This is a genomic window from Shewanella marisflavi, from assembly GCF_002215585.1.
Classification (GTDB): Bacteria; Pseudomonadota; Gammaproteobacteria; order Enterobacterales; family Shewanellaceae; genus Shewanella; species Shewanella marisflavi.
Window position 1 is genome coordinate 3,630,303 of record NZ_CP022272.1, and the last position, 115,343, is coordinate 3,745,645.

The window sequence follows — 115,343 nt, forward strand, 5'->3', positions numbered from 1 at the left end:
CGATAACTTAGATGAAAAGTATCGCCAGCAAAAAGATGAACTCATCATGACAAAGATGGTGGCCCATCAAGGCGAACGTCTCTGGCAACAAGCGGTCAGAGATGTGCAATCTGGCGGTCAGGATGACAGGCCCCTTTATTGGAGCCGACTGGCGATGAAGAAGACCCTTAAAAAGTCAAAGCCCGCCTATAATATGGCCGACTGGCAACGCAGCATATTGCTCAAGGCCGTTGAAAAGTCCTCTCGAGGTTTTAGCGACATTCATTTCGATGACGACAGCCAGATCCGCATTCTGCTGACCGGCTTCGATCCCTTCTTCCTCGATCGCAACATAGATCAGAGCAACCCCTCGGGATTAACGGCTCTGGCATTAGACGGCTACAAATTCACTGTCGATGGCAGAAAAGCTCAAATTGAAACCGTGATGATCCCGGTTCGCTTCGCCGACTTCGACCAAGGGATCATCGAATCCCTGCTGACTCCGGTTTATCGAGAAAAGAGCGTCAACGCCATCTTCACCGTCAGTATGGGACGAGACGACTTCGATCTGGAACGTTTCCCAGGCCGTAACCGCAGCGCCGCAGCGCCCGATAACCTCAATGTGCTCACTGGTGCCTCAGCCCAGTCGCCAAAGGCACCTATGTTTGATGGTAAGCCCCTCTATGGTCCTGAATTCGTTGAATTCTCGCTGCCGGTTGATGCAATGCAGTCGGTCAAGGGCAGATGGAAGATCAATGACAACCACACAGTCACCACCCTATCACGGGGTGAGTTTGACGCCAGCTCACTGGCCGAGTTGCAAAATGCCACCTCGGTCAATGGTTCGGGCGGTGGCTACCTCTCGAATGAGATCTCCTATCGCGCCGTACTGCTCGGCCAACGTTTTAACAGCCCTATTAAGGTCGGTCATATTCACACCCCAAAGGTGAAAGCCTATGAGGCAGATACTGAGATGGCGATAGTGGAACAGGTCAAGGAGATGGTCAAAGCCGCTGCGACGCGGCTATAATGGCAAGCCTTAAAGACGCCCGCTAACCCGGCGGGCGCCAATAACCTTGACCCGAGTATGTTTCGACCACTTCAATCCCTGTTTGCCCAACCCCGCCATAAAAAGACTGTCTCCCAAGATGCGCTGAATAGCGATCAACAGGCGATAGTTGAGACGGTAGAAGATTGTTACCTGCAGGCTGAAACACAACTTGGCCGCAGCTTTCCCCGCCCAGAGATCAACTTTAAACTCAGAGGCAAGAGCGCCGGCACTGCCCATCTGCAGATCAACAAACTCAGGTTTAACCCTGTCTTACTCGCGGAAAACCCTCAGGTCTTTATCCAACAGGTCGTGCCCCATGAGATCTGCCACCTGCTCGCCTATCAGCTCTATGGTCGGGTAAAGCCTCACGGCAAGGAGTGGCAGGCATTGATGGTCAAACTTTATGGCCTTTCCCCCAGTACCACCCACAGCTTGAATACCGACTCGGTCGCGGGTAAAACCTACAATTACCGTTGCCAGTGCGGCGTAGTGCCACTTTCCATTCGGCGACACAATAAGGTACAGCGCCAGCAGACCCAATATCGCTGTCGCCGCTGTCACGAAACGCTCAGCCGAGTGCAGGGCGAGTCATAATGAATCCAGCTTAACTTGCCTGATCTGAGTCGATTCCCGTAGAATCGGCATCGATATCGGTGCAGGCACCGAATAGCATCGTCGCCACCAAGCCAGCCAACCATAGAGCCAGGCAGAGATAGGCGGCGAACGTTTATGCTTTATTTAGGGAATTAATGTGCTTACTACCTCTTTTGGTGTGAGGCCGCTTCTGCGTGGCGTTTTAGCGCTGCTGGCGCTCGGCCTTTCTACAGGCGCCCTCGCCTCTCACCCCAGTAGCTTTAACCAGGCCAAACAGGTCGCCCGCAACATCTACAGCCAAGAGCTACCAGCCAAGAGCTTCTATTGCGGCTGTGATATACAAATATCTGGTAAGCTTTGGCAACCCAATTTTCAGGGCTGCGGCTATCAGGTACGTAAACAGGAGAAGCGCGCCAGTCGTATCGAATGGGAACATATCGTCCCGGCTTGGGAGTTTGGTCATCAGCGCCAATGCTGGCAACAAGGTGGCCGTAAAAACTGCGGCAGGACAGATAAACAGTTTAAAAAGATGGAGAGCGACCTGCATAACCTGGTGCCCGCCATCGGCGAAGTCAACGGCGATCGCAGCAACTACCGCTTCAGTCAATGGAATGCTAAGCCGCAGCAATATGGTCAATGCGCCATGGTGGTAGATTTCAAAGGCAGAAAGGTGGAGCCCCCCAGCCATACCCGTGGGCAGATAGCACGCACCTATCTCTATATGCAGCAGGCCTATGACCTTAAGATCGCCAAAAGTCAGTTAAAACTATTTCAGGCATGGGATAAAAGCTATCCAGTTGATACTATTGAATGCCGAAGAGACCAGGCCATCGCGGCCAAGCAGGGTAATCACAACCCCTTTGTCCAGGCCCAGTGCCAAAAACTGACAGATACCCAAAGTATCGCGGAGTAGAGCATGAGAATTCCAAGGATCTATCAGCCAGGTGACTATGATTGCCAGCAACCCCTGATGCTGGACGATGAAGCTGCCGGCCACGTCGGCCGTGTGCTGCGCATGGGCGAAGGCGAGCAGCTCGAACTCTTTAATGGCGACGGCCACAACTATTTGACCGAGATCGTCGCTGCCAGCAAGAAAAACGTCGAAGTGCGGGTCCTCTCAAAGGCGATTAACGACAATGAGTCTCCCCTAAACTTGCATCTGGGTCAGGTGATCTCTCGCGGCGATCGCATGGACTTTACTCTGCAGAAATCGGTAGAACTGGGGGTCAATACCATTACCCCGCTGTTCTCTGAGCGCTGCGGCGTGAAGCTAACCGGCGAGCGACTGGAAAAGAAGATCCAGCAGTGGCAGAAGATAGTGATCAGTGCCTGCGAACAATCGGGACGTAGCACAGTGCCTCAGGTCAGGCCCGCCATGCATTTGGCCGATTGGTGTGCAGAGCCGACCCAGGCGCTAAAGCTGAATCTGCATCCCAGAGCGGCCCATGGCATCCAGGGCTTGTCGATGGAAACAGACAGGGTACGCCTGTTGATCGGCCCAGAAGGCGGCTTGTCGCCACAGGAGATCGCGATGACAGAAAACTTTGCCTTTACCGATGTCTTGCTTGGACCGCGTGTACTGCGCACCGAGACTGCGGCCTTAACGGCGATAAGCGCACTACAACTGAAATTTGGCGATCTGGGCTAAAGGCCCGGCTCCCTTCGTATTAACCATAAGGAAAGATGAGATGATTAAGCTTGGCATAGTGATGGATCCCATCAGCGACATCAACATCAAGAAAGACTCCAGCTTCGCCATGCTGATGGCGGCGCAGTCGCGGGGCTACGAACTTTACTATATGGAGATGCAAGATCTGGCCATGGTAAACGGTGTGGCCATGGGCAATATGCGTCGACTCAGCGTGCAACAAGATCCCCAAAGCTGGTATCAACTCGAAGAGGCCGTGGATACACCACTGGCCGAACTTGATGTGATCTTGATGCGTAAAGACCCGCCATTCGATACCGAATTCGTTTACGCCACCTATATGCTGGAACGTGCCGAAGAGCAAGGCACGCTGATCGTCAACAAGCCCCAAAGCCTGCGTGACGCCAACGAAAAGCTGTTTACCGCCTGGTTCAGTGAATTTACCCCTGACACTCTGGTGACCCGCGATGCCCAGCGCATTCGCGCTTTCTATCAAGAAAAAGGCGACATCATCTTAAAACCCTTAGATGGCATGGGCGGCAGCTCTATCTTTAGAGTCAAGCCGCAAGATCCTAACCTTGGGGTGATCATCGAAACTCTCACCAATCATGGCCAGCAATATGCTATGGCCCAAGCCTTTATTCCCGACATCACTGCCGGCGACAAGCGTATTCTGGTGGTCGATGGCGTACCTGTGCCATACAGCCTGGCGCGCATCCCACAAAAAGGGGAAACACGGGGCAACCTGGCCGCCGGCGGTCGTGGTGTGGCTCAGCCATTGTCTGACAGTGACTGGGCCATTGCCAACGCTATAGGCCCAGAGCTGAAAAAGCGCGGACTGATCTTCGTCGGCCTTGATGTGATAGGCGACAAGCTCACAGAGATCAACGTGACCAGCCCGACCTGTATCAAAGAGATCGAGGCCGCCTTCGATGTGGATATCACCGGCATGTTGATGGATGCCATCGAAGCGCGTGTCGCCCGTTAAACTGGAGACCAAATGAAGTTAACCCGTTTACTCAGCCTAGTTTCACTATCGGCCGCGCTGCTTTCCGGCAGTCTCTGGGCCGATAGCCTGCTGGGCCCGCAGGAGGCGCCGAGCCGTCCCAAGAATATCGTGATCATGGTTGGTGACGGTATGGGGCCCGCCTACGTCAGCGCCTATCGTTACTATCAAGATAATCCCAATACTCAGGAGATAGAGCAGACGGTATTTGACCGTTTGCTGGTTGGCAACGCCAGCACCTATCCGGCACCAGTCAGCGGCTATGTCACCGATTCGGCGGCCGCCGCCACGGCGCTAGCAACCGGGGTAAAGACCTACAATGGCGCCGTCTCGGTCGATACCGACAAACGTCCTATAACAACCCTAATGGAACTGGCGAAAAAACGTGGCATGAGTACAGGGGTTGCCGTGACCAGCCAGATCAACCACGCGACCCCAGCCGCCTTTTTAAGCCATAACGAGAGCCGCCGTAATTACGAGGCTCTGGCAGAAAGCTATCTAAACACTGATGCCGATGTCATGCTCGGCGGCGGTCAGCGCTATTTCTCCGACAAGCTGATCAAGCAGTTCGAGGCCAAGGGTTATCAGGTGCTTAAAGATGCCGCACTGCTAGATGGCGTGACCCAACCTAAGGTGATGGGGCTATTTGCCGATGTACAACTTCCTTGGGCCATAGATGAGCCTGAAGCCAGACGGTTGAGCACCATGACAGCCAAGGCGCTCGAACTTCTCTCGCAAAATGAGCAAGGCTTCGTGTTACTGGTCGAAGGCAGCCTGATCGATTGGGCGGGTCACAACAACGATATCGCCACCGCCATGGCTGAGATGCATGAATTTGCCAGCGCCATCGAGGTGGTCGAGCAATATGTGCGTCAGCATCAGGACACCTTATTGGTGGTCACCGCCGACCACAACACGGGAGGCTTATCTATTGGCACCCAGGGCGAGTATCGCTGGGACAGCCAGGTACTGCGTGATATCGGCGCCAGCCCTTCACGCATCGCCGCGAAAGCACTGGCCCAAGACGAGTGGCATACAGGCCTGAGTGAGTTGCTTGGCTTTACGCCAAGCGCTGAGGAGTTCAACACCTTAGATAGTGCCAGAATGCAGGGTGAAAAAGTATTGACCTCGCAGCTCAAGAAGCTTATCGACCAGCGCTCAAACACAGGCTGGACCACGGGCGGTCATACAGGCGTAGATGTTCAGGTCTTTGCCACAGGGCCTGCCTCACCGCTCTTTGCCGGTCATCAGGACAATACAGATATCGCCAATAAACTTATTAGCCTATTGCCTAAGATGCCCAAGCCTAAAGCAGAGGTAAAATTGCCTGCAAAACCTGCCTCAGAAGTAACGCCTACAGAGGAAACGCCTCCTCAAAATGAGGAAAATGGTGAGCTACAGCAAGCCAAAGACCTACTGAGCGAAGGCGCCGAAAGTCAATCTGCCGCACCTGTCACCCAGGTCGATAATCAAGCCTAGATGACAGATTCAGCTCCCCTGCCTGACCAGCTTAGGCTGGGGAGTTTGATTCACTGGCCACATGCGGGTGTGCTCAATTTCGCTAAGCACCTTGAAAACAGAAGTCACATCCATGGGGCGTGAGAAGTAGTAGCCCTGACCTAACTCACATTGCTGGCAACTCAAATACTGCGCCTGCGGCTGAGTTTCAATGCCTTCGGCAACCACCTGTCGGCCGAGATTGTGTGCCAATTCGATAACCGTGGTGATGATATGAGCATCAGCCTCATCGTCGAGCACATTAGCAGTAAAGCTGCGATCGATTTTCAATAGATCGAACGGCAGCTGCTTAAGGTAGCTCAGTGACGAGTAGCCGGTACCAAAATCGTCGATGGCAATCTTAACCCCCAGCGACTGAAGCGACTCCATGGCTGCCATCGCACTTTCCACCTGCTCTATCACGCTCTCCTCTGTCACCTCAAACACCAGTGACTGCGCCGAGATATCATGCGCATCCACCTCTTGGCGCACCACGTTGAGCAGATCGGGGGCGAGAAAGTGTTTCGCCGACAGGTTAACGGCAATATAGAGTTCAGACCAACCGGCTGACTTAAACTGAGCGATCAACTCCGCTGCCTTGCGGATCACATAATTATCCACATGAATAATCGCTTCACTATGTTCGATGTCGGGAATAAAGTCCCCCGGCATGATGAGCCCCCGCTCAGGATGGAACCAGCGGATCAGCGCCTCGAACCCTTTCAGCTTCGCCTCACGAAGTTCGACGATAGGCTGAAGGAAAAGCACCAGTTGCTCCTCATTAATGGCCGCTTCTATGCTTTGCTCTATCATTAATCGGTTGTTCGCCTGATTCAGCATCTCCTCGCTGAACACCCGATAATTGCTGCGTCCGGCACTTTTGGCCTGATACATTGCCAGATCCGCATGTTGTATTAGCTCTTCGGCTCGCATATGCGGCGAAGTGCAATAGGCCAGGCCAATACTGGTGGTCACAATGAGCTTATGACTCCCTAGCACCACAGGATGTTGCAGGGCAGAAAAGATCCTATGGATCACATTGCTGACCTCCTGATCATCCCGTACCATCCTGAGCAAGATCAGAAACTCATCGCCTCCCTGACGAAACACGGTATCCATCTCTCTTACGCTATTGATTAACCTGGCGGCGACTATCTTGAGCAATTCATCCCCCTGGATATGGCCCAGGGTGTCATTGATCCGCTTAAATTCATCCAGATCCAGAAACATCAGCACAACGCAGTCGTCCTCGTTGGCGATACAGGCGATAGCCGTCTGTAGCTCATGGTTCAACATCGACTTATTGGGCAAGCCGGTCAGGGTATCGAGCATTGCCAGACGCTCTAACTCATGGGTATATTCATCCACCTCGCTTTCAAGCCCCTGCATATTGTCGGCCAGGTGGCGAGTGGCCTGGTGAATAAGATCCACCTCATCGGGAAACAGAGAAGGCTTTCTCGGCAGACTGGCACGTACGCGGGCAAAGTCATGATCCGCCAGTAGGGGCAACAGGCTGGCATGATGGGCTAAGCTAAGTACCGGTTTCCAGGCGACCAGCATCACCAGCCCAGCCGCCAAGATGAGGCCCACCAGCAAGGTCCCCACTAAACCCAACTGGAAACTAGAGAGCATGAGTTGCCACTGATCCAAATTCATCAACACCACTATCGTCGGCGCGTTAGCCACCTGATCCAGTGGAAAAGACCACACAGCCCAGCGACTGCCTTGATAGTCGTAGATCTCATCGCCCAGGGAGATCTGCTGCCAGGAATAATTATCGGCCATATGACTTAGCAAGCTGAAACTGCTAGGGCGATTACTGATGCTATAGAGATGACGCCCCCACAAGGGCCCGGGCTCGGCTTCGGGTTTCTGTGTACCCAACACTGCTAGCTCAATAGATCTGTCAGTACGAAAATGGCTGATAACTTCGGTCAGGGCGGACTCAAAGAAAAACAGATGCGGCTTGGAATTAACCAGTGTGGGGACCAACACCTGGATCGCACACTCCTCAATACAGACCACTCTTGAAGAGAGTTCATAAGAGATGTCGCTGTTTAGCAGCCAGTTGAGATCATCCTCCGAGTTGGGCTCGCCTGCATGAGCTAGCCGATCACCATCCAGGCTATAGAGCCCAAACCTTTTCAAGTCCCAGTAGAGCTGTACATCTGGCCAGTTTTCACTCAGCAGCAATTGATAACCTTCGGCACCGTCTTCCCCTTTCGCGTTGGCGACAAAGCCTAGCTGCATCGCCGCCTGCAGCGAATGCTCTACCGCAGTGCTTAAGGAATAAGAGAGGCTTTGGGCCAGCTTATCGCGCTGAGCTTCGAGCAATACTTTCTCCTGATTAAGTAGCTGTCGATAAGCCAGGGTACTGATGGCCGCACCGACAACTGTGAGGATCAAAACGACAGCTATCATCAGCTTCCATTTGATACTCACGAAACGATTTGGGTGGTTCACTATCATGGTGTCACCACTGGAACTTATAGGAGAGTTCAATGGCAAACAGTGACCAATCCTTATCTTGCGTCTCAGGATTAGGTCGCAAAATAGGGGTCACCCAACCACCGCCACGCACCCAGTGATATTCGGCCTCCAGCATCCAGTCTTTTGCAGGTAACCAGCGCGCTCCTAATGTCCAGTCATTGGCATAGCCAAAATGAGCCGGTAAGCCCCCTGCGGGCAGATCTTTGCCATCAGGGTCATCCTCATCCCTCACTTGACGATCGTAACGGAGAAAGAGTTCCACATCGCCCGGCAGATAGCCGCGTACATCCAGATAATACCCATAACCTCTGACCTCATAGGTACCTGCTCCAGGCCGAACAAAGACCCCGTCAATGTCGCGATCAAAATGCAGGTATTCCGCTGTAAACTCAAGAAAGTCAACTCGATACTGGGCCGAAACAATCAAGTGTTTAGAGCGCAAGCTACCATCGCTAAAGGGACCTTCCTGGTAAGCATCAAAGGCACTCTTAGCATCAAAATAGGTTAGCCCTAGACGCAAACTGTCATCCTGATACTCTATGTCCGACCCCCAGTAGCCATCGGCATCGAAGTCCCCATAAGTCTCTGAGCCCAGAACATTACGATTCAAATCATCCGAGGTCTGAGCATCCCCTAAGGTCAAGTGCCATTCAATCGAACCATCGAACACAGGGTGACGGCCAAACAGCTCACCACCGGTGATATGCAGCAATGAATCGCGAAAAAAATCACTATAGACAGATTGGGGCAACAAGATGCCTGGCCGTGTAAAGGAAACATCTCGGGTGCTGGTATAGAAGCCGGCCTCACTCTTAAACAGCCCCCCCCTAGCTCCGAGGTAGCCTTGTTTCAACGTAAATTTATACTCGGCAAACAGATAATCAGCAGCAAGGCCCGATTCATCTAAAGTCCCCCAATGACGATAACGCGCCGCACCAGCCAAACGAAAGTGCTCATCCGGATTCCAGGAGAGGTGCAGCGCCGCCTCAGTCACATCAAAGGTATCGCCGGACTCACCAACAATAAATTCGCTCCCGTCGGCGCTAATATAGCCCTGACCAATGAAACCATTTAACTGCCACTGATCGGCAAACGCCGGCCCCATGAAAAGTGCCAGCAGGCATAGGCTACTAATGCTCGGCTTCATCTTGTCCTCCTTGACTCTGCTCACTCACCTCAATCGCTTGACTCTCGTCGTTCCCCGATACATAGCCTATAGCACCAGGCGTTTTGGCGATCCGTGCACGCATCTCTGCCTCAGAGGCTAAGGTGGTTGGTCGCTCACCGATCCCGGAAAATACCAGCCGATCCCAACGATGACGCAGCACATAGGGCATCAACTCAAGCTGCTGATAACAAAACTCTTTATGTATAGGGGAATCGCTGGGTAAGACAAAGACCTTAATCTTCTGTCCATCGGGCCAGTACAGCTTCTGCATGGCAAAGATCAACTTGAGCTCTTTAGGGGTGAGATCTGTGGCATCAACGGAGTCGTTAACAATCACCTGAGCCGCGAAAAGGTTGGCGCAACATAAGCTCAATAAGCACATCCATGTCGACACTCGTCGCATTTCCGCTCCTCTAATCCCCATTCACCTTGTTGATGCGGCAAATCTCACATAACAAAGGATATTTATTGTCTAATGAAATATAGCTTAGGCAAGATTTAGCCAACTGGCATAATAAATGTTACTGATAATCTAGGGGCTTAGGCTATAATTGCCGCAAATTCTCTATTATCTTGTGGTTTTCGTGCTCTCTAATCCGTCTCAAGTTGTCCTTAGAAACATTGAACTATTTGAATCAAAAAACGTTTTACTCATTAATCATGAGTGCGATCTATTGGCAACGGCATTGCTGGAGACGGCCGATAAAGTCACTACATTAGCCCTAGATTTTAACCACTATCAGCAGGTCAAAGGCCATGAAAATGCCCGATTATCCTGTCACTTCGGCCACCAGCTGCCAAAAGAGCAAGTTTTCGATGCGGTAGTGCTGTTTTACCCCAAGTCGAAAAGCCTGGCGCCTTATCTGCTTAACTTGGCGGCGAACCATCTTCAGCCAGGCGGTGACCTGATCATTGTGGGCGAAAAGAAGGGTGGTATACGCTCTATCACCAAACAACTGCCTGACTATTTCGAGCCGGGCATCAAACGCGACAACGCTCGCCACTGCATGCTTTATACCAGCTCGCTGCAAACCGCGGCCCCGGCTATCTCGCTTAACGATTGGGTCAAGCGCTACACGCTAGTGACACCTCAGGGTGAACTGACCATCTGCAATCTGGTCGGCGTCTTTAGCGAGAAACGCCTCGATGAGGGCACTGAGCTCTTACTGCAACATCTGCCGGCGCTCAAGGGGCGGGTACTGGACTTTGGCTGTGGCGCAGGGGTGATCACCGCAGCGCTGCTCAAGGCCAACCCGACACTTAAGCTCGAATGTGTCGATATCAACGCTATGGCGCTCGCCTCCTGTGAACTCACCCTAAAGGCCAACGACATGCAAGCCAAGGTCTATGCCTCTGATGGTTTGGCGCAAACACAAGGGAAGTTCGATGCCATTATCTCCAACCCACCATTTCACGATGGCCTGGACAGCACCACAGAAATAGCGACTCGCTTTGTGCAGGAGAGCGAGGCCCAGCTCAATATCGGCGGTGTTTGGCAGATCGTTGCCAACCGTCATCTCCCCTACGCTGACACTATCGCCAAGTTTTTCAACGAGGTAAATGTGACAGCCGAAAACAACAGGTACAAGGTCTACGCCAATCAAAAGGCGTGATGACTTTAGCAACTATTGGCTAATCTGTTATTTATAGCCGGTCTTACCCGGCTTTATCGCGCCAGGTCGCATTTCAATCATGTGCTTAATGTTCATCATAAAATAGGGCTTCATAGGTCAAACTTTATGCTGTTATACTCGGGAGAATACTAACTAAAATAATAATTAAACTGCGGAAATCAATATGCTGGATCCTGGACTGATAGAACTGAGTAGCGACGGAAATAAAGCCGAATTAAAAGTTATTCCCAATAGCCATGGCCCACTGACGGTGGACGCCATCACCGAACTACTCACCCTACCGGAATTTTGTCAGCTACGTCCTCGACAGAATGTGATCGAAAAAGCAGTTGCCCAAGTCAACAAGATTATCGGCCAGGAAGATGGTCAATATGAACTCTTCTTCGAGATCGCCGAGCGTAAAGACGCCGAACTCCTCATCAATCTCAGCGACGACAAGATGAGCGCCGAGATGACACTCACAGCCCCATGGGGCGGCAAGCCTGTCACACTGCAAGATATTCTCAGAGCATTAAAGAGTGAACAGATCAGCATGGGGCTGAGCAAGGTCAGAATAGAATCACTACTCGCCAAACAACCAAATCTTGCACCGGGACAAAGCTGCAGCGAAGTGATCGCCCACGGCAAGCCCGCCGTCAACGGTACCAATGCCGTCGTTGAACGTAAGGTGCCGCTCGCGAGGGAGCGTCTGTTGCAACCTCAGGAGCGAGCCGATGGCACTGTCGATATGCGCAACCTGGGAGAGATCATCATGGTCAAACCCAATGACAAGCTGATGATCAAAGTCCCCGCCACCGAAGGCACACAGGGCTACAATGTGCAGGGCGAACCCTTATTACCGATAGCGGGTAAGGATCTCAAATTGACCGCTGGCGCAGGGACAGTGATACCAGAATCCGATCCCAATGTACTCATCGCTACCGTCGCTGGCCAACCCGTAGAAACCAAGACGGGGATGCAGGTTGACGACGTACTGCAGATTAAAGATGTGGATATCGGCTACGGCAATGTCGACTTTAAAGGCAGTATTCTGGTTACAGGTGACGTGCACGAAGGCATGGTGGTTAAATCCACCGGTGACATTACTGTCATGGGATTTGTCGACTCGGCGCAACTGATCGCCGATGGGGATATCACCGTCAGTAAGGGGGTTATCGGCCGCCAGCTTAAGGAAGATCAACTCTCCACCAAACTTTCTGCCAAAGGGCAGATCTCGGCGCAGTTCGTACAGTACTCAGAGCTTGATGCCGAGGGCGATATACTGGTCACTAAACAACTGCTGCACAGCCACTCCCGAACCTCAGGACAACTTATCGTCAGCGACGCCAACGGCCGCCGTGGCGATCTGGTAGGAGGTATTGCCAATGCGGATAAAGGCGTTAAGGCGGTGATCATTGGCGCCACGGCTGGCACTAAGACCGAAGTATTCTGCGCCATGAAGTGCAGCGAGCTGAAAGAGGAGCTCAAACAGCTTGATCAGGGGATCAAGCATATGGTGGTGGCCAAGCTTAATATTGAATCCAGCCTGAATAAACTGCCCCCCAAGGCCGAATGGCAAGATGACGCCCTCATGGTTGAGCAGGTTAAGGGAATGCTGGAGGAGAAGCGCCGCATCACCCAGGAGTGGTCTCGCGAAGAGCAAGAGTACAACAGCATCAAGCAGGAAGTAGATAACTACTATCAGACCTATCGCATCGAGGCATGTAAACATATCTTCGCCAATGTCGAGCTGCATATAGGTCCGGCATTTAATCGAACCCAACGTGAACATGGCCCCTGCATAGTGGTTAACGAGGGCCAGGAGATCAGTTTCGATTACAGTAATCGTAAATAGTCATAGTGCAGCAAGCGATTAATGAGGCCTGGCAAAATTGTCGGGCCTCTTTTCTTTGGCATGACTTTACAGGCATAATCCCCGCCAGATAGCGGTAACTTATAACGGATAACAAGTGGAACTACTGAGAATAGACTGTTTGGGTAAAGAGTTGAGACTGGAAGGCTCAATGGCCGGCTGGCAACAACTCTTTTGGGACAACCAACTGGTGTCGGTCAAAGAGGCCAGCGCCGATAACCAGGGGCTAAGAAACCATGAGTTTGAATTAAGCCGCCAAGATCCCAACAGCCAAACGGTTCACAAGATCCCACTGACCCTTGAAGTCGACCTCATCTGGCAACCCTTTAAGCTTAACTATCGCCTATTGAGCGAAGAGACCATCCTCAGCGAAGGCAGTCGCAACACTAAAGATATTGAGCGCCAGACACCTGTAGTCCCAGTAAAGCAGCAGCAAAAGTTCAGTCTGGTCGGGCTGGCCTCTCTAGGTTTTAAGCTGCTTAAGAGTGCCAAGGTGATTAAGGTGGTCCTGGCTGGTGCCAGTGTGGCTGCCTACTCCTGGCTCTTCTCCTTCCAGTTTGCCCTGGCGCTCATTGCCTGCTTGGTATTTCATGAGTATGGCCATATCCGTGCGATGAAATATTTTGGCATGAAAACCAAGGGGATCTACCTTATCCCCTTCATGGGTGGCCTGGCGCTGAGCGATGAAAAAATTAACACCCGCTGGCAGGATGTGGTGATCTCCATCATGGGCCCCACCTTCGGTCTGCTGATGTCGATTGCCGCTCTGGTCGCCTATTGGCTCACAGACAACCCGTTGTTTGCCGGGCTCGCCGCCTTCAACGCCCTGCTCAACCTGTTCAACTTGCTGCCGATACTCCCCTTAGATGGTGGCCATATTCTCAAGAGTATCAGCTTCTCGATGAACAGCCTGATGGGACTTATCGCCTGTGTGGCTGGCGCGGCCATTGGTGTCTTCATCAGCTACAGTCTGGGCCTGGCTTTGCTTGGCTTCCTGCTGCTGATCGGCACCCTAGAGATAATATTTGAGTGGAAGAGTCGACATCAAAGCCACCTCTTACCCCTGGACAGATATGGCCAGCTCTTCTCTACTATCTGGTATCTCCTCACCGTCGGCGCCCTGGTAGCGATCATCTGGTATCTGGCTGGCACAGGTGACGACATACTCGGGTTACCGCTCAAGATACTGCAAAGCTAAGCTCGCCAATTCCCCCTTGCTGTCACCTAGGCGGCAAGGGGCAAATCTGATAGTGACTAAGAGACCAAGCACTATAAAACCCTCGCTCTTCTCCTAAAACCAAGCCTTGAAAATGCGGCTGAAACCGCGCACTGCAGCGAATCTGTGTCTGGCGATATCTTGCCAAGAGATCCCTAGCTAAGAACAAAGATGGTGACTTTAAAGAGCATAAACTTAAGAGAAAATGGATCAGATGGGGTCTGACGTTTTGAGGATTTATCGGGACTATTGACAAATTTCAGGCATAAAAAAACCTGCGTTAAGCAGGTTCTATTCTTAGGGATTGCATTTTATCAGTCACAAGTTGGTACAGATGGCGAGACTTGAACTCGCACGGCCGTTAAGCCACTAGCACCTGAAGCTAGCGTGTCTACCAATTCCACCACATCTGCATCTTGTCTGCCTAAATGGCTATCTCTCTAAGAGAATCATTGATAATGGTACCGAAGGACGGACTTGAACCGTCACTCCCGAAGGAAACGGATTTTGAATCCGTCGTGTCTACCAATTCCACCACTCCGGCATTATCAATCAGACTATACTTACTCCTCTCGGGTAAGTGAACGGAATTATACCTTTGCTTTAGCTAATGGCAAGCCTTTTGCGATACCTTTATTACCGACTGCCGATTTTTCATCCGCAGCCCTAAACAAAGGAATATTTCCCCAATGTCGCTCTATAGGCAAATCGTCTACCAACTCACAAAATCAAACTAAAACGAGATAGACCATTATCAAATTGACAACATTCATTGATCGAGATCAGCATCTCTCATATCTATTCGCGCTAATTTAGCTTCGACAACGTTATAAACATCTGCGAAAGAGGATTTCTCAAATGGCATTTTGGTTAGATTTAATGTTTGGTAACCCCATTGGCCTGCTATCTATGATAGTTATCTTCACGACCATTGGCATAATGTCATATCTCATGTGGCTGTTTATTTCTAAGTCGAAACCACAATAGATAGGACTCCAAGGTCCAGAGAAAGTAACATTTCTAATACAAATGGGGGCTAATGCCCCCTCTTTTTTTGCTGAACCCAGATAGTATTAAGCGGCGTGCTTTCGTCCCGGTACAACACTGTGAATGAAGTGCGGTCTCGCCTTAATCAGCAGTTGCAACTGTTCGGGATTGGGTTCGCCCTGTGGCAGGCGCAACACCTGACGATTCAGATGAGATCTCGCCTCCATGGCAATCTTAAAATCGGCAGTAGGCCCATGAATGGCATACTGCTGTTTGTTACCCATATACTCTAAGATATTCGCCTTAAGCAGGCTCTGCACCGCGGGCTCACTTTCCGGCAGGGTCAATACTGTTTCTCCTTGTAGGAAAAACTCCCTCAGCAGCGCGCGCTCGGTCGGATCGAGTAATCTCACCTTCTTCTCAATGGTTTCGGTTGTTCGCTTCCCCTTTAGGTGCTTAATCGCCTCATCGAGAAAATAGTTAGCCACCTGGGTCAACAGATAGGCCGCGCCCACAATAAGACCGAGACCAATAAAGTGCGCATACTGATTAACTAAGTCGTCTAACCTCAAGGTACGCATCAATGAGGCCGGAGCAAACAACAACACAGAGCTGATTAAGGTCAGCCACAACATCAAATTAAAGATCACTTGTTTGGGACTCGTCTGTTTAAACAGCATCAGATTTAATTTTTCCATCTTGATACCTAGTGTCAAAAAACCTGCAGTACCGCAAACAAATGCAAGTAAAATGCCAATAAGACAATTCCCATAATGACTTTACAAACATCACCTTGGCGACACTTTTTACTGACAAGACAAGCAGAACATCAGAATCAGGCTATGCTTAAAGCTATGGTTTTTGGACAGTGCACCAAGCGTCAATTCCCGGCCGTTTTTGGGTGCTTAGGATAAGCGACACAGATAAATGGCAAATCTCACCGCTCAGCTACTCAAGAGTCCTATCGGCAGAAAGCTTACCCTGTCGATCATTCTCTTTAGCTCGCTTATTACTTTGCTGACCACCGGATTTCAGTTAATCAATGACTATCGCAGCGATGTCAATCGCATCACGCGCCAATTTGACAGTATAGAGAAGGTCAATCTGGATGTGCTGGCCGCCAGTATCTGGGTGATCGATGAACGCCTGATCAATACACAAATCGATGGCCTTATCCAGCTGCCTGACATCACCTACATAGAAATTAACGACGACAGTGGTCAACACTGGCAAGCAGGTACCGCTACTCCAGAAAACACCATAGAGAAGCGCTTTCAGCTAATCTACGCCTCAGGCAATGAGAACATCGATGTGGGCACCCTGCTAGTACAGGCAGACCTCAAGGTGGTCTATGAAAAACTGCTCGATCGCGCCATCATCATACTGCTCTCCAATGCGATCAAAACCTTTATCGTCGCCGGCTTCATCCTCTTCTTGGTGTGGTTTTTGGTTACCCGTCACCTACTTAAGCTCAGTGACTACAGCCAAAACATCAATCTAGATGGAAAGTTTGAGCCCTTAGTATTCGTCAAAAACAGCCATAAGAATGATGAATTCTGGCTGGTCGCCAAGGCGATTAATGAGATGCAACAACAACTCAGACGCTCCTTTGATGACATCAAGGCTTCCAAACAGGAGCTACAGGAAGCCTTGACGGATCGAGAACGCCTACTCGAGTTGGAACGCAGCTACAAAGAGGAGCTGGCCCGCCAGGTAAAAGAGCGAACGAAAGAGCTGGAGCAATCTCTATTAGTGCTTAAGCGAGCACAAGAGGTGCTGGTTGAACAAGAGAAGATGGCGGCCCTGGGCGGCTTGGTCTCAGGCGTAGCGCACGAGATCAATACCCCCATCGGCATCTGTCTCACCGCCGCCAGCACCCAACTGATCCATATCGAAGAGCTGATTAGCTTGATCCACAGCGAAAACGCCACCCTTGAGGAGATCAACGCCATCTTGGAGGAGTATCAACAAAGCTGCGAGCTAATCATTAGCAATATCACCCGCGCCAGCACGCTGATCCAAAAATTCAAGACCATAGCTGCAGAGCAGAGCCAGGAGGAGAAGCGCAGTATCAACGTTAAACAAGGCTTGATTGAGCATCACGAATCGATGCGTTTCCTCTATGGCGACAAGTTAGCCGAGGTCGATTATCGGGTAGATGAGGACCTCAATATCATTACCAACCTCAGCCTGTTTAAACAAATCATCACCAATCTGCTGTCGAACGCCTATGCCCACGGCTTTAAAGGGCGCCAGCAGGGCAAGCTCAGAATCGATGCCCGAGTAGAAAAGGGGCAGCTCAACATCCGCATTCAGGATGATGGGCCGGGCGTTGACAGCGAAGAGGCCAACCACATCTTCGAGCCCTTCTATACCACCACACGCTCGGAAGGCGGAACAGGGCTTGGCCTCTCCGCCGCCTTTAACGCAGTCACCCTACTCAAGGGCGAGATCAGCTATCAAGACGATAGTGAGCTGGGCGGCGCCTGCTTCGAGGTGAGTTTTCCGGTGGAGCTACTCGACACGGACACCATCGAACTCAATATCTCCACCCCATCAGGTTTTTAACTTTTGCGCCGTCAACTGGCAGATCGCCATGATCACTTGGGTTGCCTTCACCATGGACTCCAGAGAGATAAACTCATGCTTACCATGGAAGTTATGCCCGCCGGTAAACAGATTCGGGCAAGGTAGCCCCATGTAGGAGAGACGACTGCCATCAGTGCCACCTCTTATAGGCTTGATCTTTGGCGCAATATTAAGCTGGTGCATCGCCTGCTTGGCAATATCGACAATATGGGGATGAGGGATTAACTGCTCACGCATGTTGTAATAACTGTCGGTGATGCTAACCGTCAAGGCTCCCTGCTGCAGCTGAGCGTTACAGGCCTCTACTCGCTCGGTGAGCCAGCGCTTGCGTTGCTCAAATTGATCCAGATCGAAGTCGCGAATGATGTAGGTCAACTGCGCCTCTTCCGTCACCCCTTTCATCTCGATAAGGTGGAAAAAGCCAGCGTAATCACGACTGTTTTCGGGAGTATCGCCCAGGGGCATCTTGGCATGAAAGCGCGCCGCCATCGTCTGGGCATTGACCATCACCCCAAAGGCCGAGCCTGGATGACAGTTATTACCTTTCGCGGTCACCACAGCCGTTGCGGCATTGAAGTTTTCATACTCCAAGCCACCTAGCTCCCCACCATCGACTGTATAGGCCCACTGCGCCCTAAAGGCATCAAAATCAAATAGGTCAGCCCCTCTACCTATTTCTTCATCAGGGGTGAAACAGAGGTAGATATCACCGTGTTGGCTATCGGGATCTTGAATCAAGGCCGATAGAGCCGTCACTATCTCGGCGATACCAGCTTTATCATCGGCGCCAAGTAGCGTCGAGCCATCAGTGGTGATCAGTGTCTGCCCCAGATACTGATCTAACTCGGGAAACTCCTTGGGGGACAGCTGATGCTGCTCACCAAGTGGAATATCGCCACCATCATAGTTTTCAACCAATTGAGGACGCACATTGGCGCCGCTAAAATCGGGCGCCGTATCCAGGTGGGCAATAAAGCCGATGGGCGGGACCCCTTCGACCCTAGCGGGTACTAAAGCGGTCAGATATCCAGTCGGCGACAAAGCCACTTCACTAAAGCCTAACTGGGTCAGCTCCTCTTTAAGCTGATCGGCCAGCGCCAGTTGTCCCTGAGTACTAGGGCAACCACTCTGGCTAGCATCTGACTGAGTATCATATTGCACATAGCGTAAAAATCGATTTAACAGAGCCTGTTTCATAATCAATCACCAGCAAAAAATGTCGACCGAGTCTAACAAGCTGCCAGAGGCCGACTTTAGACTTAAATCAATTTTTAGGTAATTTAATTATCAGGACTCTACGCCTTAGCAATCAGCCTTAGTGCTCACGCCTTAGCGGCGAGCTTAGTCAACACACGGCTCACGGCGGTAAAACCGAAGCTGCCGGTCACCACGGTAACGGCACCAAATCCAGAGGCACAGTCCATACGCATACTGCCTTCGGCAGTCGCCTTAACATTACAGACACTACCGTCCGCTTGCGGATAAACCAGCTGCTCAGTTGAAAACACCGCCTCAATACTAAAGCGGCGCTGAGTATTCTTTGAAAAGTTGTATTCACGGCGCAGCAAGTTTCTCACCTTGGCCAACAGCGGATCTTGATAGGTTTTGGCTAAGTCGGCCACCTGGATCTGAGTCGGATCCGTCTGGCCACCGGCGCCACCCACTGTCACTATGGGTAATTTCTGGCGTTTACAATGAGCAATCAATGCTGCCTTAGGTTTTACCGCATCAATGCAGTCAACCACATAATCCAAGAGACCTCCCTGCTTGCGACCATTAAAATAGTCATTCAGGTTATCTGTGGTAATAAAGTCTTCCACTTGGTTAACCTTGCACTCTGGATTAATCTGAGCGATTCGCTCGGCCATCACGGCCACCTTTGACTCTCCAATGGTGTCCTTGAGCGCATGCAACTGACGGTTAGTATTGGTGACACAGATATCGTCGAGATCAATCAGAGTGATCTCTCCAATGCCACTGCGCGCTAACGCCTCAGCCACCCAGGTTCCCACGCCTCCGATACCCACTACAGCAACATGAGATTGCGCAAAATGCTTCAGAGCATTGGCGCCATAGAGTCGGCCGATACCGGCAAAACGATTGAGATAGGCTTCAGAGAGTTCAGGCAAGCTCAAGGCAGGCTCCATTATGATTGAGAAAACCCCGCAATTTTACCGCAAACAGATGTGAAACCCCAAAAAGAAAAAGTCGCTACAGATGTTAACGCATCATAGAGGATTTATTGCCAAAGATGCCGGACGGTAATAGCGAGTAAAAATCAAATTAACCATCTGTTTTTAAATGTAAAAATACATGATAAAACTCACGTAAAACCAATGATTTGTGAACTTAGTCACATACCGTCTTTTGACTTATCGGCACACTGACGCCGCAAAAACATTAGCGGCTAAAGAAGAGACTTTCTTCGGCCCTTTGACTCTCGTTAGCTAAAAAAAATCAAAGGCCTTCGCCCAGATGGCCCTAATCGCTACAGGAAGATGATAATGAAAAAATCTGTTCTATCGGCAAGCATCATTGCAACACTCGCTGCCACCTCGTTTACCGCTCTCGCAGACGGCCCACAATTTTATGGCCGTGCCGATCTCGCTTTTACTCATTCAGATAATGGCATTGCGACCCAAAACCAGAAAGATGGCACTATTATAGAAAACAACTTCTCCTGGTTAGGGGTCAAGGGCAGCGAAAAAATCAGCGATGGTCTTGAAGTGATCTATCAGATGGAATTTGGCGTTAGCAACTTTGATAACTCAGGCAAGACCTTTGCAGCACGTAACACTTACCTTGGTTTGAAAGGGGTTGGCGGTACTGGCCTTATTGGTCGTAACGACACAGTATTTAAAGCTGCTGAAGGCGGTTTCGACCTATTTGGCAACACCAACTCAGATATCGATCTACTGGTTGCAGGTCAGTCGCGTACCGCTGACGGTATCACTTACTACTCACCAAAAATTGCTGACCTTTTGACCATAAACGCTACCTACCTGGTTGAAGACAACTATGTCACATACAATGGTGATGAGCGCGTCGCGCCAGATAGCATGTATGCCCTAAGTGCAACCTTTGGCGATAAGGCCCTCAAGGCACAACGTTACTATGTAGCCGCCGCCTATAACGAAAATATCGACGATGTAAAAGCTTACCGTGGTGTGGCTCAAGTCAAACTCGGTAACTTCATCATTGGTGGTCTATATCAGAACAGTGAACATATTGACGCTAAATATGCCAACCTAGAGGGTGATACCTACTTCGTTAACGCTGCATACGTATTGGGCAATGTGAAAATTAAAGCCATGTTTGGTAGTGACGACTCAGGCCTGGGTAAATATGTCAGCCGTTTCGTCGGTAACGCCGATGGCGCTGGTATGGAAACCGTATCAGATGTCGATCTGCAACAGTTCAGCATTGGTGCAGATTACCGCATCAGTAAGAGCACACTGTTCTACGGCCACTACACCAAATATGATGGTGACCTGAAACTAGCAGGTGCAACACAAGATCTTGGCGATGATATCGTCACCCTAGGTATGCGCTTCGACTTCTAATCGCGACCCATATTCATTAAAAAGCGGCCTATGGCCGCTTTTTTTTTGCCCATTACTCTCTCCAACTGTGCGTGACCGCACATTTTTTAAACATTATTATGCATTTCCTATCAAAGCTCCTACAATTTTAGCAACCTCTTAATAAGTTACAGTTTAATGACGGAGACGGCGCAGAACTACTCCTTTGTGAGTAGTCTGAACACGTTAATTTTACAAGGATTGCCTGTTTCTCAAACACACGAGACAGATCTGTCACAAATTCCTCGTAAAGCTAACCTGGATAACCAGAAATTTGATCTGCGCCACACTCTTACTGCCATAAAACTGTAAACTTCTGGCCAACTTTGTTACGAAAACGGACGCTCGTAGCAAATTATGGAAACTATGTTAATAACCATTAAAAAATGGAAAAGAACTCAGTTCTTGGGAGCACAACACATGAAAAAATCTCTAATCTCTGCATCAGTTGCATCTGTTATTGCACTGACCTCATTCGGCGCGCTAGCCGATGGCCCTAACTTCTACGGTCGTTTGGACCTATCTCTAACCAATTCTGATACTGGTGTCACTACTCAAGAAGGTAAAGACGGCACTGTTATCGAAAACAACTTCTCTAACCTAGGTGTTAAAGGTTCAGAAAAGATCTCTGACGGTGTAGATGTTATCTACCAGATGGAGTTCCAAGTTGAGAATACTTCTTCTAAAGGCGACGTATTCAAGGCGCGTAACACTTTCCTAGGTATTAAAGGCGCAGCTGGTGCACTGCTTGCAGGTCGTAACGACACTGTATTCAAGCAGTCTGAAGGTGGCATCGACCTATTCGGTAACTCAAACGCCGATATCGACCGCTTAGTAGGCGCACAGACTCGTAGCGCTGACGGTTTCTGGTACTACTCACCACGTATCGCTAACATTCTGACTTTAAACGCTACTTACCTAATGGAAGACAACAACCAAGCTGGTGTTGAAGATCCAGAAGAGCAGTATGCAGTCAGTGCGACTCTTGGTGACAAGAAGTTCAAAGAACAAAGCTACTACCTAGCATTCGCTTACAACAAAGGCATCGCTAACATTGATGCATACCGTGGTGTGGTTCAATTCAAGGTTGGCAACTTTAAAGTTGGCGGTCTATTCCAGAACTCTGAAAGCATTGTAGATGGTTCTGACGACAACAACACTTACCTGGTTAACCTGGCTTACAACCTGAACGGCGTTAACATTAAAGCCGAATACGGTGTAGATGAAGCAGGCTTCGGTAAGTACTCTAAGCAAGCTCCACAAGGTTCTGACATCAATGTGACTAACTTCATCATCGGTGCTGACTACCGTGTAGCTAAGTCTACGCTAGTCTATGGCCACTATGCGATGTACGAAGGCGACTACAAAATTGACGGTCTTACAACTGACCTAGAAGACGAAAACGTATTCACTGTAGGTGTACGTTACGACTTCTAATCCTGGCGCTTAGCGCTAAGATAAAAAAAGGCGACCCAAGGTCGCCTTTTTGCTTTTTAACACACGCTATTTGCGCTGTTAGCTTTTTCCCTTAACGTCTCACCAAGCGATAAACAGACTCGGTCAACCAAGGCACCTGTTTTTTCACAAACCTTGGATTCTCGGCCAACACATCTTGGGTGCTCAGACACTCAATCTCAAAATAGGGGCTCATGTGCTGCAAAATCCAGGCATCAGATACCGCAAATGGCGGGCCATTTAGGGCTTCTTGTGGATAATCTAAGGTGATCAGCAAGCCAATACTCTTAGGTGGCAGCAAGCTGGCCAGGTGCTCAACATATTGCTGGCGCATCTCTGGTGGCCAGGCGATCAACGCTGCCCTGTCATAAAATCCACTTACCGCCTCTAGGGGTTCCTTTGGCAGCTGAAACAGATCGCCCTGATAGATGCTCACCTGCTCGGTGCGGTAACACTCATGCTCACCACTCGATTGGCGCTCTACAGGCAGCTCGTTGTCACTGAAAAACTGCTCGACCGCGCTTTGGTTCAGCTCACAGCCGATCACCTCAAGCCCCTGCTCGGCCAGATAACAAAGATCTAAGGTTTTACCACACAGGGGAACGAAAACTTGGCTACCAGCAGCCAGCTTAAGCTGCGGCCAATAGTCGATAAGAAGGGTGTTGACCTCGTCGAGATGAAAACCTATCTGCTGAGAGGCCCATTTGTCATGCCAGAAACCGGGTTGCATAGTTAGCTCCGCAAATGCAAGTGTCTAAATATGCAAGGTACTCTAATACCTCATGGTTCCAGATGCTAGCGCTTATTGAAGATCCAGCACTTTCTGTACCCGTCTTAGCCAGACACAATTTTCACACTCACAATTGCGGCGAGACAGATGATGCGGGGTCAAGCTGGAATCGATAAAATCAACGGCAATCAACAGCTGCTGTTTAAGCTCCTCCACCGATTTACGCTCGACGGCCACCAGCTCATCGTTATGATTCATCCAGATACATTCCATGCCCTGGTGGCAGTGGATACACTGGGGATCGACACTATTAAAAAAACCAGCATGAGGACAAAACTTCAGCTCCATCGACTGTACGATGCGCTTCCTCGGGTACTCCAACAACTCTATTAATAGGGCTTTATCCAGTTCCGTCATTTCGCCCTCCTCACTGTTCAAAATTGCTTACTCAATGAAGCATAGTTTTATATTAGCTTCAGGTTACCTGTATGTGTATGTAACAGAATTGATATAGGTCAACATCTCATCCAAAAATATCGGTTAGGAATCACAGCAATGAAAAATCTAGCTATTGTGCCCTATGGCCGCTTCTTGTTATAAAAACATATCAACATTCAGTGATATGACTCATGCCCAACAGCCAAGCACCCAGCCCGGAACTGCAACACTTTTACATCTCGGAAGAGCAATCAATCTACCTGCTCAAGGCCGATGATGCCCGTAAACACAGGGCGTGGATAAGACTTTGTAAACAGCAGCTTAGCAAGCTTGGCTATCAAGAGATCGAATTAGTCGGTAAGGGAGCCTATGGCTTCGTCTTTGCCGGAATAAACGGCCATGGTCAGGCCCATGTATTTAAATTCTCACGCATCACCCTGCCTCAGCAGATCCAGGACAGGCTGGAAGAGGAAGCCTATATGCTCTCCCAGGTAATCCATCCCAATGTGCCACCTGTGATCAAGTTTGAACATGTGGGCAAACAGGGGATCTTGGTGATGGCCAGGGCGCCGGGAGAAGATCTCGACAAACTCTGCCTCAAACACGGTGCCCTGCCAGTGCGGGTCATCGTCAGTATTGCCAGGCAGCTGGCGCAGATCCTCAACTATCTGCACAATGGTCGCCCCTTGGTACATGGCGACATTAAGCCATCTAACCTAGTGTATGACATGGAGCGCGACCACCTGTCGCTGATCGACTGGGGTTCGGCGGTGTTTGCCCAGCGTGACGCTGACGGCAACCCAGTCAACGGTAATGTGATGGATCTGCTCTCTAGCGACCAGCAACACACCAATGCCCGCATGGGAGATGTTTACTTTATCGGTGAAGAGCAGCTTAATGGTGCACTCTCCAGCCCCAGATTTGACGAACAAGGGGTAGCGGCGACCCTCTATGCCCTGGCCTCAGGCCAGGCCAGTCGTTTTGGCAGCAAGGTGATCCCGGCCAGTAGCATTGGCCTGCCCGTTGAACTGGCGCGAACCTTAGACGGCATGCTCAGTGACGATCCCAAGACCCGCAACCGCGCCGGCGACTACTTTCTCAAAAGCATGAGCCACAGCCATCGCCTGCATCTGCCAGATCTGCCCAGCCCACCGCTCCAACCTGAGATCCCTGTGTGGACCTTAAAACAAGCTAAAGATGTGGAAACGGTCACCTACAGCTCGCGCAAATCCTTCCTGCGGGAACATAACGAAGATGAGCCCATCGAGAAGATGGACGATCTGCAACTGGAGAAATACTACCGAAACTTTATGGCGGGCATGGGAGATACCGAGAAGGGCTTTATCGCCGCAGTCAGTCGGGTGGGACAATACTCCTTAGTGGGCGGCCTGGCGATCCATTGGCAGGAGTCAGGGGTATTTATTGACTCCAATCTAGCGACCTACAACGAAGAGGAGAAGGCGGCGCTCACCCTGGCGGTCAACAATATGGTGACCCTGGCACGGGGCATTCACCGCATCGGGGTATTTAAGGCCTGTTTCTTCAACGCCCGAGATACACTGCACCTGGAGCGCGATGATACCAGTCAGCCTTTCAGGCCAAGCCCGGATCAACAGTTACCTTTTGAGGTGGGTGATGTGCCCTCGCTGGAGGATAAATCCAGGCTACACTCCTATTTCGAAGATGGCCGCGACCCGGATGAAAACCTGGAGCTGCCCAAGGAGATCATGACAGAGCTTGGCTGGATCAACCAGATCCATCACACCGGCTGCATCATCTTCGAAGTGCTCCCTAACCACATGAAAATCCACAGCTACCTGCGGCTGTTAAACCCGCGTAAACAGGCTGCTTTCAGGGCGAGCCTGGATAGGATCCTCAGTCATGTGGATAAAATTCAGGGAAAAGGTGTTTCGGGCTTTATGAAACTGCCCTATAAGAATACTCGCCGTTTTCAGCATATCGACAAGAAAGCTGATCGCTTCTACCCCCGAAATCCCAAGGCGATACTCGAAAAGCAATCAGCACAGGAGTAGCCTAGCAGTTTGAGTAGCGCGCCAAGCAAAAGGCATTAAGACTTAGGCTGATCCTTATCCTCTTGTGCCGATTTATCCGCTTTAGACGGCTTGCCGTCTAACTGATTGGCCTCATCGACTTTATCTGTGGGATCAGGCTTACGCTCATAGTCACCATCGAAGGTGTTACCCTGCTCATCGAAGGGTGAGCGATCGAACGGTGAACGGCCACCAGCCGAGCCATTTGGCCCAAAAGGCCCTTGACCAAAACCACCATGAAAGCCCCCCTGCTGGCTAACCTTGATCTGCATACGCTGATAAAGAAAACCCGCTATTGGGCTACGGGTCAGCGGCGTTAACAGCAAGAGACCAATAAAGTCGGTGACAAACCCTGGGATCAACAGCAATAAGCCGGCCATCGCCAACATCATGCCTTCGACAATCTCTTTACCCGGCGCTTCGCCACGAGCTAACTTTTGTTGCACCTGCATCAGGGTCTGAATCCCCTGGCTGCGCACCAAAGAAACTCCCACCACGGCAGTAAAGAGCACTAAGCCCACTGTCGTCCAACTGCCTAAGCTTTCGCCAACGCGGATCAGCACATTGAGCTCAATAACGGGTATGAGAACAAAGATTATCAATAGGATAAAAAACACACTGACCTCACAAATTGACGTAAATTTCTAATTCATTGAAAACTAAATGGGGGCGAACGGGTCTACTTTCAAGTCAGGTCAACTTTAGCGCGATTTTGAGGGCGCCACAAACTTAGGATAAGCTCACTATTTTAGTAATAGCTTAATGCAAGTCGACGACAAAACACGTAAAGTAGCAGCACTCGTGACACTGTCGCGGTGCAGTATAACCCGTTTAACTTAACTCCCGATGAATGAGCAAGCAGGGCCCAAATACCAGATGCAGGAAAAATGTTTACTCGTGACCACCAGCTGCCCAGATCAGGCCACAGCCAACACTCTGGCACACGCCCTAGTCGAGGCCAAGTTGGCTGCCTGCGTTCAGATCTCTGCCCCCGTCACCTCACTCTACACCTGGGAAGGTAAAGTGTGCCAGGAGACTGAGGTGGTATTACAGTTAAAATGCCTCGCCCGTCATTATGAAAAAGTCGAACACAAGTTACTGTCACTACATCCCTACGAAGTCCCTGAACTTATCGCAACAGAGATCCACACAGGTTCAGCGGCCTATTTAGCATGGATAAAAGAAACCACACTATCATGAAGAAAATACTGTTCCTCCTGCTCTCAACCTTGCTGCTAGTCGCCCCAGGGGCACAAAGCGAAGGCATCTTCAGTAAGAGTAAGTTTGATTTCCTTAAAGATGAACCCCAGCTAATGCCGGTGGATCAAGCCTTCGTCTTCGATGCGCAGCAGCAAGGCAACTTGGTCAAGATAAGCTGGGTGATCGCCGACGGCTACTACCTATATCGCGACAAACTCAAGTTTGAGGCCGATGGCGCGACCCTAGGCGAGATCCAGCTGCCAAAGGGTAAGTCTCACACCGATGACTATTTTGGTGAGCAAGAGGTCTATTATAGCTATGTCGAGATCCCTGTCGCTCTCAAAGAAGCCGCTAATGAATCCAACATCAAGGTCACCTTCATGGGCTGCGCCGAGGGTAAATTGTGCTTCCCACCCACCACGCGAAGCGCGCCTCTAACCCAAGTCAGCGCCAATGCGGGACTCTTACCTGAAGCGCTAAAGGCCGCGCCTGCCGCGACCACGCCAGCGGGTACAGGCCCGATCACCCAACAAGACTCCCTCAGCCAGATGCTGTCGGGCGACAACCTGCTGTGGACCTTAGTGATCTTCTTCGGCCTAGGTATAGGACTGGCGCTGACACCTTGTGTCTTCCCCATGTACCCAATCCTGTCGGGCATCATTGTGGGCCAAGGCGAAAAACTTTCTACTGCTAAAGCCTTTAGCCTCTCCATGGTCTATGTCCAGGGGATGGCGATCACCTATTCCTTGCTGGGGCTTATCGTCGCCTCGGCGGGCATGAAATACCAGGCCGCGCTGCAACACCCAGCGGTGCTCATCGTGCTGGCCATCCTCTTCTTCGTACTCAGCCTCTCCATGTTTGGCCTGTACGATCTTAAGCTGCCATCGAGCTGGCAGGAGAAGATGAACCGCTTCTCCAACAACCAAAAAGGCGGCAATGTAATTGGCGTCTTCGTTATGGGGATCATCTCGGGTCTGGTGGCATCTCCCTGCACCACGGCACCACTGTCTGGTGCCCTGGTCTATGTGGCGCAAACCGGCGACCTGATGCAGGGCTTCCTGGCGCTGTATGTGCTGAGCATGGGCATGGGCTTACCTTTGCTGATCATCGGCTCCTCTGGCGGTAAACTACTGCCGCGCGCGGGCGCCTGGATGGATGTGATTAAGACAATCTTCGGCTTCCTGCTGATCGCCGTCTCTATCGTGATGCTGGGCCGTATCTGGACAGGTCTGGTTTCAGATCTTCTCTGGGCGCTTTGGGGCATCAGCTTGACCGCTTACCTGATGCACCAAAATAAGCTCACCGAGTTTAACTGGAAGCAGACAGTGCGCTCAGTCTTACTGCTACTCACTCTGCTGGCCAGCTTCTCCTATGGCTTCCAGGCGGTGATGAATAGCCTTGGCTATCAGATGCAAACAGGCGCTGCTAGCCATGGCGTGACTCACAAGACCATCAAGTCGCTCGAAGAGCTTAAGGCCGAGGTGGCCAGCGCCAGTGCCCAGGGTAAACCTGTGATGCTGGATCTCTACGCCGACTGGTGTGTCGCCTGTAAAGAGTTTGAGAATATCACCTTCGTCGACCCGGACGTGCAATCACGCCTGGCGCAGATGGTCTTCCTACAGGCAGATGTGACTAAAAATGACGCTATCGATATCGAACTGCTGGAGCATTATGATGTACTGGGTCTTCCCACTCTGCTGATGTTCGATGCCAGTGGCGAGATCCGTGACGATCTCAGAGTCACTGGCTTTATGAAGCCGGCTGAATTTGCAGCCCATCTGGATCATCTGCTAGGGCAATAGCGTGCCGTCGTAGTACATTAGATAACAGCCTCCTTCGGGAGGCTTTTTATTACGCCATAAAATGATAATTTTTCATTTAAAGTTAACCCAATTCTTATACAATCAGGGGTATACCAACCTCATGGACCTTTAGGAGCAACATGGAACCCGCCATTCTCATCATCACCTTAGCCTGTGGCATGCTAGTCAGTCGTATCGGTTTACCACCGCTTATAGGTTATCTGGTCGCGGGTTTTGCACTGTTTCTCTTTGGTATCGACGAGAGTAGCCTGCCACTGCTGGAACAGCTGGCTGAGCTAGGGGTAACCCTACTGCTGTTCGCCATTGGCCTCAAACTGGACATTCGCAGCCTGTTTAAGGCCGAGGTCTGGGCGGGCTCCAGCCTGCATCTGATGGGCTCTATGATCTTCCTGGTCCCCCTGCTAAAGCTCCTGGGTCTATTGGGGTTAGAGCAACTGAGCGGACTAGACTTTAATCAACTCGCCCTGCTCGCCTTCGCCCTGAGTTTTTCCAGCACCATCTTCGCCGTCAAGGTGCTCGAAGATAAAGGTGACATGCAATCTCTCTATGGCCGCGTCGCCATAGGTATCTTGATCATGCAGGATATCTTTGCCGTCGCCTTCCTGACGATCTCCAAGGGGGATATTCCCTCTATTTGGGCCTTAGGCTTATTACTGCTGCCCTTTGCCAAGCCCCTTATTTATAAGGCCTTCGATAAGGTCGGTCACGGCGAGCTACTGGTACTGTTCGGTCTGGTGATGGCGCTAGTAGTCGGCGCCGGTCTGTTCGAACTGGTGGGACTCAAGCCAGACCTGGGCGCGCTTATTATTGGTATCCTGCTGGCAGGCCATGCCAAGTCTTCTGAGCTGGCTAAATCCCTCTTCTATTTTAAAGAACTGTTCCTGGTGGCCTTCTTCCTCACCGTCGGTCTCAACGGTTTACCAAGCTTTAGCGATATCGGCCTCGCAGCACTCTTAGTGCTAGTCGTACCGATAAAGATAGTCCTCTTCCTCTATCTGCTGACCCACTTCAAGTTGCGTTCGCGCACCTCCTTGATGACTTCATTTAACCTGGGTAACTACAGCGAGTTCGGCCTAATCGTGGCCGCCGTGGCCACCAGCAAAGGCTGGTTGCCTGAGCAATGGATGGTGATCCTGGCCGTGGCCCTGAGCCTGAGCTTTCTGTTTGCCGCACCACTGAATGCCTCCTCTGCCCGCCTGTATCAGAAGTTTCAGAGCCGATTGCAGAAGCTGGAGAAACACCCGCTGCATCCTGAAGACAGGCAGATCCCCGTGGGCAATCCACGCTTTCTTATCTTGGGGATGGGGCGTATCGGTAGCGGTGCCTATGACGAACTGGCCAATCAGTTTGACGGTGAGATCCTAGGCATTGAGCATAAACAGGAACTGGTGGACTTCCACCGGGAGCAAGGGCGCAACGTGGTGCAAGGCGATGCCTCGGATACCGACTTCTGGGAGAAACTCGACCGAGCCCCTAACCTGGAGCTGGTGCTTTTGGCCATGCCTCACCATGTGGGTAATCAATTTGCGGTAGAGCAACTAAAACGCCTGGATTACCAAGGTAAGCTCAGCGCCATCGTACAGTACAGCGAAGATGCCCAGTCGCTCAAGGCCGCTGGGGTACACAGCGTGTTTAACCTCTACGAGGCCGCCGGTGCCGGTTTTGTCGACCATGTGATCTCCGAGCTTAAATCGGGCAAGCAACATGACGCCGACATCCCTGTCGAGCCCATAGAGAGCAGCAGTTAACTCTACCTCCTACACTCCTAGATACTGCATCCTATGTATCTAGGAGTGTACGTGCCAGCCTGAGAAAAATGGCACGTACAATGCGGTGCTGCCATAGGCATAAAAGGGGGAGAGTCACTTACCTCTCCCCTTGAGAGATAGCTCTAAAATAGCGCCCCAGCCACAAGACCAAATAAATCCCCATCTAAACAGGCTAAATGACTGCCTAGCGAAAGCGGATTTCCCTAAATCCTGTCAAATCACAACATTTTCCCGTTCATAGCAAACAAATCTCAGTTACATCAAATAGTGAGACGTGATATAAAAATGACAAGGATGACTCATGGTAGCAACAACCATGAACAAGGCTGCCACCACCTGGGCAGAGTACGCTAACTTTTTTCTGAGAAGTTCAACACCAATGTCGAATACCGCACAGCGCGCCAATAAACTATTTGTGCAGACCTTTGGGACCACGGCCGACGATCTCTATCAGGCGCCGGGAAGGGTTAACCTGATTGGCGAACATACAGACTATAACGACGGGTTCGTCCTGCCAGCAGCCATCAATTTTCACACCGTCATCGCAGTGAAACAGCGTGACGATGATAAATTCCGCGCCGTGTCCGACGCCTTTCCAGGCCAGATCCACACCTGGCACTTCGGCCAAGAGGGCGAAATGGATCCCCATGACAGCTGGGTCAAGTACCTCAAAGGCTTTACCGCAGCCCTGTCGGCCAGTGGTTTGCCCGCCAAGGGGCTAGATTTGGCGGTGGTGAGCAATGTGCCCTTAGGCGCAGGCCTCTCCTCATCGGCGGCTTTAGAGCTGGCCTTTGGTACGGCCCTCAATGATTGCAGCCAGCTCAGGCTATCTCCCCTGGCGGTCGCTCAAATGGCCCAGCGCGGCGAAAACCTGTATGTTGGCTACGCCAGTGGCATCATGGATCAGATGATCAGCGCCATGGGCGAAGAGGAACATGCACTGCTGATCGACTGCGAAGACCTGGACTGTGAGCCAGTCCCCATCCCAGAAAGTCTTAGCCTGATCATAGTTAACTCCAACCTGCCCCGCGGCCCGGTGGAATCTGAATTATCTCTGCGCCGTGAGCAATGCCATCAGGTCGCCGAACATTTTGGTGTTGAAAGTCTGCGCCATCTGGAGCTTCGCTCCCTGGAGAGCGCCAAAGCCCAGCTGCCTGAAGTCAGCTATCGCCGCGCCCACCACGTGCTAAGCGAAAACCGCCGCACCCAAAATGCCGCCCACGCGTTAGAGGCGGGTAACATCGCCAAGCTAAGTGAACTCATGGCTCAATCCCATCAATCCATGCGTGACGATTTTGAAATCACCTTGCCAGAAATCGACAAGCTGGTTGATATCATCCACGCCGTGGTCGGCGATCGCGGTGGTGTGCGTATGACTGGTGGCGGCTTTGGTGGCTGCGTGGTCGCACTGGTGGATCACGACCTCACCGATGCCGTCGTCGAGGCGGTAGAGCGCGAATATCAGGCAGCTACAGGCATAGAAGCCAGCGTCTATCTCTGCTCGGCCAGCCAGGGCGCCTCCAGATTGGACGACGAACTCTACTGATAGCGAGTCGCTAAACTAAAGGGCTCTAAATCGCTGTTTGGCATACGTATTCATCCCCTCGTCAAAGGGCGAGATAATACAATAGGGCCCAACTTTAATCGCTTAAGGAAAAGATGATCATGGTACGTTTTCGCCCACTCGATGCCTGGAACGATCCCCGTGGTGGCCAGATTGAGCGCGTCATTATCGACAATGGCACGCTGGCCTTGGAGGTCCTCAGCCTGGGCGGTATTATCCGCTCCCTGTGGACGCCGGATCGTGACGGAGAACGCGGCAACATCGTACTAGGATGTGACAGTGCCCAAGACTACCTGACACAAGACGCCCATCTCGGCGCCATCGCCGGACGCTACGCCAATCGTATCGCCGGTGCCCAGCTGCACAGAGATGGTCAGCGCTTTTCACTGGATAACAATCACCAAAGCAACTGTCTTCACGGCGGCCGTGAGGGCTTCAATCGCAAGCTTTGGCATATCGGCCAGCTAAATGATGGCGTCCGTCTCAGCCTGTTTAGCCCAGATGGCGACATGGGCTTTCCCGGTAACGCCAATATTCAGCTCGATTACCGCTTGGTGGGTAACAATCTATACGTGGAGATCCTGGCTAGCACAGATAAGCCCTGCCCCATTAGCCTGACCCAGCACAGCTACTTCAACCTAGAAGGCGCCAGCGAGATCAGTAGCGCCGCGCATCTTATCCAGAGCGACAGTCAGCACTACCTGACCACAGATGGTCAAGGGATCCCACAGGCGATCGCCTCTGTTGTTGGTACGCCACTGGATCTGCGTGAAGGTCAGGCACTTGGCGACCTGCGCAAGCAGCTGGCAAGCGAGGAGACTCAAGGAATCGATCACTGCTATCTGACACCCCATCATGATGGCAAGGCACTAAGCCGCTTTGGCACAATTAGCGCGCCGAACTCGGGACGCCGTCTGACCCTCTATACCAATCAACCTGGGGTACAGATCTACGGCAGTAACTTCCTCGGCGGCACGCAAGGGAAACAGGGACAGACACTGGCCTCTTATCAGGCAGTCTGTATTGAGCCCCAACAGCTACCCGATGCCCCTAATCAACCAAGCCTTCCGGGTACACCTTGGCTCATGCCAGGAGAGGTATATCACCACATGAGTCGCTATCAGTTTGATGTGGGTTAAGCGATAACTGTCGCGGAAACAAACGCGAGGCTGGAATAGGAAAACAAACAGAAGAGAGATAAAAATTTTAGGTAGGGGTTCCAGAGTGCCCAGAACCTCTTACCTAAAGATGGCGGCTGACTAAGCGAGACTCCTAGTTACGGTCGTCGTCATCAGACCAATCATCATAACCGTCATCCAGGCTATCGACTTCGAGTTCGACATCATCGTCGTCATCATCGCTGGCACTGTCTTCGGGATCGATCTTAACCTTTTTCGGCGCTGGCGCAGGTTTAGCATGTATCGCTTCAACCCATCCCGCATGCTGCTGCATGAAAGCTGCTCGGGTCGCTAACCAGTTTGCATCATATTCAGCTTTAGCTGCCTTAAGCTCCTCGTCCGTAAGGTCATGCAAGTTCACCTTTACGATGTCCTCGGCATATTCAATCACGGCATCTCTTACCGTGTTATAGAGATAAACTCGCCCCGCAGTAGCCTCGGGAAACTCTTTGTCGTGAATGAGGATAGTATTACCTCGAGCCGTACGAAGTTCACCATACCAAACAGGTTCTTTAGACGTGTCATACATATATGCTAATACCCTTAAATCAACACATACCAATATAAAATTATAAAGCTGACAACTGTTAGCTTAGTCGCTGCCATCGTCAGAAACGCCTCTGGACAATAGCCCACACATTTTTAATAAATACCGCCAGAAATCAATAGCCAAATAGATCTATTTTATTCAATTGCTATCAAAATGTTCACTCGGTACTTACTAGTAACGAATTTAGCCGATCAAATCAGTTATTCAAGTTTTTTCTGACGCGCTTCTTCTCAAAGTGAAAAAACTGCATTCGCCATTGAGATAAGGGCTTTTGCACTAATTTGACGACACCTTCAACACCAGCTTTCCCCTGTGTTGTCCCGACTCCATCAGCGCGTGAGCCTTAGCGGCTTCGCCCAAAGCAAATTCGGCAAACAGATGAGGCACTAATTTATCCCCTTGGGGCGTGGCAAATTTCGGCCATATCTGCTCTAGTAATCCTTGGGCAATCGCCTGCTTAGCCTCTACAGACTGTGGCCTTAGGGTCGCCCCGGTCCACCAGATGCGCTTTGCCATCAGTAGTGCTACATCCACATCGGCACGCCTGCCACGCTGCAGAGCAATAGTGACCAACCTGCCCTCAATGGCCAATGCCTTGAGGTTGAGATCGATCATATCCCCTGAAGCCATATCCAGCACAAGATCCACCCCTTGGGGCGCCGCCGCCTTTATCTGGGCCAGCAGATCCTCATCGTGATAATTAAAGCCTTGGTCGGCGCCGAGCCCCAGACAATAATCTATCTTCTCCTGGCTCCCGCAAGTGACCAGCACCTTAACAGCGAATTGTTTCGCTAAAGTGACTGCCGCCGAGCCAATGCCCCCTGAGCCACCATGGATAAGCAGTGTCTCATCGGGTTTGAGACCGCCCCGCATAAATAGATGTCCCCAGACGGTAAAAAAGGTCTCCGGCAGGGCCGCCGCCTGAGCCATGGTCACCCCAGTGGGAATGGGCAGGCAATGCGCCGCCCAGGTCACCACATACTCACCATAACCTCCCCCAGGCACCAAGGCGCAGACTTTATCGCCCAGCTGCCAAGCGGTCACCTGAGAGCCCAAGGCGACGACGGTACCCGAGACCTCTAACCCCAGAATGTCGCTGGCGCCTGGTGGTGGCGGATAGAGACCGCGACGCTGCGCGACATCCGGGCCATTGACCCCGGCATACTCTACCTTAATGAGCACCTGATCCGATGCAATCTCTGGCAACTGGCTCTGCCCCAGATTGAGCACCTCTGGACCGCCGGGGGCGGCAAATTGAATATGGGTATAGCGAGAAGGAAGAGCGGTCATAAAGGCTCCAGACTCGTGGGGCGGCGTATTAGGCGCCCTAAAAAGAAGATGAGCAGAGGCTAGCGCGAAACTCATGTAAAGGGCAAGTATTGCAAACTAACCCCACACTCGAACGAATGGAAAGCGAAAACCGTCAAGGCGTCACAAATTTCTTTCCCATTATAGAGTTAGCAAGAAAACACTTGTCGCCCCTACCGAGCTTTATGTTATGGTGGTGCAAAGAGGAGAGGCTTTAACGCTATTTCTCACCTAAGCTTATAGTCCGATATGCTTCAATCTGTTACCACAATGAGGAGCCACATTTGCGATGAACGTAGACTTTATCAATCCTTTTCTCGAATCTCTGCTCAATGTGCTCAACACTATGGCTAACATAGAGCTAAAACCCGGCAAGCCCAATCTGAAAAAAGACAATCTGGCTAAGGGTGATGTCTCCGGCCTCATCGGCATGGTCGGCCCGCAAACCAAAGGTTCGCTATCGATCACCTTCGAAGAGCCCCTGATCTTAGAGATCATGAACAAGATGTTGGGGGAAAAACCGGAAAGTATCAATGAAGAGGTCACAGATCTCGTCGGCGAGCTGACCAATATGGTCACTGGCGGGGCTAAAAACCTGCTAAGCGACAAAGGCTATGAGTTCGATATGGCGACTCCAGTTGTGGTGTCGGGTAAAGACCACACCATAGCCCACAAATCAGACGGCCAAAAGCTCATCATGCCGTTTAACAGTCTTTATGGCACCGCCTATATTGAGATCTGTTTCGAAGGCTAACTGATAGCCTTCGCCGAAAGATGCCCTAAAAAGGCTGGTTGACCATGATCCAGAACTGGCCTTCCTCTTCCCCAAACGCCAAATCGGTGCGCACCACCACGCCCTCGACCTCGAAGCGTATGCCAGCCCCCAGGGTGCCTTTCATCTGACTGTGCAAACTATCTAAGCTAAATTCATCGCTCACCTTACCCACCTCGGCAAACAGCGTCCATTGCCACCAAGGGATCTCAAACAGGTTAAAAAGCGGCCAAGTTTTAAGGGGCTGCCATTTAGGTTGCACCCGGTATTCGGCGGCGTAGAGTAATGCGCTGCGACCGGTAAACTGATCGCCACTATAACCACGCAAACGATTAAATCCCCCCAGACTAACCCCGGCAAATCCCGGTGGGCGATGATAGAGCTGACTGGCCTCATCAAAATCATTCCAGGTCGGAGTATCGGCTAAGTAAATGTTGGCGGCCAATACCCTGGAGTCAAACCAATCACTTTGGCCTAATGAGAGATAGAGGCTCTGTTCAAACTCCCAGGTCGTCCAGCTTTGACGCCGCGCACTGCCCCAGTCTCGGGTCAGTGTGAGGCTGGTTCGTCCACCACGCTTGCTGTTTTCGCGGTTATCACGATTATCCCAGGCAAGCTCCAGCTCCAAGCCTTTGGCGGACTCGGGTAAAAACTCAAAGCCTTGCAGGCTTTGCTGGTTATAGAAAGGGGTCAATTCAACGCTACTCACCCCAGAGGTCAGCGGGTTCCAGTTCAGGCTATCAGAGCTCGCAGGGCGCAGACTCGCCGCCGCCCCGTCGGCGCCTCGTCCCCAAGGCAGCACATATTTAAGGTGCAGCTTGGCAAAAGATTCATCCCCCCGGGCCACCACCCGCTGTGGCGCACTAGCCCCTGGAGGTGTCAGGTAATAGATCCCTTCACTGTAGTGGCCACGATACACTTCGGCCGAGAATAACCAGTTGGTCACTCCCGGTAGCTGATAATCGTTAGCGGCCAGATAGGTCACCCAGGAGTCATTAGCCGTAACCAGCCCGATGGCAAATAAGGATGCCTGTTGCTGACCGGCATGTTTGATCACCCCAGCAGCGCCCACTGAGGTACTTAGGCTTTCTGTGGAGAAGATAAAGGGCACAGCCACATAATCAGGCGCTAAACCTTCATCCTGACTGCTGACCTGAACACGAGGCGCCAGATCTTCATTGGCCTGAACATGACTGCCCAGCGACAGGGCAAGCAGCAACAAGATAAAACGAGAGAGTCGCGGCGCGCTGCGATTGGCGCCGACTAATAAAAATGACAAGCCAGACACCTTACTATTCGAGGCAAACGGCCACACGAGGCGTGAGCTTAGTCACCAGCTCATAGGCGATAGTGCCGATATGTTCGGCCACCTCTTCCACCGGCAGCGCCTTACCCCAAAGCACGGCGGTATCCCCTACCTTGTCTGTGGCATCTATCCCCAGATCGACGGTAAGCATATCCATAGAAACACGCCCCACCACAGGCACCAGACGGCCATTAACCCACACAGGCGTACCTTCAGGGGCATTGCGGGGGTAACCGTCGCCGTAGCCTATGGCGACGACGCCTAGCTTAGTATCTTGTTTGGCGTGCCAGTAACTGCCGTAGCCGACCGGATCGCCGGCCTTATGGTCACGCACAGCGATAAGCTGCGACACCAGCTCCATGGCGGGCTCCAGCCCATGGTTGCGACCAAGATCGCCAACGACCGGCGACACGCCGTAGAGCGCTATCCCTGGGCGGATCCAATCGGCCTGAGTGGTAGGCCAATAGAGGGTGGCAGCCGAGTTCGCCAGGGTGCGATCGCCCGGCAACGCCTTGGTTAATTGGCTAAAGCGGCGTGCCTGCTCAGCGGTGGCTGAATTGTCCGGCTCATCGGCGCAGGCAAAATGGGTCATCAGATGAATAGGCTTGGCTACGTTGGGACAGGCCATTAGCCGCTGATAAATGGCCTCAAACTGATCTAAGGTAAAGCCCAGGCGGTGCATGCCGGTATCTATCTTCATCCAGACGGTCACAGGCTTAGTCAGCTCGGCGGCCTCTAGCATCTCCAGCTGAGATTCATGGTGCACCACGGTATCGATATCGTGCTCGACCAGAGTCGCGACATCACTTGCTCGAAAGAAGCCTTCGAGCAGCAGTAATTTGGCCATCACCCCGCCAGCCCTGAGTTCCAGCGCCTCTTCCAGGCGCGCCAAACCGAAACCGTCGGCGCTCTTGAGACACTTGGCCACATTCAACAGGCCGTGTCCATAACCGTTGGCCTTCACCACGGCCATCACCTTACTCTGGGGGGCCAATTGGCGTAATCGCTGCAGATTAGACTTCAGCGCATCGCCGCTAATCTCTGCTCGGGGAAAGGGTTTCAAACAATAACCTTAATGTTAATAACGTCGAGACTCTGATGAGGGTAACGCAAAATAGCGACCCATAGGGCAGTTTAAACCAAGTTTAATCTCACCCTATGAGCTTATACCAAGCGCAATAAATAACAGCTCACTCATTGTGATTGGTATGAATCGGATTAATCTTCTTCGAACTGCGGACCGGCATAATTATCGAAACGAGAGAACTGGCCCTGGAAGGTCAAACGCACACGCCCGATGGGGCCGTTACGCTGCTTACCTATGATGATCTCCGCGGTGCCCTTATCTTCTGAGTCGTCGTTATACACCTCATCACGATAAATAAACATGATCAAATCCGCATCCTGCTCAATAGAGCCTGATTCACGCAAGTCTGAGTTTACTGGGCGCTTATCGGCACGTTGCTCCAAAGAGCGGTTAAGCTGCGACAGTGCGATCACTGGGATCTCGAGTTCCTTAGCCAAGGCCTTAAGTGAGCGTGAGATCTCGGCGATCTCCAGCGTTCGGTTATCGGACAGAGCGGGTACCTGCATCAACTGAAGGTAATCGATCATGATCATCGACAGACCGCCATATTCGCGGGCAATACGTCTGGCACGGCTACGCACCTCGGTCGGTGTCAGGCCCGAGCCATCATCGATATACATCTTGCCCTGCTCGAGCATGATCCCCATGGTCGAGGAGACCCTTGCCCAATCGTCATCGTCGAGCTGACCCGTACGTATCTTGGTTTGATCCACCCGGCCAAGAGAGGCCAGCATACGCATCATGATCTGCTCCGAGGGCATCTCCAAGCTGAAGATGAGCACTGGCTTATCTTCGTGCAGCGCCGCCTGTTCACACAGGTTCATGGCGAAGGTGGTCTTACCCATAGAGGGACGCGCCGCGACGATGATCAAGTCACCCGACTGGAAACCTGCCGTCATACGATCGAGATCGCCAAAGCCGCTGGACACCCCGGTCACACCATTGTGGGGGTTGTTATACAGCGCCTCGATCTTATCGACCGTCTTCTCGAGGATGGTCTTGATCCCCTCAGGGCCTTCGTTGGCATTTGCGCGCTGCTCGGCGATCTTAAATACCTTGCTCTCGGCCAGATCCAGCAGCTCACTGGAGTTACGCCCCTCGGGGTTAAAGCCCGCATCGGCGATCTCGTTGGCAACCTTGATCATCTCACGCACCACGGCGCGTTCACGCACGATGGCCGCGTAGGAGAGAATGTTACCCGCGCTTGGAGTGTTTTTGGCGATCTCGCCTAAGTAAGCGAAACCACCGGCATCTTCTAAGTGATCTTCCAGCTCCAACTGTTCGGAGACGGTGATCAGATCGATTGGCTGACCCGCCGCCACCAAAGACTCCATGGCGGTAAAGATCATCTTGTGGGAACGGGAATAAAAGTCATCCTTCACCACGGCTTCAGCCACCTTATCCCAGGCTTCTGAATCCAACATCAAGCCACCGAGCACAGACTGCTCGGCCTCAATCGAATGTGGCGGCATCTTCAATGCATCGATCTGAATATCTCTAGGCTTTTTCTTAGCCTGAAATCCACCTTGCTGTGACATTAACTCTCCAAATTTCCAACGATTAGGCAAAATATGGTATAAAACCGGGGTCAAGCAGAAACAGGCGCTTAACCTGTTCGTCCTACAAACTTACACATAATAATTAAGGAATAAACATGCGCAAAGCATTGGTTGCAGCCTTAATGCTGTCATCTGGCGCTGTGATTGCCGATGAAGGGCAATGGCAACCGTATCAAATGCCTTCGATCGCCGACAAGCTGAGCGAACGCGGTATCGAAATTCCAGCAAAGCAACTTGCCGATCTGACCCAATATCCGATGAATGCAGTTGTCGGACTCGGGTATTGTACCGCCAGTTTCGTATCCCCCCAAGGGTTAGTTGTGACGAATCACCACTGCGCCTACCGTGCGATTCAATACAACAGCAAAAAAGAGCATAACTATATCGCCGATGGCTTCCTGGCGAGCAAACAAGCGGACGAACCTTCTGCCGGTCCTAACGAGCGACTCTATATCACCGAGGCGGTGACCAATGTGAGCCAGCAGGTCACTAAAGATCTCAGCGACGACCCGCTAAAGCGCTACGAAGAGATCCAAGCCAATCGTAAGGCATTGATTAAAGAGTGTGAGAGCGATGACAACTATCGCTGTTCGGTGCGCAGCTTCCACAATGGCCTGGAATACTATCTGATCAAGCAGTTGATCATTCGCGACGTGCGTCTGGTGTATGCGCCACCAAAGAGCGTCGGCTCATTCGGCGGCGACATAGACAACTATGAATACCCACGCCATTCGGGCGACTTTACCTTCCTGCGCGCCTATGTCGGCAAAGATGGTAAGCCCGCGGCCTACTCGCCAGATAACGTGCCCTTTAAGCCTAAGAGTTATCTGAAGATCAACGCCGACGGCGTTAAGGCGGGCGACGGCGTATTCGTGGCCGGTTACCCTGGCTCGACCAGTCGCTACCGCCTCACCAGCGAGCTAAAATTTGCCAGCGACTGGCTCTACCCTACACTTGCTGAGCGTTATCAGCAGCGTATCGACACCATTGAAGCCATGGGCGCACAGGACGCTGGCGTCAAGATCAAGTACGCCGGTACCCTGGCCTCTATGGCCAACCGCATGAAGAAATATAACGGTCTGCTCGATGGCTTTAAGGCCACCGATATCGCCGGTATCAAGCAGGCGCGCGAAGACGACTTCCGCAAGTGGCTAAGCACAGACAGCCAATACCAGAGCTATCAGGCTAAGTTTGATCAGCTAGAGACTCTGCTGGTTGAGCAGCGCCAGGCGCAGCAGACCCGCTACTTCTTCGAAAATGCCCAGTCCAGCGAGCTATTAGCCGCAGCTAACCGCCTCTATCGTCTGGCTAAAGAGAAGACCAAGCCAGATGCCGAGCGTGAAGAGGGCTACCAAGAGCGCGACATGAAGATGTTCAAGGCGCGCCTCAAGCGTATCGACTCAAGCTTTGCCATCAGCGTCGACAAGACACTCTGGCTGCAGGATCTCAAGGCTTATTTAGCGCAGGACAACCGCGTACCTGAGCTGGATGCCATGCTGAAATCGGATGACCTAGAGGTGAGCCTGAGCGACAAGCTCGATGGTCTCTATTCGCTAACCGGCCTCACCAATCAGGCCGAGCGTCTGGCCTGGATGGACGCCGATGTGAAAGCCTTTGAAACCAGCGCCGATCCTTTCATCCGCATCGCCGTAGCCCTGTACGACACTAACCTAGCCCAGGAAAAGGCTAAGAAGACCTTAGCCGGTAAGCTGTCTAAGGCGCGTCCTGGTTACATGGAAGCCGTTATCGCCTACTACAAGGCCAACAACTGGCCCGTATACCCAGATGCCAACGGCACCCTGCGTATCACCTACGGCATGGTGGATGGTTACCAGTCGAAAGACGCCCTCTACAAGCAGCCCTTCACTCGCCTGGAAGGCATAGTCGCCAAGCACACGGGCGTTGAGCCTTTCGATGCGCCTCAAAAGGTACTGGATGCCATCAAGGCCAAGCGTTATGGCAGCCACAAGGTCGAGTCAGTGTATCAAGACCCAGCCTCTTGGCTGTGCCGCCTCTTCTCATGCCTGGACAAGCCAGAGAACTTTGGCTCTGTGCCGGTGAACTTCCTCTCCAGCGTCGATACCACGGGTGGTAACTCGGGTTCACCCGTGTTTAACGGCAAGGGCGAATTGGTGGGACTCAACTTTGACTCCACCTATGAAGCCATCACCAAAGACTGGTTCTTTAACCCAACCATCACCCGCGCCGTGCACGTGGATTTCCGCTACATTCTGTGGATGATGGATGAGGTGGATCACGCCGACAACCTGATCAGCGAGCTGGAGCTGGTACGCAACTAAGCCAGCAGACGCTCATCGAATCTACTGCAATAAAAATACCCGGTCATGCCGGGTATTTTTTTGCCTGCCTAACTTCTGAGTTCTCACCTCTCAGCTCTCAGCTCTCAGCTCTCACCTCTCAGGCAAGCTAGCTGATGCACTCACTTACGCTTGTGGCTTGTGGCTTATATCTAATGACTAATAGCTAATGGCTTCTAACGACTCACAATTGGTCATTGACGTAGGCCTTACGAGCAGGCATAAAAAAACACCGCACTAATCAGATTAGCGCGGTGTTTCTTTTAATCGTTTAAAACTGTGTATTAGTCTTCTGCAACAACAGAAAGCTTAACAACAGCCTTAACTTCAGCGTGAAGCTGAACATCGATTTCGTATTCGCCAGTAGTGCGGATAGCACCTAGTGGCAGACGAACTTCGCTCTTAGCTAGTTCAACGCCAGCAGCAGTCACTGCATCAGCGATGTCACGGTTACCAATTGAACCGAACAGCTTGCCTTCGTCACCCGCTTTAGAAGCGATAACAACAGCTTCAAGAGCGTTGATTTTCTCAGCGCGCTCATTAGCAGCAGTTAGTTCAGCAGCTAGCTTAGCTTCTAGTTCAGCACGACGAGCTTCGAATACTTCAGTGTTAGCAGCGTTAGCAACAACTGCTTTACCTTGAGGTAAAAGGAAGTTACGAGCATAACCAGCTTTAACTGACACTTGGTCACCCAGGTTACCCAGGTTAGCGATTTTATCAAGTAGAATAACGTTCATTATTAATTCCTCTAAATTGATGCGCTATTACTGATGTAGATCAGTGTAAGGCAGTAGAGAAAGATAACGAGCACGCTTGATAGCGCGAGCCAGTTGACGTTGGTATTTAGCGTTTGTACCAGTGATACGGCTAGGAACAATTTTACCACTTTCAGTGATGTAGTTCTTTAGAGTAGCGATATCTTTGTAATCGATCTCAGTAACGCCTTCTGCAGTGAAACGGCAGAACTTGCGACGACGGAAATAACGTGCCATGTTGACAGTCTCCTAAGTTTTCAATTCGACATTTTCAGCGTGTAATACCAGGCGATTTTGACCATTGCGTCCTCGTTGGAGCGCGATAAAGCCTTTAACCTCAATATCCACACCGGTTTTCAGTTTGTCTGTGATGCTGTTAAAGCGTTCGCCACTTAATATCACTTGTATCTGGCAGTATACGTTTCTCAGCATCTCTGCTTCATAAACCTGCGATTTGTGTTCCAACATGATCACGCAATGCGGGATGCCTGCCGGGCTACTAAAGCTTCTGGACCGGGTTATGGTTCCAGACAACACCAAATGATTGGTGGCCACAAATAAACTTACTCTGCTGCGTTTTCAGCGGCTTCTTCAGATGCTTCAGTTGCTTCTGCAGCTGGGCGATCTTCGCTAGAACGACGTGAATCACGCTCGTCTTTCGCTTTAGCCATTGGAGAAGCTTCGGTGATGGCACCTTTGGTACGCATAACCATGCTACGAAGAACAGCGTCGTTGAAACGGAAAGCTGTTTCTAGCTCTTCAACCGATTCTGCAGTCGCTTCTACGTTCATCAGAACATAGTGAGCTTTATGCAATTCGATGATTGGGTAAGCCAGTTGACGACGGCCCCAGTCTTCTAAACGGTGGATTTGACCGCCAGCTTGGGTAAGGATACCCGTGTAACGTTCGATCATACCTGGCACTTGTTCACTCTGATCAGGGTGAACTAAAAATACGATTTCATAATGACGCATTTTTTGCTCCTTACGGTTATCTAGCCTCGTTGTTGGCTCAGTCAGACCAAATGGAGGCAAGGAACTAAATAAAGTGACTGAATTAAGCCGCGGAATAGTACATGCTCACACCTCAAAACTCAAGCAATATCTTTCGTTATTCACTTTGCCCATCGCCCGGTGAAACGGTATGATAGTGCGCTGTCATTTTTGTGTTCTAGACGCGTGCAAAAAATAAAAATAATGTTAAGAGCAACAAGTTTATTTCTCACACTCGGCCTTAGCCAAAGTGCCTGGGCGCTCGTGCCCCCGGACTATCAGGAACCCCCTAGCGACTTCTCAGCAGAGATCGAAGCGGGGCTGCAGATCAACACGGGTAACACAGAGTCCAGCAGCTTCAACGGCCGCACCAAGCTACTCTACGACACAGACAACTTCCGTCAGGAAGGGGTGTTCAAGGCGTACTTCGCCTCAGACTCAGAAAAGACCACATCAGAAAAATATGATGTCCAGCTCCAGTCGAGCTACAAGATCTACTCAGGCTATATCTTTGCCCGTGGCGACTTCACCGAAGACAGATTTGGTAGTTATACCCGCATCTCGACTGTGTCGACCGGTTATGGTTTCGATGCCATCAGCGGCGACAGCACTAAGTTGAGTCTCGAAGTGGGCCCAGGTTATCGATACAACTTGCCTCAGGTCAGTGAGTCGGTCCCCGACCCAGAAGCCGAGCGTGAGGTGATTCTGCGTACCGCCGCCAAATTCGAGCAGAAGATCCACGAATACACCAGTTTCAACGCCGACCTCACCGCCGAGACTGGCGAGGACAACAGCACAGTCACCCTGGACATGAGTTACAAAAACACCCTGTTTCAAGACTGGGCGTTTAAGGTGGGCATGAACATCAAGTACACAGAAGTAGTACCCGAGGATTCGAAGCAGACGGATACCGTTACTACCTTTAATCTGCTTTACACCTTTAAATAAAGGTTTGAGTGCCCCCAAATGATGGGGCAATTAATCTGACTTGCCAGTCGTGGCCACTAGCCACTTTGATATTTGCTCGGTGACTTCAGACCATAGCTTCATGGTCTACTTATCACCTGCAGTGGGCTCATGTGCAGATACGCCCGTGAGACGGTGAGTGAAGCGTAGCTTCGTGCTCACGAACGAGAGGCATGGATGCCGAACTGGCCTTTAAACACGTACGTTGTTTGAATATATCCCTATAGGCTCTGCCGAAACATCCCTGTTTCGGAAGCTCACCGGCGTATCTACACTAGTTATCCAACGCCTCTCCGATTTAACGTTACTGATGCCTGTCGTTTTCAACTACTTTTCAGATAGTAGTAGCTTCTACCCGACTTTGATATTTGAAAGGTTTAAGCCAACCTTGGCGTGATGTTGTATCAATTGCCTGCCGCAGGCCTTATGTGCAAACACGTTTTTGGCACGCCACGAGCACTTCCCTGTGGGCTCTACGAAATCATCCCTGATTTCGAAGGCCAAAAACGTGTTTACACCGATATCTATCGTCTCTTCGATTTGACGTTACTGGTGTCAGTCGGTTATCAATCAGGAGCGAATCTGTTTTAGACATTATTATCTTTTCTCAATTCGTTCCATATACTCTGGCTTGAGCCAAACGAAGTGAATGATTTTTCAACATCACTTGCAACTGTTGAGGAGATAGCTGAAACACCTGAAGAACCTCATTTCCCTCGACATCAAATAGGTTTTGCTCACCAACATACTTAATACTCGTTCCCAATAAGTTTAGTGTCTGCTTATCAAGGCTATATAGCATCGTATTTCGCTTTTCTTTTAGTCCAGGCACCATACCCAAAACTGTCAAAGCCTGATTCACACCAACTTTCTCAAAGAAGGCTCGTTCCTTTAACTGCCACTCCGCAAGATATTCCTTAAAAGATTCTTTATCTGCAAAAAGCGAATCGAACCAATCATGCTCAAACCCTCCATATAAGGATTGCAGCGAACCACCATGCCAACCAAGTACAGCTCCTTCTTCAACTATGACATTACTACTGGCGGTCGCAACATAGTTGGCACAAGAAGAGGCACATACTCCTCTAATGATTACGTTCAATTGATGGGAGTGAACGAGTTTACCAAGGTAAATACCTGACAAAACATCCCCCCCAACACTTTTGATTACGATTGTAGCGACTTGTTGGAATTGAGCGTTTAACAGCTCTTCAAAAACAGCTACATTTTGCTGTGTTATAGAGCCGTCAAAAAGAATAGTATCTGGAGAAATTAGGCTAATCTTGGCTTGTTCATCGATCCTAGTATTCGAACAACCAACAAAAACCAGAGTAAGCCAGAGTGTAAGAATCCATCTCATTAATTACTTCCTTGTCAAATGCACTGCTCTTACGGCAAAAATCATCTTAAAATGTAACCAATGAAGCCAAACCTAAGAGGCTATCAAAATAGGTGAACGCTGCTTTTATCATTCGATATCAAGGATAACTCCCGCTGACTTGGCTTGTTAGCTGCTTTGCTCAATAGCCTTTATTAAGTTTTCAGGATCGTTTGTACCCAAACTAACGGTTGTGCCATCTTTGAGTTTTAATTCAACAGCTGTTAGACCTGAAACGTTATATAACCATCCAGTTGAAATTAAACGAATTCCAAGCCCATAGTACCATTTCGTTCTTGTCTTTTTGATCGACTCGATTTCAGATATTTTTATTGATTTATTCCAAAATTTTGGACCAAAAAACCACTTTACTTCTCCACCTTCCACTTTAATGGTTAATGATGAAAAAAGAATAGAAAGCACACCTAAAATTAAATACGCAAATCCAATAGGTTCGGTAGGCTTCGTTACCGAAGCAAAGACAAGCACCAATACTACAATTCCCATAATTGAAAGCATCGCGATTCCAGGCTGAGTGTTTTTATACTGCATAATGATCTCCTTTCTACAGCTAGTGGCTTATTATCCAACCTACCGGATAAATCCCTGCCGATAATTAATTTACACTCCAAGTACCGATGTAACCAACTGATGAAGAGACTAACCCATCACTATTTGGCCCATATACAGTTAAAGCATTCCTCAAAATTAATCAACATCATTTACCGATGCCAAGTGAAGCCAAATCGAAGAGACGTTTAGATATGGGTGTAAGCACGCTTTTGGCTCTCGGCGGCATGGCCAAAAGTGTTCCCTACATTTTTTGGCATTCCCAACATCCATGTAGGTCAGTACCGCCGTGAAGCGTATAGGGACATATTCAAACAACATCCCTGTTTAACAGCCAGTTCGGCATCCATGCCTCTCGCTCGTGAGCGCGAAGCTTCGCTTCACTCACCATGCCAAAAGAGTGCTTGCACATCCCCCGCCGGGCAGGCGATAGATAACAATGAAGGTTAACGCTACAAGATCCACGGCAAGAACAAATGCACTTTAACCAGACACATAGAAAATTCCGATACCGTTCAATCGAAGAGATGAAATGACCGGGTGTAGATGCATCTGCGGACGTCGATGGCAGGGATGCCATCGTCGAGCCTCCAGGGATGATGAGATGGACACCTCTTGTAAAGTCGGCGTCAAAAGCGCCATATTGAATTTGCGAGTTCAATATCAACAAAAGGTGTCCACTATGAAAGTTACTCTAATTGGTATCGATTTGGCAAAAAATGTCTTCCAAGTTTGTGGTGTGAATCAGGCTTGTAAATCTGTATTTAATCGTGCACTTCGTCGACATCAACTTATGGCGTTTTTAGCCCAATACCCTGATGCAATCATAGCTATGGAGGCTTGTAGCGGGTCAAATTACTGGGGAAGAAGCTTAAAAGCTCAAGGTTATCAAGTAAGGTTAATTCCCCCTCAGCATGTGAAGCCTTTTGTCAAAGGTAATAAAAACGACCGTAATGATGCCTTCGCTATTTGTGAAGCAGCGTATAGACCTAATATTCAATTTGTAGAGCCTAGAACGTTAGAGCAGGTTGATATGATGTTGGCGCATCGAATCAGAGAAAGGCAGGTCGATGCCAGAACAACATTGATTAATCAAATCAGAGGCCTGCTAAATGAGTATGGTATCGTTATTGCTCAAGGCAAAGAAAGCCTTAAAGCAGCATTACCTGACTTAATTGAAGATGCAGAAAATGAATTAACCGAAAGAGCTCGAGTCCACTTTACTCTGCTACACCAAGAGTGGAGCGCGATTGATGAAGCCATAAAGTCATCAGAAAAGGATATCAAACAGCAGGCCCAGGCTTCCGAAGGAGCTAAACTACTAATGCAAATAAAGGGAATAGGAGAAATTACGGCAACAGCCGTAGTCTCGTTTGCAGGTAATGGTTCGTCCTACAAAAACGGTAGACATTTTTCAGCAAACATTGGCTTAGTGCCAAAAGAGCATTCAAGCGGTGGAAAGCAGAGTCTTGGCGGGATAACGAAGCGAGGTAACCGTTACCTCAGGAAGCTACTTATTCAATGTGCTTGGTCGATTATAAGACACTGTAAAACAGCGCAAGACAGGCTGTCTGTTTGGGTTAAAACGCTTATCGAACGGCGAGGCAGTCACAAGTCTGCAGTCGCACTGGCTAACAAGTTAGCAAGAATTGTTTGGGCTATTCTATTTAAGAAAACGGAGTTCAGAGCGGTTTGACCTGTAAGTAAAACAAACCATGTACTGCTAAAAAGTAATGTAACAACAGGTAATACCGGCCTCTACAACACCTGAGAGAGTCCATGAACCTAAGAGTTCGGAGGGACGGTTAAGGCGTAGAGGCGCGGTTCTCATTAAGGCCAGAGCCTCTAATTGCTCATAAACAGGTCGGATATACGGACGCAGTAATATCTTTTGTTACTAACAAATTAGCTATTGAATCTATCGAGGTGTCCATATAGGGATTCACGGCGTGTAGCAGATGTATCTACACATAAGCGAGCCGCAGGCTATAAACAACAGCGACGGTTAACGCTAAAACCACGTCACTAAATGACCATGTCGTCAAACGACAGATACAAAAATGCCGATGAAGTTTCCCGCATCGGCATTCATCAACCTTGAGTCAGCGACTCAAAAATTGGAAGATCGAATTCCCGATCACCCCAATCTTTGGCGAACCGCCTCAAACAAGCAGATCCCTGTGGCCACAGAGACGTTGAGGCTCGACACACTACCCGCCATCGGGATAGAAGCCAGCGAATCACAGCTCTCGCGGGTCAGTCGACGTAGGCCCTTGTCTTCGGCGCCCATGGCGATGGCGATTGGGCCTTTAAGGTCGGCCTTGTAAAGGTCGTGCTCGGCTTCACCGGCCGCGCCGACGATCCATACGCCCTTATCTTGCAAAGCTTTCATGGTGCGCGCTAGGTTAGTCACCTGAAACAGGGGCACCACTTCTGCGGCGCCGCAGGCAACCTTACTGACGGTTGGCGTGAGGCCAACCGAGTTGTCGCGCGGCACTATCACCCCGTGTACTCCGGCGGCATCGGCGTTACGCAGACAGGCACCTAAGTTGTGGGGATCGGTCACGCCGTCGAGGATCAACAGAAACGGGGTCTCTGTTTTATCCAGTAGCGTCAGAAGATCGTTGTCATTGAGTTGCTTAGCGGGCTTAGCACGTACCAGCACACCTTGGTGCTGACTGCTGCCGGCCTTGTCGTCCAGCGCCTTACGAGAGGCCTGCTGCACCGACACACCATATTCCGCCGCCATTTGGATCAGTGGCATCAGGCGCTGATCATCACGGCCCTGGAGTACCCACATCTCGATCACCCGCTCAGGGCTGTTTTTTAGCAAGGCCTCGACGGCATGGATGCCGAAGGTAAAATCTTGTTTCTTCATCTAATTAGAATCTCTTATTTCTTACTACTGCGTTTTTTAACCGCTTTACGCTTTTTGGCGCTTGGCTTAGCCTTAGCTGTGCTTTTTGGGGCACCGCTCTTTGGCTTGGCCGCCCCCGCCTTGCCGGCTCCTGGCTTACCTGCTCCGGGCTTAGCGTCGCTGCGTTTGCCAGAGCGGCGCTTACCGCTTGGCTTGTCATCTTCTTTGCCGCCCTTACGGCCAACCTTGGCGCCTTCGAGATTGACTCGCTCACGAGCGGTCAAGGGCTTCTTGCCCCGGCGTGGTCGAGGTGCTTTACCATCGTCGCCCACCATCATGAGATCGATCTGACGGTCGTCCAGATTCACCGCCGCCACCTTAACCGTGACGGGATCGCCTATCTGATACACCTGCCCCGTGGCCTCACCCACCAGACGCTGACGCATATTATCGTAGTGATAATAGTCGCCGCCCAGGGTCGAGATATGCACCAGACCATCGATAAAGAGATCGCTTAGGCGCACAAACATGCCGAAGTGGGTGACCGAGGCGATAACGGCCTCAAAGGTGTCGCCCACATGGTCACGCATAAACTCACACTTAAGCCAATCGCTCACATCACGGGTCGCCTCATCGGCGCGTCGCTCTGTGGTGGAACACTCTTCACCCAGCAGATCAAGCTCTTCGATCTGATAGTGGTAACCACCATCAGGCGTCCACTTGTCATTGCCCTCGCCACGCTCCTTGGCCAGCAGGTAACGGATCACCCTGTGCAGAATCAAATCGGGGTAACGACGAATCGGCGAGGTAAAGTGCGAATACTGCTCCAGCGCCAGGCCAAAGTGACCCTCGTTATCCGGGGTGTAAGTTGCCTGACGCATAGAGCGCAGCAACATCACCTGAATCAACTCGGCATCAGGCCTGTCGATCACCTGCTCCATTAGCGCCTGATAATCGGCCGGCTCAGGCTCAAGACCACCGCCCATGGTGAGGCCGCGCTCCTTGAGGAAATCTTTAAAGTTGGTCAGCTTCTGCTCTGACGGCGCTTCATGCACCCGGTAGAGCACTTCACCCTTATGCTTTTGCACAAACTTAGCCGCCGCCACATTGGCCATGATCATACACTCTTCGATGATCTTATGGGCCTGATTGCGGGTACGGGGCTCGATGCGATCTATCTTGCGATCGGCATTGAAAATAAACTGGGTCTCAGTGGTTTCAAAGGCGATAGCACCGCGCTGCGCGCGTGTCTCATCTAAAGTCAGATAGAGCGACTGCAATGTCTGCAGGTGCGGGAAGATTGGCTTAAGCTCATCACTCACCTCGCCACCTTCGAGCATATCCGCCACCTGGGTGTAAGTCAGACGTGCATGAGAGTGCATCACGGCTGGATAAAACTTATAGCCCGACAGCTTGCCCGTTGCCGAAATGGTCATCTCGGCGACCATACAGAGCCTGTCGACTCCAGGATTGAGCGAACAGAGACCGTTCGACAATTTCTCCGGTAACATGGGGATCACCTGAGACGGAAAGTAGACTGAGTTACCGCGGGCGCGGGCTTCTTTGTCCAGCGCCGAGTCGGTGCGCACATAATGGCTGACATCGGCAATGGCCACCCACAGGCGCCAACCGCCGCTCTTCTTGGTCTCGGCATAGACGGCATCATCGAAATCACGCGCATCTTCACCATCTATGGTGACCAGAGGTAACTTGCGCAGGTCAACCCGCCCTTGTTTATCCTCTTCGGTCACTTCATCAGGGATCTTGCGCAGCTTCTTCTCGATCAGGCTTGACCAGGTATGGGGCAGATCGTAGTTGCGCAGGGCAATCTCAATCTCCATGCCCGGCGCCATCTCTTTACCCAGCACCTCGGTGACCTTACCGGCAGCCTTCATGTAGCGGCCAGGACGGCGGGTGAGTTCAACCACCACGACATCGCCCTGACGAGCACCATTGCGATCGCCATCGGGGATCAGGATCTCCTGGGTGATGCGCTTGTCGTCTGCAATCACGAAGGCCATGCCAGAATCCAGGTGGAAACGCCCCACCAGAGGCGCGGTGCGCTCATGGGTCAGACGTACGATGCGCGCCTCGCGGCGGCCCTTACGATCGACACCGGCTTTTTGAGCAAGCACCTTGTCGCCGTGAAAATACATCAGCATGTCACGGTTGTTGATAAAGAGGTCATCGCCCCCTTCATCGAGTTTAAGGAAGCCAAAACCATCCTTGTGGCCCAATACCATGCCACTTAGCAGATCCATACGCTCGGGTAAGCCATAGGCTTGACCACGGGTAAAGACCAGCTCGCCATCACGCTCCATCGCCCTGAGGCGGCGGCGCAAGGCTTCTAGCTGCTCTTCATCGCTGATCTTGAGCGCCTGGGCAATTTTTTCACGATTGAGGGGTGATTGCTGTGAGCGTAAGTAATCTAAAATATACTCACGACTAGGAATGGGGTTGTCGTACTTCTCTTGTTCACGCTTTAAATGCGGATCTTTGATCATTCAATATCCATACTTTTTGCCCGGCTCTCCAGATAGTCTAAGGGGCTTAGGGCGTTTATCGGGATCTCAGATGCTCCTGCTTAGCCCTATCTACTGCACTGGCGGGCATTTTTGCTTCTAGCACCATCAATAATTTCATGGCTTCCTGTTTGGTCGCCTCATCACTAAATACATCGTTGTACAGCCAGTGGTAACCCATCACATAATCTCTGGGACTACCATAGCCTTCGCCAAACAATCTCACCAGCATTATACGAGCAGGGAGATCACCACTGGCGGCAGCGGGCAGCGTGTATTGCACTGCGCGCTCTTTATCTTGGATCACGAATTTACCCTCATGGTAATACTCGGCGATCCGAACCATAGCTTCTGCGCTACCTTGCTCAGCAGCGTCACGAAGCATAGAAATGCCTCTGGGCGGATTGGCTTTGACACAGATACCATAGTTCAGCATCTCAGCCCAAAGATATTGATACAGCGGCTGTTTTAGCACTTCGGCACGCGCCTCAATATCTTGTACCAGCTGACAATCGTCGCCTTTTACCCTTGTCAGGTAAGACTTGTCGCGGATCATGTCGATAAGCTGCTCTTGGCTATAAATATCGACCGCTCTGATCACGCTTTTGTCGTCAGTCTGCTTGTCAGTTTTGGTTTCAGCCTGTGCCACTGTCGATAAACAGGCCATTAAAATAAAGAATACTAATCGTGCCATAACAAAATTCTCTATGTAGAACTCGTGCCTTTATCCGTAACAGACTTAGGCAGTATACCTTATCTTATCGGCCGCTGTGGCGTTAGCTTAAAAGCGATTGCAAAATAGTCAGCCTAAGGCGGCGCCTCTGTGGCCATATTGCAATAAACAACTCCCAATAAAAAGGCCGCTTAACGCGGCCCTTATGATTAACTAAACGGATTCACTAGAATCATGGTCTCGTTTCTATCGGGACCCGTTGAGATAATGTCGACTGGCGTTTCCAGTAACTCTTCGATGCGCTTGATGTAGTTGATCGCCGCCTGTGGCAGCTGCTCAATAGAGGTCGCACCAAAGGTGTTCTCACTCCAACCAGGCATAGTTTCAAGCACAGGCGTAACCTGCTCGTAGCCTTCAGCTGCTAGCGGAGTCACGGTAGCTATGCTGCCATCTGGGTACTGATAACCCACACAGATCTTCACCTCTTCCAAGCCGTCGAGTACGTCAAGCTTAGTCAAGCAGAAACCGCTGATGCTGTTGATCTGTACCGCGCGCTTCATGGCAACGATATCTAACCAACCTGGACGACGCTTACGACCAGTGGTTGCACCAAACTCGTGACCCTTAGTACCTAAGTGATCACCGATTTCGTCTTGCAACTCAGTAGGGAAAGGACCCGCACCCACACGTGTGGTGTATGCCTTCATGATACCGAGCACATAGTCTAGATGACGTGGACCGAAGCCAGAACCTGTCGCAACACCACCGGCAGTAGTGTTTGAAGAGGTTACGAACGGATAAGTACCATGGTCAATATCCAGAAGGGTACCCTGTGCGCCTTCAAACAGGATAGGCTCACCGGCCTTACGTGCTTGATCCAGCAGCTCAGTCACATCTGTACACATGCTCTTCAGATAGTCAGCAATCGCCAACGCATCTTTCAATGTGGTTTCGTAATCAACCGCTTCGCAATCATAGTATTCGGTCAACATGAAGTTGTGATATGCCATCACTTCCTTCAGTTTTTCGGCGAACAATTCTGCATTAAACAGATCGCCAACACGAAGACCACGACGAGAGATCTTATCTTCATAAGCAGGACCGATACCACGACCCGTTGTACCAATAGCTTTATTACCGCGCGCTTTTTCGCGTGCGATATCTAAGGCACAGTGGAAGGGAAGGATTAACGGACACGCTTCAGAGATAAGCAGACGTTCCTCTACAGGGACGCCACGCTCTTTAAGCATGTTGATCTCTTTCATCAGGGCGTCAGGTGCAAGCACCACGCCATTACCGATAATGCATTTTACATTATCGCGTAAGATCCCTGATGGAATAAGATGAAGAACGGTTTTGTCACCATCGATAACAAGAGTGTGACCCGCATTGTGGCCACCTTGATAACGAACGACATATTTGGCCTGTTCGGTAAGTAGGTCGACTATCTTACCCTTTCCTTCGTCACCCCATTGGGTGCCGAGAACTACGACGTTTTTGCCCATTATTTGCTGCAAGGTAGTGGTTAAAACGGGATTTTAGCAGATCTTGGGGGGGAAATGGCAAGTAATTTATGAAAAAATAATCAATATGACCACGCCAGCCGTGACTAAAGCACCGCCTAACCTTTGTAAAACCCTTTGATTTTGGTTAGAAATTTCCTGCAAATATGCCCGCCAACGATTCGGAAATAAAAGCGGTCCTATCCCTTCGATAATCAACACTATGGCCAGAACCAGCATCAGGAGTTGGAAAGTCATCTAAACGCGTTTCCTATAGAGAACAATAAGGCTTAAAAATAGCAGAAAATAGCCATAAAAAAACCCAGCACAAGGCTGGGTTTTTCGAATTTTCGCAGCGTAAAAATTAACGCTTTGAGAATTGTGGCTTACGACGTGCTTTACGCAGACCCACTTTCTTACGCTCAACTTTACGAGCATCACGGGTAACGAAACCTGCAGCGCGTAGAGATGGACGTAGAGCTTCATCAAGTTCCATCAGGGCACGAGTAATACCGTGACGGATTGCACCTGCTTGGCCAGTGATACCACCGCCCTTAACAGTTACATAGATGTCTAGCTTTTCAGTCATTTCAACTAGCTCTAGAGGTTGACGAACAACCATACGAGCAGTTTCACGACCAAAATATTCGTCAAGTGGACGTTGGTTCACGACGATGTTACCACTACCTACTTTAGCGAATACGCGAGCAGTAGATGTTTTGCGACGGCCAGTGCCGTAGTACTGAGTTGCAGACATTAGCTTACTCCCGGATTAGATATCAAGAACTTGTGGTTGTTGTGCAGCATGGTTGTGCTCTGCGCCAGCGTAAACTTTCAGTTTACGGTACATGGCACGTCCTAGAGGACCTTTTGGCAACATACCTTTTACTGCTTTCTCGATAATCATTTCTGGCTTATGATCTTGCAGCTTATCAAAAGTAATCTGCTTGATTCCACCTGGGAAACCAGAATGAGAGTAGTAAGTCTTAGCTGCTGCTTTGTTACCAGTTACAGTTACTTTCTCAGCATTGATAACGATGATGTAATCGCCAGTATCAACGTGAGGAGTGTATTCTGCCTTATGCTTGCCACGTAGACGACGAGCGATCTCAGTAGCCATACGACCTAAAGTTTTACCTTCAGCGTCAACAACGAACCATTCGCGCGTCACTGTTTCTGGTGTAGCAGTATATGTAGTCTTCATTTACAAAAACCCAAAGTTTAAATTCTGTTCTCACATGCCGCCATTTCCGATGAAATAGCAACACAAAAAGTGCCATTCTCCGCCCCTTCGAGCAAAGAATAAGGCTTTACAACTTCCGCCTTTTTGGCGGAGTAACGAGGGCAGGTCGCGAATTATAGACAAAGCTGAGTTAAAAATCACCTAATTTTTTAGCTAATTTAAATGATTTACTCAGCTTATACTTGTTGTCGTAGCGAAACGGCAAAAAACCACACTTTTTCCTTTCGCCGAGCAGACTAAGGCAGATGTTCCAGCGCTAGATAATCGTGAGACTGCATCTCGGTCAGGCGAGAGCGGCAGCGTCTAAACTCGAAGCTGAGTAATCCCTGAGTATAGATCTCTTCCAGCGCTACCTCGGCAGAGATGATGAGCTTTACCTGACGCTCATAAAACTCATCCACCATGGCCAGAAAACGTCTGGCGATATCATCGCCCGTACTTTGACTGCCCATCTGCTCGACACCGCTAAGCAGTACTGTGTGATAAAGACGGGCCAATTCCATATAGTCACGCTGACTTCGCGGGCCGTCGCACAGATCTCTGAAGTTAATTAAGAGCACGCCTTGGGCCTGCTTGCGAATGGCGATTTCGCGGCCGTCGATATCAATCGCCGCAGTTGAAACTTCCGACTCTGGGGCGAGTTGTTGAAAATAACCCAACAGGTTTTCGTCGGCTTGAGGATCTAGCGGATAATGGTAGATCTCTGCCTGCTCTAGGGTGCGCAGACGGTAATCTATGCCGCTGTCCACATTGAGCACCTGACAGTGTTTGTTGATTAGCGCTATCGCTGGCAGAAAGCGCGCCCGTTGCAACCCATTCCGATAGAGTTCATCGGGAATGATATTAGACGTCGCCACCAGTGCCACGCCTTCAGCAAAGAGCGCCTGAAACAGAGTGCCCAGCAACATGGCGTCGGTAATATCTGATACAAAAAACTCATCGAAGCAGATCACCTGATAACGCTCGGCCATTCGCTTGGCGATCACCAGCAAGGGATCTCGCTGACCTTTCAGGCCATCAAGATCCAGATGTATTTGATGCATAAAGCGGTGAAAGTGCGCCCTGAGTTTACGCTCACCCGGCAGGGCATCATAAAAGGTGTCCATCAGATAGGTCTTTCCCCGTCCGACACCACCCCAGAGATACAGGCCCTGCACCTGAGGCGCTGGCTTGGCGAGAAATCCTAACAGTTTCGCGACGCCACTTGGCTTTTGCTGAGCCGCAAGCAATTCGTCATAGACGCGTTGCAGCGCCTTGACCGCCTGCTCCTGGGCAGGATCATAGGAAAAATCATCACGTTGTAGATCGGCTTGATAATGCTGCCAAGGGGTGAGATGCGACACTTAAATTATTCTCTTCTATCCTTAATTCAACCGCTAGATGGTACCACGACAATCGAACGCAGGGTATATGTCGTCCCAGACAATCCTACGAGCAAAAGGTCGTAGGCCAAGGCAATTTGTCGCCGCGCGATTCACGCTAGTCAATGAAGGCTAACGAAAAATTAACCTTTGTTAATCCCATGAACTTTATTTAAAGCGCGACAGTCGGATTGAGTAACACAGCAAAAATTACTGACTTGATTTACGTCCGAGTAGCCTTATATCTACAGAGTCAAAAGTTCATAATTGCAACCTTGGAGTCATGAATAGATGAAAACCAAATTATCACTACTTTCAGCCGCCCTGCTCGGCGCCAGCCTTATGGTCATGCCCGCGGTTTCTCAAGCCGCCATACCGCTAGCCGTCGGTGGACAAGAGCTTCCTAGCCTGGCTCCCATGCTGGAAAAAACCACCCCAGCCGTGGTTGCCGTCGCCGTATCGGGCACCCATGTGTCTAAACAGCGTCTTCCTGATGCTTTTCGCTACTTCTTCGGCCCCAATGCGCCAAGAGAGCAGGTACAGGAGCGTCCCTTTAAAGGTCTGGGTTCAGGGGTCATTATCGATGCCGAAGAAGGCTATATCGTCACCAATAACCATGTGATCGAAGGTGCCGATGAGATCTTGATTGGCCTGCACGATGGCCGTGAAATAGAGGCAAAACTGATTGGTGCCGATGCCGAATCCGATGTCGCGCTACTACAAATTAAAGCGAAAAACTTAGTCGCACTTAAGCGCGCCGACTCAGACGAGCTTAAGGTGGGTGACTTTGCTGTCGCCATTGGTAACCCCTTTGGCTTAGGTCAGACCGTCACCTCAGGTATCGTCAGCGCCATGGGGCGCAGCGGCTTAGGCATTGAGATGTTAGAGAACTTTATCCAAACCGACGCCGCCATCAACAGCGGTAACTCGGGCGGCGCCCTGGTTAACCTTAACGGTGAGCTTATTGGTATCAACACTGCCATCGTCGCCCCTGGCGGCGGTAACGTAGGGATAGGCTTTGCCATCCCGGCTAACATGGTCAACAACCTAGTGGATCAGCTGATCGAGCACGGTGAGGTGCGCCGTGGCGTGCTAGGTGTCAGCGGTCGAGACTTGGATAGTGAACTGGCTCAAGGCTTCGGTCTGGACTCTCAACACGGCGGCTTCGTTAATGAAGTCATGCCAGACAGCGCCGCAGACAAGGCGGGCATTAAGGCCGGTGACATCATTGTCAGCGTTAATGGCAAACCCATCAAGACCTTCCAGGAGCTCAGAGCCAAGATTGGTACCATGGGCGCCGGCGCCAAGGTGAAACTTGGCCTAATCCGCGACGGCGATGAGAAAACCGTCACTGCGGTATTGGGCGAATCCAGCCAGCAGACAGAAACTGCAGCAGGTGCAGTACACCCAATGCTGACGGGCGCAACCTTAGAGAACCACAAGAAAGGGGTTGAGATCACTGATATCACGCAAGGCTCCCCGGCTGCGGCCAGTGGTCTGCTTAAGGGCGATATCATTGTCGGGGTGAACCGTACCCGCATCGAAAACCTTAAGGAACTTAAGGCAGAACTTAAGGAGCAAAATGGCGCCGTTGCGCTTAAGTTGCTGCGCGGTAACAACAGCCTTTACCTGGTTCTCAGGTAAATAAGCACCAAGGGATCATACTTTGAGTATGATCCCTTGCACTTCCTAAGCCAAAGCCTATCAGAGGCTAAATAGCCAATAGTGCCCTATAACTAAACATGTTAATCTAACGCTACTTTTCCCAGTGCACGCAAAATCATGACTCTAAAAGACACGGTAATTTACATCGCGAAAGCTGTTTTATTCGGCCTCATCATGGCCGCGGTCTTTCTGGTCATCACCCCCTTAATCACGGGAAATAACAATCAAAATAACTTCTTTCAACACCGCGGACAAAACGGCATAGAACTCTCCTTTTCCAAGGCGGTTCGCCGCGCGGCACCTGCCGTCGTCAACATCTACAGCCTAAGCATAGATCAGAGCCGCCCACTCAATTCAGGGGCACTCCAAGGGCTGGGATCGGGCGTGATCATGAGTAAAGAGGGTTACATACTCACTAACTATCATGTGATCAAGAAAGCCGATGAGATAGTCGTGGCCCTGCAAGATGGACGCAAATTCACCTCTGAAGTCGTTGGCTCAGATTCGGTCACTGACCTGGCGGTGCTTAAAATTGAGGGCGACGCCCTACCCGTAGTGCCCATCAACTTAGATATCCCGGCCCAGGTAGGCGATGTAGTACTGGCCATAGGCAACCCCTATAACCTGGGGCAAACCATTACCCAAGGGATCATCAGCGCCACGGGTCGTAACGGCCTTAGCTCAGGCTATCTGGATTTCCTACAGACAGATGCGGCCATCAACGCCGGTAACTCGGGGGGCGCCCTTATCGATACCAGCGGTCAGTTGATCGGCATTAACACCGCCGCTTTCCAGATCGGTGGAGAAGGGGGTGGACACGGCATCAACTTCGCCATTCCTATCAAGCTGGCTCACAGCATCATGGGGAAATTAATTAAAGATGGTCGGGTGATCCGTGGGGCGCTAGGAATCACAGGTGAGCCCATCAACCCTGTGATGGCACAGATCCTCAACCTGCCGGATCTGACCGGTGTGATGGTGACAGGCGTAGATCATCAAGGCCCTGCGGCGCAGGCTAAGCTAAGGCCCAGAGATGTGATCACTAAATTTAACGACGAAACCGTTCCTGGCGTCGAAATGCTGATGGACAGAATTGCCGAGACACCGCCAGGGACTCAGGTGACTATGACCATCATACGCAGCGGCAAGTACTATCAGGTACCCGTCACCATAGGTGAAAACCTTAATAACGAATAATCTTTCTCAAAAAAACAAAGTAAAAAGCCAGCAAATGCTGGCTTTTTACTTTTGTACTTTCTATCCATTGAAAGCCAAGAGGTCATAAAATGAGGGGCATCCCCAAGGGGTTATTTATTCGGACTCCGAAAGAGTCGCAACCAAAAGCTGCATTCAAGCACGGCGCCGGCAATCAGCAGTCCTAACGCACCAAAGTGCATTCCTAGCCCATAACAGATCAGTGCTCCACTGAGCAGCACCGCTAATAACGCCATCCTTTTACCATGTGCCATATACTCTCCTTAGCATAATGAACCATGCTTACCTTTCTATACATACAAGTATAAGCGTTTCCGTACCACCGAATTTATTCGTTTTCCTTTGTATGATTAGGACTTATCCGCACACTCCTAGTAAAGAGGACAACTGAGATTCAGTCAAGCATTTACAGTACACATATATGGACAACAAACCCGACTCATCTAAAAAAAGACCACCCTAGCATATAACTGAGGTGGTCTTTACCTTTATGGGAAAGGGCAATGAATCACTTTGTTGAGCTTTTATGGTGCGATCTTACGCACTTATTATTAAACCTCTTACTTAGGGAACGGTTACTTATGAACCTTAGTTAAAGCCGCAGCCTTCTCTGTGTAATCAGCATGGCAATTACCACAGGTAAACTTAGCTGTACCCCATGGCATTTGATACTTGCCATCATCGGTGAACTGCTTGGCATCAGGCGATAGATCCAGGGTAAAGAGGTGAGACTTAATATCACCAAATACCACATCCGCACTACCCAGCTTAGGTGCTGTCGTTACCGCACTCTTAGCCAACTTAGGCATATGACAGTCGGTACACTCGGCTATCGTGCCGTGGCCATATGATCCACCACCGTCAGCAAAGGCCATGGTATGACAATCGGTACAGGCTTTAACGGCGCCCATATGCAGACCATCGCTGCTGTCCTGATTCTTAGTCGACTTATGAGAGTCATGGCAGGTCGTACAGCTCATGCCTTTCTTAACACCAATTTCATCACCAGCCTTATAGATACCGTGGTCCTGTGGTACTACGCCTAAAAGCTCATCGGCAGTTTGGTGATGTTGCGCCAAGCCACCTTTCGCAATGATGCGACCACCCACTTGGCTACCGCTAGGATAGGCCTCATTGTACTTGCTGACGAAAGAGGGGTAATCCTTCTCACCATCACGGGTATGACATTCGGCACAGGTCACCGCCTTGCCATAGGCCATATCATCGGCGAGTAACTCCTCTGTAGTGCGCGCAACGGCTATCTTGGTGATGTTATCTTTCGAAGGTGCCTTAACGTGGAAACTACCCGCCCCATGACAGGCTTCACACTGAATCCCCTGCTCGGCAAACGTGCCATTCATGCCGATAAGGTCGTCCTGACGATCTGGGTTACGGTTGTCGCCACCGGCCACATCTGTGGTGCGCTTCCAGCCAGTTGTATGACAGTTACCGCAGCTATATTTATAGTCAAACTCTGTATCTTTGTAGTTACCCATCACATCTGGATCGGCGGGATGGTTATCAGGAATATTGAGCTCACCCTTGCTGTTACGAATGTTGTATTGAACATTCTTACCCGTCACTATGTAGCCGTCTTTGTCCAACCAGCGCATTTTCCAATGATAGCCCCCCACCACATAGGTGACATCATCATAGCTACTTGGTGCGCCTAAGGTGTTGTTCGGCGTTGAATCCACTAACAGATCGATCGCGCCAGTAATGGTCGTTTCAGGCGTATACGGGAAGCTTGGCTGTGCACCGTCGCTGATCTTTTGAATCTTAAAGTTGTGACCCGTCTTAGCAAAAGAAGCATGCTGCTCGCTGTGGCATCCGGCACAAGCCGCTGATCCCACATAGGCTAACACCTCTGGCTCTGGCAGGGCCTCAACTGTCACTGTGACTTCACCAACTGCCTCATCAGTGCCATCGGTGATGGTGTAATTAAACTTAACCTCTCCTGCCGAAGTTCCCGCGGTATACTCAACCTTACCCTCTTTGATCACTGCGCTATCATTGCTGACCGATACGATAGAGAGCGTGTCACCATCGGCGTCGGTATCATTGGCCAGTACATCTATGACGACCATTTCAGAAACCGTCACGGTCGCGCTATCGGCTACGGCAACGGGCGGGGTGTTTTCTTGAACTGGAGGTGGGTTTTCATCGTTATCACTACCACATGCCACTAACATGGATATCATGCTAGCGAGCAATAGCTTTTTACATGGAATTTGGTTGCTCATTTGTTCATCCTCTCGTGGCTTATGACAATCACCAACTTTGCAGGGAGGGCGATTGATATGTCTCTTTGGACATGGTCACAGTATTTGTGACTTACCACTAAAGGGATAGATTAGGCGATTTCACAATAGTCAGCCTATTGTGAACTTTACTTATCAAGGTAAAGGTAAGAAGCTGATTTTAAATACTAAAAATCATCATGAAAGATTGTGGTTTTGTAAAACAAATTGACCCGTTGTTGTCAGAATATAGATCTTGCTCTCATTTTGTTGTACCAGACCCGCCTTCTTCAATTGGCGCAGATGAAAATTAAATTTTGTGTGATCTTCTACCCCCACCAGGCGGCAAAGATCCATAAATTTGAGTTGCTTATGAGTACCAAGCTGTTTAAGGGTCATGCGTCTTAACGGATTTGCCAGAGCAGCATAAACGCTATCTGGGTCGATATCGGCGGCAGATTTTAATAACTGCTTCTCGGCGATACTGCGCTTGATACTCATCAATAACTCACCTGCATTAAAAGGCTTGGTCATCACGCTATCGGCACCTTTCTTCATGGCATCAACCGCTGTATCTACCGTTGCATAGGCAGTGATAATGATGATGGCGATAAACGGGTTCAGTTGACGTAGATTTGAGATAGCCTCAACCCCAGTCATCCCAGGCATCAGCAGATCCATTAGCGCAATATCGAAACTGTGATGCTCACAGGCAGAAATGGCCCCCTCAGCGCAATCGACGGCGATCACCTGATGACCTTCTAACTCCAATATGTCTACCATATTGGTACGTAAGTCTGCATCGTCTTCAGCAATCAACACATTTGCCATTATGCCCCTTCCTCAAAAAAAATCGATATCTGAGTGCCCCGGCCGGGTTGGCTTTCGATGCACATACTGCCGTGATGTGCCCTGACAATTGACTCACAGATAGCCAATCCCAGCCCGGTCCCCTTACCTATCGCCTTGGTAGAATAAAAAGGCTCTAGAGCCCGAGCACGACAAGCTTCATCCATCCCTTGCCCCTCATCACTCACAGATAACTGAATGCCATCATCTCGCTGCAACGCACTGACGCAGATCTTACCGCCTTTATCACTGGCATCCATGGCATTGTTGAGCAAGTTAATCAGTAACTCTTCCAACTTAATTTTTTGCCCCATGATCTGCAGCGAGTCGGGGCAATCGACCTTGATGTCGAACTCTCGTTGCTTATGAGACAAGAGCTTAATTGCCGAACCAACCACCTCAGCCAACTTAACCTGTCTCGGTTCTTCTGACACAGGTCGAGCGTAAGCCAGCAACTCCTTACTGATCTCGGCAGCGCGACTAATGCCCAGGCGAATTCGCTGAATATACTCAGCCTGCGCAGGATCCTGGTGTGGATATTTTCGCTCCAGTAAGTCCAGCGCCAATGTCGAAGAAGCCAAAGGATTGTTGATCTCATGGGCTACCCCCATGGCAAGCTGGCCTATCGCCTTGTATTTATCCGTCTCCACCGCCCGTTTCAACTTGGCCTCTGTTTGCTGCTCGCGTTCGATATCAAAAATCTTGAGAGCCTTCAACAGCGCAATGAGTACCAGGCCACTGGCCAGGGTACGCAACACGGGAACTGTCATGTGTAAATCTGTTGCAACCAACCCCGCGAATATGCCGTATATCCAAAGTCCCACGCCTGTGGCCACAAAGTACTGCCCATAGTCATGTCGCTGCCGCAACAGGTCGTGACCATATATTGCCATGCCACATCCAGCCAGAAAGGCGCTGCCAAACCCCAGCAACAAACGTGTATAGAATGAAGCCTGCGCAAACATCTCATCGGATAAGTCCAGCGAAGTTGAGAAACGTACTACCGACACTAAATATGCCAACAAGATAAGCAAGATCACCCCATGGCCGATGCGCGCAATGGACCGCGACAAGATAGAGAATAATAGCCAAGAAAATACCATCAAACTGGCAAACGAGAGCGCTAACTTAAGCAGTCTAAGCCACTCCACGAGCACCTGATATTGCCTGGAGATATCATCGGCAAACAGGATCACATATAACTCGGACCACTCGTGAAAAGCATGGGTAAACCCAAACAAAGCCAGCGCCCATAGTGTGGGGGAGATTGAGAGTTGGCTGTACTTAAAATTGCGAAACACAACGACACAGCCAATGGAGAAAAATACCAGGCCGTAAAAGAGATAGATGTTAAACACGATAAAGGTCGACATAGCCAGACTGTACCACTGGCTCAACATGCCTTGCCGTGACGGTCGCATCAATATCGTTTTAAAACTGGCCAGAGACAAAAAAGCCACCCTAAGGTGGCTTTTATCATAAGGTAATCAAAGATCAGCTGACCCGCACGACCTCGCCGCCAAGGCCCTTAAATTTGTCTTCGATATGCTCATAGCCTCTATCGAGATGATAGATACGATCCACTGTGGTCACACCTTCAGCCACTAGACCAGCAATCACCAGGCTAGCCGAGGCGCGAAGATCGGTCGCCATCACCTGAGCACCATTAAGCTGTTCAGTCCCCTTGATGATACAAGTATTGCCTTCAAGCTCCATGTTAGCGCCCATACGAATCAGCTCAGGCACATGCATGAAACGATTCTCGAAGATGGTCTCGGTAATGGTCGCCGTCCCTTCGGCCAAGGCGTTGAGCACACAAAACTGCGCCTGCATGTCCGTCGGAAAACCAGGATAAGGCATGGTCTTGATATTGACCGCCTTTGGGCGTTGCCCCTGCATATCCAGCTCAATCCAATCTTCACCCGTGGTGATGGTTGCGCCAGCATCTTCCAGCTTGGCCAGCACAGCTTCGAGCGTCTTGGGATCGGCATCGACGCAGCGGATCTTACCTCGGGTTACCGCGGCGGCCACCAGGAAACTACCTGTTTCGATACGATCCGGCATCACACGGTATTCACAGCCACTGAGCGACTCGACACCCTGAATGCGAATGGTATCGCTACCGGCACCACTAATCTTAGCGCCCATGGCGTTCAGACAATTCGCCAGATCGATCACCTCAGGTTCACGAGCGGCGTTTTCAATCACGGTTTCACCATCGGCAAGAGCCGCGGCCATCAACAGGTTTTCGGTAGCACCGACACTGATCATATCCATGAAGATATGAGCGCCCTTGAGGCGGCCATCGACGCGGGCCTTGATGTAGCCCTCTTTCACCTCAATCTTGGCGCCCATCTGCTCCAGACCATGCAGATGCAGGTTAACCGGACGCGCACCAATGGCGCAGCCGCCCGGCAAAGAGACGTCGGCAGTGCCGTAACGTGCCAGCAGAGGTCCCAAGATGAGAATTGAAGCGCGCATGGTCTTCACCAGCTCATAGGGCGCACAAAACTCGTCAAGATGGGTGGTCGATATGGTGATCTTACCTTCATCACTGCGACTAACGTCGGCGCCGAGGCAGCGAAGTAATTCACAGCTGGTGTTGACGTCTCTCAGGTTGGGGACATTGGTGACCACAAAGTCAGTCTCGGCCAATACACCGGCCATTAGAATGGGAAGCGCGGCATTTTTCGCGCCTGAGATCACCACGTCACCGGCCAGTGCACCACTGGCCTGAATTGTTAATTTATCCACTATGAGTCTCTAGCCTGGCATGTTGAAGATTTTTTCACGCTTCCACTGCGTCGGGGTAAAGGCGTTGATCGTGATGGCGTGCAATGCCCCACTGGTCACATGTTCCATTAAGGGGCCATAGATCATCTGCTGCTGTTTGACTCGGCTTACACCGTCGAAACACTCACCAACGGCGACAATCTTATAATGTGTCCCATCCTGGCTCACGTGCACTTCATCTAGTGTCAGCGCTTGGCTAAGCAGCTGTTCAATCTCATTGCATTCCATATATGGATAACCCTTTTATTTGGCTTCTTCGATGAAGAAGTCTTGTAAATCATATAAATCAATTAACTTTTTCAATTGCTCTGGCGGACAACATAGCGCTAGCGTCTTGCCCTGCGCCTTATGCTCGGCCACCAGATGCAGCAGCAATGCCACACCGGCACTGTCGCTATAAACGATGCCAGAAAGATCCAAGCGCTCACTCGTCTGGCTCAGCAACCCATCAAGCTTGGGCCAAAGCTGCACCACCGCCGCCTGGGACAGCTCACCGCTCACCCGGCAGACGCCCGCCTCCTGATTAAAGGACAGCATTATAGCCTAGTCCCTTGGTTAACCAAGCTGATATGGTTTTCAGTGTGAGTTTCTAACTCTTTTATCACCGCATCGATACCATTTTGGCGGATAAGGTTAGAGATCTCTGCGCTTTTAGAGGCCAGTAGACTCACCCCTTCGGCCACAAGGTCAAACGCCTTCCAGGTATCATCCTTAAGACGACGCACCTTGAAGATCAACTTGATCGGCGGACGTCCCTGCTCGATAACCTGTACATTAACATCCACCATCTTCTCATCGTCGAAGCGCTTAGCCGGTGCAAACTCGACCTCTTGATCTGTGTACTCGGTAAATGCCTGGGCATAGGTAGCGATCAAATAGGTCTTAAACGCCTCGGCAAAACGCTCACGCTGCTCCGGAGTACTCTGGCGCAGGTAAGGCCCCATCACCTTATAAGAGGCATACTTATAATCTATGTAGGGCATCAACTCGTCAGAGACTATCACCTTAAGGTGGTCAGGGTTGGCCTTAATTGTGGCAAAATCCTGATGAAACCTGGCGAAAGTCTTGTTGGCAACCGATTCCACCATGGCATAGGGATCTTTGGTATTAACCGAAATCTCTTCGCTACTCGCCGCCGCACTGGTCAACAGCACCATGGCGGAGAAAACCACTTTCAACAACTGTTTCATAATCGTCCCTATTAATTTTCTTTAGACTTCATACTGTATAAGAACTGGCCGATGAGATCTTCGAGCACCAAAGCCGAATGGGTGTCATCGATACGATCGCCATCTTTGAGCATGCCGATATCGTCCATCACAAAACCGGGCGTCAGGCCTAAAAACTGCTCGCCTAACAGGCCAGAGGTCAGAATCGACAGGCTACTGGTTTCGGGGAACTGATCGTATTGTTTATCCATTGCCAGCTCGACCACAGCCACCAGTTCTTCAGGATCTAAGCTGATATTGGTCACTCGGCCAACCACCACGCCGCCCACCTTGACGGGCGAGCGCACCTTAAGACCGCCAATATTGGTAAACTTGGCGTATAAGGTGTAATGGCTCTGGCCAGGTTTCACCTCGACATTGGCCACATTAAAGACCAGGACCAAAAAGGCCAATAGGCCCGACAGAATAAACAAGCCAACTAACAGTTCAATTTTTCGAGTCAACATACTCAATTACCACTCAGTTCTATACATACCATGACGGCAAATATATAGGTTTATCCATAAACAAAATTTAATCAGCGGCCAAACATAATGGCCGTTAACAAGAAATCTAGCGCCAGCACTGCCAGGCTGGATTGCACCACGGTTTGTGTGGTTGCGCGGCTAATGCCCTCAGGGTTGGGGATCACATGATAACCGCGATATAAAGCTATCCAGGTCACCACGACAGCAAATACCAGACTCTTGATCATGCAGTTCACGATATCCTCGCGCCACTCTACCGAGGCCTGCAGAATCGACCAAAAACTGCCGCTATCTATCCCTTTCCACTCCACACCCACCAGATGACCACCATAGATCCCCACAGCGGTAAACATTAGTGCCAGTAGGGGTAAGCTGATCACCCCGGCCCAAAATCGCGGCGCGATCACCTGCCTTAAGGGATCGATAGCCATCATCTCCAGACTGGAGAGCTGCTCGGTGCTCTTCATCAAACCAATTTCGGCGGTCAATGCCGAACCGGCGCGTCCGGCAAACAGCAGCGCGGTCACCACAGGTCCCAGTTCACGCAGCAAACTGAGCGCGACCATAGGACCCAGGCTGTCTTCGGTGCCAAACCCCACCAGAATATTATAGCCTTGCAGTGCCAGCACCATGCCGATAAACAGGCCGGACACTAAGATGATCACCATAGACTGCACGCCAATCACATACAGCTGTTTAATTAATAAAGGCGTGCCTTTTCGTACTCTAGGGACCTTGGCAATAGCGCCCCACAACATCAGGCCAGCACGACCCAAGCCGGTGACGCTATCGATTGCACTACGACCTAAGCTGGCGATATGATCAATCACGCTCACCTAACATCTCCTTTTGGTAATCCTGTGCGGGAAAGTGAAACGGCACAGGCCCGTCGGGCTGACCACCGATAAACTGTTTCAGTTTAGGATTATCTGCCGCTTTCAACTCGGCGGGCGTGCCATGGGCGATCACCTTCTTGTCGGCCAGCACATAGACATAATCGGCAATCCCCAACACCTCTTGTACGTCGTGAGACACCACCACAGAAGTAAGACTCAGGGCATCGCCCAGCTCGCGGATCAGCTTTACCAAGACCCCCATAGAGATAGGGTCCTGACCGGCGAAGGGCTCATCATAGAGCACCAGCTCGGGCTCAAGGGCAATGGCACGGGCCAAGGCTGCACGTCGCTGCATGCCGCCAGACAGCTCGCTCGGCATCATCTGCGCCGCGCCTCTCAGGCCCACCGCCTCAAGCTTCATCAGCACGATGCGGCGAATGATCGCCTCTGGCAAGTCTGAGTGCTCCCGAAGTGCAAAGGCGACGTTATCGAATACGTTCATATCGGTGAACAAGGCGCCGCTTTGAAACAGCATGCTCATACGTTTACGCAGGTCAAAGAGTTCACTGCGATTACACTTGTGCACATCTATGCCGTCGACCTTGACCTCACCTGTATCCGGGCGCAGCTGCCCTCCGATCAACTTCAGCAGGGTCGTCTTACCTATACCGCTAGGGCCCATGATGGCGGTTACCTTGCCGCGAGGAATCGACAGGCTCACATCATCATAGATGACATGGGAACCACGGCTGAAACCTAGATGGCTAACCTCAACCAATGGCCTGGTCTCAGTTGACGACTCTGTGTCATGACTTAACGATTGATGACTCATAACGGGACCTAATACATTCCATGGATAGGCGGCAGGAAAAGAGACAAATTGTACGAAATTGACCGATTGTGCACAACTGAATCGACACTATCTTTGCGCAATACTTTCAATTTGGCTCAAATCCAGCGAAAATGCGCGGCAGACTCTTAAATAAAAAGAATTTCAATGCTATTTAATATTTTCTTACTGATCGTCGGTTTAGGGGCGCTGGTATGGAGCGCCGACAAATTTGTCTTCGGCGCCGCGGCATTCGCCCGCAATCTCGGCCTGCCTCCCATGTTAATCGGGCTCACCATAGTTGCCATGGGCAGCTCGGCGCCAGAGATGTTCGTTGCGGCCACCGCCTCGCTCGAGGGAATGACAGACACTGCCATTGGTAATGTGCTGGGCTCCAACGTTGCCAACATCACGCTTATCTTGGGGATCACCGCGCTTTTAGGCGCAATATCAGTAGGTTCACAAACACTTAAGCGTGAAATTCCTATGATGCTGGGGGCGACGGCGCTGGCGGGCTATTTCCTCCACGACGGGCAACTGACCCGCATCGAAGGACTCGTGTTGCTGGCACTCTTTTTCTCGCTGATGGGCTATCTCATCTGGCATGCGATCTCCAACAAGGAGAAAGACCCCTTTATCGATGAAGCCGAAAGCGAAGTTCCTAAGGATGTGCCCACGCCAAAGGCTGTGCTCTGGTTAGTGATCGGCATAGTGCTGCTGCCCCTGTCGGCAGACTGGATGGTACAAGGCGCAGTGGGTATCGCCAAGGCTTTCCATATGTCAGACTTAGTCATAGGACTCACCATCATAGCCGTTGGCACCAGCCTGCCTGAATTGGCGGCTTGTGTGGCGGGCGTGTTAAAGAAAGAGGACGATCTGGCCATAGGCAACGTGGTTGGCTCAAACCTGTTTAATATTTTGGCGGTACTGGCACTGCCTGCGCTTATCGCACCCGGTGCGGTAGATGCCGCAGCCAGCACTCGAGACTTTTATATGGTAATGGCAACTAGCGTTGCCCTGGCCATACTGATTTTATTAACCGGCAAAGCCCGCCAACTTCGCCCTTGGCATGGTGGCGTGTTATTAGTGACTTTTATCGGCTATCAAGTCACGCTTTTCCTATCCTAATAGCGCTTTAGGCCGAAAAATATAGAGAGAACAAGATGGTAGATGCGGATCAATTACGTCAATGGGGACGCAAGGTTATCGATACCGAGCGCAATGCGCTGGACAACCTGTATCAATATGTCGACTCAAATGAATTTGCCAAAGCTTGCCAACTGATCCTCGCCTGCACCGGCAAGGTGATCGTCATGGGCATGGGCAAATCCGGCCACATAGGCAACAAGATTTCGGCCACGCTGGCCAGCACAGGGACTCCAGCCTTCTTCGTGCATCCAGGTGAAGCCAGTCACGGCGACTTGGGTGTGCTGAGCGAAAACGATATCGTGCTCGCCATCTCAAACTCGGGCGAGGCCAGTGAAATTTTAACCCTGATGCCGGTGATCAAACGCATGGGATTGCCTGTGATTGCAGTCACGGGTAAACCCGAATCTAACATGGCTAAACACGCCGTGGTTCACCTGTGTATCGAGGTGCCAGAAGAGGCCTGCCCATTAGGACTAGCCCCCACATCTAGCACCACTGCCACCTTAGTGATGGGTGATGCCCTGGCGGTCGCTCTATTACAGGCGCGTGGCTTTACCAAAGATGATTTTGCCCTGTCTCATCCCGGTGGCAGCTTGGGCCGTAAGCTCCTGCTTAAGGTGAGCGACGTAATGCACAAGGGTGATGAGTTACCTTTAGTCTCACAAGACATTAGCATTACCGATGCCCTGTATGAAATATCGAAGAAGGGCCTTGGCATGACGGCTGTGATCGATTCGGCAGGCCTATTGGTAGGTATCTTTACCGACGGCGATCTACGCCGGGTGATCGACGCCGAGATTAACCTGCGCAAGACCTCTATCTCCGAGGTGATGACCCATGGTTGCGTCACCGTCAGCGACGGCATACTGGCGGCGCAGGCCCTTAAGGTAATGGACGAAAAAGAGATTAACGGCCTGATAGTGACCGATGAGACACAGCGTCCCATCGGCGCTCTCAATATGCTGGATATGGTCAAGGCGGGGGTGATCTAACATGGCACATCAAGGTTTCTACGGTCCCATCACTGATGCTGTTTGGCAGAAGGCTAAACAGATTAAGCTGCTGATCTGCGATGTCGACGGCGTGTTTTCCGATGGCTTAGTCTATATGAGTAACTCGGGCGATGAGCTTAAGACTTTCCATACACGCGATGGGTATGGCGTGCGCTCGCTGCTCACCAGCGATATTCCCGTTGCCATCATCACAGGGCGTAAGTCTCAAATAGTGGAAGATCGCATGACAGCCCTTGGGATCACCCATATCTATCAGGGCGTGGACAACAAACTTGAACCATACGAAGAGCTGCTGGCTCTCTATAAGGTCACGCCCCAGGAAGTGGCCTATATTGGCGACGATATGGTGGATCTGCCTGTGATGCAGAAGGTGGGCTTATCTGTCTGTGTGGCTGATGGCCACCCTTATGTGCGCCAACACGCCGACATGACGACCCATATCAAAGGGGGCCACGGCGCCCTGCGAGAACTGACAGACCTTATTCTGCTCAGCCAGGATAAGTTTGCGTCGGCCCACGGAATGAGCATATGAATAGAGTCACGCTGGCCATTATCGCCTTTTTCGGTACCGCACTAGTGCTCTATTGGCAGGTGCAATCGAAACGGGGAGAAGAAGATCTGGCACAGGTGAACGCCGACAGTCCCGACTATATCGTCCGGGATCTTAAGAGCGTGCAGTACAATGAGCAGGGCGGCATCAATAGCCGCGTATCGGCCAGCCACATGAAGCACTACGCCGAACGCAACATGACCTACTTTACTCAGCCCATCTATCTCGTGTATCCAGACAAGGGCGATGCCCAATGGCGACTCAGATCGACTAAAGGCACTCTGGACAAAAATAGCGGACGGGTCACCCTGGAAAATAATGTTATCATTGATGCTATTAGCCCAGAAGAACCTATCCAGACCATAGAGACCACCTATCTGGAGTTGGATCTCAATACTATGATAATGACATCCGACAAAAGCATTCGGGTAACGGGGCGAGATTTCCTCATCACGGGGCAAGGCTTATACGCCGATCTCAACGCACAAAATATACGACTGACGAGTCAGGTAGAAGGAACATATGAAACTAAATAGCCTTATTCTCGCTGGGCTGCTAACCCTGATTAGCCTGGGCGCCCAAGCCAAGGATAATGACCTACTACAAGAGGTCAAGATCTCTGCCGCTAGCCAGGAAGCCGATATCAAGAACAATCAGATCATCTTCCATGGACCGGTTGAGGTCACTCAGGGCTCGATCAAGATCTTGGCCGATGAACTGCGCGCCTTCAGCAAAGAAAAGAACAGTGGCAAGATCCTCGTTGCCACAGGCAACCCGGCCACCTACTCTCAGGTAATGGAAGATGGCCGTCCCGCCTCTGCCAGTGCCAAAGAGATCCGCTATGAACTCTCGAGCCGCACCCTGACACTCATTGGCGATGCTACCCTGGAACAGGAAGGCAGCCAGGTCACAGGTACTCAGATCCGCTACAACATTGAACAGCAACAGCTGATTGCCGAGAGTACAGGCAATGACCGCGTGATCACCATTATTCAGCCTGAAAACTATCAAGAGCAGAAACAAGCGCAACCCGAGCCAGAACCAGAACAACCCGAACAGGAAAAGCAATGACAGACCTGACCTTGAAGGCGGAAAACCTCGCCAAGAGCTATAAGAGTCGTGCCGTTGTCCAAGATGTGAGCCTTACAGTCAAAACCGGGCAGATCGTCGGCCTATTGGGACCAAACGGTGCCGGTAAGACCACCACCTTCTACATGGTGGTCGGCCTAGTACAGAGCGACAAGGGACGCATCTATATCGATGATGACGACCTCACCCTCGACCCCATGCACCTTCGCGCCCGTAAAGGCATAGGTTACCTGCCCCAGGAAGCCAGCATCTTTCGCAAACTCTCGGTACGCGACAACATCATGGCCGTGCTGCAGACCCGCAGCGATCTGGATAACGATGGCCGCGAAGAGGAGTTGGAACATCTGCTGGAAGAGTTTCATATTACCCATATCCGTGACAGCCACGGTATGGCGTTGTCGGGCGGTGAACGTCGCCGGGTAGAGATCGCCAGGGCCCTGGCCGCGAACCCGAAATTTATTCTTCTCGATGAACCCTTCGCCGGTGTCGACCCCATCTCAGTCATCGACATCAAAAAGATCATCGAGCAACTCAAAAACCGTGGCCTTGGGGTGTTGATCACCGACCATAATGTGCGCGAAACATTAGACGTCTGTGAGAAAGCCTATATCGTCAGCCACGGTAATCTGATCGCCGAAGGAACACCCGCCGAAATCTTAGACAATCAGCAAGTACGAGCAGTGTACTTAGGTGAACAATTCAAGCTATAGTTAATCTTATAACCGGGCCATAAACTGAAACTAATATCAGATTGTGGCCATAAGGACTATCCTTTATATTTGTCCGGCCAATTAGCCAGAGCTTTCTCATTTTATAATTAGAAACAAGGGAATAGCAGTACGATGAAAGCGTCACTTCAGCTCAAAATGGGTCAGCATCTCACCATGACGCCCCAGCTACAACAGGCCATACGTCTGTTGCAGTTGTCGTCACTAGAGTTGCAGCAGGAGATCCAACAAGCATTAGAATCCAATCCGCTACTGGAGTTGGATGAAGAGCAAGAAGGCGCCAGTGCCGAACTACAAGATGATACCGCCGTCGACAATTTCGACAGCAAGTATGATGACAAGATAGAGCTGGATTCGAGTCAGGATAACTCAGGCGTCGAGACCTCGGACGCCCTGACTCAAGACTCTATGCCTGACGAGCTGCCGGTCGACACTACTTGGGACGAGGTCTATACCGCCTCCCCTAACTCCAGCTCAGGCGCCATGCGCGACGACGACATGCCTTTTCAGGGCGAGACCAGTGAAGGCCTATACGAGCACCTCGAATGGCAGAAGAATCTCACCCCTTTTTCCGATAACGATCTGGCCATCGCCACCGCCATCATAGATGCCATTGACGAACGCGGTTACCTGACCCAGACCTGCGAGGATATTCTCGAAGCGATGGGCGATCCCGAAATAGAACTCGATGAGGTCGAGGCAGTACTCAAGCGAGTACAGCACTTCGACCCCATAGGCGTGGCGGCGCGAGATCTCAGCGAGTGTCTGACGATTCAGCTGGCCCAATACAGCGACGATACCCCGCATATCGCCAATGCACGCATGTTGATCAAGGAGCACTTGGATCTCATCGCTGGACGCGACTTCCGCCTCTTGATGCGCAAAACCAAGCTTAAAGAAGATGAGCTAAGAGATGCTATCGCCCTCATTCAAACTTTAAACCCCCGTCCAGGCCTGGCCATTACCGCCAGCCGCGACGAGTATGTGATCCCTGATGTGACCGTCACCAAGAAGAAGGGACGCTGGGTGGTCGAGCTTAATCCCGATAGCATGCCCAAGATCAACGTCAACCAGCAGTATGCGGCCATGGCGCGCAGCACTAAGAGCCAGGCTGACGGTCAGTTTATTCGTGGTCACCTGCAAGAGGCGAAATGGTTCCTCAAGAGTCTTGAGAGCCGTAACGAGACACTGCTAAAGGTCACCAACTGCATTGTCGACTTCCAACAAGGTTTCTTCGAATTTGGTGAAGAGGCGATGAAGCCCATGGTGCTTAACGACATCGCCGAAGCGGTGGAGATGCACGAATCGACCATCTCCCGTGTAACCACACAGAAATATATGCATACCCCGAGAGGGATCTTCGAACTCAAATACTTTTTCTCTAGCCATGTCGGCACTGACGATGGTGGAGAGTGCTCTTCAACAGCAATACGGGCTTTTATTAAGAAGCTAGTTGCTGCGGAAAACCAGAAAAAGCCATTAAGCGACAGCAAGATGGCTCAACTCTTAGCTGAACAAGGCATTAAAGTGGCGCGTCGCACTATTGCTAAGTACCGAGAGGCAATGCTTATACCGCCCTCGAATCAGCGTAAGAGCTTATAACACGTAACTGGAAACTGGAGGACTATCTTTATGCAAATAAACCTGACTGGGCACCATATCGAGATCACCCAATCTCTAAGAAACTATGTTGAAGAGAAATTCACAAAGCTTGAACGTCATTTCGATCAGATCAATAATGTGCACGTTGTATTAAATGTCGAAAAGTTGCAGCAAAAGGTTGAGGCCAAGTTACACCTCCGTGGCGGAGAAGTGTTCGCAACATCCGAACATGCGGACATGTATGCCGCGATAGACTCCCTGATTGACAAGCTCGATCGTCAGGTCATTAAACACAAAGAGAAGCTTACTAAACATTAACGATGGAACTGAGTACCATCCTGCGGCCGGAGTGCACAACCTGCGCCACTCCGGGCAGTAAGAAAAAGGTACTGGAGCTTATCAGCGACTTAGCCGCTGTCCAGTACCCCACCCTCTCCTCTCAAGAGATTTTTGAAAGCCTTCTGGCTCGAGAGAAAATGGGCAGCACAGGTATAGGCAATGGTATCGCGATTCCTCACGGACGGCTGACGAACATAGAGCAACCAGTGGCCGTACTGGTGAAGTGTGCTGAACCAATCGCATTCGATGCCATTGATAATAAGCCCGTCGATATCCTTTTTGCATTATTGGTGCCCGCAGATCAATGCGAGCAGCATCTTAGTACTCTGGCCGCCATGGCAGAGAAACTCAATGACAAGGCGATCATGAAACAGCTAAGAAAAACCAAGGATGAGTCAGAACTCTATCAGGTGATCACCCAATGAAATTGGTTTTGGTATCCGGACGCTCAGGGTCGGGAAAATCTGTCGCACTTAGGGTCTTAGAAGATCTCGGCTACTACTGTGTCGATAATCTGCCCCTACAGATGATGGAATCCCTGCTGGAGCAACTCAAGGGACGCAGCGAACTGGTGGCCATTAGCGTCGATGTGCGCAATATGCCCAGCGAAGAGATCCAGTTGGAAAAGCAGCTGGCCAAGCTCCCGAAAGATACCGAGATCTTAAGTTTCTTCCTTAACTCCAGCGACAATGTGCTGCTCAAGCGCTATAGCGAGACCCGCAGATTACATCCGCTGTCACGCTCAAAAGTCTCTCTCAAGGAGGCGATTCAGCTCGAAGGCAAACTGCTCGATCCCATCGCCAAGCTAGTGGATCACTATATCGACACCTCTAACCTCAACATCTATGAGTTGAGTGACAAGGTGCGCGAAATATTACTGGGCACAGTCGATAAAGAGCTGGTGATCAACTTCGAATCTTTCGGCTTTAAATATGGCATGCCAAGCGAAGCCGACTTCATGTTCGATGTGCGCTTTTTGCCAAATCCCCATTGGGAGCCAGAACTGAGACCCCTGACCGGCCTCGATGAGGCAGTGCAGCAGTTTCTGAGTCAGCAGCCACTGGTGAATAAATTTATCTGGCAAATCGAAAACCTGCTGGAAACCTGGTTACCTCATCTTGAGCGTAACAACCGCAGTTACCTCACCATTGCCATTGGCTGCACGGGTGGGCAACACAGATCTGTCTATGTCACCGACCAACTGGCCAAGCTGTTCAACAAAGGCAAGCATAAGGTACAGGCTCGTCACAGAGAGCTAAAGCATGACTAAGTTGGCTCGCGAGCTGACCATCTGCAATAAGTTGGGACTGCACGCCAGGGCGGCCACCAAGCTGGCAGTACTTGCCGCCAAGTTCGATGCCCAAGTCACCCTGATCCAGGGCGACAAACAAGCCTCGGCCGCCAGCGTACTCGGCCTATTGATGCTCGAAACAGGCATGGGCAAAACCATCACAATCACCAGTGAAGGCAAAGATGCCCAGGCGGCACTGGACGCCATCAGTGCCCTTATTGACGCCAAATTCGACGAGGCCGTATAATCGGCTCGCTTTGCGGTGCCGGGTGAATTTCGTCCTATACTTATCATAGACTTACACGCCTATTACCCAAGCCGGTCAATCTATTGCCTAAGGAGGAGCTATGCCGATCGAAGTGTTAGATAGTGAAACCACAGATCAACGCCTAAATCAGCTCACTCAAGCCTTAGGCAGCGGCATGTTTGTGCATGTGCGCAGCATGTTGCACGACATGGCTGCCTCAGATATCGCCTTCATATTGGAGTCTTCTCCGCCGCGCACCCGTCAGGTGTTATGGCAGCTAATCGATCAAGAGCACACGGGCGAGATCCTCGATGAGCTGGGTGAGGAGCTCAAAGACAATCTGATCACCCAGATGAGCCCAGAGCGTGTCGCCAAGGCGGCCGAAGGCATGGACACAGACGATCTGGCTTACATACTGCGTAGCCTGCCCGACAGCGTCTTCAACCAGGTATTGCAGTCGATGACAGCCCAGGACAGAGCCAGGGTTGAGCAGGCCCTCTCCTACCCGGAAGACACCGCCGGCAGTATGATGAATACCGATACCGTCACCGTGCGCCCCGATGTCAATGTCGATGTAATACTGCGTTATCTGAGAATTCGTGGTGAACTGCCCGATGCCACCGACACTCTTTATGTGGTGGATAAGCGCGACAGCCTGCTGGGCGGCGTGCGTATTACCGATCTACTTACCTGCGATCCTAATGCATCGGTACGCGATATCATGAACAAGGATCTCGAAGGGATCCCGGTCGGTATGGACGATAGCGAAGTCGCCCAGCTGTTTGAGCGCCATGACTGGGTGTCGGCGCCGGTGATCGAAGAGGAGACCAACCGTCTGCTTGGGCGTATCACCATCGATGATATTGTCGACGTGATCCGTGAAGATGCCGAACACTCCATGATGGGGATGGCAGGGATGGACGACGACACAGATACCTTCGGTCCTGTGCTTAAGAGTACCTTTAGGCGATCCCTCTGGCTCACCATCAACCTATTTGCCGCGCTGCTGGCCGCCTCGGTCAGTAACATGTTCGAGAGCACCCTTGAGCAGTTTGCCACCATCGCCATCCTGATGACCATAGTTCCCAGCATGGGCGGCGTCGCTGGCAACCAGACCTTAGCTCTGGTGATCCGCGGTATTGCCCTAGGACAGATAGGTCAGAGTAACTCCCGCTGGCTGATAGGCAAAGAGCTGGCCATCGGCTTTCTCAATGGCCTGTTATGGTCCCTGCTGGTGTTTGGCGCCATCTGGCTATGGAAAGGCGATATCGCCCTTGGCGCCCTGATCGGCGGCGCCATGTTGATCAATATGACGGTGGCAGGATTTGCTGGCGCCAGCATCCCCTTGCTACTGAAGAAGTTTAATGTCGATCCCGCCCTTGCTGGCGGTATGGTGCTGACCACAGTCACTGACGTTATCGGCCTATTTGCCTTCCTAGGCCTGGCGACGCTGTTTCTGCTGAACTGAATGCCAAGAGCATCCCGATACCGAATCGGATGCGCTTGAATTTCAATATTATCGACATCTTTTTCACGTTAGTATGGTTATGGTCACATCATAGAGAGAGGTGACATGCAAAATACTCAGATATTGATCATCGAAGATAACCCAGATGTCGCCGGCGTCTTGGGGGACTACCTTGAATCCCAAGGCGCGCAGGTGGATTACGCCAGCAATGGTGAACTCGGCCTGCGACTCGCCACCGAAGGGCACTTCGAGGCCATCATATTGGATCTTATGTTACCTAAGATGGACGGCTACGCTGTCGCCAGGGCCCTACGTGAGCAAGGCGCGAGTGTCCCTATCCTGATGTTAACGGCGCTGGATGATAAACAGGATCTGCTCCAGGGGTTTCATAGCGGGGCCGATGACTACCTGACTAAGCCCTTCGATTTCGATGAACTCACTGTACGCCTGCAGGCGCTAATCAAGCGCCAACAAGGACGAGTCGCCCAAGGGTGTAAACAGTGTGGGCCGCTCACCCTGAATATCGCCGAACATACTGCCTACCGGGAAGGCAAAAAACTTCAGCTTACCCCAAGCGGTTATCAGATCTTACAACTGCTTATCTCCCGAGCTCCCAATGTGGTGAAACGTGAGGAGATAGTGCAGCACCTGTGGGGAGAGGAGCCTCCCAACAGCGATATATTGCGCAGCCACATGTACCAGCTGAGAAATCAGGTGGATAAACCCTTCGATACCCCCATCATACTAACCGTACCTAAAATTGGGTTTCGGTTAGATGTAAAACAATAGCGAGCCCAAAGGTGCAACAAACCGCCAAGAGCCTGACCCGTAGATTAAGCCTCTATTTTGGGGCTATCGCCCTATTAGTGGCGGCGATTCTCTATCTGCTCAGTGTAACCATACTCTACTGGGTCGAAGATGAGATCAATCGCCGTGCCCTGGAACAGATAGTCCCCAGCGCTCAGACCGCCTTCGAGCAAGGCGCCCGTTCGCCGCTCATCCTTAGCACTAATATCACCGCCTACAATGACCTGAGCCTGCTGCCTAAGGATTACCAACCGATGGCAGAGTTGCCGGTTGGATTTCTCGATGAGCTACATGATACTTTCAAAGAGGATATCTTCATCTATCGCGGCGAATATCAGGCGCAAGGCTTAACCCTACCATTGCTCTTGGTGATGGATGCCGCGCAGGTAGAACTGAGCAGTAACGAATGGCGCAGTATCAGCCTGGTGATACTGGCTGTCACCCTGATGTTGTTCGCCCTGTTCGGCTTTGCCATCAATCGGCTGACACACAGGCTGATCGCTCCGATCCAAGCCATTAGCAAACAGCTGGAATCCCCCGACGCCGAGCGCCCTTTCCAGGTCTCCAACGATGCGACTCAAGAGTTTCACGCTCTTACCGCCAGCCTTAACTATTACCAGCAGCAGATCGCTCAGTTGCTGCGCCAGGAGCAGGCCTTCTCGCGTTACGCCAGCCATGAACTCAGAACCCCGCTGACCATCATTCAGGGCGCCAGTCGTTTATTAGAGCAAGAGGGAAACCCTGAGTTTCTCAAACGCCAGCGTAAACGGATCGCTACCGCTGCCAGCAATATGCAACACACCATAGATGCCCTGCTGAGTCTGGTTAAACAGGAAAAGGGATTGCTAGCGTCGAATACGCGAACGCTAACAGAAAAAGAACTCTCTCAGATAATTAATGAAATACAACCGCTTGCCGACCATAAAGCCATTGAACTGCGGCTTATCCTCAATGCCACTCCACAGATCGCCCCCAGCGAGCCAGTTCTGCGTATGTTATTGATCAATTTACTCAATAACGCCATCAATGCCAGCGACACAGGCTGTATCGAGATCAGTATCGACACGGATGGGATCTCGGTGAGAGATCAGGGGCGTGGCATGAGCACCTTAGATACCCAGCCTCAGGGTCATGGCTTAGGGCTGGAGATAGTCGAGGCCCTGTGCCAGCGCTATCAATGGCGCTTTAGCCTCACCAATGGTGATACGGGCTGCATCGCCACACTGCACTTTCCTGCAGCGCCAGATGCCCCATGATGGTGCAACACGCCCACTAAAATAAAAGACCAGCCTGTCGGCATGGGGATTTGAATTGTCATCTTCTTGGCACAAGTTTCGCTTAGCATAGTGTAAACAGACACTGTGGAGGCTTTACTTTGTATACCCCCTGGACACCCATGCTCGGCGACAAGAGCAGCAATGACAGATGCGCCCTAAGGCAAAAACTAGTGAATGAACAGCACCTCAACAATCGTCACGCACAGGAGGTTGCTATGCAACTGGGCATGAATATCGATGAGTTACTTGGTCAACTGAGCCAAGTAATTCAAATAGATGAACAGCCTGGGCTAACACAAGAGATTGCCAGCCTGATCGCCGAACAGGCGAGGCTGCCACTGAATTAGACAGAGAAACGAGCTGCGAACGTTAGCGGGATCTCGTCGTGATATTGGAGAGACTATCGTAAAATTTCTGCCGCTGCTTTTCGGCGTCGAAGCGACGAACGACCAACCATTCTTTATAAAGGGCTATTGTAAACCCTACGACCACCACCAATAAGCATCCAGCTCCCAGGTAGGTGATGATATTTACTGCGACATCTGCTCCCGCAGAACTGCTGGCGCGGCCAAAACCTATCATACACAACCCTTAGACTACATCATTCACTGACCCATAGGTCATAATATGGTCAAGGGTATTTGGACAAAATTAAACCAAACTTAAGCAAAAATGACCTTAAATTTAGATTAAGGCATGAGATGAGCTAACCATCTGAACCTTATTGGCTTATTGCCAGCAAATGCCAGTGAGTGGAATTGCTACAATTCGTATCCCCGCCTCTACATCAGGTCATTGGGTCATGATCACCAAAAATTGGCTCTGCAGATCCGCCTTGTCTTGACGACCATACTTGATCAGCAGATCCGCCTTACCATCCTGATTCAAATCGTCACTGCTCAGCATCTCGCCATCTTTGGGCAAGGTCAGCTTCAAGCTATCCTTGTGAGCAAACGGGGCACCTTTTTCACTACCAAGGTAGAGATCCAGCTCCTGTTCACCATCAGAGAGCAGCAGATCCTGGCGCTTATCGCCATCGATATCGGCAAGGGTGACCACGGGCGTGCCGCTCTGTCCCGATGTCAGACTAAAACTTAACTCAACAGACTTACTCATATTGGGCCGACTGGCAAAGCGGCCATTTTTGTCCATCTTAAACAGATGCACATCTTGATCTATGCTCCCGGAAACCAGGGCGCCGATGATCTGCGACAGGCCGATATCGAAGCCCGACACCAATACCTCGCTGCGATCATCAAGGTCGATGTCCACCAGCTCGAAGCCCGTCAGGGTGCCATCGGCTCTGATCACGCTCTGGGGCTGCTTACCAAACTGAACACGATTCTCCCCGCGGCTGCCGAAATAGATCTCGTAATCGTTGACCCTATCAAGCACCCCAGAGCTTTTGGTATAGCGCACCACCATGTCGACGATACCATCGGCGTCGAGATCTTTAATCTGCTCCACCTTGCGGTAGATAAGGTCACTTTGATCCAGCGCCTCACCATAGGCGTCACGCCTGTCCCACCAATCCAGGCCACTGATCGCCTGACTGACCGCCAGATACCTGGGATAGGTTTCAAACTGACCATCTTGATGTTGGCCATAGATCTCAAGCTCACCCTCACCCACCTTGATAATGTCATCAAGACCATCGAGATCCATATCGGCAAAATAGAGTTTGGCCTCACTGTAACGAGCGCCATCACGATAGAGCAGCACCTTAGGCTTAATCGCTAAGGTTTGATTTAGCCAACCTTCGCCCTGCCCTAAAAAAAGCTGAGTTTGGTCGAACTGGCCTACGATGAAATCGTCTCGGCCATCCTGGTTGAGATCCCGTACAAAATGACCACGAGCGATAAACTCAATTCGGGGTTTTACCACCAGCGGGGCGATGGGAAACAGCTCACTGATCACCATCTCCTTTTCACTGAAAGTTAACTTAGACAGATGGGAGCGTGACATAAAGTAGACAGATTGCAGCGCGTCAGCCTGTTTAGGCTTAGCGGTCACATCGAAACGAAACAGGTCATTGGCAAGTGATAGCTTATGCAATAAGCGATACTGCTGACTGACGCCATCCAAGCTGTAGACGGCGAGCCACTTAGTCTGGGTGTCATCGACACCTATCGCCAGCAACTCCTTGTTGCCATCGCCAAGCAAATTGGCACTCACCAAAGGATGAGTCAGCTTAAAGCCGGTATCGATACGTTGCGAGACAAACGCCAGTGGATTTGAGGCATCCCCCTGCGCCTGACCGATTGACACCATCAGCAAGCAAGCGCTAACCCAAGTAAAGCAGAAATTTATTGCCAGTTTTTTCACAGATCATTTCCCTGGGTGATCTTAGGAAGGTTCTAATCTATCGATTCCCTGCGAAAAAGAAAGCTAAGTTAATGCCTTGTTACAAACAAAAGCGCATAAATCGCCAACTTACTCAACTAAGGGCTTCCAGGCGCGGGTCATCTCCCGCCTCCCCAACGCCCCCGGGTAGGGCTTCACCGTGAAGCCCACCGCCTTAAGGTTGCGCTTAAACTGACCATTGGCACAATAGCTGACCAACATGCCACCAGGCATCATGGCGGGAAAGAGACGCTCGAAGTTATCTTGTGTCCATAGCTCTGGCTGCTTACTCGGCGCAAATCCATCATAGAACACCAAATTGACTGACGCCTGCGGTAACTGCACTCGATCCCAGCTGCCATGAATTTTATGTATCACAAAACCTGGGCAGAGGGTGACATCCTCACCCCAAGGGGCACTGTGCAGCCGATCGAAGAGTGTACGCAGGGCGGGCGAGAGATGCTGCTTGTAGTTAAGCTGTGCGATCACCTCTCTCGGGACGGGATAGGCCTCAACGGTCACGAAACGGATCGGCCGGGTTATCTTACCCTCACAGCCTAAAGCCTGCTTGAGGGTCAGTATGGCGTTCATCCCCGAGCCAAAACCTAACTCGAGAATGCTGACCTGTTTAAAGGCCGGATCAAGCGCCGCAAACCCAGCCTGTATATAGACATGTTCAGACTCACTCATGGCCCCATTATGAGCATGGTAGCTATCATCAAACAGGCTACTCATTAGGGTATGAGAACCATCTTTGGTCATCTGTACATGGATCTTGTTCATTATCAGGCTCATATCAAGGCTTAGCTTGGGCAAATTGTACCTTAACCCAGATATTGAAAGGCAATGCCTTAACGATAAAAAATCCGGACAAGAGTGATCCACCTCACAGCCAGCCTGAGGTTTGAGTGCGAAAATCCGCACCAATTTCAGTAAGGTCAACAAGCCTTTATTGTGTGCATTGCCGTATAACCCAACCACGGCAGCCTGACACTGTTACAGCCAACAGCACTTAGAGAACCCTATGCCCCGCACCACTCAAGTTAGCGCCAAAGGCAACGCCTTGGCGATCGTCTCGTTTCTGCTCTGGGGACTCCTGCCCCTTTATTATCAGTTTCTGCCTGGTGCCGATGTGACCGAGATGCTGGCGATTCGCCTGCTCTGCTCAGTACCCTTTATGCTGCTGGTTTTTCTGCTGCTGAGAAAACCACTCCCCACAGTGTCTATGCTAAAGGCCAACCTTCCTTCCATTGCCCTATGTGGACTGGCTTCGCTGATCATGTGTGTCTCTTGGTATAGCTTCACTTGGGCGTTAACCCATGGTCAGGTATTGGCCGCCAGCCTGGGCTTCTTTATCAATCCACTGTTTGCCATAGGGCTAGGTGTCATCTGCCTTAAAGACAGACTGTCACTGGCACAGAAGTGGGCGGTCGCGCTGGGCGGCCTTGGGATCGGCTATATGGTCATGGCCTATGGTCAATTGCCCTGGCTTGCCCTGCTGATGGGCAGCTTTTTCGCCCTCTATGGCCTGTGTAAGAAGTTTATTCGCTTCGACTCACTCACTTCGGTCACCATAGAGGCTGCGCTACTCACGCCGATTGCCGCAGCGTATCTGCTTTACCTCAGCGCCACAGGGCAGAGCCAAGCCCTTTCTGCGGGGACAGGCAACTTGCTGCTCTACATGGGCTCGGCGCCGGTGACCCTGCTGCCGTTGATCTTCTTTGCCCTGGCAATTCGCCACACCAGTCTCTCCATGGTGGGCTTGATGCAATATATAGAGCCCACCATGCACTTTCTGCTGGCAATCTTTCTGTTTAACGAGGTGTTTGATAGCGTCAAGGCGGTGAGCTTCGCCCTGATCTGGACAGGATTAATCCTCTGCTCCCTGGAGGCGCTCCCCGGCCTCTGGCGCACTATTAATGCGCGCCGGCAGCTGCATCAGCCCCATTAAGATCTCTGCCACCACACGGCGACTGAAGATCATCGACAGATGCAGCGGACACCAGATCACCCGGTTCTCGGCTAGAGGCCAATGAGAACTGCGACTCGGCACTATGGTGAAATCTATCGGAGTGCGAAACGAGTAGAGGTCGATCCCCGTTAACCGGGATTCACTGCGCGCCAGCTGGCAAAGCAGCTCACTCCTTGGGCGTAGTTCCCGCATCGCCATTGAGGGATATGGCAACCAGGCAAGATAACTGCCATGGTGTGGAGAAGAGATAGAAAACAGCGCCTTGGTACGTTTATGCCCATCAAGGTGCTGCAGATAATAGCGGGCAACTATGCCCCCCATACTAAAACCTATCAGAGAGATCGGCTCATCTTCTGCAATACTCGCATCGATAAACCTCTGCAGCTGTTTGGCCGCATGAGCAATCCCTCGGCGACCATCAAAAGGAGCCAGTGTCGGGGTCAGGCACTCATAGCCCTGGCGCTCAAACTGACGTCGCATCCAGCCCATGACATGCCCCGTATTAAAGATCCCATGAACCAACACAAGTTTCATACCGACTCCCGATTATCGACGACACCCTTAATCCCCCCAAGGGGGTGAATATTTGCTATTATCCGTGCTCACACTCAGCATACCACCGATTAGAGATCATAAGCTCATGTCCAATGCCGCGCTGCTCCGCCAAGCATTAAGCCAAAGAACGGCCCTGCTTGCCGATGCACAAGCCGCCAATACCAACTGTTTTCGCGTCTTCCACGGTACAGTTGAAGGCATCAACGGACTCACCATAGATCGCTATGGCGATGCATGGTTAGTGCAGAGCTTTCACGAGTCGCTGCCACAGGATGAATTGACGGCCCTTAGCGATGAACTGCTAAAGGTCGAGGATCTTCCGGTTATCTACAATGACAGATCCAATAAAAACTCTCGTATTCTCAATGCGCTAACAGACGATCTCGAGTGCTTTGCCCGCGCCGAACAGCAAATGCTGGAAAACGATATCCATTTCATCAGCAAGCTTCGCCATGAAGGCCAAGACCCCTTGCTGTTTCTCGACATGCGCATCGGCCGCGAATACGTCAAAGCCCATAGCAAGGGGAAAACCGTACTGAACCTGTTTTCCTACACCTGTGGTATAGGCACAGCCGCCGCGGTGGGCGGGGCGACCAAGGTGACCAATGTGGACTTTTCCTCATTTGCTCTCGCCGCCGGACGCCGCAATGCCGAACTCAACGAGGTAGGCGACACCTGCGAATTTATTCAAAGCGATGCCTTTCCGGCAATGCGTCAGCTGGCGGGCATGAAGGTGGGCGGCCGCCACAACCAAAAACTGCCCAGCTATCCAAAACTGGCACCACGCCAGTTTGACCTGGTATTTCTCGATCCGCCACGCTTTGCTAAGAGCCCCTTTGGTATCGTCGACTTAGTCAATGACTACCAGAGCCTATTTAAACCTGCCATGATGACAACGCGTACCGGTGGCACTATCGTTTGCTGCAACAATGTGGCAAAAGTAGAGCGCGAAACCTGGCTGAAATCTCTGATCCGCTGCGTCGAAAAGCAGGGACGCGAAGTGAGCCAGATTGAATGGCTGCATTGCCATGACGACTTCCCCTCTTTCGATGGCAATCATCCCCTAAAGATAGTCGCCCTGACGCTCAATTAGACAACCCATCACCACATCAAGCCGTAAACATTCACTTTTACGGCTTTAAACCTCCCCAAGAGCATTAAGCAACAAATACTCAACAAAACAGGGGGGCAAAGAGGGCTTGAAGGTTAGATAAACTAGTTAAGCAATCAGAAAGACTCTTCATTCATAAAGCCCACCTCATCTGCTAACCAAGACAAAAACGGACATTTATTTGCCACATTTGGCACGTTTTCAATCAAAAAAACGACAAAATATAAAATTCACTTTACTTGCATCGAATCTGGCACTACATTTCGTTTCCCGCTAAACCCGCGATAAATGGCAACACAGGCAACCCACCTAAACTTACCGCCATTTATGATAGATAAGTTGGAGATTATTGGTGTTAGACGTCGCCGATAACTGTAAATCGAACAATCCTACAGCACCCATTATAGGACTGTCCTTCTTTGCCCTTGCATCAGGCTTTCTTATGAGCCTTATTCCATTGTCGCTGCACAGTTTTGGCCTGTCAGAGCAATTGGCACCTTGGCTCGCCAGCATCTTCTACCTCGGCTTGCTTATCGGTGCACTCAGAGCCGAGCGCATCATAGCGAAAGTCGGTCATCGACAAGCCTTTATGCTATTTCTGGCGCTATTAATCGCCAGCATATTCGCTATGTTGCTGTTGCCAACTGCTGGCATCTGGCTGGGAGCACGTCTGCTGGGCGGCTTTGCCGTTGCCGGTGTCTTTGTGGTGGTTGAGTCTTGGTTATTGATGGCTAACAGCCTTAAGGCAAGAGCTAAGCGACTGGGGATCTACATGGCCTGTCTCTATGGCGGTAGCGCCGTCGGACAACTGGCCATAGGTGAAGTCGGTACCCAAGGCGTATTACCCTACCTGTTTGTGATCGCCCTATTGGCACTGGCCATGCTGGCGCCACTGCTAATCACCTCGGGACAACCCTCTCATCAGCAGCAACAGAAACTCTCCATCAAAGAGATCGCAGGTCTTAGCCGGCCAGCAATTGTAGGCTGCCTGGTCTCAGGCCTGCTGCTGGGGCCCATCTACGGCCTAATGCCTGTCTACATCGCCAAGCAAGTGGGAGAACCTAACCTAACAGGGCTACTGATGGCCGCTATCATTTTGGGCGGTATGGCGATACAGCCGCTAGTCAGTTATCTCTCACCCCGTATGGATAAGCGTCTCTTGATGGCCATGTGTTGCCTAATAGGCTTAATGGGAGTGATCGGCGCCATAGAGTCCAATGATTTTACCCTCAAGGCGTTGAGCTACTTTATCTTGGGCGCGGCGAGCTTCGCCCTTTATCCGGTGGCTATCTCACTGGCCTGTGACAAACTGCCCTCGGTTAAGCTAGTATCGGCAACCGAGTTGATGCTGCTCTGTTACAGCCTGGGGTCAGTTGCCGGTCCTTTACTCGCCTTAACCTTAGATAATAAGCGTCAGGGCATGATGCTCTATCTGGGGATCTGTCTGCTCAGCACCTGTCTCTACATGCTGATCAAGAGCATGCAGAAGATCCATACACAAACCGATCATCTACAAAACTAAAGCTTGGCGCCCTAATCTTGTTTGGCACTAGATTCGTTATCAGGATGCCGTTTGGCATACCAGTTTGCCAGCGGCTGGGCCGACAGGCCGTGAGCCAATATGCTCATCAGCACTGTCACAGTCACTACGCTATAGAGGGTCTCAAACCCTTTGATACCGCCCATTTCATGGGCAATGATGAGTACATACAAAATTGAGGCGATCCCTCTGGGCCCAAACCAAGCGATAAAGGCCATGGTAGCAAGGTCCAGCTTAGTGCCAATAAGGGATACCATCACAGGTAACATACGTAGCAGCGTCAGGCTAAGCAGTGAATAGATCACGACATCAAAGGTGACATAGGGCAAGGTGGTGGGCACGAACGCCAGACCGAAGATAAAGAAACTGATCAACACCAGCAGCTCACCTTCGCTCTCGGCGAAATCTTCAATATGCCCCCTGGCCATCTCACTGGTATTTCCGGCATAAAGACCGGCAAAGAAAGCCGCAATGAAGCCATTACCCGAAAACGCTTCGGCCAGGTAGTAAGCCAAAATGGCCAGCGCGATAGGGATCAAGTTAAGATAAGTCTCTACCATACCCTCGCGCTTAAAACAAAAGGTCTGCAGCTTAGTCCCCAGATAACCGACCACGCCGCCCACCAAGGCACCGAACAGGATCTGTTCACCAACGTACATCAGCCAGCTATTGTCCTGAGCCTTTTCCAGACCGCTCAAGATCATCGCGACCACAGTGATCAATATGGGGAAGATAATGCCATCATTCAGGCCACTCTCTACATTGATGGTGGAGCGAATCTTCTTAGGCACCTTAGGATCTGACACAACCGCCTTACCCAGCGCCGCGTCGGTGGGCGTGAGCAGTAAGGCCAACATTAACAGATAGAGAGTGGGAAAATCGGGAAAGAAATACCTGGCCACTATGGCTCCCGCCACCACGGTAATAGGCAAACCGATAAACAGCAGCCGCGCCGGCAACTGCCAAGACTGTTTGAGCAACTTGAGATCTAACAGCGCGGCATCACTAAAGAGTACCAATACCAAGGCGATCTCAACCAAGGTGGTGACAAAGTCGGCATTTACCTTGACCTGAGCCACATCGAGCCCGTAGGGCGACATAAGCAGACCAAGTAAGGTAAACACCATAGGACCCGAGATGTAAAAACGCGCCAACCATTTAGAAATATAGCCATAAAACAAAACAACTAAGGCTATGATAAGTATGACGATATGTTCATCCATCTGAGATTTCCTTGGGCTAATATCATTCGCTGAGCGTTAAGCTAACAGAGATTTTACCTCCAAGGAAAGATTAATCTCTACCAGGCAGCCACACTAGCTCAGGCAATGCACTAAGATCTAGCGTGTCGCCGCGCTCGGCAATCACCACATGGGGCGGCTTACTAGTCTCGGCGGTCAGCTTAGCCAGCAGCCGCTCCTGCGCCTCCTTCTCGCCATGGATTAAGACCAGTGGCGGCATCTGTTCAAAGTGTTGATACCAATGGATAAGCTCCGCCTGATCCGCATGGGCCGACAGCCCGCCCACTGTATGTATCTTGGCCTTCACCGGAATATTACGACCATGAATCGTAAGCGACTCGGCGCCATCCACCAGTAAACGGCCCGGCGTACCTAGAGCCTGGAAACCACAGATGATCACATCTGACTTAGGATTGGCCAGATTATGCTCCAGATGACTGCGGATCCGGCCACCGTTACACATGCCACTGCCAGCTATGATGATCAGCCCCTGATGGATCTCGTTGAGCTCCATCGACTCCTCAGTGCTATTGATAAAGTCCACATTAGAAAGCAGTGGGTGCTTGCCCGGAGACAAGCGAGTGAAACGCTTAAAATCCTCATCCATCAACTGATAATTGGCCACATAAATCTGCGTCGCCTTGATCGCCATAGGACTGTCGAGACAGATACGCCAGTTCGACAAGGCCCACTCTTTGGCATAAAGGTGAAACAGGTAGAGCAGTTCTTGGGCTCTACCTACTGAAAACGCCGGCAACAGAATATTGCCTCGGCTCTCCTTGATGGTTTTAGCAAAAATAGCCTTTAGCTCCGCCAGCGTATCGTCCCAGCTACGATGCAGTCGGTCGCCGTAGGTGCTCTCCATCAACACCAGATCGGCATCATAGATAAACGTGGGATCATCCAAAATTGGCATGCCCGCCCGGCCGAGATCGCCGCTGAAAACCAGTTTCTTTCTGCTATCGGCCTCCCCCAGCCACAACTCCACCACGGCGGAGCCCAGAATATGGCCGGCATCAGACAAACGGGCCGTCAAGTTAGGCACCACTTGCACCGACTGGCCATAATCGAGGGCGACAAACTGTTTCATCACCGCCGCCACATCTTCTTCGTCGAACAAGGGCTCTAGCAGCGGCTGATCCAGCTTCGCCCGCTTTCGATTAAGCCGCTCTACATCGCGTACCTGCAGCATGGCGGCATCTCTAAGCATCACCTCACAAAGCTCGACCGTCGCCTTATGGGTATAAATAGGGCCGGTAAAGCCAGACTTGACCAGCAGGGGCAGTCGCCCCGAGTGATCGATATGAGCATGGCTCAGCACCACGGCATGGATCTCTGTGGGCTCAAAAACAAAGGGGTCGTGATTGCGCAGGGCATCAAGCTTGCCTCCCTGAATCATGCCGCAGTCGAGTAACACCTGACGGCCCGCGATGTCGAGAAGATGGCAAGACCCAGTGACTTCCTGGGCGGCGCCGAGAAAAGAGAGCGTCATCTGCATATGAGTATCCTTAGTGTGCCCACAAACGGTAAGGCAAAGAGAATGGCCAGAACTAAACTCGCCTGAAAATGAATCGGCTTATGATTAAAAGATAGTCTTTTTAATAGCTTCCAACCAGTTAACGCCAAGGTTTATCTCCATTAGCCAGAGCAGGCTTTAAAGCCCTACAGCAAATGATTGCAAAGATGAGCCAGCCTTTAAAGCTAATGGTCAATGCGGCCCGATGAGCATTTGGTTATCGCTCGAGAAAGATGATGGGATTTAGACAATAAACTAGTGTTAAACACCTTAAAACCAAACGTTCAGTTAAGCTTCCGGTGATATAAAAGACAAAAAGCCATACAGCTCAAAAAAACAGCAACACAACACCATACACCGATGAAGTCTATAGGTTATAGTTAGTTAAACGGATCACAAATGCGCTTTTCAGGATGCCTAATCATGCCCTACCAAGACGCTTTCTCATTGCTGGAGCAAGACCCTCTCTTCAGTCAAACTCAGGTAAACACGGCCCAGCTTGGCGTGCCGGATGAGATGTTTAATGGCTGGCAGCAAACCCTAGATCTTTTATCGGAAATCGTCGATACGCCGGCCATCTTAATCATGCGGGTGACAGATAAAGACATTTCGGTCTTTACCAGCAGCCAGCATCCGGACAATCCCTATAAACGCCATGATACAGAGGGTCTGGGCCATGGTCTCTACTGTGAAACCGTTATCAAAAATCAATCCGAGCTGGTAGTGCCCAATGCCTTAAAAGATAAAGAGTGGGATAGCAATCCAGATATCAAACTGGGAATGATCGCATATTGTGGCCTACCGCTAACCTGGCCCAACGGCCATCCCTTTGGCACCCTCTGCATGCTGGATAATCATGAGAGAGACTACGGGCGGACCTTTCGTCATCTGTTGGCACGTTTTCAAAATGCCATCAACGCCAATCTCGCCAGTCTGTATCAGAGCGCCAAACTGCTTCACCTCAACCAGATCTTAGAAACCAAGGTACAAGAGCGAACACTTGAGCTAACCAAACTCAGTAAAAAGTTATTGAGCGAAATAGAGCATCGCACCGCCATTGAAAATTCACTGCAATTTCATAAAGATCACGATCCATTAACCGGCTTGGCCAATCGACTTGGCTTCATTAATCAACTGTCGCAACAGCTCAGCCAAGCCGACGAACTAAACACCTATGTGATCTACTTTGGCCTACGTAACTTTAAGTCAATCAATGAAAGCTATGGCTACGTCATTGGGGACAAGGTACTGCAGCTCTTTAGTCAGCGCATTAAGGGCATTTTGCACAAAGACAACCTGTTTGCCCGTATTGCTGGCGCCGAATTTGTCATTGCCCACAGAGGCACAAATCCACTAGAGCTTCCGTTAATTAACAGCATCATACAGACCGCCAACATCCCCTTTGCTCTGGCCAATTTCAGCATCAATATTCCCTGCTGCATAGGGGTAGCAATAGCACCGACCGACGCACAGGATGCGGCCGAGCTAATGCAAAAAGCGGGGGCAGCCATGAGCATCAGTAAGAGTGACGGCACGCCCTATAGCTTCTTTAACAAGTTGACTCAGACCAATATCGAACGCCGTTGCCTGTTGGAATCTCACTTGGTCGACGCCCTAAAAAATCAGGAGCTTAGTCTGCACTATCAACCGCTATTCAGTCTGCAGCACCAAGGTGTGATCGGCGCCGAGGTCCTACTTAGATGGCACAGCCCACTGCTGGGCGACGTACCACCGGACCAATTTATCAGCCTGGCAGAAAACAATGGCCAGATCATTGCCATAGGTAACTTTGTCCTGCATACCGCCATCGAACAGGCTGCCCAATGGCTTTGCCGTGATCCCAGCCAGCAATTTCGCGTAGCAATAAACATCTCACCACTGCAGTTTCGCGACGTCGATTTTGCCGACTACATCGCCAATCTGTTAAGCCTGTATCAACTGCCGCCCTCCTCCCTAGAACTGGAAATTACCGAGGGCGTCTTACTGCAAGATGAGCAGCTGGCCAAACATATCATCGACCGCCTACAAACTTTGGGCGTCAAGATCTCTCTAGACGACTTTGGCACCGGCTACTCCTCCCTGAGCTATCTACAAAAATACTCCTTCGACACTCTCAAGATAGATCGCTGTTTTATTACAAACCTGGAGAAGAACGAGCAAGACAGAGAACTGACACGAGCGATCATCGCCATGGGTAAGAAGCTGACGCTCAATGTGATCGCCGAGGGAGTTGAGACCCAGGCTCAGGATGATTTTATTCGTCAGGAAGAGTGCGATTTCGGTCAAGGCTACCTCTATGGTAAACCCACTGATGCGATAAGCTTTGAGCGCTGCTACCTAACGAACAAACAGATAGACGGCTAAGGGCGATATATTCAGCCTTTCATCGTCATCATTTACATTTTTGCGATAACGAGTATTCACTGCAGCAAACCTGCTCTATAGAGTGGAAAAATAAAAAAGATTGCTTATGACTATTGATCCCATCGCCGAGCTGCTCGTCATGTTTATCTGTCTGCTCGCCGGCACCTCTACTCTCGCTTGGGGGGTAATGAGCTTTCCATTGCGTATTGCGCCGCGTGCCAGTGCCTATTTTTCCCTTGCTAACCTCCTCGTCCTTATTGGTGTAATACTGACAACTCAAAGAGGACAAAGCGCCAGTTATCTCTATTGGCATGGTGCCGATATGCTGTTGTTACTGGGGTTTATTCTGCTTCGCAGCGGCACTCAAGGTCTGTTCAGGCTAAACAGCAGCATTAAATTCGATAGCGCACTCTGGCTGGTCATTGGGCTACTGATGCTGACTCAGGCGCCGAGCCACGAGGCAAGCGGCACACTCGGAATACTCTTCTCGCTGATGGCGGCTATCGTCTTTTTACTGATGGCGAAAGACAACCTGGTCGCCCTGGAAAGCACGGTCAAACGGCCCATCGCTGTGGTGCTATTAAGCCCTATCGCCCTGATGGGAATCACCTTCGCCGTCAGAGCCCTGCTACTGGCATTGGACCCTTCTTTAAAACCCCAACTCGCAACTATTCTGAGCAACGATGCCATCCCTATGTTATGGCTATATGTGATCATGACTCTGTGGATCAATGTGATCATGATGGGCAATGCCCTCACCCGCTTGGTACAAAAAATTCGCCAGCAGGCAGACAGAGACTATCTCACCGGTCTGTGGAATCGACGCGCCATGCAGCAACAGTTAGAACAACTGCATCAGCGTTGGCTTAGAGATGGGCAGGCCTACAGCCTTATTCTGTTCGATCTCGATTTTTTCAAACAGATCAACGATAAGTTTGGCCACTCGGCGGGAGATGCCGTACTGGTCAAGACCGCGCAGCAGATTGGTAAAGTGATACGCGCCACCGACAGCTTCTGCCGTCTTGGGGGAGAGGAGTTTCTGCTTATCTTACCAACGACCGATAGCACAGAGGCAGATCTCATCGCCCAGAAACTACAACATACCCTAAGGCAGAGCAGCCTGAATTGGCAGGGGAGACTCATTCCCATCAGCGCCAGCTTCGGCATAGTGACCGCCACTCAAGGCGACACGCCAGACAGCCTGCTGGCACTGGCCGACAAAGCGATGTACCGCGCCAAGGAGACTGGTAGAGATCGCTGCTGCACCGCCGAACGCCCGTTGGCCGAAACCCTAGCTACACCATCTCAATAGCAATCTGCTGGCAAGGCGCCTTACCTGCTTGCATAAAGGATGCGTTCTGATTCATCGTCTGGTTAGCTAATGGCATATTGGCACAGGCATAAAGCTTAGAAAGCTCTTTGATGTCGATAGCGCCGCGGGACTCTGTGATGATCCCCTCTGTGACCATCTTCTTCATTAACCGAGAAAAGGTTTCCGGTTGAATCGACAGGCGCGATGCCAGTACACGTTTAGGAATATCTAACTCGACACGCCCCTGATTATCGCCAATCTTTTGCATGTTACGTAGCAAGAAGAGTAACAGACGTGATTGGGCATTTTGTACCGAGAGCAGTTCCACCTCGTTGATATCCTTACGCAGTCTGACACTCATCTCGGCCATGATGGCGATACAGGCATCGGAATTGCCTCTAAGCATGCCAAGGTAACCTTCGCTGTCGAAACTCACTAAGGTGCATTGAGATACTGCCTGAGCCGACACAGGGTAAGAAGCTAGACGACTAAACATCAGGGCTTCGGCAAAGGTGCGTCCCTCACGCACCACCTCGATCACCTTATCCTGTCCTTGCAAACTGGTGCGATAGAGCTGCAGATGGCCCTGAATCACCAGGTAGAAACGCTTCGCCAGATCCCCCTGATAGAAGAGATTCTCGTGAGCATCCAGGGTGATCTTGGCCGCCTGGCTAAGCAAACGGCAAAGCTCCTCTTCTCCCAGTGCCGAAAATAGGTGGTGCCTGTGAATGCAGGCCTTAATCTGTGGATCCGTTATCATCGCGCCTTCCTTAGTCCTGTCGCTTCGTTAATCTAAATCACAAGCTGATAACAAGTCGTGATCTAGATCATGATGAACAGGCATTAAAGATACATCTACTTCAAAAAACACCTAGCGCTTATTTAATGATGCATGCTGTGGTCGTGCGCAGCTCCCTGGGCTGTTACCTTGGCCGTGACCGACAGGCTCTCACCATCTGCCAAAGTCAGGGTGAGCTGCACCTCCTCTCCCAAGGCGGGTACACCGCCCTTAAAGTCCGACATCATGCCGTGATAGCCACCGGGCGCAAGCTTTACCATACCGTGAGGCGGAATCTGAATAGCCCCCACACTCTGCATTCGCATTACCTCATTTTCCATCAGAGTCTGATGCAGCTCGACTGCGCCCCTGGGGCTACTGATCCCCTTGAGCACAAGCGGCTTATTACTAGGGTTGTGCAGCGACAGGTAGACGGGCACGACTCTGGAGGTGGGCGGCATACCACGGATCCAGGCATCATGCACCATTAGCTCACTGGCTTGGGCGGCGCCCCCCCCACTACAAAGCAACACCAACAAACAAAAAACCTGTTTCATATGATCTCCTTTTTAATGATTACAGCAGACTCTCTAGCTGCTGACGCATCTCGTCGGTGGGGGTACCTGTATAGAAGAAGCCGCGCACCCGCTGCTTGCCATCGAGCACGAAGATCTTGGCGGTATGGGAATAGAGATACCCCTGACGCTTAGGCGCCTCACTATCTTCCAGGCTCAGCTTTTTATACTCGGTCGTCACCCTCTCTTCGGCCAGCTTGGTGTAATCGGCCTTAAAGAGGGCGGCAACTGCATCAATCTTTTCCCGCTCATCCACCAGACCGATAAAGCTGGGATCGAAATAGCTGAGGTATTTATTCAGGTGCTTAGGGGTGTCGTAGTCGCTATCTATGCTAATAAAGAGCACCTGGATGCGCTCACGTGTCTCACTTGGCAGCTGATTCATTAGCTGGCTGATATGGGCCATAGTGGTCGGGCAGATGTCGGCACAATTGGTGTAGCCGAAGAACATCATCACCACCTTGTCGTCAAAGTCCGACAGACGTACCTCGCCCCCCTTACTGCTACGCAGGCTAAAGTCACCACCTATTCCCTTGAGAATAGGCATATTTGCCATGCAGGCGCTGCTCATCATGCTGCCGATGAGTAGTAAAACGATATTCAGCGCACGTTTGACCTTAGGTTGAATCACTTGTGTCATCATCTTTTCCTCGTAGGGCTAACAGCGCACCTCGGCGCCAAGATCGGTTACCGGCGGCAGGTACTGGGCACGATAAAGATGTACCTTGACTCCCTGCTGACTCACGGACAAGAGCATCACCACACCGACCTGTGCCAGCTCGACTTCCCCCTGGTTATTGGTCGCCGTCCATTGATATTCAAAATTCAGTCGATATATACCTGCGGTTTCTGGCGTCAGGGTAAGGTTTTTAATCACCCGGCGACTGTCGCTATGTTCGAGACGCTTTAGGTAGGCAAGGTATTGGCCTAGGGGCTGGGAAGGGTCTTCCGGACCACTAAAGCTAGCATCCGTCGCCATCAGGGAGAACAGCCTAGCCCCATCCAAACTATCTAATGACTGGGTCCAGGCATAAAGGGCGGCGCGGATCTGATTGTTAGGCGCGGCGGCTCGGTAACGTGAGGTGAAGTCATCATACTCATTGACCAGGGTAACGCTGCTGCGCACCAACCCTAAATTATCCAGGTTCAGGCGCTGCACCACATATTGCCCCCTGACCTCACTATGCGCCTTAATCTCCATAGCGGAGGCCAACAGAAACTCAATCTCGACCTCAACCTCACTGCCATCTTGGCTTTGGGCGATCGGCGTAATCGACATGATGTGGTGGGCACCACCACGTATCTCGGCACCCGCATATTCGGCCAGATCCACCAAGCCAACATCTTTTGCCAGGCGTTGCTGGTACTGCGCCATATCCAGACTGGCGTACCAGAGATAGACATCTGCCTCCAGGCCATAGTCCACCTCGGCGGCTTGTGTACGGGGGGGAATAAAGATGGCTCCCAGCATCATCAGTAATGCCATCAGGCGTAAGCTTCGCATCTGCACCTCCTAAACCCTGTCAATAAACCTTTGCCCAGGCCGGCTAGACCTGGGCGATACAGCCTTAGGCGGTTACTATGTTGGAAGGTTTCTTCACCTGAACCATCAGGTTGTCATCCCACTCACCGTCGACCTTGATATGGGCAGCAGCCCCCTTAAGGACAGCCTCAATGAGGTTGTGATTGACATAGGCATAGAGGCCCGGCTGACGGAAATTGTACACGGCAGCACAGGCACAGCCCCCGGCGAGCATCCAGGTTTCCAGGTCGGTCTGCGGCGCATCGGCAAAGGAGCCTGCCGGCCAAACATAGTCACCGTGTCCACCTATGATATGTGGACGGGAATCACGGTTGGCTTGTGAGTGCACAAAGAGCACAGACTCACCCACCTTAGCTGTCATGGCCCCCTTACCTGTCAGGGCACCAACCGCACCATTGAACACGACATGGGACGGCGTAAGCGTCTTCATCACCTCAAGCACCTCAGTCATACTGCCCATCACAGTGTCGTAGGACTTGTACTTGCCGTTTGCATCCTTAGGTACATAGAAGTCTGCTTCACCAAGGTAGTAGGCCTTATCGTATTTTATGGGCTTACCGGCCGCATCTTTCAGGCCGTCACGTGGTAACACCATGATGGCACCGTGCATCCCCATCGCCACGTGCCACGGAATCATTACCCCGCCCGGTGCGCAGTGATAGACGAAGGTTCCTGCCTTGGTAGCCTTGAAACGGAAGGTCACCTCCTGGCCGGGAGAGACCAAGGTCAACTCACCGCCCCCCAGGGCACCTGTGGCGGCATGCAAATCGATGTTGTGGGCCAAAGCGTTGCTAGCCGGATTAACTAGCGTCAACTCGACGAAGTCATGCTGATGGCAAACGATAAGCGGACCCGGCACACTACCGTTAAAGGCGCAGACCCACGCCTTGGTACCATTTTCCAGCTCCACCTGCTTCTCTTCTACGACCATTTTTACCTGCACCACCTTAGGCTTACCCTTGGCGACCTGATCATGCTTAGGCACCATAGGCGGTGGCACCAACTCTTGAGTCACTCGCTCTAACTGCTCGGCCTTGTAGTTTGCCATGCGGTCAGACTTGCTCTGAGTCGTGGCTGAAGCACTGGTTGATACCAGACCTGCGGCCATACCCGCGCCCACCAAACCCAAACCAACAGATCCACTCAAGAAGCTGCGACGTTGCTGATTGACATTAACTGCTGGGGTAGAAGATTGCTTTTCCATAAAATACTCCGTTGTTAGCGCATTTCACCAAAGGGGTTCAAACTGCCAGAGCCGCTATGGTGAAGGTGTGAATACCTTGTAACGCTAAGACTATGCCTTTGACGCAGATTGAAATTGACTTTGGTCAAGTCGCTAAAAAAATGTGCAATGAGCAAAGCCAGACTAAAAAGTCGGGTGGGTTTCTGAAGGAAAAAACAGACATAAAAAGCAAGGGAAAGACGGGCCGTTCAAGCTCGCTGGGCAAACTCAATCAGATAAGGTAAAGGGGATCTTCTGATGGTCAAAATGAGCGAATAAATTAGGTAGAGCAGCACTAAATGTAATTATATGTTTACAAAAATAACACAGCTAAGCGCCGAAAAAGTCGGCAAGCCCACAGGGACTACCGACTTTTTCATAGCTCGTCTAGGACTCGAAGTCGGCTAGCCAAAGCTTAAGAAAATGATTAATTTGATGTTTCTCATCGAGCGATAACTGCTTTGTCAAAGTATGCTGCAGTTCGACATGGGCCTCTATCGCCTCATCGATCCGCGCCAGTCCACTGGGCGTCAATCCGACGGTGACGCTGCGCCTGTCTTGCTGGCAATGAGTTCGGGATACTAACCCCTTCTTCTCCAGGCCATCGATGCGATTGGTCATAGCACCCGAAGTCAACATCATGGCTGCCAACAGCTCTGAAGGCGTAAGACGATAGGGCTCACCGCTGCGGCGCAAAGTAGCCAATACATCGAACTCCCCCATACTGATACCAAATTGTTTATGACAGGCGGTCAGCTGACATTCCAGGTGTTTGTGAATACGCATTAGGCGACCGAGAATCGCCATTGGCAGTGTATCCAGCTGCGGCTTCTCTTTAGCCCACTGGGCTGTCAGGCGATCGACGCCGTCGAGGTGATCTGAGTTCATCGACTCTCCGAGAGAACATAAGTTGAATGAGGCGATACGCACCTATGGGTACGACTTAGTCGCCATTAATTATCTTAACGCAAAGATAATTAATCCAGAGAGACTTTACAAGCTTAAGTAAAGCGTGCAAACTAATATCTTTACATAAAGATACTTCTCGCTGAGATAAATATGAATGTACTCCTGGCCATGATCCCCGCCTTCTTCTGGGGCACCACCTATGCGGTAACCCAATTTACACTGCCAGACTGGCCACCTCTGCTACTCGGTGCCTTACGGGCGCTGCCGGCGGGTCTTATTCTACTGGCGATCAAACCCAGCCTGCCCAAGCGTGGTGAATGGGGGCTGCTATTCCGCCTGGGCTTTATCAATATCGCCGCCTTCTTTAGCCTGATCTTTGTCATGGCCCTTACCTTACCCTCGGCCATCTCAGGTGTGGGCATGATCTCTGTGCCCGTGTTTGCCATGTTATTTCACTGGGTGATCAGTAAGCGTCGCCCTAGCCTGACCCAAGGAATCTTTGGCTTAATACTGATTGGATTAGCCTGGCTGCTGTTTAATCCAAACTCCATCAGTCTCAACCCCGTTGGCCTACTTGCCATGCTGGCAGCCATTAGTTGCATCATAGTCGGCAGCACGATCACCAAGGCTTTAGGCGATCGTATCCACTGGTGGACAGTGCTTACCTGGCAACTGATCATTGGCGGCGCCCTTCTCAGCGTGGCCGCAGCAATCCACGCTGGGTTTACGCCAAAAGCTTACAGTGAATCGCTCGCACAATTGAACCTGAATAATGTCGTGGGTATAGGCTGGATCATCCTACTCAATACTGTGCTTGGCTATATCATGTATGTCTGGCTTTTGCAGCGCATGAGCGTGGTGGACTTTACCTTCGGCGGCATCGCCAATCCTGTGGCGGGGATTGTCTCGGGCATGGTGTTATTGGGCGAATCCTTCACCCCACATCAATACCTTTTGATGCTATCCATGATAGTCGCCTCACTCATGCCGCAAATCATCGGCTTGATCGCTGAGCGTAGACGGATCTCCCAGGCTAAATCCCAATAGGGGTCACAGTATTCAATGCCGAGGTTTATCCTTGACTATAGAAAGAGTTACCATGACTTTTTCATTATTTAACAGGAAGATAAATTAAGATGAAAATCAGTGCACGCAATAACCTAACCGGTAAGATCAAGGCGATTGAGGAAGGTTCGGTCAACAACGAAGTGGTTATCGAATTGGCGCCGGGTGTGGAGATCACCTCAGTGGTCACCAAGAAATCCTGTGAGCAGCTAGGACTGGTCGTAGGCGGCCAAGCCTATGCCATCATCAAGGCAAGCAACGTGATGATAGCCGTCGACTAATCTCTCTCCTTTGAGAGTGACTCAGGCATAGGGCCGATAAATATGGAGTGTTTCACTCCAGACTTTATCCTCATTTAATAGCCCTATGCCGACATCGCTTTATCCGCTTAACATCATACTCCAACAGCGCTCGTAATGACTTTAAATAGCAATGCTTCCGTAGACTTTAGCTGTCTTACTCAAGCGCTATTGCCGCCTCAAAACAAGCACTTTTCCAAACAAGCACTGCCGCAAACAAGCAGGTCTCACAACGGGCTGCTTTACAGACACAAGAGGTTGATTGCTCGCTATCGCGTGATATCTAGCCTTAACTTACTCGCGTCAACGGGACGGCGATAAACTAAGGTGTCAGTTGTACCCTAAGACATAGCAATTAGGCTCTTCATCTTTCAGGTCTGTCTCATTGCCAGCCAACATCTCTTGTAGCCATTGACGACGCGTTATTGCACCGTGGTCAGATTCTGTTTCAGTCACGCTATGTCCAGTGTTTGTTTCATATTCCATAATCAATACCCAATTCAACATTGTTCGCCGGTATAACACTCGGCACTAATTAAGCATTTGAGAGCACAACAAAACGACCACCGCGTTTAATTTATCAAACACTCGAGGTTTAATTAAATGACTGAATCTTATTGATGTCAATGAATTATATTGGTCATACAAATAAACCAAAAAAATGTGAACAAAGAGACAAGAAAACAATAAACCAATGATTAAAAACAATTTTAACAATTGAATCCTGTATTCAATTTTACCAAAATAATAAACCAAGCCACTTTTATCCTTAAAAAATTTAATCTTCTGACCATCAAATCCCACCCTTCCTATGTGGTGAAAAAAGCAAACACCTGTTTGAATTTTATCCAGCGGCAAGGCAAATCGTGGCTAAAGACAGGCAATAAGTCAGCGATTTACCATGGTGCGACACCTTGTCGCACTATCGGGATTTGGCTTTGTCACAATTTCCCTTCACTGCCACAATGCCGCCATCTAAACACGAACAAAACCAATATCATGGCACTGCGTTTTTCCTATCTTACCCTTTCCATTGGCGCAGCCTTGTTGACACTCCCCTTTGTCCAGGCTCAAGAAGCCGCCTTCGAGGTGATAAAGGTATATGGCGCCCATCAGGACAACTTTACTTCTGTCACCCCCGAGGCCCAGGCTCCTGTGAGCGACATCAGCGGCTTACTCTCTAAACTGCCAGGGACAGCGGTAAATGGTAATGGTCCCCTGACAGGCATTGCGCAATATCGTGGTCTGTTTGGCGACAGGGTCAACACTCAGATCAATGGTGTATCGCTCGCCGGCGCGGGCCCTAATGCTATGGACACCCCGCTGAGTTATGCCAGCCTGATCAACAGCGAACGTGTCGAGATGCACCGGGGTATTGCCCCCGTCTCCGCCGGTACCAATACCCTTGGCGGCAGTATTAAAGTGATCGAATCTCAGGCCACTTTTAACGATACCCAAGGACGCATTGCTGGCCAATATCAAGGCAACGGTGCACAGAGTCATCTTGGCGCCAAGGTCAATGTGGGCGGCGAGCAGCATGCCCTATTGATTTATGGCGACCTGATGCATGGGGATAAAGATCTCAAAAGTGGCAGCGGCCTGCATATTTCCCCTAGCGGCTATGACAAGCAGATGGTCGGCGGTCAATATCGCTTTAATCTTAGCGATAAGGGATTAGACGCTGAATCTATTGCCATCGGCTATCAGCATCTGGAAACCACCGAAGCAGGCACGCCCGCCTTGCCCATGGATATTGACTTCATTCGCACCGACAGAGTTAAACTCGAAGGCGAACATAACCTGGACAGCTGGGGGCTGAACTGGCATCTGGCGTATAGCGACGCCAGACACGGCATGGACAACTTTAGCGAGCGAGTTAAACCAGAGAGCACAAATGCCAGGTACAACAACGCCGAGAGCCAGAGCTATGATATGGCGCTGACACTGGGTAAAGACGCCTGGCTATTTGGCATCGACAGCCAACTCAGCACGCACAACTCGGTGATCACCGATCCCAGCAAGCCTATCTTTAAGGTCGACAACTTTAATCAGGTGCAGGACGATACCTACAGCCTATTTGCCCAGTGGCAACAGGATATTGACCATTGGCAGTGGCAACTTGGTGCCAGGGTAAAGCACTACCGAACCGATGCAGACGAGGTTAACCACTCCATGGCTGCTGCCATGCCTGCCATCAAAGTATTAATGGACAGGTATAACCAGGCCGATCGCGCTCAAGCACAAACAGGCGTGGATCTGGTGATTAATGGCCGCTATCGAGTCAATTCGGATCTCACCTGGATACTAGGCTTAGCCCGCAAACAGGACAGCGCCAGCTACCAACAGAGATACCTGTGGATCCCAATGCAGTCCACAGGTGGCCTGGCCGACGGCCGCACCTATGTGGGCAAAATGGATTTGGAGCTGGAAACCGCCTATCAGCTGGAACTCGGCGCCGACTTCAATCGTCAGGGGCTAAGTATCAGCCCGCGATTTTTCTTGCATCGTATCGACGACTATATCCAAGGGGTCAAGTCGCGCGATCCTGCGGTGATCATGGCAGCTAATATGATGGGCAGTGAAGATCCCATGGAGTTTGCCAATGTCGATGCCCAGTTACTGGGGATGGATATCAATGCCAGCTACGAGATCAACGCCCAATGGCAGCTGGATCTGCTGGCCAGTTACGTCAGTGGTGAGCGCCGCGACATCGACGATAACCTGTATCGCATTGCGCCGCCTAAGATCAACCTTGGCCTCAATTACCAACAAGGTAACTGGTCGGCCCGTATCGAAGGGGTCATGGTAGCCGCGCAGGACAAGGTCTCTGTCAGCCAATCTGAACAGACCAGCGCCGGCTATGGCTTAGTCAACTTAATGATGGCCTATGACGCACCAGCCTGGCAGATAAAAGCCGGGGTAAAAAACCTGTTTGATGTCGACTATGAAGATCATCTCGGTGGCTACAACCGGGTATTTAATGCCGATCTCGCCCCCGGACAACGTATGCCTGGCACAGGCCTTAACGCCTGGCTAGCAGGAGAATACCGCTTCTAAGAATATTTACTGGTTTTGGGAACCCTCCACTGCGCTCCCGTCCCCCGAGCATACTGCACGCTCGGGGCTTTTTTTATTTAAAGGCCCTGTTTATCGCGCTTACGGCGCAACATATCCTCATCGGCCTCGGCTAACAGGGTATCTAGGCGCACATCCTGATCCACTATTTTATGACCTATGGTGACGGTCACCTCAGGCAGATGACTGTCGGCCATGGCATTGTCTAGCCCCTGCATGATGCGGGTCTCGGTAGCAATAACATCCTCATCGCTTTGACACATCAGTAGCACCACAAACTCATCCCCACCGATACGCCCCACCACATCCGAGGCGCGCACGCTTTGCTTGATGATCCCCGCCAGCAACTTTAAGACTTCATCGCCCACCAGGTGGCCATGACCATCATTGATCCCTTTAAAGTTATCGACATCGATATAGAGCATGGCTAAGCGGCTCTCATTACGCTGAGCCAACTTAATACGCTGCCTTGCTAATCCCTTAAATCCACGGCGATTATTGATATGACACAGCTCATCCAGATGAGCCAGCTGCTTCAGTTCACCGTAAATATCTAACAGCGCAAGATCGGCCTCAAGGATCTCTTTGAGCTGATGGATCAACTCAAAATAAGTGTCCTGGTAATCAGTCTTGTTGAAGTCCATCACGCAGAAGGTACCGAAACAGCGGCCATCGGGCCAAAACACCGGCACCCCCAAGTAAGATGAAAAACCGTCGTTCTTCACCTCGGGATTGGTCTGCCAACAGGGCTCTATTTGCGCATCGCGTACATAGAGATCTTTTTGAGTCTCGACGATACGTCGACAGAAGATATTGGTATCGGGCGCAATCACCACCCCTGCCGGATAGGGGTTACTGACCTGCTTACTGGCGATGGTGACCTGAAACCCTTTTGGCGTATATTGCACCAGAAAACTGGCAGGCGCATTGAACACATTGGCCAGCAGATTAACCGTCTTTTGCCACTTGTCGAGGGAGATAAGATCGATAGGATTATCGAGTAAAAAGCGTTCACTGCTATACAAAGATTCTGTCGACATCGTCTTTCCTTTACTACGGATAACGAAATCGCCTTCCTGGCGTTTTGACCTGAGGTCAAACACACCTACCTGTGAACTAGCTATGCTTTAGAGCATAGAGGTCAACTTAGCCCAATTCAAACCCAAATCATAGATATAACAGATAGCGCCGTTATTAAATAATCAATTCAAATGCCCCTAAGGCAATGGTGTAAACCGGTTTAATAACTCATATCCTGCGGTTTTTTCAGCAATTTACGCTGCAAGGTACGCCTGTGCATCCCCAACTGGCGCGCCGTCGCCGAAACATTACCCTTGTTGGCATTTAGCACCTGCTGCAAATGCTCCCACTCGACCCGTTTAGGACTCAGGGGCACCTCATCGACCTCTGGTTCGATCACCTTGGGCGCCTCATCATCCAACACCCTGAGCAGAGTCGCGGTATCGGCGGGTTTAGTCAGGTAGTTATCTGCGCCCAGACGCATCGCTTCCACCGCTGTGGCTATGCTGGCGTAACCGGTCAGCAGCACCAGTACCGCCTGAGGAGCGGCGCCTCTTAGGGGAGCGATCAATGCCAGACCATTATCATCGGCCAGCTTCATGTCCAGCAGTATATGACTGGGCTTAAACTGCCGCGCCTTAAGTAGCGCCTGTGTAGCATCATGGGCCTGTTCACACTCATAACCATGTTTTGCCATGCGCCGTGCCAATATCCCCGCAAAACTCACCTCATCGTCAATGATCAACAAGCGCTTCATTAGGCCTCCACTATTGGCAGATAAACCTGCGCCACGGCGCCACCATCCACATGGCTGCCGAGGATCAAGCGTCCCCCCAGTCGCTCCAAGCTGGCATGACTGAGTAACAAGGCGACCCCCATTCCCTTTGGCTGCTCGACAATCTGATGCCCGAGCTGCTGCTGTAGCGGCGCCGGTATTCCCGCACCGAAGTCTCGCACACTCAATACCAGCTCATCCTCCTGACGCAGCACCGAGAGGGTTACCCGCATCTCATCTATCTTCTCCAGACTGGCTCTGGCGCCATTTTCAATCAGCGCCAGTAAGGCAGGTTGCAGGCTGGCATCGACGGTCAGCGCCAATTTGGCAACCGCTTTATCAGCCTGCAATTCAAGCTTCACCGCAGGCATTAACAAGTTGACCTGATCACGCAGGCCGCTGACCAACTGCTCAACCGATTCGGTGCGCACGGCACCGTCACGTATCGATTCTGTGGCGTTTCGCAGCGCCATCAAAGTGGCCTCGCAAACCGATAGTGCCGACTTCATCTCCTGCAGTGCAGGCCCATCATTTGTTGCCTCCTCTTGCAACTCTTCCACCAGCAACCTGAGGCTTCCCAGAGGCGTCGCCAGTCGATGAGCCATCTGCGCCGAGGCGGTGCCTAGGGCGATCAGCTTCTCCTGACGCAGCTGCGCTTCACGCATGAAGGCCAGCTGGGCATCCTGGCGCCGCATCCGCTTAGCTAAGAGGGCCACACTGGTGGTCAACACCAACGAAGAGATAATGAAGTTAACCCACATTCCCAGATAGTGAGACTGCATATCCATGCCGTGGTGGCTCATACTGCTATCAGGCGTGGCAAACAACATCAGGCTATAGGCTAGATTCGAGAGCAGCGCCAAAGACCAAGGCGCCCAAAATGGCAGCAGCACGGCGGCGATGGCGATGGGCAGTAACAACAAAGAGATGAAAGCATTGGTGGCACCGCCGGAGAAATAGAGCCAGGAGATCCACAGCAGCGTATCGAGCACCAGGGCGATAAAGAGCCCAGCTTCACTGCTGAGCAGAGGCTTTCGCAGCCAAAAGGTGAAACCTAAATAGCAGGCCTCAAGGATCAATGTCAGATTCAGTGCCGGACTATGCAGAGACAGACCAAAGGTATCGGCAAATACAAAGGTCAAACAGAGTTTCAGCATCAGGGCCATGATGCGCAGCAGGGCTAGCTGGTCGGCGGCTCGGTAACGACCATAACTCAGAATCGGCACATTATTTCCTAATTTAAATCAAAGGATAATCCGATCTTGGCAAGGGCTGGACCGGAGCGGGACAGGCTATATTTTACGCCCTGTTCGAATTCGATTTCACTCTTTATCGCCAAAGATTTGAGCCGTGCCATACTCAGGCTGCAATCCTTGGGTCGCTTGGCACTATCATTAGGAGTTGCAAGCGGCGCGATATGCTGATGGCTCAGTCCCAAGATCTTGGCCATCTTGACCAGCATCTGATACTTGGTCATTCTCTCGGCGCCGGTAAAGTGATAGATACCGCTAACATCCCCCTGAGTCTGCTGACGTGTCATCATGGCAACCAGGGCATTGGCGATATCTAAGGTGGAGGTGGGGCTGCGGGTCGCCCAGTTATCCTGCGCGCTAGCCTCCTGACTCACCAACTGAGTTAACATCACCAAGACGGCGGACTCAGCTAACGACTCCACCTGACCATAGAGAATAGGCAAGCGCAAAACGGCAAAGCCAGGTGACACGCCTAAGACGGCCAGCTCCCCCTGACGTTTGGACTCACCGTAGAAATTGAGCGGATGCGTCTCATCCTCCTCACCATAATCAGGCGCTGTGCCGTCAAACACATAATCGGTAGAGATATAACAAAGCCAGGCATCATGGGCCTTAGCCGCCTGCGCCAAGTGCTCACTGGCAGCCTGATTAAGCGCCAGCGCCGCCTGCGGGTCGCGCTCAGACACATCGGGTCGCCGCTCGGCGGCGCAGTGGAGGATCACATCGGGTTTATGGTTCGCAATAAACAGCTCCACAGCCGACTTATCGGTCAAATCCAATCTGTGCATATCTGGAGTCGCCCGCGAGTACCCACAAGCCAGTATGGTTACCGCCTCACTGGAAAATCGCTCAATCAAGGCTCGCCCTAATAGACCTGTGGCGCCGGTGATCATTATCTTCAACATCAATACTACTCGTTTGTTATGGGTTGGGTACCAGGTTTCAACATAGGGCAATCGGCAGGCAAGACCAGGCTGATGGCAGCGGCTTGTATCTCAAAATCTACCTGGGTCTCTGTGATGGGCTCACCATCTAAATTAATCGGCATCGGCGGATTGGATCGCCAACTGGCGCTGGGCTGTCGGTGATATTTGACATACTCGTTGTCCGATTCCGGGTTTTGTAACTCGGCAATGACCTGGGCCAGCGCCTCGATAGGAAAGTCCTGCAGGGCCACCAGATCCATCAAACCATCGTTAATATAGGCTTCGGGCGCCAGCACCTGGCCACCACCGGCCTGACGACCATTACAGACGGCGCCCACCAGCAATTGCTGCTGACTGGACTCCCCATGAATAACAAACTCACCATCATAGGGCTTAAAGTTCAACGCCTGCACTAAGCCAGATAAGGTATAAGCGCCGCCGCCGAGAAAGTGTTTTAGTGCCACAGGAGTATTTGAAGTGACTTGGGCACCAAAGCCGCCGCTGGCAATGTTGATCACATGCCTGTCGTTGGCACGAATCACATCGACCCCATAGGCCTCGCCCTCAGCCGCCAACCTTAATGCTGCCTCATAATCCTCGGGAACTTCAGCCGCTGCGGCAAAGTCGTTTGCCGTCCCAAGCGGTAAAATCGCCGCCTCGCAACGTTTCTCTTTAGGATGCCCCATCAAGGCATCTACCAACTCGTTGAGCGTACCGTCGCCACCGGCGGCCACAATCCGGCTACAACCTTCGGCTATCGCCTCATCAACCAAACGCGCCACGTCACCGGCCTCAAAGGTCACACGCACCTGGATGTCATGATCTTCTCTGACACGGGCGATCGCTTCTCTGACCTCCTCAATGCCGGCTTTCTTGCCATTGAGTATGATACGTAGCGTCACTGTCACTCTCCTTCCCAACCCTCTGTTACCTAATCATAGCAGTAAGGAGGCAGAGGCTAAACCAAACGCAGGCATGCCAGCGAGAATGAAACTGTTTTAATCCTGGATATTTGCCGCGTCCGCCGCAACAGGATATTCTCTGTTGTTATCAAGGATATCAGGCCAAGGCTAGGAGCTTAGTCATGAAAACCATTTCGTTAGCTGTCGCAACTGGCATCCTGCTGTCGGCCTGCAGCAACTCGCCAACTCAGGCCTCCGGGCAGCTGGAAAACGACCACGTCGCTAAGGCCGACACTATGGTGATTAATGGGCCCGACACTAAGCTGATTAATGGGGTGATTAAGGGCGCCGACAATCAACCCAGTTTTCGCTGCGACAACGACCAGCTCTCCAGTATGGCCCGCTTAGTCTGCCAAGACAGCGAGCTGGCAACGCTGGACACTCAGCTCGCCCAAGTCTTTCAGGCGGCCAGTGCCAAGGCGGTCAATGAACATCCGCCGCTATTGAAGGCGGAGCAGCGCGGCTGGCTCAAGGGACGCGACGAGTGTTGGAAGCGTGACGATAAGCGCCAATGCGTTCATAACAGCTATCAGATGCGGATCGCAGAACTGCAAGCCAGATACCGTCTCATTGGCCCTAGCGCCGAGGTGTACTACCAATGCGACGGCATCGCCGCTAAAGAGGTAGTGGTCAGCTATTTCGCCACCGAGCCTGGCACCCTCATCGCCGAGTTTGGCGACAGCGTCTCACTTATGTATCACCAACCCAGCGGTAGTGGTAGCCGCTACGTGGGGCGCAACGAATCCCTGTGGGAACACCAGGGTGAGGCGCGCATCACCTGGGGCTACGATGCCAAGCCAATGAACTGTAAGCGCACTCAATCATTATGACGCTACCTCTATTACTAACGGGTCCTCTGCTACGTCATTGCGACGCCGACCATTTTACCCTCTCCCTGGTGACCAGCGAGCCGCTTTCCCAGCTCACCCTCACTTTGGGCGATACTCAGCATTTACTTAAGGGTGATGCCGTAGAATGCCTTGAGTTGGGCAAGAAGGCCTTTTTATACCTGATCTCGCTAAGCCAGCCAGGGCTTAACCCTGTGGGGACACGCATCCCTTATGGACTTAGTGACAGTCGCTACGGCCAGCTCTTCTCTCAGGTAGAGCAACTCACCTATGGCGCCAGCGACAGCCCAGATTTCGTGGTAAAGCCCGAGATAGACAGCTTACTGCACGGTTCCTGTCGTAACCCTCATCACCACAGTAGTGATGCCATGGTCGCCGCCGATACCCTGATTGAAAACGTCCCTGACGTCGCCGAGCGCCCAGCACTGATGATGCTTAGCGGCGATCAGATCTACGTGGACGATGTGGCCGGCCCCATGCTTTATGCCATAGGTAAGACGATAGAAGTATTAGGCCTTCATGAAGAGGCGTTTCAAGAAGCGCCACTGACCCATAGCAAGCAGATCAGCTATCATCCGGCGGCGATGTACCAGAGGCACAAGAAGCTACTGCCGCGCACCGAATATCCAGCCGGAAGCGCACTGGTGCGTTGGTATATTAATCACCCCATCTTCACCTCATCGATCGCCGAAAACCATCTTGTGAGCCTGGGCGAAATCGTCGCGCTCTACCTACTCTCCTGGTCACCCGAACTGTGGCAGTTAATAGACATTCCCAAAGAGGTCACGGGTCTGTCCCCCGCTAATCAACAGAGGTGGCAGAAAGAATGGGGACACCTGCTGGAGTTTAAGGCGGGACTGACCAAGGTCAGGCGCCTGATGGCTCATCTGCCGACCTATATGATCTTCGACGATCATGACATCACAGACGACTGGAACCTCACGGCTAAATGGGAGCAAGCGGCCTATGGCCACCCCTTCTCCAAACGCATCATAGGCAATGCCCTGATAGGCTATCTGCTATTTCAGGGGCTGGGAAATCAGAAGGCCAAATTTACCCCTGAGATATTGCCTCAACTAAAAGAGTTCCTCGAGTCTCGTCAGGAGGCGCAACACGACGCCCTTATTGAGAGCCTGCTGAGTTTTGAAGGGTGGCATTACAGCCTCAATACGTCACCCAAACTGGTCGTGCTCGATACCCGAACCCAGAGATGGCGCAGCGAATCGAACCTGGCCAAACCATCGGGGCTGATGGATTGGGAGGCCCTGATGGAATTTCAGCAACAGCTGGTCGGCCAGGAGAAGGTGATTATCGTCTCGGCCGCGCCTATGTTCGGGGTTAAGTTAATTGAGGCAGTGCAGCGCAGTGCCACCTTTATCGGCGCCTCGCTCTTGGTGGATGCCGAGAACTGGATGGCCCATCCGGGAACAGCCAATACCTTGCTGAGCATCTTCCTGCATCGCAAGACACCGCAGCAGTTTGTGATCCTCTCCGGCGATGTGCACTACTCCTTTGCCTATGACATCGGCATCCGCTTTCGAACCCATAGCCCTAAGATCTATCAGATCACCTGCAGCGGCATCAAAAACCACTTTCCGGAAAAGCTATTGCCGGTTTTCGATAAGTTTAACGGCTGGCTCTATGGTCATTTTTCGCCGCTCAACTGGTTCACCAAGCGCAAACGCATGTCGATTCGCGGCCGCCGCCCCAATGGGCTGCGCAGTCAGCGTCTTATCAACGCCAGCGGGATTGGCCTGGTAAGTTTCGGCAAAGATGGGGCACCGGCAAAAATTAGCGTGCTTCACGGCGACATGAGCACCACAGAATTCCTGCCACCACGTCAGTCTCGTGACAGCTAACCTTCATCCAGGCTCAGTTCAGGCAGTGTGATGTCGATAAGGCGTCCACTGATCGGGTCCTTAAAGGTGAGCTGCTGCGCCAGGAGTTTCATCGGCCGGGTGATATCCTCTGTCCCCTTTGGCTGTAACTTAGGGTAAAAATTGTCGTTGAGAATTGGCATCCCCAGACTGTTCATATGCAGTCTTAGTTGATGCGTCTTGCCTGAGATAGGCATCAGCTCGAAACGCCCTATCTCCCCTTCGACGCCGATAAGGGCGATCTCCGAATGACTGTTGGGCTCGCCATCGACCACGCACATGATCAAGCTCGGTGTGCCCTTGTCGATGCGATTCTTTACCGTCCAGCGCTTGGGCAGAGTAAGTTTTCCGGCGCGATAATCCGCCAACAGCTCCGGGGTTAACTTCGCCAAGGCCTGATATCGTTTGGTTATTTGACCGTAACGAAATAACCCATGATAGGCATCGCGATGGGCGCTCTGTTTTACCAGTAAGACGATACCTGCGGTAGCGCGATCCAGGCGATGCGCGGCAACCAATTGATCACAGCCGGTTCTTGCTCTCACCCGGTTGACAAGGCATTGATTGATCACGCTGCCGCTAGGGTGCAGTGCCATAAAATGCGGCTTGTTGACCAGTACTATCTGCTCATCCTCATAGAGAATGGACTCCTCAAAGGGGAGCGGGGCTTCGTTAGCCACTTCGCGATAGTAGTAGACCTTTTGCTGGGGCCGATAGGGAGTGGTGAGATCCAGTAACTCGCCATCTTGCCAATGCACCTTGCCTTGGGTGAATCGTTCACGCCACACGGAAGCAGGGATATTGTCAAAACGTTGGCAAAAATAGTCGAAAACCGTTGCCGGTGGCTGACTTGTTTGGGGTAATGCGATAAAGGAGGCTTGAGCCGCTCGAACCATGACAAAAAGGCCTAATTACACACAGGTCGATATGGTAGCAAAAATTACTCCCAAGATGAGAGCAAATTATACCAATCACAGTAAGTGAGTGTTCAAATATAGCGCAGGAAAGACCTTTGAACACTAGACAGGATTTTCGATAAGCCGTTACTCTACAAGCAAAAAAGTAACGCCGTTATCGAGCTTTCTAACAAGCTAGAATGACCTGTTATTGACTAACATTGGCATGATTATCCCGCATGGGACTTTATCAGCTCCAAAACAAAATCCATCGTCTTATGGCAATCGGGCTGATTGACCAGCACCTGCTTGTCGCGATTATAGAGAGGCAAGACCTCAAGCCATCGCTGACTCACCCAAGTCGCATCATCAAGGTGAAGATCGCCATACAGCTGCTGCAGAGAAGGATTAACCAGATAGAACTGCTCCAGAGCGGCACTGATCAGCTCAAACTCCCCTTTGATAGGCTCTTCACGCCAATTGCTACAGCTTAAGGTTCTGGCGATCCAGTTGCCATCACGGCGTTTCGCCGCAGATAAGATTTTAACTCTCTGTTTGCCTTCCAACACTAGGCCAAGGCAGTCATCTTCGAGCTGATGGAAATCTATGATCTCGCACTGTGTCGCCAGTGGATAACAGGGGGGAGTCGCTTGAGGACGGGCCATGGCAAACGCCAACTGGAAGTGACCTTTGAGCACTTCGGCAATCAGAGTCAAGTTGCTAGGGCCAGCCACTCGGATCTCTATTCTGCCATCGGGCAACAGCAGTTCATCGCGGGTGATCAACGCCATCTCTTGAGTCAACATAGCAACCTCCTCCCCCTTGGTCGGTGATCGCCGTGAATACCTAATCAGTGCGATGGAAATTTAACCAAGGAGCAATAATGATAAAGTGTAGCAGTTGTCAAAATTACTGCTTGAAACGCCATTATTGGATCGGCGATGCCATGCCAATCAAAATACCCGGTCCTTCGCTAATTAGACCCACCAAGCGGCCTGTTTGTTTCACGTTGTCTTAGTTCCGCCCGTTAGAAAGCGGTAAGATAACGCATAATATCACCGCTTTTTAATACCTTATCCAAATCATCCGCCAACACCTGACTCATCTGCACCGCCTGTTGCCAGTAGCGAATGCGCTCTTCGCTACTAAGGCGACTAAAGTCATTTCTGTCGGGTAACTTGCCATAGGGGAGTTGGCTCACATAGTCCTCACTAGGGGCCAGAATTAGCGCATTATCATAGTTACGCTTGGCTCGGCGCCAGGGCAGTGACTTATCGAACCAGCCGGGCAATATCTTGCTGTAGAAGTGGGGATATAGGGTTAATCCTGGCGCATGAGCCAGCGGCAGATCGAAGTGATAATCTGTGATACCGCCATCGTAATAATGGCCTGCAGGCGCCCCATCAATCTGGGTCACTGGCGCCAGCACCCAGGGAATAGAACCTGTAGCGAGTAAAACCTGACCAATATTGTCACAGGTCAAAGCGAGGTGGCGACCCGGCAGGTCCTTAAGCTCACGATAGGGCGACATAGCATCGCTGCAACCAAACAGATAACGCTCAAAATGCCACCCCAGAGTACGCCGACTGAGCAGGTTACTCATGGCCGTAGTGGCAAGCCCAGCGCCCAAGGCCGCTGGATGGGAAAGCCGATTAAGATGACGGCCCCGACAGGCGATAAAATGACTCTTAATCACAGGATTGGCCACAATATCGGCTCCCTGCTGCTCGCCCAAGATACCAGAGACTATGCCAGCAACCTTAGCCGACACCTCTTGCGCCGTGGGCTTAGTGTCATAACGCTGGCCGATATATTCTCGCTCCAGCCTTTCATAGGCCGCCAGTGGCTCTTGCTGCGCCAAGCAGGCCAAACGCCAGGCGCCAGAGGAGGCCCCCAGAGTATAAAGCGGCGTCTCTCTCGCCTTAAAAAAAGTACCGAACAGGTATTTATCCAGCGCAGCAATCCCCAGCCATTTTGGACCTCCCGATGCCGCCAGCACCTGAGTAAAGAGCTCGGGCTTCAACCCCTGCTCGGCGATCTGACGATAGGCCTTTGGCCCGGCAAGAAAACGTAACTTAAGCACCTAACTCGGCTCCCTGATTTTATCTGTGCATATGCTCTCGGCCATTCTATAAGAATTGCACTAAACTTGTCAGGGCGATTAAAATAGGCTCGTAACAGGAGGTTACAGAGGAAAAAATGGAAGAAATCTTAACAATCAGGCCCTATCAAACACTCGCCTACGTCATCATGACGCTGACGGTCTGCCTGATATTGGTCAAATCTTTACTCTTGCCCTCACAAGAGGAGATAGTGTTTATCGGCTACAGCCTGGCTCTGCTTGCCTGGTCAAGCGCGTTGCTAAAACAGCAGATTATTTTCACCCAACACGCCGTTCGTTTCCTCAATATTCCCCTCGACGATCAAGGTGCCCTTGGCAATGATCCCTACATAACCTATACAG

The 115,343-nt window shown here is 51.1% G+C and carries 109 protein-coding genes and 2 tRNA genes (2 of these 111 cut by a window edge); 51 read left to right on the forward strand and 60 right to left on the reverse strand.

Annotated elements, in window-relative coordinates:
- The 6 genes from CFF01_RS15960 to CFF01_RS15985 all read left to right on the forward strand — a co-directional run.
- On the forward strand, positions 1 to 1,009 hold the 3' portion of the coding sequence (locus CFF01_RS15960) for a C15 family peptidase (RefSeq protein WP_033537805.1). The gene continues 140 nt to the left of window position 1, outside the view; the window shows 1,009 of its 1,149 coding nt (coding positions 141-1,149); the start codon falls outside the window, past its left edge; its stop codon occupies positions 1,007 to 1,009.
- A 57-nt stretch (positions 1,010 to 1,066) separates the two neighbouring features.
- On the forward strand, positions 1,067 to 1,624 hold the full coding sequence (locus CFF01_RS15965) for a SprT family zinc-dependent metalloprotease (protein WP_088905459.1): 558 nt from the start codon (positions 1,067 to 1,069) through the stop codon (positions 1,622 to 1,624).
- Between the two features lie 151 nt (positions 1,625 to 1,775).
- Positions 1,776 to 2,537, forward strand: coding sequence for an endonuclease (locus CFF01_RS15970; protein WP_408640520.1), 762 nt, complete (start codon positions 1,776 to 1,778; stop codon positions 2,535 to 2,537).
- A gap of 3 nt (positions 2,538 to 2,540) precedes the next feature.
- Positions 2,541 to 3,272 carry a 16S rRNA (uracil(1498)-N(3))-methyltransferase gene (gene rsmE / locus CFF01_RS15975; protein ID WP_088905461.1) on the forward strand — a complete coding sequence of 244 codons (732 nt, stop codon included), beginning with the start codon at positions 2,541 to 2,543 and terminating at the stop codon, positions 3,270 to 3,272.
- Between the two features lie 40 nt (positions 3,273 to 3,312).
- Entirely contained in the window at positions 3,313 to 4,260 is a 948-nt protein-coding gene (gshB, locus tag CFF01_RS15980; protein ID WP_088905462.1) for a glutathione synthase, read from the forward strand.
- Positions 4,261 to 4,272: 12 nt separating this feature from the next.
- The gene (locus CFF01_RS15985; RefSeq protein ID WP_088905463.1) at positions 4,273 to 5,757 is read left to right on the forward strand and encodes an alkaline phosphatase; all 1,485 of its coding nucleotides are present in this window, start codon (positions 4,273 to 4,275) and stop codon (positions 5,755 to 5,757) included.
- Between the two features lie 9 nt (positions 5,758 to 5,766).
- Here CFF01_RS15985 and CFF01_RS15990 read toward each other — a convergent pair whose 3' ends face one another.
- The 3 genes from CFF01_RS15990 to CFF01_RS16000 are packed head-to-tail and all read right to left on the reverse strand — an operon-like array spanning position 5,767 to position 9,815.
- Positions 5,767 to 8,196: a putative bifunctional diguanylate cyclase/phosphodiesterase gene (locus tag CFF01_RS15990; protein WP_232479459.1), complete on the reverse strand. Its 2,430-nt coding sequence runs from the start codon at positions 8,194 to 8,196 to the stop codon at positions 5,767 to 5,769.
- A 52-nt stretch (positions 8,197 to 8,248) separates the two neighbouring features.
- Positions 8,249 to 9,412, reverse strand: a complete 1,164-nt coding sequence (locus tag CFF01_RS15995) for a hypothetical protein (protein WP_033537800.1) — start codon at positions 9,410 to 9,412, stop codon at positions 8,249 to 8,251.
- The gene (locus CFF01_RS16000) at positions 9,396 to 9,815 is read right to left on the reverse strand and encodes a hypothetical protein (RefSeq protein WP_332459643.1); all 420 of its coding nucleotides are present in this window, start codon (positions 9,813 to 9,815) and stop codon (positions 9,396 to 9,398) included. The genes CFF01_RS15995 and CFF01_RS16000 overlap by 17 nt, the downstream gene beginning before the upstream one ends.
- 202 nt (positions 9,816 to 10,017) lie before the next feature.
- Between CFF01_RS16000 and CFF01_RS16005 the strand changes: the two genes are divergently transcribed.
- The 3 genes from CFF01_RS16005 (at position 10,018) to CFF01_RS16015 (ending at position 14,117) form a co-directional block, all read left to right on the forward strand.
- Complete coding sequence (locus CFF01_RS16005) at positions 10,018 to 11,046, forward strand: class I SAM-dependent methyltransferase (RefSeq protein ID WP_033537998.1); 1,029 nt, start codon at positions 10,018 to 10,020, stop codon at positions 11,044 to 11,046.
- Positions 11,047 to 11,230: 184 nt separating this feature from the next.
- Complete coding sequence (locus CFF01_RS16010; protein ID WP_088905466.1) at positions 11,231 to 12,901, forward strand: DUF342 domain-containing protein; 1,671 nt, start codon at positions 11,231 to 11,233, stop codon at positions 12,899 to 12,901.
- Between the two features lie 169 nt (positions 12,902 to 13,070).
- Positions 13,071 to 14,117, forward strand: coding sequence for a site-2 protease family protein (locus CFF01_RS16015; RefSeq protein WP_232479574.1), 1,047 nt, complete (start codon positions 13,071 to 13,073; stop codon positions 14,115 to 14,117).
- Between the two features lie 344 nt (positions 14,118 to 14,461).
- Here CFF01_RS16015 and CFF01_RS16020 read toward each other — a convergent pair.
- Together CFF01_RS16020 and CFF01_RS16025 are read right to left on the reverse strand one after the other, a co-directional pair.
- Positions 14,462 to 14,548 (reverse strand) — tRNA-Leu (locus CFF01_RS16020).
- A 46-nt stretch (positions 14,549 to 14,594) separates the two neighbouring features.
- Positions 14,595 to 14,679, reverse strand: a tRNA-Leu gene (locus tag CFF01_RS16025).
- 314 nt (positions 14,680 to 14,993) lie between these two features.
- Here CFF01_RS16025 and CFF01_RS16030 point away from each other — a divergent pair.
- A complete protein-coding gene (locus tag CFF01_RS16030; RefSeq protein ID WP_081953754.1) occupies positions 14,994 to 15,122 on the forward strand; it encodes a DUF3149 domain-containing protein in 129 nt (42 codons plus the stop codon).
- A gap of 86 nt (positions 15,123 to 15,208) precedes the next feature.
- Here the strand turns inward: CFF01_RS16030 and CFF01_RS16035 are convergent, their stop codons facing one another.
- Complete coding sequence (locus CFF01_RS16035; RefSeq protein WP_033537796.1) at positions 15,209 to 15,820, reverse strand: superinfection exclusion B family protein; 612 nt, start codon at positions 15,818 to 15,820, stop codon at positions 15,209 to 15,211.
- Positions 15,821 to 16,049: 229 nt separating this feature from the next.
- Here CFF01_RS16035 and CFF01_RS16040 point away from each other — a divergent pair, with 229 nt between their 5' ends.
- On the forward strand, positions 16,050 to 17,690 hold the full coding sequence (locus tag CFF01_RS16040) for a sensor histidine kinase (RefSeq protein WP_088905468.1): 1,641 nt from the start codon (positions 16,050 to 16,052) through the stop codon (positions 17,688 to 17,690).
- On the opposite strand, the gene pepT is transcribed toward CFF01_RS16040, so the two are convergent.
- A complete protein-coding gene (gene pepT / locus CFF01_RS16045) occupies positions 17,679 to 18,908 on the reverse strand; it encodes a peptidase T (protein ID WP_088905469.1) in 1,230 nt (409 codons plus the stop codon). The two genes, CFF01_RS16040 and pepT, sit on opposite strands and share 12 nt — an antisense overlap.
- Before the next feature lie 125 nt (positions 18,909 to 19,033).
- On the reverse strand, positions 19,034 to 19,846 hold the full coding sequence (gene tcdA / locus CFF01_RS16050) for a tRNA cyclic N6-threonylcarbamoyladenosine(37) synthase TcdA (protein ID WP_373681760.1): 813 nt from the start codon (positions 19,844 to 19,846) through the stop codon (positions 19,034 to 19,036).
- Between the two features lie 369 nt (positions 19,847 to 20,215).
- On the opposite strand from tcdA, the gene CFF01_RS16055 reads away from it, so the two are divergent.
- Positions 20,216 to 21,274, forward strand: a complete 1,059-nt coding sequence (locus CFF01_RS16055) for a porin (RefSeq protein WP_088905470.1) — start codon at positions 20,216 to 20,218, stop codon at positions 21,272 to 21,274.
- A 438-nt stretch (positions 21,275 to 21,712) separates the two neighbouring features.
- Entirely contained in the window at positions 21,713 to 22,729 is a 1,017-nt protein-coding gene (locus CFF01_RS16060; RefSeq protein WP_088905471.1) for a porin, read from the forward strand.
- A 91-nt stretch (positions 22,730 to 22,820) separates the two neighbouring features.
- Here the strand turns inward: CFF01_RS16060 and CFF01_RS16065 are convergent, their stop codons facing one another.
- Complete coding sequence (locus tag CFF01_RS16065; RefSeq protein ID WP_088905472.1) at positions 22,821 to 23,477, reverse strand: thiopurine S-methyltransferase; 657 nt, start codon at positions 23,475 to 23,477, stop codon at positions 22,821 to 22,823.
- A gap of 72 nt (positions 23,478 to 23,549) precedes the next feature.
- The gene (locus CFF01_RS16070) at positions 23,550 to 23,894 is read right to left on the reverse strand and encodes a hypothetical protein (RefSeq protein WP_033540750.1); all 345 of its coding nucleotides are present in this window, start codon (positions 23,892 to 23,894) and stop codon (positions 23,550 to 23,552) included.
- Positions 23,895 to 24,106: 212 nt separating this feature from the next.
- Here CFF01_RS16070 and CFF01_RS16075 point away from each other — a divergent pair, with 212 nt between their 5' ends.
- A complete protein-coding gene (locus CFF01_RS16075; protein WP_088905473.1) occupies positions 24,107 to 25,948 on the forward strand; it encodes a protein kinase domain-containing protein in 1,842 nt (613 codons plus the stop codon).
- A 35-nt stretch (positions 25,949 to 25,983) separates the two neighbouring features.
- Here CFF01_RS16075 and CFF01_RS16080 read toward each other — a convergent pair whose 3' ends face one another.
- Positions 25,984 to 26,583 carry an FxsA family protein gene (locus CFF01_RS16080; protein ID WP_088905474.1) on the reverse strand — a complete coding sequence of 200 codons (600 nt, stop codon included), beginning with the start codon at positions 26,581 to 26,583 and terminating at the stop codon, positions 25,984 to 25,986.
- Positions 26,584 to 26,842: 259 nt separating this feature from the next.
- On the opposite strand from CFF01_RS16080, the gene cutA reads away from it, so the two are divergent.
- From cutA to CFF01_RS16105, 5 genes are all read left to right on the forward strand, one after another.
- Positions 26,843 to 27,166, forward strand: a complete 324-nt coding sequence (cutA, locus tag CFF01_RS16085; protein ID WP_088905475.1) for a divalent-cation tolerance protein CutA — start codon at positions 26,843 to 26,845, stop codon at positions 27,164 to 27,166.
- A complete protein-coding gene (locus CFF01_RS16090; protein ID WP_088905476.1) occupies positions 27,163 to 28,968 on the forward strand; it encodes a protein-disulfide reductase DsbD in 1,806 nt (601 codons plus the stop codon). The genes cutA and CFF01_RS16090 overlap by 4 nt, the downstream gene beginning before the upstream one ends.
- Before the next feature lie 140 nt (positions 28,969 to 29,108).
- On the forward strand, positions 29,109 to 30,737 hold the full coding sequence (locus tag CFF01_RS16095) for a cation:proton antiporter family protein (protein WP_033540755.1): 1,629 nt from the start codon (positions 29,109 to 29,111) through the stop codon (positions 30,735 to 30,737).
- Positions 30,738 to 31,137: 400 nt separating this feature from the next.
- The gene (gene galK / locus CFF01_RS16100) at positions 31,138 to 32,304 is read left to right on the forward strand and encodes a galactokinase (RefSeq protein WP_033540768.1); all 1,167 of its coding nucleotides are present in this window, start codon (positions 31,138 to 31,140) and stop codon (positions 32,302 to 32,304) included.
- 119 nt (positions 32,305 to 32,423) lie between these two features.
- Positions 32,424 to 33,461, forward strand: a complete 1,038-nt coding sequence (locus tag CFF01_RS16105) for an aldose epimerase family protein (RefSeq protein ID WP_088905978.1) — start codon at positions 32,424 to 32,426, stop codon at positions 33,459 to 33,461.
- Between the two features lie 133 nt (positions 33,462 to 33,594).
- Here the strand turns inward: CFF01_RS16105 and CFF01_RS16110 are convergent, their stop codons facing one another.
- Together CFF01_RS16110 and CFF01_RS16115 are read right to left on the reverse strand one after the other, a co-directional pair.
- On the reverse strand, positions 33,595 to 34,029 hold the full coding sequence (locus CFF01_RS16110; protein WP_033540756.1) for a hypothetical protein: 435 nt from the start codon (positions 34,027 to 34,029) through the stop codon (positions 33,595 to 33,597).
- A 297-nt stretch (positions 34,030 to 34,326) separates the two neighbouring features.
- Complete coding sequence (locus tag CFF01_RS16115) at positions 34,327 to 35,340, reverse strand: NAD(P)H-quinone oxidoreductase (protein ID WP_088905477.1); 1,014 nt, start codon at positions 35,338 to 35,340, stop codon at positions 34,327 to 34,329.
- 307 nt (positions 35,341 to 35,647) lie between these two features.
- On the opposite strand from CFF01_RS16115, the gene CFF01_RS16120 reads away from it, so the two are divergent.
- The gene (locus CFF01_RS16120; protein ID WP_033540758.1) at positions 35,648 to 36,112 is read left to right on the forward strand and encodes a chemotaxis protein CheX; all 465 of its coding nucleotides are present in this window, start codon (positions 35,648 to 35,650) and stop codon (positions 36,110 to 36,112) included.
- 25 nt (positions 36,113 to 36,137) lie between these two features.
- On the opposite strand, the gene CFF01_RS16125 is transcribed toward CFF01_RS16120, so the two are convergent.
- The 3 genes from CFF01_RS16125 to dnaB all read right to left on the reverse strand — a co-directional run bounded on the left by CFF01_RS16125 (position 36,138) and on the right by dnaB (position 40,061).
- Positions 36,138 to 37,409 carry a BamA/TamA family outer membrane protein gene (locus CFF01_RS16125; protein ID WP_232479460.1) on the reverse strand — a complete coding sequence of 424 codons (1,272 nt, stop codon included), beginning with the start codon at positions 37,407 to 37,409 and terminating at the stop codon, positions 36,138 to 36,140.
- A gap of 13 nt (positions 37,410 to 37,422) precedes the next feature.
- Positions 37,423 to 38,499: an alanine racemase gene (gene alr / locus CFF01_RS16130; protein WP_088905478.1), complete on the reverse strand. Its 1,077-nt coding sequence runs from the start codon at positions 38,497 to 38,499 to the stop codon at positions 37,423 to 37,425.
- A gap of 155 nt (positions 38,500 to 38,654) precedes the next feature.
- Positions 38,655 to 40,061, reverse strand: coding sequence for a replicative DNA helicase (gene dnaB, locus CFF01_RS16135; RefSeq protein ID WP_033540760.1), 1,407 nt, complete (start codon positions 40,059 to 40,061; stop codon positions 38,655 to 38,657).
- A 116-nt stretch (positions 40,062 to 40,177) separates the two neighbouring features.
- Between dnaB and CFF01_RS16140 the strand changes: the two genes are divergently transcribed.
- The gene (locus CFF01_RS16140) at positions 40,178 to 42,382 is read left to right on the forward strand and encodes a S46 family peptidase (RefSeq protein WP_088905479.1); all 2,205 of its coding nucleotides are present in this window, start codon (positions 40,178 to 40,180) and stop codon (positions 42,380 to 42,382) included.
- Between the two features lie 302 nt (positions 42,383 to 42,684).
- On the opposite strand, the gene rplI is transcribed toward CFF01_RS16140, so the two are convergent.
- Genes rplI through rpsF form a run of 4 tightly spaced genes read right to left on the reverse strand, consistent with a single transcriptional unit; the run spans position 42,685 to position 44,129 of the window.
- A complete protein-coding gene (rplI, locus tag CFF01_RS16145) occupies positions 42,685 to 43,137 on the reverse strand; it encodes a 50S ribosomal protein L9 (RefSeq protein WP_033540762.1) in 453 nt (150 codons plus the stop codon).
- Between the two features lie 27 nt (positions 43,138 to 43,164).
- Positions 43,165 to 43,392: a 30S ribosomal protein S18 gene (gene rpsR / locus CFF01_RS16150; protein WP_011867078.1), complete on the reverse strand. Its 228-nt coding sequence runs from the start codon at positions 43,390 to 43,392 to the stop codon at positions 43,165 to 43,167.
- A 12-nt stretch (positions 43,393 to 43,404) separates the two neighbouring features.
- A complete protein-coding gene (gene priB, locus CFF01_RS16155) occupies positions 43,405 to 43,710 on the reverse strand; it encodes a primosomal replication protein N (protein ID WP_033540763.1) in 306 nt (101 codons plus the stop codon).
- An 8-nt stretch (positions 43,711 to 43,718) separates the two neighbouring features.
- Positions 43,719 to 44,129, reverse strand: coding sequence for a 30S ribosomal protein S6 (gene rpsF, locus CFF01_RS16160; RefSeq protein ID WP_033540764.1), 411 nt, complete (start codon positions 44,127 to 44,129; stop codon positions 43,719 to 43,721).
- Between the two features lie 222 nt (positions 44,130 to 44,351).
- Between rpsF and CFF01_RS16165 the strand changes: the two genes are divergently transcribed.
- Positions 44,352 to 45,095 (forward strand): DUF481 domain-containing protein, encoded by a 744-nt coding sequence (locus CFF01_RS16165; RefSeq protein ID WP_088905480.1) that lies wholly within the window; start codon positions 44,352 to 44,354, stop codon positions 45,093 to 45,095.
- Positions 45,096 to 45,720: 625 nt separating this feature from the next.
- Here CFF01_RS16165 and CFF01_RS16170 read toward each other — a convergent pair.
- Entirely contained in the window at positions 45,721 to 46,473 is a 753-nt protein-coding gene (locus tag CFF01_RS16170; protein WP_088905481.1) for a Clp protease/crotonase-like domain-containing protein, read from the reverse strand.
- A gap of 147 nt (positions 46,474 to 46,620) precedes the next feature.
- Positions 46,621 to 47,043, reverse strand: a complete 423-nt coding sequence (locus CFF01_RS16175) for a hypothetical protein (RefSeq protein ID WP_033540767.1) — start codon at positions 47,041 to 47,043, stop codon at positions 46,621 to 46,623.
- 700 nt (positions 47,044 to 47,743) lie between these two features.
- On the opposite strand from CFF01_RS16175, the gene CFF01_RS16180 reads away from it, so the two are divergent.
- Complete coding sequence (locus CFF01_RS16180) at positions 47,744 to 48,757, forward strand: IS110 family RNA-guided transposase (RefSeq protein ID WP_088905927.1); 1,014 nt, start codon at positions 47,744 to 47,746, stop codon at positions 48,755 to 48,757.
- A 441-nt stretch (positions 48,758 to 49,198) separates the two neighbouring features.
- Here CFF01_RS16180 and rlmB read toward each other — a convergent pair whose 3' ends face one another.
- The 8 genes from rlmB to zapE all read right to left on the reverse strand — a co-directional run bounded on the left by rlmB (position 49,199) and on the right by zapE (position 57,201).
- Positions 49,199 to 49,939, reverse strand: coding sequence for a 23S rRNA (guanosine(2251)-2'-O)-methyltransferase RlmB (gene rlmB / locus CFF01_RS16185; protein WP_088905482.1), 741 nt, complete (start codon positions 49,937 to 49,939; stop codon positions 49,199 to 49,201).
- Positions 49,940 to 49,953: 14 nt separating this feature from the next.
- On the reverse strand, positions 49,954 to 52,422 hold the full coding sequence (gene rnr, locus CFF01_RS16190) for a ribonuclease R (RefSeq protein WP_088905483.1): 2,469 nt from the start codon (positions 52,420 to 52,422) through the stop codon (positions 49,954 to 49,956).
- Between the two features lie 55 nt (positions 52,423 to 52,477).
- Positions 52,478 to 53,134 carry a tetratricopeptide repeat protein gene (locus tag CFF01_RS16195; protein ID WP_088905484.1) on the reverse strand — a complete coding sequence of 219 codons (657 nt, stop codon included), beginning with the start codon at positions 53,132 to 53,134 and terminating at the stop codon, positions 52,478 to 52,480.
- 188 nt (positions 53,135 to 53,322) lie between these two features.
- Entirely contained in the window at positions 53,323 to 54,618 is a 1,296-nt protein-coding gene (locus CFF01_RS16200) for an adenylosuccinate synthase (protein WP_033539411.1), read from the reverse strand.
- Positions 54,619 to 54,684: 66 nt separating this feature from the next.
- On the reverse strand, positions 54,685 to 54,873 hold the full coding sequence (locus tag CFF01_RS16205) for a DUF2065 domain-containing protein (protein ID WP_033539412.1): 189 nt from the start codon (positions 54,871 to 54,873) through the stop codon (positions 54,685 to 54,687).
- A 106-nt stretch (positions 54,874 to 54,979) separates the two neighbouring features.
- Positions 54,980 to 55,372, reverse strand: coding sequence for a 30S ribosomal protein S9 (rpsI, locus tag CFF01_RS16210; RefSeq protein WP_011867089.1), 393 nt, complete (start codon positions 55,370 to 55,372; stop codon positions 54,980 to 54,982).
- A 15-nt stretch (positions 55,373 to 55,387) separates the two neighbouring features.
- Positions 55,388 to 55,819: a 50S ribosomal protein L13 gene (gene rplM / locus CFF01_RS16215; protein ID WP_033539413.1), complete on the reverse strand. Its 432-nt coding sequence runs from the start codon at positions 55,817 to 55,819 to the stop codon at positions 55,388 to 55,390.
- 275 nt (positions 55,820 to 56,094) lie between these two features.
- Positions 56,095 to 57,201 (reverse strand): cell division protein ZapE, encoded by a 1,107-nt coding sequence (gene zapE / locus CFF01_RS16220; RefSeq protein WP_088905485.1) that lies wholly within the window; start codon positions 57,199 to 57,201, stop codon positions 56,095 to 56,097.
- A gap of 309 nt (positions 57,202 to 57,510) precedes the next feature.
- Between zapE and degQ the strand changes: the two genes are divergently transcribed.
- Together degQ and degS are read left to right on the forward strand one after the other, a co-directional pair.
- Positions 57,511 to 58,863 (forward strand): Do family serine endopeptidase DegQ, encoded by a 1,353-nt coding sequence (gene degQ, locus CFF01_RS16225; RefSeq protein WP_033539415.1) that lies wholly within the window; start codon positions 57,511 to 57,513, stop codon positions 58,861 to 58,863.
- 138 nt (positions 58,864 to 59,001) lie between these two features.
- A complete protein-coding gene (degS, locus tag CFF01_RS16230; RefSeq protein WP_033539416.1) occupies positions 59,002 to 60,081 on the forward strand; it encodes an outer membrane-stress sensor serine endopeptidase DegS in 1,080 nt (359 codons plus the stop codon).
- Between the two features lie 593 nt (positions 60,082 to 60,674).
- Here degS and CFF01_RS16235 read toward each other — a convergent pair.
- The 10 genes from CFF01_RS16235 to CFF01_RS16280 all read right to left on the reverse strand — a co-directional run bounded on the left by CFF01_RS16235 (position 60,675) and on the right by CFF01_RS16280 (position 69,345).
- Complete coding sequence (locus CFF01_RS16235) at positions 60,675 to 62,342, reverse strand: Ig-like domain-containing protein (protein WP_088905486.1); 1,668 nt, start codon at positions 62,340 to 62,342, stop codon at positions 60,675 to 60,677.
- A 195-nt stretch (positions 62,343 to 62,537) separates the two neighbouring features.
- Positions 62,538 to 63,170, reverse strand: coding sequence for a response regulator (locus CFF01_RS16240; protein ID WP_033539418.1), 633 nt, complete (start codon positions 63,168 to 63,170; stop codon positions 62,538 to 62,540).
- On the reverse strand, positions 63,170 to 64,609 hold the full coding sequence (locus CFF01_RS16245; RefSeq protein ID WP_232479461.1) for a sensor histidine kinase: 1,440 nt from the start codon (positions 64,607 to 64,609) through the stop codon (positions 63,170 to 63,172). Before CFF01_RS16245 ends, CFF01_RS16240 begins: the two co-directional genes overlap by 1 nt.
- Positions 64,610 to 64,682: 73 nt before the next feature.
- The gene (gene murA / locus CFF01_RS16250; RefSeq protein WP_088905487.1) at positions 64,683 to 65,942 is read right to left on the reverse strand and encodes a UDP-N-acetylglucosamine 1-carboxyvinyltransferase; all 1,260 of its coding nucleotides are present in this window, start codon (positions 65,940 to 65,942) and stop codon (positions 64,683 to 64,685) included.
- 9 nt (positions 65,943 to 65,951) lie between these two features.
- Complete coding sequence (locus tag CFF01_RS16255) at positions 65,952 to 66,209, reverse strand: BolA family protein (protein ID WP_033539420.1); 258 nt, start codon at positions 66,207 to 66,209, stop codon at positions 65,952 to 65,954.
- A gap of 15 nt (positions 66,210 to 66,224) precedes the next feature.
- Positions 66,225 to 66,518 carry an STAS domain-containing protein gene (locus CFF01_RS16260; RefSeq protein ID WP_088905488.1) on the reverse strand — a complete coding sequence of 98 codons (294 nt, stop codon included), beginning with the start codon at positions 66,516 to 66,518 and terminating at the stop codon, positions 66,225 to 66,227.
- Positions 66,518 to 67,138: an MlaC/ttg2D family ABC transporter substrate-binding protein gene (locus CFF01_RS16265; protein WP_408640521.1), complete on the reverse strand. Its 621-nt coding sequence runs from the start codon at positions 67,136 to 67,138 to the stop codon at positions 66,518 to 66,520. The genes CFF01_RS16260 and CFF01_RS16265 overlap by 1 nt, the downstream gene beginning before the upstream one ends.
- Positions 67,139 to 67,182: 44 nt before the next feature.
- Positions 67,183 to 67,656, reverse strand: a complete 474-nt coding sequence (gene mlaD, locus CFF01_RS16270; RefSeq protein ID WP_033539423.1) for an outer membrane lipid asymmetry maintenance protein MlaD — start codon at positions 67,654 to 67,656, stop codon at positions 67,183 to 67,185.
- 71 nt (positions 67,657 to 67,727) lie between these two features.
- Positions 67,728 to 68,513, reverse strand: a complete 786-nt coding sequence (mlaE, locus tag CFF01_RS16275) for a lipid asymmetry maintenance ABC transporter permease subunit MlaE (protein WP_088905490.1) — start codon at positions 68,511 to 68,513, stop codon at positions 67,728 to 67,730.
- Entirely contained in the window at positions 68,500 to 69,345 is an 846-nt protein-coding gene (locus CFF01_RS16280) for an ATP-binding cassette domain-containing protein (RefSeq protein ID WP_052125622.1), read from the reverse strand. The genes mlaE and CFF01_RS16280 overlap by 14 nt, the downstream gene beginning before the upstream one ends.
- A gap of 165 nt (positions 69,346 to 69,510) precedes the next feature.
- Here CFF01_RS16280 and CFF01_RS16285 point away from each other — a divergent pair, with 165 nt between their 5' ends.
- From CFF01_RS16285 to CFF01_RS19165, 15 genes are all read left to right on the forward strand, one after another.
- Complete coding sequence (locus CFF01_RS16285) at positions 69,511 to 70,470, forward strand: calcium/sodium antiporter (protein ID WP_088905491.1); 960 nt, start codon at positions 69,511 to 69,513, stop codon at positions 70,468 to 70,470.
- 35 nt (positions 70,471 to 70,505) lie between these two features.
- Complete coding sequence (locus CFF01_RS16290) at positions 70,506 to 71,483, forward strand: KpsF/GutQ family sugar-phosphate isomerase (RefSeq protein WP_033539426.1); 978 nt, start codon at positions 70,506 to 70,508, stop codon at positions 71,481 to 71,483.
- A 1-nt stretch (position 71,484) separates the two neighbouring features.
- Complete coding sequence (gene kdsC / locus CFF01_RS16295; protein ID WP_033539427.1) at positions 71,485 to 72,036, forward strand: 3-deoxy-manno-octulosonate-8-phosphatase KdsC; 552 nt, start codon at positions 71,485 to 71,487, stop codon at positions 72,034 to 72,036.
- Entirely contained in the window at positions 72,033 to 72,590 is a 558-nt protein-coding gene (gene lptC, locus CFF01_RS16300) for an LPS export ABC transporter periplasmic protein LptC (protein WP_033539428.1), read from the forward strand. The genes kdsC and lptC overlap by 4 nt, the downstream gene beginning before the upstream one ends.
- Positions 72,577 to 73,125: a lipopolysaccharide transport periplasmic protein LptA gene (lptA, locus tag CFF01_RS16305; RefSeq protein WP_088905492.1), complete on the forward strand. Its 549-nt coding sequence runs from the start codon at positions 72,577 to 72,579 to the stop codon at positions 73,123 to 73,125. The genes lptC and lptA overlap by 14 nt, the downstream gene beginning before the upstream one ends.
- Positions 73,122 to 73,853 (forward strand): LPS export ABC transporter ATP-binding protein, encoded by a 732-nt coding sequence (gene lptB / locus CFF01_RS16310; protein WP_033539430.1) that lies wholly within the window; start codon positions 73,122 to 73,124, stop codon positions 73,851 to 73,853. Before lptA ends, lptB begins: the two co-directional genes overlap by 4 nt.
- A gap of 132 nt (positions 73,854 to 73,985) precedes the next feature.
- Positions 73,986 to 75,473, forward strand: a complete 1,488-nt coding sequence (locus CFF01_RS16315) for an RNA polymerase factor sigma-54 (protein ID WP_033539431.1) — start codon at positions 73,986 to 73,988, stop codon at positions 75,471 to 75,473.
- 30 nt (positions 75,474 to 75,503) lie between these two features.
- The gene (gene hpf / locus CFF01_RS16320) at positions 75,504 to 75,791 is read left to right on the forward strand and encodes a ribosome hibernation promoting factor (RefSeq protein ID WP_033539432.1); all 288 of its coding nucleotides are present in this window, start codon (positions 75,504 to 75,506) and stop codon (positions 75,789 to 75,791) included.
- Between the two features lie 2 nt (positions 75,792 to 75,793).
- Positions 75,794 to 76,237 carry a PTS IIA-like nitrogen regulatory protein PtsN gene (gene ptsN / locus CFF01_RS16325; protein WP_033539433.1) on the forward strand — a complete coding sequence of 148 codons (444 nt, stop codon included), beginning with the start codon at positions 75,794 to 75,796 and terminating at the stop codon, positions 76,235 to 76,237.
- On the forward strand, positions 76,234 to 77,082 hold the full coding sequence (gene rapZ / locus CFF01_RS16330) for an RNase adapter RapZ (protein ID WP_088905493.1): 849 nt from the start codon (positions 76,234 to 76,236) through the stop codon (positions 77,080 to 77,082). Before ptsN ends, rapZ begins: the two co-directional genes overlap by 4 nt.
- Positions 77,075 to 77,350, forward strand: a complete 276-nt coding sequence (locus tag CFF01_RS16335) for an HPr family phosphocarrier protein (RefSeq protein WP_033539435.1) — start codon at positions 77,075 to 77,077, stop codon at positions 77,348 to 77,350. Before rapZ ends, CFF01_RS16335 begins: the two co-directional genes overlap by 8 nt.
- A gap of 100 nt (positions 77,351 to 77,450) precedes the next feature.
- Positions 77,451 to 78,818 (forward strand): magnesium transporter, encoded by a 1,368-nt coding sequence (mgtE, locus tag CFF01_RS16340; RefSeq protein WP_033539436.1) that lies wholly within the window; start codon positions 77,451 to 77,453, stop codon positions 78,816 to 78,818.
- 105 nt (positions 78,819 to 78,923) lie between these two features.
- Entirely contained in the window at positions 78,924 to 79,607 is a 684-nt protein-coding gene (locus CFF01_RS16345; protein ID WP_088905494.1) for a response regulator transcription factor, read from the forward strand.
- Between the two features lie 11 nt (positions 79,608 to 79,618).
- Positions 79,619 to 80,881, forward strand: a complete 1,263-nt coding sequence (locus CFF01_RS16350; RefSeq protein ID WP_088905495.1) for a sensor histidine kinase — start codon at positions 79,619 to 79,621, stop codon at positions 80,879 to 80,881.
- A 119-nt stretch (positions 80,882 to 81,000) separates the two neighbouring features.
- Positions 81,001 to 81,249, forward strand: coding sequence for a hypothetical protein (locus CFF01_RS19165; RefSeq protein ID WP_157705012.1), 249 nt, complete (start codon positions 81,001 to 81,003; stop codon positions 81,247 to 81,249).
- Between the two features lie 22 nt (positions 81,250 to 81,271).
- Here CFF01_RS19165 and CFF01_RS16355 read toward each other — a convergent pair whose 3' ends face one another.
- From CFF01_RS16355 to mnmD, 3 genes are all read right to left on the reverse strand, one after another.
- Positions 81,272 to 81,484, reverse strand: a complete 213-nt coding sequence (locus CFF01_RS16355; RefSeq protein WP_033539439.1) for a hypothetical protein — start codon at positions 81,482 to 81,484, stop codon at positions 81,272 to 81,274.
- A gap of 210 nt (positions 81,485 to 81,694) precedes the next feature.
- Positions 81,695 to 83,227, reverse strand: coding sequence for an FG-GAP repeat domain-containing protein (locus tag CFF01_RS16360; protein WP_232479462.1), 1,533 nt, complete (start codon positions 83,225 to 83,227; stop codon positions 81,695 to 81,697).
- 108 nt (positions 83,228 to 83,335) lie between these two features.
- Positions 83,336 to 84,028 (reverse strand): tRNA (5-methylaminomethyl-2-thiouridine)(34)-methyltransferase MnmD, encoded by a 693-nt coding sequence (gene mnmD, locus CFF01_RS16365; protein WP_232479463.1) that lies wholly within the window; start codon positions 84,026 to 84,028, stop codon positions 83,336 to 83,338.
- A 241-nt stretch (positions 84,029 to 84,269) separates the two neighbouring features.
- Between mnmD and rarD the strand changes: the two genes are divergently transcribed.
- On the forward strand, positions 84,270 to 85,196 hold the full coding sequence (rarD, locus tag CFF01_RS16370; RefSeq protein ID WP_088905496.1) for an EamA family transporter RarD: 927 nt from the start codon (positions 84,270 to 84,272) through the stop codon (positions 85,194 to 85,196).
- On the opposite strand, the gene CFF01_RS16375 is transcribed toward rarD, so the two are convergent.
- Positions 85,116 to 85,751: an esterase/lipase family protein gene (locus CFF01_RS16375; RefSeq protein WP_088905497.1), complete on the reverse strand. Its 636-nt coding sequence runs from the start codon at positions 85,749 to 85,751 to the stop codon at positions 85,116 to 85,118. The genes rarD and CFF01_RS16375 overlap by 81 nt on opposite strands.
- Positions 85,752 to 85,857: 106 nt before the next feature.
- Between CFF01_RS16375 and CFF01_RS16380 the strand changes: the two genes are divergently transcribed.
- Together CFF01_RS16380 and CFF01_RS16385 are read left to right on the forward strand one after the other, a co-directional pair.
- Entirely contained in the window at positions 85,858 to 86,865 is a 1,008-nt protein-coding gene (locus tag CFF01_RS16380) for a class I SAM-dependent rRNA methyltransferase (RefSeq protein WP_088905498.1), read from the forward strand.
- Between the two features lie 370 nt (positions 86,866 to 87,235).
- A complete protein-coding gene (locus CFF01_RS16385) occupies positions 87,236 to 88,405 on the forward strand; it encodes an MFS transporter (protein WP_033539444.1) in 1,170 nt (389 codons plus the stop codon).
- Between the two features lie 11 nt (positions 88,406 to 88,416).
- On the opposite strand, the gene CFF01_RS16390 is transcribed toward CFF01_RS16385, so the two are convergent.
- Positions 88,417 to 89,646, reverse strand: coding sequence for a cation:proton antiporter (locus CFF01_RS16390; protein ID WP_088905499.1), 1,230 nt, complete (start codon positions 89,644 to 89,646; stop codon positions 88,417 to 88,419).
- Between the two features lie 70 nt (positions 89,647 to 89,716).
- Positions 89,717 to 91,162 (reverse strand): MBL fold metallo-hydrolase RNA specificity domain-containing protein, encoded by a 1,446-nt coding sequence (locus tag CFF01_RS16395; RefSeq protein WP_088905500.1) that lies wholly within the window; start codon positions 91,160 to 91,162, stop codon positions 89,717 to 89,719.
- A 441-nt stretch (positions 91,163 to 91,603) separates the two neighbouring features.
- Here CFF01_RS16395 and CFF01_RS16400 point away from each other — a divergent pair, with 441 nt between their 5' ends.
- Together CFF01_RS16400 and CFF01_RS16405 are read left to right on the forward strand one after the other, a co-directional pair.
- Complete coding sequence (locus CFF01_RS16400; protein ID WP_088905501.1) at positions 91,604 to 93,544, forward strand: bifunctional diguanylate cyclase/phosphodiesterase; 1,941 nt, start codon at positions 91,604 to 91,606, stop codon at positions 93,542 to 93,544.
- 106 nt (positions 93,545 to 93,650) lie between these two features.
- Positions 93,651 to 94,856, forward strand: coding sequence for a GGDEF domain-containing protein (locus CFF01_RS16405; protein WP_088905502.1), 1,206 nt, complete (start codon positions 93,651 to 93,653; stop codon positions 94,854 to 94,856).
- On the opposite strand, the gene CFF01_RS16410 is transcribed toward CFF01_RS16405, so the two are convergent.
- The 6 genes from CFF01_RS16410 to CFF01_RS16435 all read right to left on the reverse strand — a co-directional run bounded on the left by CFF01_RS16410 (position 94,840) and on the right by CFF01_RS16435 (position 99,862).
- Positions 94,840 to 95,616: a Crp/Fnr family transcriptional regulator gene (locus tag CFF01_RS16410; protein ID WP_088905503.1), complete on the reverse strand. Its 777-nt coding sequence runs from the start codon at positions 95,614 to 95,616 to the stop codon at positions 94,840 to 94,842. The genes CFF01_RS16405 and CFF01_RS16410 overlap by 17 nt on opposite strands.
- Before the next feature lie 122 nt (positions 95,617 to 95,738).
- The gene (locus tag CFF01_RS16415; RefSeq protein WP_088905504.1) at positions 95,739 to 96,191 is read right to left on the reverse strand and encodes a copper chaperone PCu(A)C; all 453 of its coding nucleotides are present in this window, start codon (positions 96,189 to 96,191) and stop codon (positions 95,739 to 95,741) included.
- A gap of 19 nt (positions 96,192 to 96,210) precedes the next feature.
- Positions 96,211 to 96,852 carry an SCO family protein gene (locus tag CFF01_RS16420; protein WP_232479464.1) on the reverse strand — a complete coding sequence of 214 codons (642 nt, stop codon included), beginning with the start codon at positions 96,850 to 96,852 and terminating at the stop codon, positions 96,211 to 96,213.
- Between the two features lie 15 nt (positions 96,853 to 96,867).
- Positions 96,868 to 97,713 carry a hypothetical protein gene (locus CFF01_RS16425; RefSeq protein ID WP_088905506.1) on the reverse strand — a complete coding sequence of 282 codons (846 nt, stop codon included), beginning with the start codon at positions 97,711 to 97,713 and terminating at the stop codon, positions 96,868 to 96,870.
- Positions 97,714 to 97,777: 64 nt separating this feature from the next.
- Positions 97,778 to 98,956, reverse strand: a complete 1,179-nt coding sequence (nirK, locus tag CFF01_RS16430) for a copper-containing nitrite reductase (RefSeq protein ID WP_088905507.1) — start codon at positions 98,954 to 98,956, stop codon at positions 97,778 to 97,780.
- A 405-nt stretch (positions 98,957 to 99,361) separates the two neighbouring features.
- Entirely contained in the window at positions 99,362 to 99,862 is a 501-nt protein-coding gene (locus tag CFF01_RS16435) for a MarR family winged helix-turn-helix transcriptional regulator (RefSeq protein WP_033539449.1), read from the reverse strand.
- 171 nt (positions 99,863 to 100,033) lie between these two features.
- Between CFF01_RS16435 and CFF01_RS16440 the strand changes: the two genes are divergently transcribed.
- The 3 genes from CFF01_RS16440 (at position 100,034) to CFF01_RS16450 (ending at position 104,304) form a co-directional block, all read left to right on the forward strand.
- Positions 100,034 to 100,930: a DMT family transporter gene (locus tag CFF01_RS16440; RefSeq protein WP_088905508.1), complete on the forward strand. Its 897-nt coding sequence runs from the start codon at positions 100,034 to 100,036 to the stop codon at positions 100,928 to 100,930.
- Between the two features lie 89 nt (positions 100,931 to 101,019).
- Complete coding sequence (locus CFF01_RS16445; RefSeq protein ID WP_033539451.1) at positions 101,020 to 101,229, forward strand: TOBE domain-containing protein; 210 nt, start codon at positions 101,020 to 101,022, stop codon at positions 101,227 to 101,229.
- A gap of 1,017 nt (positions 101,230 to 102,246) precedes the next feature.
- On the forward strand, positions 102,247 to 104,304 hold the full coding sequence (locus CFF01_RS16450) for a TonB-dependent receptor (protein ID WP_088905509.1): 2,058 nt from the start codon (positions 102,247 to 102,249) through the stop codon (positions 104,302 to 104,304).
- Positions 104,305 to 104,381: 77 nt separating this feature from the next.
- Here CFF01_RS16450 and CFF01_RS16455 read toward each other — a convergent pair whose 3' ends face one another.
- The 5 genes from CFF01_RS16455 to yegS all read right to left on the reverse strand — a co-directional run bounded on the left by CFF01_RS16455 (position 104,382) and on the right by yegS (position 109,198).
- Complete coding sequence (locus CFF01_RS16455; protein ID WP_088905510.1) at positions 104,382 to 105,362, reverse strand: sensor domain-containing diguanylate cyclase; 981 nt, start codon at positions 105,360 to 105,362, stop codon at positions 104,382 to 104,384.
- 200 nt (positions 105,363 to 105,562) lie between these two features.
- A complete protein-coding gene (locus CFF01_RS16460) occupies positions 105,563 to 106,099 on the reverse strand; it encodes a response regulator transcription factor (RefSeq protein ID WP_033539454.1) in 537 nt (178 codons plus the stop codon).
- Positions 106,099 to 107,283, reverse strand: coding sequence for a sensor histidine kinase (locus CFF01_RS16465; protein WP_198387167.1), 1,185 nt, complete (start codon positions 107,281 to 107,283; stop codon positions 106,099 to 106,101). Before CFF01_RS16465 ends, CFF01_RS16460 begins: the two co-directional genes overlap by 1 nt.
- A gap of 68 nt (positions 107,284 to 107,351) precedes the next feature.
- Positions 107,352 to 108,275: a dTDP-4-dehydrorhamnose reductase family protein gene (locus CFF01_RS16470; RefSeq protein WP_088905512.1), complete on the reverse strand. Its 924-nt coding sequence runs from the start codon at positions 108,273 to 108,275 to the stop codon at positions 107,352 to 107,354.
- Positions 108,276 to 108,280: 5 nt separating this feature from the next.
- Entirely contained in the window at positions 108,281 to 109,198 is a 918-nt protein-coding gene (yegS, locus tag CFF01_RS16475; RefSeq protein ID WP_088905513.1) for a lipid kinase YegS, read from the reverse strand.
- A 296-nt stretch (positions 109,199 to 109,494) separates the two neighbouring features.
- On the opposite strand from yegS, the gene CFF01_RS16480 reads away from it, so the two are divergent.
- The gene (locus tag CFF01_RS16480) at positions 109,495 to 110,088 is read left to right on the forward strand and encodes an MliC family protein (protein WP_088905983.1); all 594 of its coding nucleotides are present in this window, start codon (positions 109,495 to 109,497) and stop codon (positions 110,086 to 110,088) included.
- Positions 110,085 to 111,965, forward strand: coding sequence for an alkaline phosphatase D family protein (locus CFF01_RS16485; protein ID WP_088905514.1), 1,881 nt, complete (start codon positions 110,085 to 110,087; stop codon positions 111,963 to 111,965). The genes CFF01_RS16480 and CFF01_RS16485 overlap by 4 nt, the downstream gene beginning before the upstream one ends.
- Here the strand turns inward: CFF01_RS16485 and CFF01_RS16490 are convergent.
- From CFF01_RS16490 to CFF01_RS16500, 3 genes are all read right to left on the reverse strand, one after another.
- Complete coding sequence (locus CFF01_RS16490) at positions 111,962 to 112,879, reverse strand: pseudouridine synthase (RefSeq protein ID WP_088905515.1); 918 nt, start codon at positions 112,877 to 112,879, stop codon at positions 111,962 to 111,964. The two genes, CFF01_RS16485 and CFF01_RS16490, sit on opposite strands and share 4 nt — an antisense overlap.
- Positions 112,880 to 113,109: 230 nt before the next feature.
- On the reverse strand, positions 113,110 to 113,685 hold the full coding sequence (locus CFF01_RS16495) for an LON peptidase substrate-binding domain-containing protein (RefSeq protein ID WP_033539460.1): 576 nt from the start codon (positions 113,683 to 113,685) through the stop codon (positions 113,110 to 113,112).
- A 221-nt stretch (positions 113,686 to 113,906) separates the two neighbouring features.
- A complete protein-coding gene (locus CFF01_RS16500; RefSeq protein ID WP_088905516.1) occupies positions 113,907 to 114,962 on the reverse strand; it encodes a patatin-like phospholipase domain-containing protein in 1,056 nt (351 codons plus the stop codon).
- Positions 114,963 to 115,078: 116 nt separating this feature from the next.
- On the opposite strand from CFF01_RS16500, the gene CFF01_RS16505 reads away from it, so the two are divergent.
- On the forward strand, positions 115,079 to 115,343 hold the 5' portion of the coding sequence (locus tag CFF01_RS16505; RefSeq protein ID WP_088905517.1) for a hypothetical protein. Its footprint extends 167 nt past the window's final position; the window shows 265 of its 432 coding nt (coding positions 1-265); the start codon lies at positions 115,079 to 115,081; its stop codon lies beyond the right edge, outside the window.

Excerpts from the sequence above, each read along its gene's own strand:
- CFF01_RS16065 (WP_088905472.1), bottom strand. The coding sequence starts at position 23,477 with ATGCAACCCGGTTTCTGGCATGACAAATGGGCCTCTCAGCAGATAGGT.
- CFF01_RS16260 (WP_088905488.1), bottom strand. The coding sequence starts at position 66,518 with ATGCTGTCCTTTAATCAGGAGGCGGGCGTCTGCCGGGTGAGCGGTGAG.
- CFF01_RS16115 (WP_088905477.1), bottom strand. The coding sequence starts at position 35,340 with ATGACCGCTCTTCCTTCTCGCTATACCCATATTCAATTTGCCGCCCCC.
- kdsC (WP_033539427.1), top strand. The coding sequence starts at position 71,485 with ATGGCACATCAAGGTTTCTACGGTCCCATCACTGATGCTGTTTGGCAG.
- CFF01_RS16460 (WP_033539454.1), bottom strand. The coding sequence starts at position 106,099 with ATGAAGCGCTTGTTGATCATTGACGATGAGGTGAGTTTTGCGGGGATA.
- CFF01_RS16280 (WP_052125622.1), bottom strand. The coding sequence starts at position 69,345 with ATGAGTCATCAATCGTTAAGTCATGACACAGAGTCGTCAACTGAGACC.
- CFF01_RS16485 (WP_088905514.1), top strand. The coding sequence starts at position 110,085 with ATGACGCTACCTCTATTACTAACGGGTCCTCTGCTACGTCATTGCGAC.
- CFF01_RS16010 (WP_088905466.1), top strand. The coding sequence starts at position 11,231 with ATGCTGGATCCTGGACTGATAGAACTGAGTAGCGACGGAAATAAAGCC.
- CFF01_RS16470 (WP_088905512.1), bottom strand. The coding sequence starts at position 108,275 with ATGTTGAAGATAATGATCACCGGCGCCACAGGTCTATTAGGGCGAGCC.
- CFF01_RS16445 (WP_033539451.1), top strand. The coding sequence starts at position 101,020 with ATGAAAATCAGTGCACGCAATAACCTAACCGGTAAGATCAAGGCGATT.
- degS (WP_033539416.1), top strand. The coding sequence starts at position 59,002 with ATGACTCTAAAAGACACGGTAATTTACATCGCGAAAGCTGTTTTATTC.
- CFF01_RS16265 (WP_408640521.1), bottom strand. The coding sequence starts at position 67,138 with ATGGTGCTGTTGACCAGTGCGGCGGCGAGTAGCGAAGAGATTTCGGTT.
- rpsR (WP_011867078.1), bottom strand. The coding sequence starts at position 43,392 with ATGGCACGTTATTTCCGTCGTCGCAAGTTCTGCCGTTTCACTGCAGAA.
- CFF01_RS16095 (WP_033540755.1), top strand. The coding sequence starts at position 29,109 with ATGGAACCCGCCATTCTCATCATCACCTTAGCCTGTGGCATGCTAGTC.
- CFF01_RS16175 (WP_033540767.1), bottom strand. The coding sequence starts at position 47,043 with ATGCAGTATAAAAACACTCAGCCTGGAATCGCGATGCTTTCAATTATG.
- lptC (WP_033539428.1), top strand. The coding sequence starts at position 72,033 with ATGAATAGAGTCACGCTGGCCATTATCGCCTTTTTCGGTACCGCACTA.
- rapZ (WP_088905493.1), top strand. The coding sequence starts at position 76,234 with ATGAAATTGGTTTTGGTATCCGGACGCTCAGGGTCGGGAAAATCTGTC.
- CFF01_RS16055 (WP_088905470.1), top strand. The coding sequence starts at position 20,216 with ATGAAAAAATCTGTTCTATCGGCAAGCATCATTGCAACACTCGCTGCC.
- gshB (WP_088905462.1), top strand. The coding sequence starts at position 3,313 with ATGATTAAGCTTGGCATAGTGATGGATCCCATCAGCGACATCAACATC.
- CFF01_RS15990 (WP_232479459.1), bottom strand. The coding sequence starts at position 8,196 with ATGATAGCTGTCGTTTTGATCCTCACAGTTGTCGGTGCGGCCATCAGT.
- degQ (WP_033539415.1), top strand. The coding sequence starts at position 57,511 with ATGAAAACCAAATTATCACTACTTTCAGCCGCCCTGCTCGGCGCCAGC.
- CFF01_RS16315 (WP_033539431.1), top strand. The coding sequence starts at position 73,986 with ATGAAAGCGTCACTTCAGCTCAAAATGGGTCAGCATCTCACCATGACG.
- CFF01_RS16355 (WP_033539439.1), bottom strand. The coding sequence starts at position 81,484 with ATGATAGGTTTTGGCCGCGCCAGCAGTTCTGCGGGAGCAGATGTCGCA.
- CFF01_RS16240 (WP_033539418.1), bottom strand. The coding sequence starts at position 63,170 with ATGGCAAATGTGTTGATTGCTGAAGACGATGCAGACTTACGTACCAAT.
- ptsN (WP_033539433.1), top strand. The coding sequence starts at position 75,794 with ATGGAACTGAGTACCATCCTGCGGCCGGAGTGCACAACCTGCGCCACT.
- CFF01_RS16420 (WP_232479464.1), bottom strand. The coding sequence starts at position 96,852 with ATGATGACACAAGTGATTCAACCTAAGGTCAAACGTGCGCTGAATATC.
- CFF01_RS16400 (WP_088905501.1), top strand. The coding sequence starts at position 91,604 with ATGCCCTACCAAGACGCTTTCTCATTGCTGGAGCAAGACCCTCTCTTC.
- CFF01_RS16090 (WP_088905476.1), top strand. The coding sequence starts at position 27,163 with ATGAAGAAAATACTGTTCCTCCTGCTCTCAACCTTGCTGCTAGTCGCC.
- CFF01_RS15965 (WP_088905459.1), top strand. The coding sequence starts at position 1,067 with ATGTTTCGACCACTTCAATCCCTGTTTGCCCAACCCCGCCATAAAAAG.
- lptB (WP_033539430.1), top strand. The coding sequence starts at position 73,122 with ATGACAGACCTGACCTTGAAGGCGGAAAACCTCGCCAAGAGCTATAAG.
- hpf (WP_033539432.1), top strand. The coding sequence starts at position 75,504 with ATGCAAATAAACCTGACTGGGCACCATATCGAGATCACCCAATCTCTA.
- CFF01_RS16495 (WP_033539460.1), bottom strand. The coding sequence starts at position 113,685 with ATGTTGACTCAAGAGATGGCGTTGATCACCCGCGATGAACTGCTGTTG.
- CFF01_RS16435 (WP_033539449.1), bottom strand. The coding sequence starts at position 99,862 with ATGAACTCAGATCACCTCGACGGCGTCGATCGCCTGACAGCCCAGTGG.
- CFF01_RS16060 (WP_088905471.1), top strand. The coding sequence starts at position 21,713 with ATGAAAAAATCTCTAATCTCTGCATCAGTTGCATCTGTTATTGCACTG.
- CFF01_RS16205 (WP_033539412.1), bottom strand. The coding sequence starts at position 54,873 with ATGACTTTCCAACTCCTGATGCTGGTTCTGGCCATAGTGTTGATTATC.
- cutA (WP_088905475.1), top strand. The coding sequence starts at position 26,843 with ATGCAGGAAAAATGTTTACTCGTGACCACCAGCTGCCCAGATCAGGCC.
- CFF01_RS16245 (WP_232479461.1), bottom strand. The coding sequence starts at position 64,609 with ATGCGACCGTCACGGCAAGGCATGTTGAGCCAGTGGTACAGTCTGGCT.
- CFF01_RS16375 (WP_088905497.1), bottom strand. The coding sequence starts at position 85,751 with ATGAAACTTGTGTTGGTTCATGGGATCTTTAATACGGGGCATGTCATG.
- CFF01_RS16425 (WP_088905506.1), bottom strand. The coding sequence starts at position 97,713 with ATGCGAAGCTTACGCCTGATGGCATTACTGATGATGCTGGGAGCCATC.
- rnr (WP_088905483.1), bottom strand. The coding sequence starts at position 52,422 with ATGATCAAAGATCCGCATTTAAAGCGTGAACAAGAGAAGTACGACAAC.
- CFF01_RS16140 (WP_088905479.1), top strand. The coding sequence starts at position 40,178 with ATGCGCAAAGCATTGGTTGCAGCCTTAATGCTGTCATCTGGCGCTGTG.
- CFF01_RS16170 (WP_088905481.1), bottom strand. The coding sequence starts at position 46,473 with ATGAGATGGATTCTTACACTCTGGCTTACTCTGGTTTTTGTTGGTTGT.
- CFF01_RS16455 (WP_088905510.1), bottom strand. The coding sequence starts at position 105,362 with ATGTCGACAGAATCTTTGTATAGCAGTGAACGCTTTTTACTCGATAAT.
- CFF01_RS16290 (WP_033539426.1), top strand. The coding sequence starts at position 70,506 with ATGGTAGATGCGGATCAATTACGTCAATGGGGACGCAAGGTTATCGAT.
- CFF01_RS16490 (WP_088905515.1), bottom strand. The coding sequence starts at position 112,879 with ATGGTTCGAGCGGCTCAAGCCTCCTTTATCGCATTACCCCAAACAAGT.
- CFF01_RS16165 (WP_088905480.1), top strand. The coding sequence starts at position 44,352 with ATGTTAAGAGCAACAAGTTTATTTCTCACACTCGGCCTTAGCCAAAGT.
- CFF01_RS16030 (WP_081953754.1), top strand. The coding sequence starts at position 14,994 with ATGGCATTTTGGTTAGATTTAATGTTTGGTAACCCCATTGGCCTGCTA.
- rpsF (WP_033540764.1), bottom strand. The coding sequence starts at position 44,129 with ATGCGTCATTATGAAATCGTATTTTTAGTTCACCCTGATCAGAGTGAA.
- CFF01_RS16285 (WP_088905491.1), top strand. The coding sequence starts at position 69,511 with ATGCTATTTAATATTTTCTTACTGATCGTCGGTTTAGGGGCGCTGGTA.
- rplM (WP_033539413.1), bottom strand. The coding sequence starts at position 55,819 with ATGAAGACTACATATACTGCTACACCAGAAACAGTGACGCGCGAATGG.
- CFF01_RS16000 (WP_332459643.1), bottom strand. The coding sequence starts at position 9,815 with ATGTGCTTATTGAGCTTATGTTGCGCCAACCTTTTCGCGGCTCAGGTG.
- lptA (WP_088905492.1), top strand. The coding sequence starts at position 72,577 with ATGAAACTAAATAGCCTTATTCTCGCTGGGCTGCTAACCCTGATTAGC.
- mnmD (WP_232479463.1), bottom strand. The coding sequence starts at position 84,028 with ATGAACAAGATCCATGTACAGATGACCAAAGATGGTTCTCATACCCTA.
- CFF01_RS16415 (WP_088905504.1), bottom strand. The coding sequence starts at position 96,191 with ATGAAACAGGTTTTTTGTTTGTTGGTGTTGCTTTGTAGTGGGGGGGGC.
- CFF01_RS16380 (WP_088905498.1), top strand. The coding sequence starts at position 85,858 with ATGTCCAATGCCGCGCTGCTCCGCCAAGCATTAAGCCAAAGAACGGCC.
- CFF01_RS16075 (WP_088905473.1), top strand. The coding sequence starts at position 24,107 with ATGCCCAACAGCCAAGCACCCAGCCCGGAACTGCAACACTTTTACATC.
- CFF01_RS16200 (WP_033539411.1), bottom strand. The coding sequence starts at position 54,618 with ATGGGCAAAAACGTCGTAGTTCTCGGCACCCAATGGGGTGACGAAGGA.
- CFF01_RS16335 (WP_033539435.1), top strand. The coding sequence starts at position 77,075 with ATGACTAAGTTGGCTCGCGAGCTGACCATCTGCAATAAGTTGGGACTG.
- CFF01_RS16110 (WP_033540756.1), bottom strand. The coding sequence starts at position 34,029 with ATGTATGACACGTCTAAAGAACCTGTTTGGTATGGTGAACTTCGTACG.
- CFF01_RS16015 (WP_232479574.1), top strand. The coding sequence starts at position 13,071 with ATGGCCGGCTGGCAACAACTCTTTTGGGACAACCAACTGGTGTCGGTC.
- CFF01_RS16465 (WP_198387167.1), bottom strand. The coding sequence starts at position 107,283 with ATGGCCCTGATGCTGAAACTCTGTTTGACCTTTGTATTTGCCGATACC.
- rarD (WP_088905496.1), top strand. The coding sequence starts at position 84,270 with ATGCCCCGCACCACTCAAGTTAGCGCCAAAGGCAACGCCTTGGCGATC.
- nirK (WP_088905507.1), bottom strand. The coding sequence starts at position 98,956 with ATGGAAAAGCAATCTTCTACCCCAGCAGTTAATGTCAATCAGCAACGT.
- CFF01_RS16070 (WP_033540750.1), bottom strand. The coding sequence starts at position 23,894 with ATGACGGAACTGGATAAAGCCCTATTAATAGAGTTGTTGGAGTACCCG.
- CFF01_RS16040 (WP_088905468.1), top strand. The coding sequence starts at position 16,050 with ATGGCAAATCTCACCGCTCAGCTACTCAAGAGTCCTATCGGCAGAAAG.
- CFF01_RS16195 (WP_088905484.1), bottom strand. The coding sequence starts at position 53,134 with ATGGCACGATTAGTATTCTTTATTTTAATGGCCTGTTTATCGACAGTG.
- CFF01_RS16345 (WP_088905494.1), top strand. The coding sequence starts at position 78,924 with ATGCAAAATACTCAGATATTGATCATCGAAGATAACCCAGATGTCGCC.
- CFF01_RS16405 (WP_088905502.1), top strand. The coding sequence starts at position 93,651 with ATGACTATTGATCCCATCGCCGAGCTGCTCGTCATGTTTATCTGTCTG.
- rsmE (WP_088905461.1), top strand. The coding sequence starts at position 2,541 with ATGAGAATTCCAAGGATCTATCAGCCAGGTGACTATGATTGCCAGCAA.
- CFF01_RS16480 (WP_088905983.1), top strand. The coding sequence starts at position 109,495 with ATGGTGATTAATGGGCCCGACACTAAGCTGATTAATGGGGTGATTAAG.
- CFF01_RS16450 (WP_088905509.1), top strand. The coding sequence starts at position 102,247 with ATGGCACTGCGTTTTTCCTATCTTACCCTTTCCATTGGCGCAGCCTTG.
- CFF01_RS16035 (WP_033537796.1), bottom strand. The coding sequence starts at position 15,820 with ATGGAAAAATTAAATCTGATGCTGTTTAAACAGACGAGTCCCAAACAA.
- CFF01_RS16235 (WP_088905486.1), bottom strand. The coding sequence starts at position 62,342 with ATGAGCAACCAAATTCCATGTAAAAAGCTATTGCTCGCTAGCATGATA.
- mgtE (WP_033539436.1), top strand. The coding sequence starts at position 77,451 with ATGCCGATCGAAGTGTTAGATAGTGAAACCACAGATCAACGCCTAAAT.
- rplI (WP_033540762.1), bottom strand. The coding sequence starts at position 43,137 with ATGAACGTTATTCTACTTGATAAAATCGCTAACCTGGGTAACCTGGGT.
- CFF01_RS16255 (WP_033539420.1), bottom strand. The coding sequence starts at position 66,209 with ATGGAATGCAATGAGATTGAACAGCTGCTTAGCCAAGCGCTGACACTA.
- CFF01_RS16105 (WP_088905978.1), top strand. The coding sequence starts at position 32,424 with ATGGTACGTTTTCGCCCACTCGATGCCTGGAACGATCCCCGTGGTGGC.
- dnaB (WP_033540760.1), bottom strand. The coding sequence starts at position 40,061 with ATGTCACAGCAAGGTGGATTTCAGGCTAAGAAAAAGCCTAGAGATATT.
- CFF01_RS16440 (WP_088905508.1), top strand. The coding sequence starts at position 100,034 with ATGAATGTACTCCTGGCCATGATCCCCGCCTTCTTCTGGGGCACCACC.
- galK (WP_033540768.1), top strand. The coding sequence starts at position 31,138 with ATGTCGAATACCGCACAGCGCGCCAATAAACTATTTGTGCAGACCTTT.
- CFF01_RS16410 (WP_088905503.1), bottom strand. The coding sequence starts at position 95,616 with ATGATAACGGATCCACAGATTAAGGCCTGCATTCACAGGCACCACCTA.
- CFF01_RS15985 (WP_088905463.1), top strand. The coding sequence starts at position 4,273 with ATGAAGTTAACCCGTTTACTCAGCCTAGTTTCACTATCGGCCGCGCTG.
- pepT (WP_088905469.1), bottom strand. The coding sequence starts at position 18,908 with ATGAAACAGGCTCTGTTAAATCGATTTTTACGCTATGTGCAATATGAT.
- CFF01_RS15995 (WP_033537800.1), bottom strand. The coding sequence starts at position 9,412 with ATGAAGCCGAGCATTAGTAGCCTATGCCTGCTGGCACTTTTCATGGGG.
- mlaD (WP_033539423.1), bottom strand. The coding sequence starts at position 67,656 with ATGTTGACTCGAAAAATTGAACTGTTAGTTGGCTTGTTTATTCTGTCG.
- CFF01_RS16180 (WP_088905927.1), top strand. The coding sequence starts at position 47,744 with ATGAAAGTTACTCTAATTGGTATCGATTTGGCAAAAAATGTCTTCCAA.
- CFF01_RS16120 (WP_033540758.1), top strand. The coding sequence starts at position 35,648 with ATGAACGTAGACTTTATCAATCCTTTTCTCGAATCTCTGCTCAATGTG.
- rlmB (WP_088905482.1), bottom strand. The coding sequence starts at position 49,939 with ATGAAGAAACAAGATTTTACCTTCGGCATCCATGCCGTCGAGGCCTTG.
- CFF01_RS16395 (WP_088905500.1), bottom strand. The coding sequence starts at position 91,162 with ATGCAGATGACGCTCTCTTTTCTCGGCGCCGCCCAGGAAGTCACTGGG.
- rpsI (WP_011867089.1), bottom strand. The coding sequence starts at position 55,372 with ATGTCTGCAACTCAGTACTACGGCACTGGCCGTCGCAAAACATCTACT.
- CFF01_RS16390 (WP_088905499.1), bottom strand. The coding sequence starts at position 89,646 with ATGGATGAACATATCGTCATACTTATCATAGCCTTAGTTGTTTTGTTT.